Source organism: Streptomyces sp. MMS24-W38, assembly GCF_059889265.1.
The window spans coordinates 6,506,528-6,620,950 of the sequence record NZ_JCBCPP010000001.1 but is presented as its reverse complement, the minus strand read 5'-3'; the positions used below and the strand labels follow the sequence as shown (position 1 = coordinate 6,620,950).

Genomic DNA, 114,423 nt, shown 5'->3' with positions numbered 1-114,423 from the left:
CGCAGTTCGGTGCCGTCCCACGGCATGCGCGGATGGTCCCAGGCCAGCCAGGCGACGCGCCGCCCGTCGGGTGACAGGCGCGGACCGGTGACGAACCGGTGCCGGTCGTCGGTGAGTTCACGGACGGCGCCGCGGTTCTCGGCGGCCGAACCGTCCAGCGGTACGGCGGCCAGGACACGGCGCACCTCGCTCGGTCCGTCGCCGGTGAACTCCTCCAGGACGCACCACACCTCGCCGCGGTCCGGCAGCAGCGTCGGCTCGGCCCAGCGCAGCCCCTGCCCCACCGGGGAGAGAGGGGTCAGCGGACTCGGCTCGCCGCCGGGTTCATAGCGGTGGAGGCGCTGGTCGGCGAAGTTCACGAACACCACGAGCGGGTCGTCGTCCCGGACGAACCCGGCCCAGGGTCGTCCGCCGTACTCGACGACCCGGCTGCGCACGTTCCACGGCGCCGACAGCACGGGCACCTCCGTGCCGTCGGAGTGCCGGCGCACCAGGGTGCGCCGACCGCCCTCGGCAGGCCGGGGCTCGGTCCACCACACCTCGTCCCCGACGAACCCCACGAACTCGGGTTTTCCGTCGTGTGCCGCGGCCGTGGCCGCGTCGATGGGCGAGGGCCACTCGCCGTAGGGCAGGGTCCGCACCGTTTCCCCCATTCGCTCAGGCCGTCCGCAGGAACCGGTCGAGGACGCGGACACCGAAGTGGAGCGCCTCGACCGGGACGCGCTCGTCGACTCCGTGGAAGAGGGCCTGGTAGTCGAATCCCTCCGGCAGTTTCAGCGGGGCGAACCCGTAGCCGGTGATACCGAGGCGGGAGAACTGCTTGGCGTCCGTGCCGCCGGACATGCAGTACGGCACGGTGTTCCCCTCGGGCGCGAACTCCTGCACGGCGGCCCGCATCCGCGCGAACGTCCTCGAATCCACCGGCGCCTCGAGGGCCGGCTCCCGGTGTTCGAACTCCCAGTCCACGTCCGGCCCGGTGAGCCGGTCCAAAGTGGCGCGGAACTCGTTCTCCCCGCCGGGCAGATATCGCCCGTCGATGTGGGCCACGGCCTGCCCGGGAATCACGTTGACCTTGTAACCGGCGTCCAGCATCGTCGGGTTGCTGCTGTTGCGGAGGGTGTGCTCGACGAGTTTCGCGGCCGGGCCCAGCTTGGCGAGCAGCGTGTCCACGTCGGACAGGTCGGGGTCGACACCGTACAGGGCGGCGAGTTCGGTGAGCGCCGCACGGACGGTCGGGGTGAGCCGCAGCGGCCACTCGTGCTCGCCTATGCGGGTGACGGCGGCGGCGAGGCGGGTCACCGCGTTGTCCCGGTTGACCTTGGAGCCGTGCCCGGCCCGCCCGCGCGCGGTCAGCTTCAGCCAGGCCGTGCCGCGCTCCCCCGCCGCGATCGGGTAGAGCTGCCGGCCGGAGCCGTCGTGGACGGTGAAGGCGCCCGATTCGCTGATCCCCTCGGTGCAGCCCTCGAAGAGCGCCGCGTGCCGGTCTGCGAGGAACCCGGAGCCGTCCTCGGCGCTGGCCTCCTCGTCCGCGGTGAACGCGATCACGATGTCGCGCCGGGGCCGCACGCCCTGCCGCGCCCAGGCCCGCACCACGGCGAGGATCATCGCGTCCATGTTCTTCATGTCGACGGCGCCGCGACCCCAGACCACCCCGTCGCGCACCTCGCCGGAGAACGGGTGCACGCTCCAGTCGGCGGCCTCGGCCGGTACGACGTCGAGGTGACCGTGGACGAGGAGCGCGTCGGCCGTCGGATCGGTGCCCGCGAGGCGCGCGACGACGTTGGTCCGGCCGGGGGTGCGCTCCAGCAGCACCGGCTCCAGGCCCGCCCCGGCGAGTCGCTCCGCCGCGTACTCGGCGGCGGGCCGCTCCCGGCAGTCGCCCCCGCCCCTGTTGGTGGTGTCGATCCGGATGAGTTCGGAGGTGAACGTCACGACCTCGTCCAGGGCACGTTCGTCAGCCATACTGCTCCTCCACCGCGGCCGAGGCGATCGTGGTGACCGCCTTGAAGGTGCGGATCCCGTCGTGCATGGCCCCGCTCGTGTACGCCACCTTCCGCTCGCCGGCGCGGGCCACGCCCGGCACCACGGTGACGGCCATGGCCAGGTGCTCCGCGTCGAACTCCACCTCGACGGTGAAGGGGCCGGCCACCACCGGCTCCTGACGGACCGCCAGCACGGCGGCCTCCTTCGCCGCGGCCCGGATGTCGGCGGCCGTCCTGACGGGCGTGCGGCACACGGCCGCGTACCGCGACACATGGTCCTTGACCGCGACCTTCAGCGCCCCCGGCGCGTAGCCGAGGGCGTCCTCGCAGGCCACGTCGTCGCCGGTGACCAGGACGACCGGTACCCCGTACTCGGCGACGACGGCCGCGTTGAGCAGGCCCTCGCTGGCCCGTTCGCCGTTCAGCCACACTCCGGTGATGGAGTTGGCGAGGTAGGTGTGCGCGAGGACGCCCTCCATGCCGGCTCCCGCGTGATAGCCGATGAACGCGATGCCGTCCACGTCGCCGTGCTGCACGCCCTCCACCATGGACAGCGACTTGTGCCGCCCGGTGAGCATCTCGGCCCGCTCGTCGAGTCGCTCCAGGAGCAGATTGCGCATGCTCCAGTGCGCCTCGTTGATCAGTACCTCGTCGGCGCCGCCGTCGAAGAAGCCCCGCACGGCGGCGTCGACGTCGGAGGTGAACATCGACCGGCAGCGCTCCCACTGCGGTGTGCCCGGCAGCACGTCGGCGGGCCAGGTGACGCCGGTGGCGCCCTCCATGTCCGCGCTGATGAGGATCTTCATGCGCTCACGCTACGTCGTGGTGCCGAAGCGCGGCCAGGCCTGTGGAAAACTCTCACCGGCCCAGACCAATGACGGGACGGGAACTCGGCCCGCACCCCAGCCGACCTCTATGTCATGCGGCGCGCCCCGCCACGTACCAGGCGGACGGCAGTTCCACGCGGGTGCCCTCGGGCGTGTACTCGGTCGTGGTGAGGGGCAGGGTGCCGGTCGCCAGGAGGGTCAGCCCGGCCGCCGTCAGGAACTCCGGTACCGCCTCGTCCGCCACCTTGCCGGGCGCTATGCCGTGCCGGAGGATCGACGCCAGCTTGGGCGGCGGCCCGGCCGGCGAGGCCGCCAGGTCGCGCAGCACGAGTCCGGCGGCCTCGGAGGGTTCGACGAGGAAGGCCCGGCCGCGCTCGCCGACCAGGGTGGCGATGCCGTCCACCACGGGCTGCCGGTCGTCGGCCTCGCACTGGTGCAGCACACCCCGCAGGTAGACGTTCACGTCGCCGAATTCCGCGTGCAGCCCCTGCGGCTCGTCCTTCTCGGCGGCGTCCAGCTTCCGGTACCCGGCCCGGCCGGCCGGATCGGCCGCACGGGCGTGCTCCAGGGCGGCGGCGGACAGGTCGACACCGAGTACGCACGGGAAACGGTCGGCGAGGAAGCGGGTCTGGGTGCCGTTGCCGCAGCCCAGGTCCACCAGGGGCAGACCGGGGTCGGACAGATGTGGTTCGAACAGGGCCAGGTGACGGGCGACGGTCAGGGTGGGTTCCGCGTCCCAGAACACGGCACCCTGCTCGTCCGGCGCCTCCCGCCAGAATCCCTCCCAGGCCTCCCGGTACCGACTGGTCACGCTCATGCCCAACTCCCCGGGGTGTGAAGCGAACCCGCCCGTGTGACGGACCAGTACGGTGTATCGCGCGCCGGGGCGCGCGGACAAGCACACGGCGTATTCCTTCACGCCTCGTTCGCGCCGGCTCAGCTGCGCGGCAGGGTCAGCAGCGCGGCAGAGTCAGCAGCGCGGCAGGGTCAGTTCGAACCACACGGTCTTGCCGGAGGTGGTCCGACTGGTGCCCCACTCCCGCGCGAGCGTGCTGACCACACGCAGTCCGCGTCCGGCTTCGTCCGTCGGCTCGGCGTCGAGCAGCGTCGGCAGTTCGTGGTCGTCGTCCTCGACCTCGCACAGCAGGGTGTCACCACGGACCAGGCGCAGAGCGACGGGCCGGGCGTGGGCGTGCCGTACGGCGTTGGTGACGAGTTCGCTGACCATCAGCTCGGCATGGTCGGCCGGCTTGCCCACACCCCACTCGTGCAGCTGCTCGCGGACCATGGCGCGGGCCCGGGCGACCTCCGACGGGTCGGGGACGAGCCGCCACTCGGCGACGTGGTCGGGCTCGATGCCGCTCAGGCGTGCCATCAGCAGGGCCACGTCGTCCTTGCGGCCTCCGCGCCCCGCTTCCGAGAACGTCACGGCGAGGGCGCGGATGATGGTGTCGCATGCGTCGTCCATGGACGCGGCCGGGTGGGCGGCGGATTCGCACAGCGTGGCGAGGCCGACACCGATGTCCTCACCACGCACCTCGACCAGCCCGTCCGTGCACATCACCAGCCGGTCGCCGGGCTCGACCCGCACGCGTACCGCCTCGAAGGGCACTCCGCCGACGCCGATCGGGGCGCCGGTGGGCAGGTCGAGCAGTTCGCTGCGGCCGTCCGCCGCGCGGACCAGGACCGGCGGGACGTGTCCGGCGTTGGCGAGGTGGAGCTCGCTCGCGATCGGGTCGTAGACGGCGTACAGGCAGGTCGCCAGGTAGGTGTCGCCGAGCCGCTGCGCGAGGTCGTCGAGATTGCGCAGCAGCTGCGCGGGCGGCAGGTCCAGCGCCGCCATGGTCTGCACGGCCGTACGCAACTGGCCCATCATGGCGGCCGAGTTCAGGCCGTGGCCCATGACGTCGCCGACGACGAACGCGGTGCGGGCGCCGGGCAGTTTCACCGAGTCGAACCAGTCGCCGCCGACCCGGCCTAGCAGGGTGCCCGGCAGGTAGCGGGTGGTGATGTCGCAGCCCGCCATGCGCGGCGGGATGTGCGGGAGCATGCTCTCCTGGAGTGTCTCGGCGACGTTCTCCTGGTACGTGTACATGCGCGCGTTGTCGAGCACCAGGCCCGCGCGGGCGGCGAGTTCGGCGCCGGTGACCCGGTCCATGTCGTTGAAGTCCCGCCGCTCCGGGTGGCGCAGCAGGATCATGAAGCCGAGCACGGCATTGCGCGCCTTCAGCGGCACGACCAGCATGGAGCGGCCGGTGATCAGCGGGCGGATGTCGCGCTTCTCGAACTGCGAGGCGATGGCGTGGCCCATCTCCTCGGTGATGCGCGGCACGAGAACGGGCTCGCCCGTGGTCATGCACTGGAAGAACGGCGTGTGGGCCGGAAAGGGCATGGCCTCGCCGACGGGCACGACGTCGTCCCAGCGGCCGGGTTCGTCGGTGTGCTCGAGGGCGACCCGGTGCCACATGGTGGTGGTGTCGGGCACGCCCTCGTCGAACCCCTCGCCGGCGACGACCTGTTCTCGCAGATAGGTGCCCGCGACGTCGGTGAAGCGGGGCACCACGGCCTTGCTGACCTCGACGATGGTCCGCGACAGGTCGAGGGAGGTGCCGATCCGGGAGCTGACCTCGTTGAGGAACTCCAGGTGCTCGCGGACGGCGGCGTACTCGAGGTCCTCGTCCTCCTCCCGCAGTTCCTCGGGCACCGGTCGGCCGGCCGCGCGGGCCCGTGCCGCCCGCTCCCGGCGCGCCTTGCGCTCGGCGCGCCGGGGCACCCCCCAGTCGGGGGTGACGGGCACCCGGTCGTTCTGGCTGAACTCAAGGACGGGATAGCCCAGTTCGAGCACCTGGGCGACGATGCGGGCGCTCTCTTCGACGCTCATGCTGGGCAGGATCTCGGGGAGCCGGCGGGCCAGGTCCGCGGAGCCGGGGAAGTCGGTGTGCAGGGCGAATCCGGGGGCGATCCGCTCGAACACCTCCGTCTCCTCGCCGTGCAGCGCCTCCGCGTCGGCGGCGAGCACCAGCAGCCGCTCGCGCCCGGGGCCGACCAGCGGGTAGGCCCACCACAGCACGTCGACCCGGCCGGACCGGGACACGGCGGCGGTGGCGGCGAGGCGGGCACGGCCCGCGGCCGGATAGGAAAGGCCCTGGTCGAGGGAGAACTCGAGACCAGGGCCGAGACCGTCATGGGCTGCGTACGAACCGTACGAGCCGTGTGAATCGTGCCGGGCGGCCGGTCCGCCCTCCTCCTCGCCGCCGCCGGGGAGGGCCCCGGAGACGGGCAGCAGATCGGCGGCGGAGCGGCCGAGGGCATCATCCTTGGCGTGCCCGAACAGGCGCCGCGCTCCCGTACTCCAGTGCGAGACGAGCCCGTCGCGGTCCACCACGACGACGGCCAGCGGGATGCGGCCGACGCCGAGGCCCTCGACCGACTCGCCGTCCTCGGCTCCCTGGTCGGCCGGTGCGTCCCGCTTGGTGCCACGGTCCATGGCCCAGGCCCTCTCTCCCCACGGCTCCCAAGATCTGTACCGCCGTCACCACCGTACGGCCATGGCCGGTGGCGATGTGCGGCAATACGGGAATTGCCCGCCGGGTACGCATCCGGGTTCGGCCCGTGGTCAGTCTTCGTGGCCCAGTTGCAGGTCCCGTTCGGTGCGGCCGCCCCCGGCGACCTGGAGCACGGTGGCGACCGGCGGATAGCCGGCGGCGATGACGGTGTACTCGCCGGACGACAGGTCGACGAACCGGAAGGTTCCGTCCGGCCCGGTGGTGAGGGTGTCGACCACGTTGCCCGCCGCGTCCAGCAGGGTCACGCGCGCGTCCTCCACGGCCCGTCCGCCACCGGCCCGCACGGTGCCGCGCAGCACGGCGCCACCGGCCAGTTCGACGTCCTGACGGGTCTCCCGGGCGGCCTGGACGGTGACGGGGAGCGCGGCCGGGCGGAACGCGGGCGCGCTCGCGGCGAGGGTGTACTCACCGGCCACCAGCTCGGTGATCTCGTAGCCGCCCTCCCGGCCGCTGCGGGTGGTGGCGACGACCTCCCCGTGGACGTTGGTCAGGGTCACGATGGCGTCCCGTACGGGCGAGCCGTCGGCGGTGAGCACACAGCCGGCGAGGCGGCCCGCGCCCCCGAGGACGACGTCCAGCTCGACGGGCCGTTCGCCGACGGTCACCGAGACCGCCTGCGGCTGGTGCCCGCCCGCGGCGGCGATCAGGACGTACGACCCCGGGCCGGGGGTGGCCAGTGCGTACCGCCCATCGGCGCCGCTCGCGCCCCGCCCGATCTGCTGCCCGGCGACGTCGATGAGGGTGAGCGCGGCGCGCGGTACCACGGTCCCGTCCGGATGCTGGACGGTGCCGCAGACGGCGATGCCCGCGGCGTGCGGCGACCGGGCCTGCGGCACGGGCGCCGTCATGTGCGGTGTTTCCGCTGTCGGGTCGGCGGTGGGGGCGTAGTGGGACACCAGGGGTTTCTCCTTGAGGAAGAAGGTGATGAGCAGTCCGAGGACGAGCACCGGCACCAGGTAGAGGAAGATGCGCGGCATGGCGTCGGCGTAGGCCTGGATGTAGAGGTCGCGCAGTGCGGGCGGCAGCGCGTGCACGAACTGCGGGGTGATCGACTCGGCATCGGGCAGCCCCGCGCCCTCCCCCGCCGGGAGCCGTTCGGCGAGCGCGTCGGTGAGCCGGCCGGCGAAGAGGGTGCCGAAGACCGCGGCGCCGACGCTGCCGCCGATCTGCCGGAAGTAGTTGTTGGCGCTGGTGGCGGTGCCGAGGTCGCCGGGGCGCACGGAGTTCTGCACGGCGAGGACCAGTACGGGCATCACCATGCCGATGCCGGTGCCGAGGACGGCCATCCAGATGCTGTAGTGCAGCCGGGGCGTGCCGGGTTCGAGGCGGGACAGCAGCCACGTGCCGGCGATCGAGAGGACGGCGCCGAGCAGGGGATGGCGCCGGTAGCGGCCGGTGCGGCTGATGAGCTGCCCGGAGACGATGGAGGCGCCGACGATGCCGGCCATCATGGGCAGCATCAACAGGCCCGACTCGGTGGCCGTGGCACCGTCGACCATCTGCAGGTACGTCGGCAGGTAGCTGGCCGCGCCGAACAGGGCGACGCCGATCACCAGCCCCACCAGGGCGGTGACGTTGAAGACGGAGTCCCTGAACAGCCGGAGTGGGATGAGGGGTTCGGCAGCGAAGCGCTCGACGACGAGGAAGAGCACGGCGGCCGCAGCGCCGCCCGCGCCGAGGCCGAGGACGACGCGCGAGTCCCAGGCGTACTCGGTCCCGCCCCAACTGGTCAGCAGCACCAGGCAGGTGGAGGCCGCGGCCAGCAGCAGGGCGCCGAGGACGTCCAGACGGGGTCTGGCGGAGGGCTTGGGGAGTTTCAGCACCAGGGCGACGACGACCAGGGTCAGGACGCCGAAGGGCACGTTGAAGTAGAAACACCAACGCCATGACAGACGGTCGGTGAAGTAGCCGCCGAGCAGCGGCCCGGCGACCGAGGCGAGGCCGAAGGCGGCACCGATCAGGCCCATGAACCGGCCGCGTTCCCGTGCGGGCACGATGTCCGCGATGATCGTCTGGACGCCGATCATCAGTCCGCCCGCGCCGGCGCCCTGCACCGCGCGGTAGGCGATCAGCTGGTCCATGGTCTGTGCCCGGCCCGCGAGCGCGGAGCCGACGACGAAGACGACGATCGCGAACTGGAAGACGCCCTTGCGGCCGAACAGGTCGCCGAGCTTGCCGTAGATCGGCAGTCCGATGGTGGCGGTGAGCAGATAGGCGGTGATCGCCCAGGACATCCGGTCCAGGCCGTGCAGTTCGCCGACGATCTTCGGCAGGGCGGTGGCGACGATCATCTGCTCGAGGGCGGCGAGCAGCAACGCCAGCATCAGTGCGAAGAACACCAGCCGCACCCTGCGTCGGCTCAACGCCGGGCCCACCGGCCCCTGACGGGGCTCCGCACCGGGTTCCGCTTCGTACTCCAAGCCGTAATCCGCGCCGTAATCCGGGACCGCCTCCGGACCCGGTCCGTGAGCCCGTTCCGGCGGCGGACGCTCGGCCGACGGGGCCGTCGCCGCGACCGCTTCGTCCTGCGTCAGAGTGATCCCGCCGGTGCCGCCCACGTGCCGCTCCCCTCGTCGCGCTGCCACACAATTCCCGCGTAAAAGCGACAACTACGAGCAAGCGCGACGAGTTACGGCATACGGAAGGCCGGTGCGGAGATCACTCGAACCGGTGAGGAGAGCCGCCCGGGAGCCAACCTCCCCTCGTCACCGACCTCTTGGAGCGACGGCTACTTCTCGACCTCGGCGGCCAGCTTGGCCAGCAGCGCGTCATAGATGCGCCCGAGCCCCTTGGGCGCGAAGGTCCTCTCGAAGAAGCCGCCGATACCGCCCGCACCCGTCCAGGTGGTGGTCACGACGACCCGGGACCTGCCCTCCCCGGCCGGGGTGACGCGCCAGACGGTGACCATCGAGGAGTTGCGGTCCTTCTCGACCAGTTCACCATCGCTCGGTTCGGTGACCTCCAGGAGGCAGTCGCGGACGCGCTTGCTGGTGGCCTGGAGCTTCCAGTGGACGAGGCTGCCCTCCCCGTCGCCGCCCTCCCGGACCTCGTACTCGCTGAACTGCTCGGGCAGCAGCCTCGCGCGCGTGCCGCTGTAGTCGGCGATGGCGTCGAACACCGTCTCCGCGTCCGCCGCGACGATCCGCTCCGTAGTGGCCTCGACCTGCGCCATCGATTTCCTCCAGGACATGAGTTCTCAGGGTGCTCAAGGGGTCGGCGCAAGCCAATCACCCCCTCACCCGGCCCCTCAAATCGGGAGTCCGGAACTGATCGGGAGGGTGACCGAAGATGTCGTTCACACGATCAAGGGAACACTTGTTCTATTCTGTGGGCCAGTGCTACCGAGGAGGTGTCATGCGCTGGGAGAACCTCGCACCGGACTCCGAACACAGCCGGGCCGACGCCGCGCTGTTCGACGCGGAGGCGGTGACCACCCGTACCTTCGACACACCGGAGTTCGCCGGAATCACGTTCCACGAGATCCGCGCCCGCTCGGTCCTCAACCGGGTACCCGGGGCCTCCCGCATGCCCTTCGAGTGGACCGTGAATCCCTACCGGGGCTGCACACACGCGTGTGTGTACTGCTTCGCGCGCAAGTCGCACAGCTATCTGGACCTCGACACGGGCATCGGCTTCGACAGCCAGATCGTGGTGAAGGTGAACGCGCCCGACGTGCTGCGCCGTCAGCTCGCCGCCCGGCGCTGGCAGGGCGAGCACATAGCGATGGGCACGAACGTCGACTGCTACCAGCGCGCGGAGGGCCGTTACCGGCTGATGCCGGGCATCCTCGCCGCGCTGCGGGACCACGCGAATCCCTTCTCGATCCTCACCAAGGGCACGCTGATCCTGCGCGACCTGGAGCTGCTGCGGCAGGCGGCCCAGGTCACCGACATCGGCGTCTCGGTCTCCGTGGGCTTCACCGACACCGGGCTGTGGCGCACGGTGGAGCCGGGCACGCCCGCACCGGAACGCAGGCTGGAGGTCGTGCGGACGCTCGCCGCGCACGGCATCGGCTGCGGGGTCCTGATGGCGCCGGTGATCCCCTTCCTGGGCGACCGCCCGGAGCAACTGCGGGCCACCGTACGGGCGATCGCCGCGGCGGGCGCCACCTCCGTCACGCCGCTGGTGCTGCATCTGCGGCCGGGCGCCCGCGAGTGGTTCATGTCCTGGCTCGGGCGGCATCACCCGTACCTGGTGAGCCGGTACGAGCGGCTGTACGCGGAGGGCGCCTACGCCCCGAAGTGGTACCAGCGCCGGGTCACCCGTCAGGTGCACGACCTGGCCCGGGAGTACGGCATCGGCCCCACGCGCGCGGAGCTGCCCCACCGCGTGGGGCCCACCGGGGCGGCCGGGCCGCCGCTCTCCGGATCTCCCAGGTCCGGCCCGACCCAACTCTCGCTCCTTTAGGAGCGTTCGAGGGCATCGGGCAACCCGATCGGGTCAAGAGTCGGTAGAACACGTTCATCCGGGGGCGCGTTCCGGGACGATGCCGCGTGAACCGTGAGTCCCGCGGTTCACCGACCCTCCGCCCTGGGAGGCCCCATGAGGAAACGCACAGCAGTGCTGTGCAGTGCCGCCGCCGTCATGGCCGGGAGTCTGACGGCCCTGCCCGCCGAAGCGGCCGCACCGAGCGGCGCCGACGCGTTCCGCGCGGCGAAGCCGGTGTGGAAGGAGTGCGGCACCAAGAGCCATCCGACGCTGCAGTGCGCGTCCGTCGAAGTGCCGCTCGACCACGCCCGTCCCGACGGGCAAAGGATCACGCTCGCGCTGTCCCGCGTACCGCACACCGCGAAGACGTACCAGGGCCCTCTCCTGGTGAACCCCGGCGGCCCCGGCGGCAGCGGGCTGGCGCTCGCCGGGTTCGTCGCCGCCTCGCTGCCGAAGGAGGTGGCCGCCCAGTACGACGTGATCGGCTTCGACCCGCGCGGTGTGGGCGCGAGCAAGCCCGCACTGGACTGCGCGCCGAACCACTTCGCCCCGGTGCGGCCGGACCCGGTGCCGAGCACACCCGCGGCGGAGCGGGCCAGCCTCGAGCGCGTGAAGTCGTTCGCCGACGCCTGCGGCAAGAAGTACGCGGATCTGCTGCCGCACGTGAACACGACCAGCGCGGTCCGCGACATGGACGTGATCCGTCAGGCGCTGGGCGCGAAGAAGCTCAGCTACCTCGGCTACTCCTACGGCACCTATCTGGGCGCCGTGTACGCCAAGCTGTTCCCGGAGCGGGTGCGGCGCCTGGTCCTGGACTCGATCGTCGACCCCACCGAGGTGTGGTACGACTCCAACCTGGACCAGGACCGCGCCTTCGACGAGCGCCACCGCGCCCTCATGGGCTGGATCGCCGAGCACGACGCCACGTACAGGCTCGGCACCGACGCGAAGAAGATCGAGGCCAAGTGGTACGCGATGCGCGCGGCCCTGGCCGAGAAGCCCGCCGACGGCAAGGTGGGCGCCGCCGAGCTGGAGGACACCTTCCTCCCGGGCGGCTACTACAACGGCTACTGGCCCTACCTGGCGGAGGCGTTCGCGGCGTACGTGAACGACGCCGACGCCGGGCCGCTGATCCGGACGTACGAGGACTTCGGCGCGGTCGACGCCGCCGGCGACAACGGCTACAGCGTCTACACGGCGGTCGAGTGCCGGGACGCGTCCTGGCCGCGGGACTGGCGGCAGTGGCGCAAGGACAACTGGGAGGTGCACGAGGAGGCGCCGTTCATGGCCTGGAACAACGCCTGGTACAACGCACCGTGCGCGTTCTGGCCGACCCGGTCGTTGCGGCCGGTGAACATCGCCAACGGGAAGCTGCCGCCGGCGCTGCTGTTCCAGGCCACCGACGACGCGGCCACTCCGTACCGGGGCGGTGTGACGGTCCACCGGCTGCTCACCCGCTCCAGCCTGGTGGTCGAGGAGGGCGGGGGCAACCACGGCATCACGCTGAGCGGCAACGCCTGCCTCGACGGGCATCTGGCGGCGTATCTGGCCGACGGGACCGTGCCACGCGGTCACGGTCGGGCCGACGCGGTGTGCGAGGCCCTGCCCGATCCGACGCCGCGGACGTCGAAGGCGACGCCGAGCACGGCACGCGGATCGACCCTGCACGGCCTGCTCGGCTTCCGCAGCTGAGTATCCGACGGGCCGACCGACCGGGCCGTGCCGACGTCGGCGCCCCTCGGTCGGCCCCGCTACCTCTGGCCGGGAATGCGCGGGCCGGATGTTCGGCGCTGCCGGGGGATCCGGGCCAGGGCGTGGACCGCCGCCTCGGCCAGCGCCGGGTGGGCGAGGGCCTCGTTCAGGACGGGTTCGGCGCGGGCGTCGCCGAGTTCGCCCAGCCCCTCCACACACGCGAGGGCGACCCGGCGGTACGGGTCGTGGGGGCGCAGCCTGCGCCGCAGGGTGGTGATCAGGGCGGGCACCGCCTCCGGGGCGCGCAGTTCGACCAGCAGGCGTACCGGGTGCAGGGCGTAGGCGACACGGAGTTCGTTGGTGGCGAGCGCGGCGGCGGCGCGGGCGGTGCGCGGGTCGCCGAGCCGGGCCAGCGCGTGCGCGGCGCCGGCGCAGCGCGGGGGGTCGCGGTGGTTGAGGAGGAGCACCAGGGACTCGAAGGCCCGCCGGTCACCCGCCAACCCCAGTCGGAAGGCGGCCAGTTCCCTGGCCCACAGCGGCTGCCCGGGTTCGGTGAGCACGGCGGCCAGGGCATCGGGGTCCTCGATCGCCAGGAGCCGGTCGAGGGCCGCCGGGCCGGACGCCTCGGCCCGTAAGCGCTCCGTGAGCGAACGCAACTCTTCGTCCATGCACCAGAGGTTAGGTGCCCGGGGAGTCGATCGGGACGTACATCACAAACACCGGGGGCTGGCGCGCTCGTTACCCGCAAGTTAAGCTCAGAGGAGCGAGTGACCCACTCGTGTTTTCGTTTCCTGCTTTCTGTTTCTCCTCACGGTGGTCTGGTGACGCGGCCACGGTGAGTGCAGTCGGTTCGGTACTCGTGTACCGCAGTACGGCTCGGCCCCGGGACAGGGCCGGTCGGACCGCCGTTTCCGGGCGTGCACGCGCCCGCCGCGACGGCATCGGGCGTGTGCGCTCGCAGCCCGGCATCACCCGCACTCCGCTCGCACCCCGTGCGCCCTCGGCGCATCCGGGCGCGGTTTCCGTCGTCACCCTCATTTCCTGGAGTCCCTCGATGGCCACTCCCCTGTCCCCCCAGTCCGGCGCTCCCGTGTCCCCGTTCAGGACCATCGCCGTCGTCGGCCTCGGCACCATGGGCACCGGCATCGCCGAGGTCCTGGCCAAGGCCGGCCGCGAGGTCGTCGGCGTCGACATCAGTGCGGCCCAGGCCGCGCGGTGCGTCGCCACCCTGGAGTCCTCGACCGCCCACGCCGTGGAGCGCGGACGGCTCACCGCACAGGAGCGCACGGACCTCCTCGCCCGCGTGACCACCTCGACCGACCTCACGGCGGCGGCCGACGCCGACCTGGTGATCGAGGTGGCGCCGGAGTCGTACGGGATCAAGCAGCAGATCTTCCGTGAACTCGACGCCGTCGTGCGGCCGGAGACGATCCTGGCGACCGGCACCAACGCCCTGTCGGTCACCCGCCTCGCCGCCGAATCGACCCGCCCCGAGCGCGTGCTGGGCCTGCACTTCTTCAACCCCGCCCCGGCGATGAAGCTGGTGGAGGTCGTCTCCTCGGTGCTGACCGCGCCGGAGGCCGTCACCGCGGTCACCGACCTCGCCCTGGACCTGGGCAAGGAGCCCGTCGCGGTGGGCGACCGGCCCGGATTCCTCGCCGACGGGCTGCTGTTCGGCTACCTCAACCAGGCCGCCACGATGTACGAGGCGCACTACGCCTCCCGCGAGGACATCGACGCGGCGATGCGTCTGGGCTGCGGTCTGCCCATGGGTCCGCTGGCGCTGCTCGACCTGATCGGTGTGGACACCGCGCGTACGGTCCTGGAGGCCATGTACGCGGAGTCCCACGACCGGTTGCACGCGCCGGCCCCGATCCTCAAGCAGCTGAGCGAGGCGGGGCTGACGGGCCGCAAGGCCGGGCGTGGTTTCTACACGTACGAGGAACCGGGCAGCGCCGTCGTCGTGCGGGACGCGCTGACCCCCTTGGCGGGCGGTTCCCCCGTCGCGGGCCGGCCGGTCCGCTCGGTGGGGGTGGCGGGTTCGGGCACCATGGCCTCCGGTATCGCCGAGGTGTTCGCGAAGGCCGGCTACGAGGTGGTCCTGGCCGCCCGCAGCGATGAGAAGGCACAGGGCGCCAAGGCGCGTATCGGCAAGTCCCTGGCGCGCTCCGTCGACAAGGGGCGGATGACCGCCGAGGCCGCCGCCCAGACCCTTGAACGCGTCCGGCCTACGGGCACCTACGACGACTTCGCCGACGTGGATCTGGCGGTCGAGGCGGTCGCCGAGGAACTGGAGGTCAAGCAGCAGCTGTTCGCCGCGCTGGACAAGGTCTGCAAGCCGGGCGCGGTGCTCGCCACCACCACCTCGTCCCTGCCCGTGATCGCCTGCGCCCGTGCCACCTCGCGTCCGCAGGACGTGATCGGCATGCACTTCTTCAACCCGGCGCCGGCCATGAAGCTGGTCGAGGTGGTCCGCACGGTGCTGACCGCCGACGATGTCCACGCGACGGTGCGCGAGGTCTGCCGGGCGATCCGCAAGCACGCCGTGGACTGCGGCGACCGGGCCGGGTTCATCGTCAACGCGCTGCTGTTCCCGTACCTCAACAACGCGGTCAAGATGGTGCAGGAGCACTACGCCTCCCTCGACGACATCGACGCCGCGATGAAGCTGGGCGGCGGCTACCCGATGGGCCCCTTCGAGCTGCTGGACGTCGTCGGGCTGGACGTCTCACTCGCGATCGAGAAGGTCCTGCACCGCGAGTTCCGCGACCCGGGACTCGCTCCGGCACCGCTGCTGGAGCACCTGGTGGCCGCGGGCTGCCTCGGCCGCAAGACCGGCCGTGGCTTCCGCGAATATGTCAAGCGCTGAGCAGCACCGCCTGGACGACTGGTTCCGCGGCACCGCCCAGTGGGGCGGGCTGCTGGATCCCGGCCGGTTCGCGCAGCCCACGGGCCGCACGGCTTCCCCGCCCCCGGAAGGCGGGGAAGCCGCCGGCCCCGCGCGCCGAGCCGCGCACATGCAGTACGTTCGGGGCATGTCCCAGCCCGCCAAGTCCGCCCGTACACCAGCCACGACCGAGCCGCCGGAGCGTTCCACCGGCAGTCGCGCAGCCGCCCAGCGGCTCAAGATGCGCCGGGAACTGGCGGCCGCCGCGATGGAGCTGTTCGCGACCAAGGGGTACGAGGCCACCACCGTCGACGAGATCGCGGCCGCGGCCGGGGTCGCCCGCCGCACCTTCTTCCGGCACTTCCGCTCCAAGGAAGAGGCGATCTTCCCGGATCACGACGACACCCTGGTGCGCGCCGAGGCGGTGCTCAACGCCGCGCCGGCGCACGAGCATCCGCTCGACACGGTGTGCCGCGGCATCAAGGAGGTCATGAAGATGTACGCGGCGCAGCCGGAAATCTCCATCGCCCGCTACCGGCTGACGCGCGAGGTGCCCACGCTGCGCGAGGCGGAGATCGCCTCGGTGGCCCGTTACGAGCGTCTCTTCACCCGTTATCTGCTCGGCCACTTCGACGAGCACGCGAACGACGAGGACACGGGCGACGAGCCGCTGCTGGCGGAGGTCGCGGCGTCCGCCGTGGTCACCGCGCACAACCATGTGCTCCGGCGCTGGCTCAGGGCGGACGGCCAGGGCGATGTGGAGGCGGAGCTCGACCACGCCTTCTCGATCGTCCGCAGGACCTTCGGGAGCGGGATCATGGCGGGCCGCCGCGCCGCGCCGCCGAAGCCGCCCGCCGCCTCGGTGTCCGACCGGGGTGAGGTGCTGGTGACGGTCGCCCGCACCGACGCCCCGCTCGACGAGGTGATGAGGACCATCGAACAGGCCCTCAAAGAGCGCTGAGAGAGCCCTGGCGCACGCTGAGCGCCTCTCCCACCACTGTGACGACGGCCACCCCCCGGGGTGGCCGTTTTGCCATGCCGGGCCCCTTTTGGCACCCCCTTCGGGCACCGTTCGATCGATCATCGCTCATTTGTCACGTAAAGATTTCATCTGAGACCGATTAATGGCACCCAGTGCCTTGCGCACTGTCACGCCGTGCCATACGTTGAAGGAGTCCGGGCGGCCGGCGCGCAGAGACCATTCGTGTGCCGGCTGTCCCAGCAAGCCTTTCCCAGGCCTGCCCGCCCGGACGCCTGCGTCACAGGCACCTCCCGCGCCACAAAGCGCTGCCGGAGCACCACCCCCGCCGAACCGACGGCACCCCCTCGAACCCTCAGCAGCACCGACGTAACCCTCAGCGCCCCTCCCTCATCAGGGCCGCTCATCGCCGGAGGCAACACCGTGACCGTCAAGGACATCCTGGCCGCGATCCAGTCGCCCGACTCCACGTCGGAGGACTTCGCCGCCCTGCCGCTGCCCGAGTCGTACCGTGCGATCACCGTGCACAAGGACGAGACGGAGATGTTCTCCGGACTCGCCACCCGCGACAAGGACCCCCGCAAGTCGATCCACCTCGACGACGTGCCCGTGCCCGAACTCGGCCCGGGTGAGGCCCTGGTGGCCGTCATGGCCTCCTCGGTCAACTACAACTCGGTGTGGACCTCGATCTTCGAGCCGCTGTCGACGTTCGGCTTCCTGGAGCGCTACGGCAAGGTCAGCGAGCTCACCAAGCGCCACGACCTGCCGTACCACATCATCGGCTCCGACCTCGCGGGCGTCGTCCTGCGCACCGGCCCCGGCGTCAACGCCTGGCAGCCCGGCGACGAGGTCGTCGCGCACTGCCTCTCCGTCGAGCTGGAGTCCTCCGACGGGCACAACGACACGATGCTCGACCCCGAGCAGCGCATCTGGGGCTTCGAGACCAACTTCGGCGGCCTCGCGGAGATCGCCCTGGTCAAGTCCAACCAGCTGATGCCCAAGCCGGGCCACCTCAGCTGGGAGGAGGCCGCCGCCCCGGGCCTGGTCAACTCCACCGCCTACCGCCAGCTGGTCTCCCGCAACGGCGCCCAGATGAAGCAGGGCGACAACGTGCTGATCTGGGGCGCGAGCGGCGGCCTGGGCTCGTACGCCACCCAGTTCGCACTGGCCGGCGGCGCCACCCCGATCTGCGTGGTCTCCAGCGAGCAGAAGGCCGAGATCTGCCGGAGGATGGGCGCCGAGCTGATCATCGACCGCAGCGCCGAGGACTACAAGTTCTGGGCGGACGAGCACACCCAGAACCCGCGCGAGTGGAAGCGCCTCGGCAAGCGCATCCGCGAACTCACCGGCGGCGAGGACGTCGACATCGTCTTCGAGCACCCGGGCCGCGAGACCTTCGGCGCCTCCGTGTACGTCACGCGCAAGGGCGGCACCATCGTCACCTGCGCGTCGACCTCCGGGTACGACCACCAGTACGACAACCGCTACCTGTGGATGTCGCTGAAGCGGATCATCGGCTCCCACTTCGCCAACTACCGCGAGGCCTGGGAGGCCAACCGCCTCATCGCCAAGGGCAAGATCCACCCGACGCTCTCCAAGGTGTACTCCCTCGAGGACACCGGCCAGGCCGCGTACGACGTCCACCGCAACCTCCACCAGGGCAAGGTCGGCGTGCTGTGCCTGGCTCCCGAGGAGGGCCTGGGCGTGCGCGACGAGGAGATGCGCGCGCGGCACGTCGACGCCATCAACCGCTTCCGGAACATCTGAGGGCTGCCGGATGACTGAGCGTCAGAGCGCGCCGCAGGCGCGAAGGGAACGGGACCGGCCGTGGCTCATGCGCACGTACGCCGGCCACTCCACGGCCGAGGCGTCCAACGAGCTGTACCGGCGCAACCTCGCCAAGGGCCAGACGGGTCTGTCGGTCGCCTTCGACCTGCCGACCCAGACCGGGTACGACTCCGACCACGTCCTCGCCCGCGGCGAGGTCGGCCGGGTCGGCGTGCCGGTCGCGCACCTCGGTGACATGCGCAGGCTGTTCCAGGACATCCCCCTGGAGCAGATGAACACCTCGATGACGATCAACGCCACGGCCATGTGGCTGCTGGCGCTCTACCAGGTCGTCGCGGAGGAACAGGGTGCGGACATCACCGAGCTCCAGGGCACGACCCAGAACGACATCGTCAAGGAGTACCTGTCCCGGGGTACGCACGTCTTCCCTCCGGGGCCGTCGCTCCGCCTGACGACGGACATGATCGCGTACACGGTCTCCCACCTCCCCAAGTGGAACCCGATCAACATCTGCAGCTACCACCTGCAGGAGGCGGGCGCCACGCCGGTGCAGGAGATCGCGTACGCGATGTCCACCGCGATCGCCGTGCTGGACGCGGTGCGCGACAGCGGCCAGGTGCCGCAGGAACGCATGGGCGACGTCGTCGGCCGCATCTCCTTCTTCGTGAACGCGGGCGTCCGCTTCGTCGAGGAGATGTGCAAGATGCGCGCCTTCGGCCGGATCTGGGACCGCATCACCCGTGAGCGGTACGGCATCGAGAACCCCAAGCACCGCCGCTTCCGCTACGGCGTCCAGGTCAACTCCCTGGGCCTGACCGAGGCCCAGCCGGAGAACAACGTCCAGCGGATCGTGCTGGAGATGCTGGCGGTCACCCTCTCCAAGGACGCCCGCGCGCGTGCCGTGCAGCTGCCGGCCTGGAACGAGGCGCTGGGCCTGCCCCGGCCCTGGGACCAGCAGTGGTCGCTGCGCATCCAGCAGGTGCTGGCGCACGAGAGCGACCTGCTGGAGTACGAGGACATCTTCGAGGGCTCGAAGGTGATCGAGGCGAAGGTCGACGAGCTGGTCGAGTCGGCGTTCGCGGAGATCGAGCGCATCCAGGAGATGGGCGGCGCGATGGCCGCCGTCGAGTCCGGCTACCTGAAGTCGCAGCTGGTCGCCTCGCACGCCGAGCGCCGGGCCCGGATCGAGTCGGGCCAGGAGAAGATCATCGGCGTCAACGCCTTCGAGGGCACCGAGCCGAACCCGCTGACCGCCGACCTGGACACCGCGATCCAGACGGTCGACCCGGCGGTGGAGGCGCGCGTCATCGCCGCGCTGCAGAACTGGCGCGACACCCGCTACCAGCCACCCTTCAACCACCCGCGCCCCTGCAAGGCGCTGGAGAGGCTGAAGGAGGCCGCACGCGGCACCGAGAACCTCATGAAGGCCACCCTTGAGTGCGCCCGCGCCGGCGCCACGACCGGCGAGTGGGCCGGGGCCCTGCGCGAGGTGTTCGGCGAGTTCCGCGCGCCGACCGGCGTCTCGTCGGCGCCGGTCGCGGTCGCCGCCGAGGAGGGCTCGGCCCTGTCCGAGGTGCGCCGCAAGGTGGACCTGACGGCCAAGGACCTGGGCGTCGGCAAGCTGCGGTTCCTGGTCGGCAAGCCCGGCCTGGACGGCCACTCCAACGGTGCCGAGCAGATCGCCGTGCGGGCCCGCGACGCCGGGTTCGAGGTGGTCTACCAGGGCATCCGGCTCACCCCGGAGCAGATCGTGGACGCCGCCCTCGCCGAGGACGTGCACGCGGTGGGCCTGTCCATCCTGTCCGGCTCGCACGCCCAGCTGGTGCCGGACGTGCTGGAACGCCTCCGTGTGGCCGGCGCCACAGATATACCGGTGATCGCCGGTGGCATCATCCCGAACGGTGACGCCGAAGAACTGCGGGCCGCGGGAGTCGCCGCGGTCTTCACCCCGAAGGACTTCGACATCACCGGCATCATCGGCCGGATCGTCGACGAGATCCGGAACGCGAACAAGCTCGACCCCCTGGAGGTCCCCGCATGACGACTGTCGATCGCCTTCGTCCCCGCCGCTCGTGTCTCGCGGTACCGGGCTCGAACCCGCGCTTCCTGGAGAAGGCCCAGGGCCTGGCCGCCGACCAGGTCTTCCTGGACCTGGAGGACGCGTGCGCGCCGCTCGCCAAGCCCGAGGCGCGGCACACCATCGTCAAGTTCCTCAACGAGGGCGACTGGACCGGCAAGACCCGCGTCGTGCGCGTCAACGACTGGACGACCGAGTGGACGTACCGCGACGTCGTGACGGTCGTCGAGGGCGCCGGCCCGAACCTGGACTGCATCATGCTGCCGAAGGTCCAGGACGCGCAGCAGGTCGTGGCCCTGGACCTGCTGCTCACCCAGATCGAGAAGACGATGGGCTTCGAGGTCGGCCGCATCGGCATCGAGGCGCAGATCGAGAACGCCCAGGGCCTGAACAACGTCAACGAGATCGCGCAGGCCTCCCCGCGCGTGGAGACCATCATCTTCGGCCCGGCCGACTTCATGGCGTCGATCAACATGAAGTCGCTGGTCGTGGGCGAGCAGCCGCCCGGCTACCCGGCGGACGCGTACCACTACATCCTGATGAAGATCCTGATGGCCGCTCGCGCCAACAACCTCCAGGCGATCGACGGCCCCTACCTGCAGATCCGCAACGTGGACGGCTACCGCGAGGTCGCCCGGCGCGCCGCCGCCCTCGGCTTCGACGGCAAGTGGGTGCTGCACCCGGGGCAGGTCGAGGCCTCGAACGAGATCTTCTCGCCCTCCCAGGAGGACTACGACCACGCCGAGCTGATCCTGGACGCGTACGACTACTACACGTCCGAGGCGGGCGGCAAGAAGGGCTCCGCGATGCTCGGCGACGAGATGATCGACGAGGCCAGCCGCAAGATGGCCCTGGTCATCTCCGGCAAGGGCCGCGCGGCCGGCATGCAGCGCACATCGAAGTTCGAGATCCCGGAGGCCTGAGCGCGATGCAGTTCGGACGCACCTACGAGGAGTTCGAGGTCGGGGCGGTGTACAAGCACTGGCCGGGCAAGACGGTCACCGAGTACGACGACCACCTGTTCTGCCTCCTGACGATGAACCACCACCCGCTCCACCTGGACAGCCACTACGCCGAGCAGACCACGGACTTCGGCAAGAACGTCGTCGTGGGCAACTACATCTACTCGCTGCTGCTCGGCATGTCCGTCCCGGACGTCTCCGGCAAGGCGATCGCCAACCTGGAGATCGAGTCGCTCAAGCACGTGGCGCCGACCTTCCACGGCGACACCGTCTACGGCGAGACGACCGTGCTCGACAAGTGGCCGTCGAAGTCGAAGAACGACCGGGGCATCGTCCACGTCGAGACCAAGGGCTACAAGCAGGACGGCACGCTCGTGTGCGTCTTCCGCCGCAAGGTGATGGTGCCGACCGAGACGTACATCAAGGAGCGCGGCGGCGAGCAGCCCGGCCGCCCCGAGCTCAAGGAACAGGGGAAGTAGATGAGCCGTCTCGCCCAGACCCACGGTCTGACCGACGTCCAGCAGGAGATCCTCTCCACCGTCCGCGACTTCGTGGACAAGGAGATCATCCCGGTCGCGACCGAGCTGGAACACCGCGACGAGTACCCGCAGCAGATCGTCGACGGCCTGAAGGAACTCGGCCTGTTCGGACTGATGATCCCCGAGGAGTACGGGGGTCTGGGCGAGTCGCTGCTGACCTACGCGCTGTGCGTGGAGGAGATCGCCCGCGGCTGGATGTCGGTGTCCGGCATCATCAACACGCACTTCATCGTGGCGTACATGCTCAAGCAGCACGGCACGCAGGAGCAGAGGGACCACTTCCTGCCGCGCATGGCGGCCGGCGACATCCGCGGCGCGTTCTCCATGTCGGAGCCGGCCCTGGGCTCGGACGTGTCGGCGATCACCTCGAAGGCGGTCAGGGACGGCGACTCGTACGTCCTGAACGGCCAGAAGATGTGGCTGACCAACGGCGGCACGTCGTCCCTGGTGGCCGTTCTGGTCCGCAGTGACGAGGGTCACCCGGAAGGCACCGCGCCCCACAAGTCGATGACGACCTTCCTGGTGGAGAAGGAGCCCGGCTTCGGCGAGGTCCGCCCCGGTCTCACCATCCCCGGCAAGATCGACAAGATGGGCTACAAGGGGGTCGACACCACCGAGCTCATCATGGACGGCCTGCGGATTCCGGCGGACCGGGTGCTCGGCGGGGTCACCGGCCGCGGTTTTTACCAAATGATGGACGGCGTGGAGGTCGGCCGCGTCAATGTGGCCGCGCGTGGCTGCGGCGTCGCCCAGCGTGCCTTCGAACTCGGTGTCCGGTACGCCCAACAGCGTCACACTTTCGGCAAGCAGATCGCCCACCACCAGGCCATTCAGTTCAAGCTCGCGGAGATGGCCACCAAGGTGGAGGCCGCGCATGCCATGATGGTGAACGCCGCACGTAAAAAGGACTCCGGCGAACGAAACGACCTGGAAGCGGGTATGGCCAAGTACCTCGCGTCCGAGTACTGCAAGGAGGTCGTCGAGGACGCCTTCCGGATCCACGGCGGGTACGGCTTCTCCAAGGAGTACGAGATCGAGCGCCTCTACCGGGAGGCCCCGATGCTGCTGATCGGAGAGGGCACCGCCGAGATCCAGAAAATGATCATCGGCCGCAGACTGCTCGAAGAGTATCGATTCCAGGGCTGAATGTCCGGATACGGGGTGTTTTCTTGGAATAGCGGATCACACCCCGTCAACACTCTCCGGCCTTCGACTCGACTGCCTGGCTTACCCAGTTGTCACCTGGAGCCGCTACGATCGCCGGAAAGCCGCCGTCCCCCGTCAGTGCGCGGCACTATCCGCTACGAAGGTCATCCATGCCCCACAGCAAAACCTCTGCATCTCGCGACAGCCTCGCCGGTGTACGCCTCGCGCGCGGAGCATCGCCGTGGCTTCTGCCGACCGTCGCCACCGCAGCCGTCAGCCTGGTCCGTGCCCGCCGCTCGGGTGCCGCCAAGGCCGTAGCCGTTCCCGCCACCGCTCTCGCGGCGGGGATGCTGTGGTTCTTCCGCGACCCCGAGCGCGAGATCGCCCGGGGCCGGGTCATCTCGCCCGCCGACGGTGCGGTGCAGAGCATCATGCCGTGGAAGGACGGTCGGACCCGTGTCGCGATCTTCATGAGCCCGCTCAACGTCCACGTCAACCGGGCGCCGCTGGCCGGCACGGTGACGTCGGTCGAGCACGTCCCCGGTGGCTTCGTTCCCGCCTTCAACAAGGAGAGCGAGAACAACGAGCGTGTGGTCTGGCACTTCGACACCGAGCTCGGTGACATCGAGATGATCCAGATCGCCGGCGCGGTGGCCCGCCGCATCGTCCCCTACGTGCCTGAGGGCACCAAGGTCGAGCAGGGCGACCGGATCGGTCTCATCCGGTTCGGCTCCCGGGTGGATCTCTACCTGCCCGAGGGCGTCGAGATCGACGTCGAGGTGGGGCAGAAGACCGTGGCAGGGGTGACTCGAATTGACCGTGATTGATCCTGAGACACAGGCCGGCTGGGTGCCCGACGCCGACGAGGAGGACGACGAGGAGGAGATGCCTCTCTCGCTCCGCCTGTCGATAGCGGACACCCTCACCCTCGGCAACGCCACCTGCGGCTTCATGGCCGTGTACTTCACCACCACCGGCATCCTGATCCCGCACCTCACGGGCAGCCAGGAGTCCGGCATGGCCCGCCACAGCGCGGCCACCGCCGTGATCCTGATGCTGTGCGCGGCCGTCTTCGACCTGTTCGACGGCCTGGTGGCCCGGAAGCTGCGCTCCTCCCCGATGGGCGCGGAACTGGACAACCTCTCGGACCTGATCAGCTTCGGTCTGGCGCCGGCGTACTTCGTCCTCGTGTACGGCATGGTCGCGGACGACGCGCACCAGAGAGTGGCCGCGGTCGGCGCGATCGTGGTGCTGCTGGCGGTGGTGCTGAGACTGGCGAGGTTCTCCTGCGTCACGGTCAAGGACGGCACCTTCCAGGGCATGCCGTCACCGTTCGGCGCGCTGACCGTCGTCTCGATCGTGCTGCTGGAGCTGCCGTTCGTGGCGACGGTGCTGGCGATCCTGGGCACCGCCTGGCTGATGGTGAGCCGGGTCGAGTACCCGAAGCCGCGGGGCCCCCTCGCGGTGGCGATGCTGACCTGGATCGTGCTGAGCATGGGGATGCTGACGGCGTGGGCCTTCGACGCCCCCAGCGGCCAGCTGCTGCTGCAGACGGGGTGCGCGCTGCAGCTGGTGATGGGCGCGGTGATCCCGCTGTTCGCCACGGCCCGCCGGGTGAACAACTTCCGCGACAACCGCCGCGAGGCACGGGCGGCGCAGTCGTAACGGCACTGCGAAGGGCCCCGGACCCAGGGTTGGGTTCGGGGCCCTTCGCTTTTCGGCGGCCTCAGCTCAGGAAGTCCTGGGCGATCCGCTCCGCGGTCCGCTCCAGGATCGGCCCCGCCTCCGCGATGCACGTCGCCACGTCCGGCTCGAGATCCGTCAGCGCGTACGCCCGCCGGATCCCCGCCCGCCCCAGCACCTCCGGCGACAGGGTGAGCCGCCCGCACACCGCGACGGCCTCCTTGCCGGCGGCGCGTGCCGCGGCGGCGACCCCCGCCGGGGCCTTGCCGTGCAGGGTCTGCTCGTCCAGCGAGCCCTCACCGGTGATCACGAGGTCGGCCCGCTCCAGTGCGGACGCGAAACCGAGGACGTCCAGCATCACCTCGATACCGGGCCGGAACCCGGCCCCGAGGAGCAGCGCGCCGAACCCGATGCCGCCGGCCGCCCCCGCGCCCGCCGAGCCGGCGAACTCCGCGGCGGCCTTCACCCCGGCCGACTCCTCCAGCACCCGCACGAAGTGCCCGAGCGCCGCGTCCAGCCGCTCCACGTCCTGCGGCGAGGCGCCCTTCTGCGGCCCGTAGACCGCCGGGGCGCCCTTCGGTCCGGTCAGCGGGTTGTCGACGTCGCTGGCGAGCACGAACTCGACCCGGCCCAGACGCGGGTCCAGGCCCGACAGATCGGCCGAGGCCAGCTCGGCGAGGCCGCCGCCGCCCGGCGCCACCGGCTCACCGTCGGCCTTCAGGAAGCGGGCGCCCAGCGCGGCCAGCATGCCGGCGCCGCCGTCCGTGGTGGCGCTGCCGCCGACCCCGAACACCAGGGTGCGCGCACCCGCGTCCAGCGCGGCCCGCAGCAACTCGCCGGAACCGTACGTGGACGCCGTCAGCGGCGCCGGTACGCCGTCCGGAAGCCGCTGGAGCCCGCTGGCCTCCGCCATCTCCACCACGGCGGTGTCGCCGCGCAGCGCGAACACCGCCGTCACCTCGTCGCCGACGGGGCCGGTGACCCGTACCTCCCGCCGGTCGAAGCCGGCCGCGATCGCGGCCGCCACCGTGCCGTCACCGCCGTCGGCCACGGGCAGCGCCTCGACCTCGAGGTCCTGCACCACCCGACGCAGCCCGGCCGTCACCCGCTCGGCGACCTGCACGGCCGTCAGCGACCCCTTGAACTTGTCCGCGGCGACGAGCACCCGCCGCGCCGGCCGTGCTGACCTTGCTGATCGAGTACCGCTCACTGCAGCGTCCGCCACTGTCGCAATCCCCTTGCTCTCCGGGTCCCGTACGCGTGTCGAGGCCGGTCGCGCGCCCCTGCGACCCTAACCGGCGGGCACCCACGGCGTCGCCCCCGGACCGGCGGACACCCGGCCGGGAAGGCGCGGTCGCGGCCGGAATCGGGTAGACCGGACCCATGACCGCTGTGGAGACGGAACCGGGGCTCGCCGACCGCGTCCTCGGAGGCTGGCTGGGCCGGATCGCGGGCAACATGCTGGGCAAGCCGGTCGAGCAGGGCGAGGTGTGGACCCGTGAGCGCATCGACCGCTACCTGCGCCGGGCGGCGGCCCTCCCCCTCGACGACTACCTGCCCGAACCGCTCACCGAGAGCGACCGCCGCGACCTGCGCCCCGAGTGGCGCTCCTGCGTCCGTGGCCGCGTCAACGGAAGCTGCCGGGACGACGACGTCGACTACGCGATCCTCGGCCTGCACCTGCTGGAGACCCACGGTTTCGGCTTCAGCACCGAGCAGGTGGGCGACCTGTGGCTGCTGCGGCTGCCGTATCTGCAGACGTTCACCGCGGAGCGTGCGGCGTACCGGAACCTCGCGAACGGCCGCAGGCCACCGCTGACGGCCACCTACGACAACCCGTACCAGGAGTGGATCGGCGCCCTGATCCGCGCCGACATCCACGGCTGGACGTCCCCCGGCGCCCCGCGCCGCGCGGCCTCGCTGGCCCGCCGTGACGCGGTGCTGTCGCACACCGGCAACGGGGTCTACGGCGCGATGTGGGCGGCGGCGCTGATCTCGGCGGCGTTCACTGCGTCCACGGTGCGCCACGCCGTGGACGAGGCGCTGACGGTGATCCCGGCGGGCTGCCGCCTGGCCCGCACCGTGCGCAGGGTGTGCGCCCTGCACGAGACCGGGCTGGCCTGGGAGGACACGCTCGCCACGGTCGAGGAGGAGACGGCGGGCCTCGGCTGGATCCACACCGTCCCGAACTCCGCCGTCCTCACCGCCGGTCTGCTGTACGGCGACGGCGACTTCACCCGCACCATCGCCCTGACGGTGCGCGGTGGTCTGGACACCGACTCCAACGGGGCGACGGCGGGCTCGGTGGCCGGTGTCCTGTGCGGCGCGTCGGCCGTCCCGGAGCAGTGGAGCGACCCGCTCCAGGACACGGTGCGCAGCGCGGTCCTCGGCTTCGACGGGGTGCGCATCAGCGAGCTGGCGGAGCGCACCCTGCGGCTGGCACGGACGGCGGCCTGATCCCGGCTCCGGAAGGGCGGGACACGGGATACGGGCGGTGCGGCCGGCGGCTCCTGTGGCTCGTGCGCCCCGGCGCGTGCGCCGTTCGGTGTCGGTCACGGGACCGGGGTGTGCTGCCGTGCGCCCTGGTCGGGCCGCTCCGCCGCCACGGTGGCGGTCCCCGGCGCCACTACCCTGCCTGTATGACCACCACGCAGGACGTCCAGGACTTCGCCGCCTACCTCGCCTCGCTCCCCCGGATCTTCGCCGGCGCGGCCGCTCTCTTCCGGGACGAGGAGGGCCGGGTGCTGCTCGTCGAGCCGAACTACCGGGAGGGGTGGACGCTGCCCGGCGGCACGATCGAGTCGGACGAGGGGGAGACCCCGCGGCAGGGCGCGCGGCGCGAGACGGCCGAGGAGATCGGGCTCGACCGGCCGCTCGGGCGGCTGCTCGCGGTGGACTGGGTGCGGTGGCCCGGACAGGCCCCGATGGTGGCGTACCTGTACGACGGCGGGGTGCTCGGCGCGGACGACCTCGCGGCGATCCGGTTGCAGGAGGAGGAGCTGCTCTCCTGGCGGCTCGTGCCGCGCGAGGAGCTGGCCGAGTATCTCCGGGGTGCCCTGGGACGCCGGGTGCCGGCCGCCCTGGACGTCCTCGCCGACGGCTCGAACACCGCGGAACTGGAGAACGGGCACCGGGTGCACTGACCTGTGCCCGCCCGATGCCCCACCCGCCGATATCTGCTCGCCGCGACGGCCGGCGGCCCCTACCCTCGGCTGCATGAGCAAGCCCCTCGTCGCCCTTCTCAGCGGTGCCGGCGTCAGCACCGACTCCGGGATCCCCGACTATCGAGGCCCGAACGGGCTGTGGCGGCGGGACCCGGAGGCCGAGAAGCTCGTGACGTACACGTACTACATGGGCGACCCGGACATCCGCCGCCGGTCCTGGCAGATGCGGCGCAAGAACCGCGCGCTCGCGGCCGAGCCGAACGCCGCGCACCGGGCCGTGGCCGAGCTGGAGCGGTCCGGGGTGCCGGTGCGGGTGATCACGCAGAACGTGGACGGACTGCACCAGCTCGCCGGGATGCCGGCCCGCAAGGTGCTCGAGCTGCACGGCACGGTACGCAGTGTGGTGTGCACGCACTGCCATGCCCGAAGCCCCATGGAGGACGCGCTCGCCCGGGTCGAGGCCGGTGAGGAGGATCCGCCGTGCCTGGTGTGCGGCGGGATCCTCAAGTCGGCGACGGTGATGTTCGGCGAGCGGCTCGACCCCGTGGTGCTCGGCGACGCACTCGCGATCAGCAAGGCCTGCACCGTCTTCATCGCCGTCGGCACCAGCCTCCAGGTCCAGCCCGCCGCCGGCCTCGCGGGCGTCGCCGCCGACCACGGCGCCCGGCTCGTCATCGTCAACGCCGAGCCGACGCCGTACGACGACCGCGCCGACGAGATCATCCGGGAGCCGATCGGCACGGCCCTGCCCGCGCTGCTCGGCCGGATCGCGGCATAGCCCGGATCGCCGCTCAGAACAGGGCCGTCCCCCGCTCGAAGTCCAGCAGGCGCTGCTTGCGGGCCAGGCCGCCGCCGTAGCCGGTGAGGCCGCCGCTCGCGCCGATGACGCGGTGGCAGGGGACGATGATGCCGATCGGGTTGCGGCCGTTGGCGAGGCCGACCGCGCGGGAGGCCTTGGGGTTGCCGAGGACATCGGCGAGTTGACCGTAGGAGCGGGTCTCGCCGTACGGGATGCACGTCAGCTGGTCCCAGACGCGGCGCTGGAACGGGGTGCCGTGCAGGCGCAGTTCGAGGGTGAACTCCTTCAACTCGCCTGCGAAGTAGGCCTTCAACTGTTCCTTCGCCGCGGGGCAGACGGTGTCGTCGCGGTCGCCGAAGGTCTCCTCCTGGGGGCGGTGGCGCTGGTCGGTCATGTAGAGGCCGCACAGGACGCCGTCGTCGGCGACGAGCGTCAGCGGGCCGTAGGGGCTGTCGATCACGGTGTGCTGTTTCATCGGCTGCGTCTCTCTGTTTCCTTACACCGGCAGGAAGTTGATCGGGTGGTCGTCCGTCGCCCACAGATACTGGACCGCGTACGCCCGCCAGGGCCGCCAGGCCGCCGCGCGTGCGGTGAGCGCGGCCGGGGTGGACGGCAGGCCGAGTTCGCGGGCGGCGCGGCGGATGCCGAGGTCGGTGGGGAGGAAGGCGTCCGGGTCGCCCAGGGCGCGCATGGCGATGACGTCGGCCGTCCAGGGGCCGAAACCGGGGAGGGCGAGGAGCTTCTCGCGGGTCTCGGGCCAGTCGCTCCCGACGCTCAGCCGGAGGTCGCCGTCGGCGAGTCGGCGGACCAGGGTGGTGAAGGTGGTCCGGCGGGTGCGGGGCATGGCCAGGGTCTCGGGGTCCAGGTCGGCTAGTGCCTCGGGCGACGGGAAGAGGTGGGTGAGGCCGCCCTCGGGGTCCGGGTCGTCCACCGGCTCGCCGTACGCGGTGACCAGACGGGCCGCGTGGGTGCGGGCGGCGGCCGTGGAGACCTGCTGGCCGAGCACGGCCCGGACGGCGAACTCCGCCTCGTCGACCGTACGCGGGACCCGGCGGCCGGGCGCCTTGTCGACCAGTGGTGCGAGCACCGGGTCGGTGCGCAGCCGGTCGTCGACGGCCACCGGGTCGGCGTCCAGGTCGAGCAGCCGGCGGCAGCGGCTGATGGCGACGGTGAGATCGCGCGGGTCGGTGAGGGTGAGGCGACAGGCGATGTGGTCGGGCCGCGGGGTCAGGGCCACGACGCCGTGCCCGTACGGCAGCCGCAGCGTGCGCCGGTAGGCGCCGTTCTTCCACTCCTCCACGCCGGGTACGGCGGTCGCGGCGAGGTGGCCGAAGAGGTTGTCGGGGTTGAGCGGGGCGCGGAACGGCAGGCGCAGGGACAGCGCGCCGGGAGTGCCGCCGGGGGCGCTCGTGGGGCTGCCGGAAGTCCGCTGCGGCACGCGGGCGCGCAGGTCGCTCGGGGCGAGGGCGAAGACCTCGCGCACCGTGTCGTTGAAGGAGCGGACGGAGGAGAACCCGGCGGCGAAGGCGACCTCCGTCATCGGCAGGGCGGTCGTCTCGATGAGCAGCCGCGCGGTCTGGGCGCGCTGCGCCCGGGCGAGGGCGAGGGGTCCCGCGCCCAGCTCGGCGAGCAGTTGGCGTTCCACCTGCCGGGTGCTGTAGCCGAGCCGGGCGGCGAGGCCGGGTACGCCCTCCCGGTCCACGGTCCCGTCGGCGATCAGCCGCATGGCGCGGGCCACGGCGTCGGCGCGCTGGTTCCACTCCGGGGATCCGGGGCTGGTGTCGGGACGGCACCGCTTGCAGGCCCGGAACCCCGCCTGCTGGCAGGCCGCCGCACTCGGCTGGAAGACCATGTTCTCGGGCTTGGGCGGTACCGCCGGGCAGCTGGGCCGGCAGTAGATGCCGGTGGTCAGCACGGCGGTGAAGAACCAGCCGTCGAACCGCGCGTCCTTGGACTGGACGGCCCGCACGCAGCGTTCAATGTCGGTGTGCATCCCCTTCTGCATGGGTCCAGCATCGGGGACGGGGCGGACGGAGTCTCGCAGGAATCCGACATGAACCTCAGTCGGCCTGCGCCGCCCCGGTTCGCCATGCCGACTCGCGCAGCAACCGCAGTCCGTTGAGGCCGACCAGTACGGTCGAGCCCTCGTGGCCGGCGACGCCGAGCGGAAGCGGGAGGTGGCCGATCAGGTCCCACAGGACCAGGACGGTGATGACCGTGCCCGCGATGACGAGGTTCTGCACGACCAGGCGGCGGGCGGCCCGGGACAGCCGTACGACCGCGGGCACGGCCGCGAGCTCGTCCCGTACGACGACCGCGTCCGCCGTCTCCAGGGCCAGGTCGGAACCCGCGCGCCCCATGGCGACGCCCGTGTGGGCGGCGGCGAGGGCGGGCGCGTCGTTGACGCCGTCGCCGACGAAGAGGACCTTGCGGCCGGCGTCCTGGAGGCCCCGTACGGCGTTCACCTTGTCCTCGGGCAGGAGTCCGGCACGGACGTCGGTGAGACCGGTCGCGCCGGCCACGTGTGCGGCGGCCCGCGCGTTGTCGCCGGTGAGGAGGACGGGCGCGGTTCCGGTGAGTGCGGTCAGCGCGGCGGCTGCCCCGGGGGCGTCGGGACGGAGGCGGTCGGTGAGGGCGAGGGTCCCCACGGGGGTGCCGTCGCGGGTGACGCGGACGACGGTCCCGCCGTCGGCCGCCTCCTCCCCCTCTGCCCCCTCTGCCCCCTCTGCGCGCCCGACGGTCACCACCGCGCCCTCCACCGTGGCGGTGACACCGCGGCCGGGCACGGCGGTGAAGTCCGCGGCGGGGGCGAGGGGCAGGCCGCGGGCGTGGGCGGCGGCCACCACGGCGCGGGCCAGCGGGTGCTCGCTGGGGTGCTCGGCGGACGCGGCCAGGGCGATCAGGGCGTCCTCGTCGAGGCCGGAGCCGGGCAGCGGGCGTACGGCCGTCACCTCGGGAGTGCCCTCGGTGAGGGTGCCGGTCTTGTCGAGGGCCGTGGCGTCGGTCTCGCCGAGGCGTTCCATCGCGACGGCCGACTTCACCAGCACGCCGTGCCGTCCGGCGTTGGCGATGGCGGACAGCAGGGGCGGCATCGTGGCGAGCACGATCGCGCACGGCGAGGCGACGATCATGAAGGTCATCGCCCGCAGCAGGGCGTCGGTGAGGTTCTCACCGAAGGCGAGCGGGATGCCGAAGACGGCGAGGGTGGCCACGACCACGCCGACCGAGTACCGCTGCTCGACCTTCTCGATGAAGAGCTGGGTCGGCGCCTTGGTCCGGGACGCCTCCTCGACCAGGGCGACGATGCGGGCGATCACGGAGTCGGCCGGGTCGCGCTCGACGCGGACCTTCAGGGCGCCGGTGCCGTTGAGGGTGCCGGCGAAGACCTCGTCGCCGGGGCGCTTGACGACCGGCAGCGACTCGCCGGTGATGGTGGCCTGGTCGGCCTCGCTGACGCCGTCCAGGACCGTGCCGTCGGCGCCGATGCGCTCTCCGGGGCGGACCAGCAGGACGTCGCCGAGGGCGAGTTCGGCGGTGGGTACGGACTCCTCGCCGGTACCGGTCAGCCGGGTCGCCGTCGTGGGCGCGAGGTCGAGCAGTCCGCGTACGGAGTCGGCGGTGCGGGCGGTGGCCAGGGCCTCCAGGGCGCCGGAGGTGGCGAAGATGACGATCAGCAGGGCGCCGTCGAAGACCTGGCCGATCGCGGCGGCACCCAGCGCGGCGACGATCATCAGCAGGTCGACGTCGAGGGTCTTCTCGCGCAGCGCCCGGAGCCCTTCGAGGGCCGGTTCCCAACCCCCGCAGACATAGGCGACCGCGTACAGGATTCCGCACACCGCATCCGGTGCGCCGGCGGCATCCGACGCGAGGCCGACCAGGAAGGCCACGAGCGCGGCCAGCGCCCACCGCGCCTCCGGCAGGGCGAGAACACGGGTGCGGCGTCGCGCCACCGGGGCGCCGGCGGACGACGGGGGCGCGGGAGCGAGAGTCACGGACACGCGCAGCAGCATACAGGAACACATGAAGACTCGTTCATGCCTACATGTGTACTGAGTAGGATGTCCACATGGGTCATGGAGCCGTCATCCCCGCGCAGAGCGACGCAGAGCGCGTCCGTCTGGACGCGGACAACGTCACGAAGGTCGCCACCACACTCCAGGCCCTGTCCACCCCGTCCCGGCTGCTGATCCTGGCCCGGCTGCGCGAAGGACCTTTGCCGGCCACGGAGTTGGCCGCGGAGGTGGGCATGGAGCAGTCGGCCTGCTCGCACCAGCTGCGGCTGCTGCGCAACCTCGGCCTGGTGGTGGGCGAACGCCGGGGCCGCCGCGTCGTGTACGCGCTCCACGACCACCATGTCGCCGAGCTGCTCGACCAGGCCGTGTACCACGTGGAGCATCTGCGACTGGGGATCACCGACGCGGCCGAGTGACCGCGCCGCCCCGTCCGCCGGGGAACGCCGACGGGGCGGGCCCGCGGTTGCGCGGGCCCGCCCCGTGATGCACGGCCCGAGGTTCGGCCGACCGGACGGGTCAGCCGACCGGTGCCGGCGCCGCCGGTGCCTCCGGTGTCTCCTGCGGGCCGCCGCTGATCGGCAGGACCTCGGCGTCGGAGACCCGCACCAGGCGGGGTCCCGCCGGTCCGTACACCCCGCGCGGCTCGGGGAACAGGGTGAGGAGGACCAGGTAGAGCACCGCCGCGAGGATCAGACCGACCGGCAGCGAGATGTCCATGCCGTCGGCGAGGTTCCCGAGCGGTCCGACGAACTGGCCGGGCAGGTTGGTGAAGAGCAGGGCCACCGCGGCGGAGACCAGCCAGGTGGCCAGGCCGCGCCAGTTCCAGCCGTGGCTGAACCAGTAGCGCCCGCCCGTGCGGCGCTGGTTGAAGACCTGGAGCGCCTCCGGGTCGTACCAGCCCCGGCGGGTGACGTAGCCGAGGGCCATCACGATCATCCACGGCGCGGTGCAGGTGATGATCAGGGTGGCGAAGGTGGAGATCGACTGCGTGAGGTTCAGCCAGAACCGGCCGACGAAGATGAACACGATGGACAGGGCGCCGATGAGGATCGTCGCCTGGACGCGGCTGAAGCGGGTGAAGACGCTGCAGAAGTCCAGTCCGGTGCCGTACAGCGCGGTCGTGCCGGTGGACAGACCGCCGATCAGCGCGATGAGGCAGAGCGGCAGGAAGTACCAGCCCGGCGAGATCGCGAGCAGGCCGCCGACGTAGTTGGGTGCGGCCGGGTCGAAGTACTTCCCGGCCTGGGTGGCGATGACCGACGCGGTGGCCAGACCGAAGACGAACGGCAGCAGGGTGGCGATCTGGGCCAGGAACGCGGCGCCCATCACCCGGCGGCGGGGCGTCGCGGCCGGGATGTAGCGGGACCAGTCGCCGAGGAACGCGCCGAAGGAGACCGGGTTGGAGAGCACGATCAGCGCGGAGCCGATGAAGGAGGGCCAGAACAGCGGGTCCGCGGTCGAGGCGAAGGCGCCCGCGTAGCCGGGGTCGAAGTCGCCGGCGAAGGCGAAGGCGCCCAGCACGAACAGGGCCGAGGCCGCCACCACCGCGATCTTGTTGACCAGCAGCATGAAGCGGAAGCCGTAGATGCAGACCACCAGCACCAGGCCGGCGAAGACCGCGTACGCCAGGGCGTACGTCATTGTCGACTCGGGCAGTCCCAGCAACCGGTGCGCGCCGCCGACCAGGGCGTCGCCCGAGGACCACACCGAGATCGAGAAGAAGGCGACCGCGGTGAGCAGCGCGAGGAAGGAGCCGACGACTCTGCCGTGCACTCCCAGGTGGGCGGAGGAGGAGACGGAGTTGCTGGTGCCGTTCGTGGGACCGAAGAGCGCCATCGGCGCGAGCAGCAGGGCGCCCGCGACCAGGCCGAGCAGGGTCGCCGCGAGCCCCTGCCAGAAGGAGAGGCCGAACAGGATGGGGAAGGAACCCAGCACACACGTCGCGAAGGTGTTGGCGCCGCCGAAGGCGAGCCGGAACAGGTCGAGCGGACGGGCCGTGCGCTCCTCGTCCGGGATCTGCTCGACACCATGAGTCTCGATTTCGGTGACCGAGGTCGCCATGGGCTCTTCACCTGCCGTTCGTACCGGGGGACGGCTCCACAGTCTGAGCCCCTTGCTGACCTGCGACAATGGTGCCAATCACAGAGAGATAGCCTTCTGTATGTGGCTACCGACAAACTCACCGTCGAGGATCTGCTCTCCTTCCCCGCCCTCCAGCTGTCGGTGAAGGCGGGCAGCAACGGCCTCGGCCGCTCCGTTTCCTGGGCGCACGTATGCGAGTTGGACGATCCGACGCCCTGGCTGCTGGGGGCCGAGGTCATCATGACGACGGGGCTCGCGATCCCCCGTGGCGCCGCCGGGCAGCGCCGCTATCTGGAGCTGCTGGACGACGCCGGGGTCTCCGCGCTTGCCCTGTCGGCGCAGTTGCACACGCCCCCGCTGCACGACGCGTTCTTCCGGACGGCCGAGGAGCGGGACTTCCCGGTGCTGGAGGTGCCGCTCGCCGTTCCGTTCATCGCGGTGTCCCAGGAGGTCGCCGCCGCGGTGCAGGACGACGCGCGGCACCGGCTGGGCGCACAGCTCCAGGTCTTCGGCTCACTGCGCTGGCTGGTCGCCGAGGACCTCGACACGCCGTCGCTCCTGCGCCGCCTCGAACGTCTGTCCGGGTACGACGTGTACCTCTGCACCCCGCAGGGCCGCCCCCTGCTGCCCGGGGTGCCCACCCCCGACCCGGGTGTCCTGCCCGCCTCGGTGGACGCCCCGCCGACCGTCCCCGGCGGTTTCGTCCTGCCCGTACCGGCACCCGGCGGCCCGGCGGGTTTCCTGGTGGCGTACGAGCGGCAGGGCGCCCAGCCCGCCGGTCTGGCGGTCGTCCAGCACATCGCCACGGTGGCGGCGCTGCGGGTGGCGATGGTGCGCAACGAGCGCGAGACACTGCGCCGCGAGGGCGCCGAGACCCTGGCGGAGCTGCTCCAGGAGGTGCTCGACCCGGCGGCCGCCCGCCGCAGGCTCGCCCGGCACGCCATCGAGGGCGACGCCGTCCTGTTCGTGGTCCGGCACACTCCCGACGAGGCGCTGCTGCACTGCCTCGAGGACCATCCCCACCTGCTGCTCACCCGCGGCGGCGACCGCTATGTGCTCGGCGCCCCGGAGCTGGCCGAGGCCATCGGCGGGCTGCCGGCCGTGGCGGCCGGGATGAGCCGCCCCTTCCGTCCGGGCGCGGCCCTGAAGGTCGCCCAGCGCGAGGCCCTGTGGGCGGTCTCGAAGGCGGTCGAGTCGGCCCGCCCACTGGTCCGCTACGGCGCCGACGCGACGGGCCGCTGGCTGCCCGAGGACCCCGCGGTGCTGACCGCGCTGGTCGACCACGTGCTCGGCGAGGTGCTGCGCTACGACGCGGCCCACGACTCCCAGCTGCTGGTCTCCGCCCGCACCTGGATGGAGCGCGACCGCCGCACCGAGACCGCCGCGGCGGCGCTGCACATCCACCCGAACACGCTCGCCTACCGCCTGCGCCGCTTCGGCGCCCTCTCCGGCCGCGACCTGTCCTCCACCGGCGCCCTGACGGAGGTGTGGCTCGCCATCCAGGCGGCAGGCTCCCTGGGTCTCACCGACTGACACCGCCCGTCACCGGAGGGCCCTCGCCGGACGTCGTGGGCCGGGCGGGGTCACCACGACGGGCCCTGTCCCCTTCCGCCGTCCGGGTCCGGCCCGGTCACCCGGGTCCGGGCCCACGCCAGGAGCTCGGGAGCGTCCAGGGAGGTCACCCACAGGTCGGCCCCTCCCGTACCCCCGTCGTCCGGCCGGGGGCCGACGCCGAGCACCCGCAGTCCGGCCCGGCGGGCCGACTCCACGCCGGTCGGGGAGTCCTCGACCGCCAGCGCCCGCCCGGGACGGACACCGCACAGCCGGACCGCCTCGGCGTAGACGTCGGGCCGCGGCTTGGGCCGCACCGCCTCCACCGCGGGCGCCCCGTCCGGGCCGCCCGTCCCCCGCGGCGCCTCGGACGGAACGACGACGTGCTGGAAGCGCTCCCGCAGTCCGGCCCGGGCGAGACTCTCCTCGACCACCTCCAGCGGGCAGTTGCTGGCCACCGCCAGGGGCAGCCGGCCGGAGAGCAGCCGCACCAGTTCGACGGCGCCCGGCATCGTCACCGGGTCGTCGGCGACGAGGGACCGGAAGTGGCCGAGGAGCGCCGCGGTCAGGTCGGCCGCCAGTTCGGGCTTGCGCACCGCTTCTGCCATCAGCCGCCCGCAGTCGGCGTAGTGCACGCCCTTGGCCTGCTCCGCGAACTCCGGCGGAGCCTTGAACCCGAAGCTCCGGAAGGCCCGGCGACGGGCTTCCTGCCAGTGGCGTTCGCTGTCCATCAACGTGCCGTCGCAGTCGAAGACGACTGCTTCGGGGGACCAGTCGAGCAAAGGGCGTACCGGAGTGGTCACAGCGGCCTCCTGAAGGGGCGGGCGGTCACACGCGGCGTGACCGCGATCCGGGTCTGGCGGTGTCTCGTGCCGAGCGCGCCGCAGGCCGGCGTGTGTCAGGACTCGACCGGAGCGCGAAATTGCGCGCATTCCTGACTTTCGGCAGCAACCGGAAACATCACGCCCGTTACGTTATTTCCGTTCCGGAGAGTGCGGCAATGACCGCAAGGGGTTATCGACGGTGATGGCGGCCGGGGTGTATGGACCCACGGGCGCCGACCGGACCGGCCGGGAGAAGGATCCGCCAACACGACTGCACGGCAAGGAAGTTGAGGCATATTCACCGGGCAACCCGAACCAGCGGCGCCGGACCCTCCGGCCGCCGCGCGAGGCCGGAACAGCAGCGGACCACCCCCATTACCACTCGCCCGCGTTCACCCTCGAAAGAAATGCGTAATTACCGCGCGAACGTGCCCTTTGTTTACTCCCGGCGTACGCGGGCGCACTACATTCGTCGCTGTCGGAGAAATCGAGCGAAGGTGGACAGGACGTTGCAGGAACGGGCCAGAGCAACCCGCAGAGCACTCCTGGAAGCGGCCGCCTTCCTCTTCGCCGAACGCGGATACGCGGGCACCAGCGTCAACGACATAAGCGCCAGGTCGGGGCGGACCAGCGGCTCCGTCTACTTCCACTACGCCAGCAAGGAGGGCGTCGCCCTCGCCGTGGTCCAGGACCGCTTCGCCACCTGGCCGGACCTCGCCGCACGGTACACGGACGAGACGGTCCCGCCGCTGGACCGCCTCGTCGCCCTGAGCTACGACATCGCCCACGCCCTCGCCGGGGACCCCGTCACGCGCGCGGGCGCACGCCTGTGGGCCGAACGCGACACCATCAACACCGCGCTCCCCGACCCCTTCCCCCTGTGGACCGCCGCCGCCACCCGCCTCCTCGCCCAGGCGCGCAGCACCGGCCACCTGGCGCCCCACGTCCGCCCCGCCCGCACCGCCCGCACCCTGGTCCGCGCGTTCTTCGGCCTCTGCTCCCTGACCGAGGCGCTCGAAGGCGCGGTCACCGTCCCTGACCGCCTCACCGACTGGTGGCACCTGACCCTGCCCTCGCTCCAGTCGGCTCCTCTTCCCACGGCAGCCCCGGGCGAAGCGCCAAAGGGCGCGTGAGGCTTCAGGGCCCCGTCTCGCACTCGGCCCATACGGTCTTGCCGGGACCCGGGCGGTCGCGTACGCCCCAGTCGACGGCGAGCGCGTCGACGAGGACCAGCCCACGGCCCCCGTCCTCGTCCGCGCCGGGGGCCTTGCGCACCGGCAGGGCGGGGTGGGTGTCGGACACCTCGATCCGGATCAGGCCCTTGCCGTCGTCGTGGACGAGACGGAGGGCGAAGTCCCGCCCCGGGACACGGCCGTGAAGAACCGCGTTCGCAGCGAGTTCCCCGACGACGAGGACGACGGCGTCGTGCACTTCGGTGCCGTCCGAGTGGCCCCACTCGGCGAGTTGGTGCGCGGCGAGCAGCCGGGCGAGGCGCGCACCGCGCCGGGTGGCGGAGAAGCGCTGCACGAAGGAGCGTGCCGGGGCCGGTGTTGAGGCATAGGGGGCTGTCATGGGGCTCAGCCTGCTGGGCGTTGACGCCCCGTCGGCAGGTCCGCCGCCGATACAGATCACGCTGTACTGGTACACGCGCTGGACCGGGTCGGTCGCTGTAAGTGACGATGTGCGTGCCGAGCGTGGCGCAGCGCGCCCAGCGCACGGTACGGCACGCGTTCGGGCCCGACACGGACACGGCCCGGCGGCACAGGGGAAGGCGACTGTGATGGCGACGGACAACGGCGGCGGGGCGACGGGCGGGAACTGCGAGCCGGAACTCTCGGACAGCCTGAAGACCTTCGGCGCGGTCCTCAAGGCCCTACGCGAGGAAGCCCGCCTGACACAGGAGCAGTTCGCACCGCTGGTGCGGTACTCGGCCGCGTACATCGCCAAGATCGAACAGGGCAAGCGGTTCCCACCCAGGGACCTGCTGGACCGCTCGGAGGAAGTCCTGGGCGCGACCGCGGCACGCGTGCTGGCGGCGGCGGCACGGAGCCTGACCCGCAGGGCGGGGCTGGCATCCTGGTTCCGGCAGTGGGCCGGCATCGAGGAGGAGGCCATCTCGCTGTATGCGTATGAGTGCGCTGTAATTCCAGGTCTGCTTCAGCCCGAGCCGTACATTCGCGCCCTCTTCGACCGGCGCCTACCGCCCCTGTCGGAGGAACAGTTCGAACAGCAGGTCACAGCTCGGCTCGAACGCCAGCGCCTCCTGACGGAGAGGCCGAACAGCACGTTCAGCTTCGTCGTCGAACAAGCCCTGCTGGACCGCCGCTTGGCAGGTGCTGAGGTCACGCACGCGCTGCTCGGCACCCTGCTGGATGTGGGCCGACTCCGCAATGTGGAGATTCAGGTCATGCCTCGGGTCCAGGAGGATCACTCCGGCTTCGAGGACCCTCTCTACCTCGCCGAGACGGCGGAGAATCGATGGGTGGGCTACGTCGAAGCGCATGACTGCAGCATGCTCGTCACCGACACAAAAGCCGCAAGCGCCATGCTTCAGCGCTATGGGAAGATGCGCTCACAGGCTCTGAGTCATCAAGCCACCGCGAGCCTGCTGGAGCAGATGCGAGGAGCGCTATGAGCACCACCGAACTTGCTTGGTTCAAAAGCAGCTACAGCGGCGGTGGGGGCGGCAACTGCGTGGAGGTCGCTCTGTGTCCTGAGGCTGTTTTCGTCCGGGACTCGAAGGACACCCAGATGCAGTCCCTGACCGTCTCCTTCGACGCCTGGTCGGCGTTCACGACGCTGGCAGCCGACTCGCGCGTCTGAACCTCCGGTGGGGCAACACCCCTCGTTGCCCCACCGAACCTCTCACGAGTACTCGACATCCAGCACGAACTACTTCTCCGCCTCACCCCAAGCCGAGCCCCGCTCCGGCACCCGCCATCTCGCCCTCCCGCGGGCTTCAGTTGGTGCGGAGGTCGGCGCGGATGCCTCGGCGTGCGCGGATTTCGCGCAGTGACAGCACGAGGGCGGCAAGGTTGAGGGGGAACGCGACGGCGTTGGCGACCTGTGGAATGTCGAAAGCACGCAGCAGGCTGGCGGTGGTCGCGATCAGGAGGCAGGTCAAGGGGAGGTATCTACGCCATGTGGGGAGGTCTCGTATCCGGGCGACGGCGACCGAGCACCAGAGGGTGAGGCAGAAGAGCGTGATGCCCAGGGCAGCGATTGCGATCAACATAGGGGGATTGTCTCTCCAACGAGCTCGTGCATGGTGATGCCCATGTGCGTCCTCCCTGCGGGCACCCGCCGGCGCCGCTACGGGCATGTCGCCCGTACCCCTCCGAAACACTTACCAGAACCCTGACCATGGCAAAAGTTCAGGGGCCACTTCCGGGCCGGCCCCCGACCTCGGCGCGCCAGGCGCTCACCAGCCGGCTGCGACGCGGGCCGTGTTCATCAGCCGGAAAAGCGTTTGACGCTCACCGGCGTCCGGCGATCGGATGGTGCTCCATGCGCACAGGGCAGATGCATCCCGGCCAACATCCCCTCGATGACGACCTCGTACGGCGGCTGATCGTCGGGCAGTTCCCACAGTGGGCCGGGCTGCCGCTGGAGCGTCACCCCTCCGGCGGCACGGTCAACGCCATGTACCGGCTGGGCGACGGCATGGTTGTGCGGCTGCCGCTGGTGCAGGGCGGAGCCAAGGACGTGGCGATGGAGCAGGAGTGGCTGCCCCGCCTCGCACCCCTGCTGCCCACGGCCATCCCGGAGGTGCTCGGGGCCGGGGAGCCCGCCGAGGGGTATCCGTGGCCGTGGTCGGTGTACCGGTGGCTGGCGGGGGAGCTTCCCGAAGCAGGGGCACTGAGCGAGCCGGTGCTGCTGGCCAAGGATCTGGCCGAGTTCGTGGCGGCGATGCGGAGCATCAGCCTGCCGGAGGCACCGCGGGCTCACCGCGGCGGGCCGGTCGCCTCGCTCGACGCGGAGACCCGGGCGGCGATCGAGGAACTGCGTGGGATCCCGCAGGAGGATGTCGACTGCGACGCCGCGTCCGCCGTATGGGAGGGCACGCTGCGGGCCCCCGGCTGGGACGGGCCGCCGGTGTGGCTGCACGCCGATCTGATGCCGGGCAACCTGCTGATCGACGGCGGCAGGCTGGCCTCGGTGATCGACTTCGGATGCATGGGAGTGGGAGATCCGGCCTGCGATCTGTTCCCGGCGTGGAATCTGCTGCCGCCCGATGCCCGGGAGGTCTTCCACGAGGCGCTGGGTGTGGACGACGCGACCTGGGTCCGCGGCCGGGGGCGGACACTGTCGCAGGCGCTGATCGCGCTGCCGTACTCCCGAAGGACGAATCCGGCGATGGCGCACAACGCCCGGCACGTGATCCGGGCGGTGCTGGGAGACGGCTGAGGCCCCCGAGGTTCCGCCCACAACGCTTCGAGTCCGAGCCGCCGGCGGTCGCCGCCCCGAGGTTGACAAACCGGATGCCGCAGGATCGCCCGCCCCCTGCACGACCGTGACCTCCAGCGCAAGATCCAGGAAGGGCTGAACGCTGTCGAGAGCTGGAACGGCGGGGACTCTCCGCCTGTGTGCGTACAGGTCAGGGATGCACATCTGCTCCCCTTCTGCCAGGGCCCAACGTCCCTGTCCCCCAGGGACCTTGGGGCATATGCCCCTGATGCCATACTGACCTGCGATTTCTCCCGTCAGAAACCGGCGGTTCGGCGTCTGTTCGCCGTCGAACCGTCCTCGCACCCTCGACACGTCGCTCAAGGAGCCCAGCCATGTTCCGACTCTTCCGCCCGCTTCCGGCCAAGGCCTTGCGTCGGCCGGACCGGCGGGCTCCCGTTCCGGTTGCGGCCCGGGGCTGGGCCGGACCCGGCTCCGTACAGGTACCCGTCCTCGGGCACGAGACGGGAAGGACCCGCTGACCATGAGCGTGGAAGACAGGACGTACCACACACTCCTCGCCCGGCACGACGCGATGCGGCTGCGTCAGCAGTTGCTCTCCCCCGGGAGTGCCCCGGGCACCGGCCGCGGCGGCCGGCCCCCGGCCGAAGAGGCGTACGACACGGCCGCGGACCAGCAGATCATCATGCGCGACCTGGACCTGGTGGCTCCGCTCGACGAGCTGATCGACGACCTGTACCGGGCGCTGTTCGCACGGCACCCCTCCCTGCGGTTGCTCTTCCCCGACACGATGGCGTTCCAACAGGCGCATCTGGCACGGGCGTTCTGGTACCTGATAGAGCACCTGGACCGCCCCGAGGAGATCACCGAGACCTTCACCCAGCTCGGCCGTGACCACCGCAAACTCGGCGTGCGCCCGGCGCAGTACGCGGCGTTCAAGGACGCGTTGCGCGAAGCTCTGCGGAACCGCGCGGGCGAGTACTGGAGCCCCGAGTTCGAACGGGCCTGGATGCGAATGCTGCAGCTCGGTGTCACCGCCATGGTCCGGGGCGCGGAGGCCGCGCTGCACGAACCACCGTGCTGGCGCGCCACGGTGACGTCGCATCAACTGTACGGGCCGGACCTGGCGGTGCTCCGCCTCCTGCCGCACGAGACGTTCCGGTACCGGGCCGGCCAGTACACCACGCTGGAGTCCGCCCGGCTGCCGCACACCTGGCGTCCGTACTACCTGGCCGACGGGCCCGGCCCGGACGGGGAACTCGAGTTGCACGTCCGGCGCAGTGGCCCCGGCGGGGTCAGCGAGATGCTGGTGCGCCACACCGCACCCGGGGACGAGGTACGGCTCGGGCCGCCGAAGGGCTGCCTGACACTCGACGCGGAGCCCCTGGACACCTTGCGGCTGGTCGTCTGGGACACCGGCTGGGCCGCGATGAAGGCACTGCTGCAGCAGCTGGACAGCAGTGTGCGGCGGTCGTCCGCACACCGTGTGCGCCGCCGTGTACAGCTCTTCCTGGGAGCCGACTCGCTGTCCGACCTTCACGACGTCGAGTATCCGGCCGGCCTCGAACAACGCCACTCATGGCTGACCGTGGTCCCGATGGCGGGCGGGGCGCCGACCGGGGGCAGGTACGACCGGCTGGTCCACGCGGTGACCCGGAGCACCCCCCTCACGGAGGGGCGCACCCTGATCGCCGGGCCGCCGGACATGGTCCGTTCGGTGGCGGCCGGGCTCGTCCACGCCGGGCATCCCGCCGAACGCGTCGTCCACGACCTGTTGCCGGCCGGTCCGCACGTCCTGCCACGGTTCACGGAGGGTCATGGGCCGGCCAGGGACTTCACGCCCCCGGGGCAGCAGGTCCCCGCCTGAACCGGCCGCCGCGACAGGCAGCCCATGAGGGTCAGTGGACCTGCGCGGCGAACGCCTCGTAGGCCCGGTCGTCGAAGAGGACGAACCGCACTTCCTCGACCGACGTCTCCGTCGCCCGCACCGTCTCCACGGCGGTCCGGGCGGCGTCCTCCATGGGCCACCCGTAGATGCCCGCGGAGACCGCCGGAAAGGCGACCGTACGAGCCCCGAGTTCGCCCGCCACCCGCAACGACTCCCGGTAGCACGAGGCCAGCAGCTCCGACCGGTCTTCCTCCCGGGTGTACCGCGGGCCCACCGTGTGGATCACCCAGTGGGCGTTCAGGTCGCCTGCGGTGGTGGCGACGGCCTGACCGGTGGGCAGGCCCTTGCCGTAGGAGGAGGCGCGCAGGCGGCGGCACTCCTCGAGGATCGCGGGGCCGCCGCGGCGGTGAATCGCGCCGTCGACGCCGCCCCCGCCGAGCAGGGAGGAGTTGGCCGCGTTGACGATGGCGTCGACGTGCTGGCGGGTGATGTCGCCCCGGACGAGGGTGATGGTGGTGGTCATGACTGGCGCAGCCTCCTCCAGACGGCCTTCGCCGCGTTGTGCCCCGACATGCCGTGCACGCCGGGGCCGGGCGGAGTGGCCGACGAGCAGATGAACACGGCCGGGTGCGGGGTGGAGTACGGGAAGAGGGAGAGTTTGGGGCGCAGCAGGAGCTGGAGGCCGCTGGCCGCGCCGGAGGCGATGTCGCCGCCGACGTAGTTGGCGTTGCGGGCGGCGAGTTGGGGCGGGCCGGCGGTGGCGCGGGCCAGGACGCGGTCGCGGAACCCCGGGGCGAAACGCTCCAGTTGGCGTTCGACGGTGTCGGTGAGGTCGCCGGTCCAGCCGTTGGGGACGTGGCCGTAGGCCCAGAAGGTGTGCTTGCCGGCCGGGGCCCGGGTGGGGTCGGCGACGCTGGGCTGGACGGTGATGAGGAACGGCCTCTCGGGGGCGCGGCCCTCGCGGGAGGCGGCGCGCAGCGCGGTGCCGATCTCGGCGCTGTCCGCGCCGATCTGCACGGTGGAGGCCCGGCGGGCCTCGGGCGCGGTCCACGGCACCGGGCCGTCCAGCGCGTAGTCGATCTTGAAGACGCCGGGGCCGTAGCGGTAGTTCGCGTAATGGTTGCCGAAGCCGGCGATGCGGGCCAGGGCGGTGGGCGAGGTGTCGAAGACGTACGCGCGGGCCGGGGGCAGGTCATCCAGGCGCTTGACCTCGTAGTCGGTGTGGATCGCGCCGCCGAGATCCTTCAGGTGTCCGGCGAGGGCGTCCGAGATGGCCTGGGAGCCGCCGCGGGCGACGGGCCAGCCGCGGGCGTGCGCGGCCAGGGCGAAGACCAGGCCGATGGCGCCGGTGGCGAGGCCGCCGAGGGGGGCGATCACATGGGCGACCAGGCCGGCGAACAGGGTCCTGGCCCGCTCGTCGCGGAAGCGGCGCATCAGCCAGGTGGAGGGCGGCAGTCCGACGAGGCCGAAGCGGGCGAGGGTGACCGGGTCGCGGGGCAGCGCGGTGAGCGGCAGGGACATGAAGTCGCGGGCCAGGGTGTCCCACCGGGGCAGGAAGGGTGCGACCAGGCGGCGGTACGGGCCCGCGTCGCGCGGGCCGAAGGAGGCGGCCGTCTCGCCGACCGACCGGGACAGCACGGCCGCCGTGCCGTCCAAGAAGGGGTGGGCCATGGGCAGGTCCGCGTGCAGCCACTCGAGGCCGTAGCGCTCCAGCGGGAGGGCGCGGAAGGCGGGTGAATTGATGCCCAGCGGATGCGCCGCGGAGCACGGGTCGTGCCGGAAGCCGGGCAGGGTCAGTTCCTCGGTGCGGGCTCCGCCGCCGACGGTGTCCTTCGCTTCGAACACCGCGACGGAGAAGCCGCGCCGGGCCAGCTCCACGGCGGCGGTCAGTCCGTTCGGCCCCGCCCCCACCACGACCACATCGAGCATCGACACCACCTTCGGGCTCCTTCGTCAGCCGACGGCAACCGGGGGATCAGGATATGCCGGTGCGCCGACACCGCCCCGGGTTCGGGTCAACCCCCGCCGGGGCCCGGGGCAATGGCGCTCAGGCCGACCGCGCGCCGGCCTGGAGGTCAGGCCCCGTCCGACAGCAGTCCCACCACCCGGCGGGCCGTGGCCTCGTCGCGGGCCGCGGTGAACGGGAGGTCGTTGCCGCCCGTGATGCGGAAGGGCTCGCCGGAGCGGGTCAGGTGGGTGCCGCCCGCCTCCTCGACGAGGAGCAGGCCCGCCGCGTGGTCCCACGCGGCCTCCCAGCAGAACGCGGTCGCGTCCGACTCGCCTCGGGCGACGGCCAGGTATTCCAGTCCGGCCGAGCCGCAGGAGCGGGGCGCCACGCCGTCCGTCCGCAGGCCGAGGAGGGAACGCTTCTGCTCTTCCGTGGTGAAGTCCGGGTGGGAGGTGGCCACCCGCAGGTCGCGGCCGGGTTCCGGGGAGCCCGCGTGCAGCCGCGTCCCGTCCAGGAAGGCGCCCTGTCCACGGACGGCGGTGGCGAATTCCTCCCGGGCGGGGGCGTAGGTCCACGACGCGTGGATCACTCCCCCCTGGGCGAGGGCGACCAGGGTGCAGAATCCGGTATCGCCCTGCACGAACTGCCGGGTTCCGTCGACGGGGTCGACGATCCACACCGGCGCCTCCCCGCGTATCCCGTCGTACGACGCCGGGTTGGCGTGCACCGCCTCCTCGCCCACCACCACGGAGCCGGGCAGCAGGGCGAGCAGCGCCTCGGTGAGGTACAGCTCGGACTGCCGGTCGGCGTCGGTCACCAGGTCGTGCGGGCCGGACTTGCGGTCGATCTCGTGGTCGGCGAGCCGGCGCCAGCGCGGCATGATTTCCTGTGCGGCCGCCTTGCGGACGGCTTCCTCCACGCCGACGGCGTGCTGGGTGAGAAACTCTTCGATGGTTTCGTTCTCCTCGATCATGTGTCCCATGAGAACATGCCCCACTGACAAACCCCACCCGTCTGGTGCACTCCAGGTGGTAACCGCATGAATATGGGTCCTCGGCCCGAGGGAGTATGGGCTCAGCGGCCCACCGCGCGGCCCTGCATGCCGTACGGGCCGGGGCGTCGAGCCGGCCGGGAGGCTTCCGCATCGGCCGCGATCGGCCGGGATCAGTCGCGGCGCAGCAGGACGAGTTCCCGGTTCATCTCCGCGAGGAACCGGACGACCACGGTGAGCTCCTCGGGCGTGAAGCGGCCCCGCGCGGTGTCCGTGCTCCGCGCGAGGGGCCGGAAGTAGTCCCTGATCAGCCCTCTGGCCGTCTCCGCGAAGTGCAGGTGGACCACGCGGCGGTCGTCGGCGGCCCTGACCCGCCGGATGTGCCCCGCCCTCTCCAGTCGGTCGACGCACGCGGTGACGGCGCCGGAGGTGAGGTTGAGCTGTTTGCGCAGCCGCCCGGGCGTCATGGGCTCGTCCGAGCCGTCCTGGCCGGCGTCCAGGATCGCGATCAGGGCCTGGACGTCGGTGAGATGCAGGCCGTGCGCCTGGGCGAACTCGTGGGCGATGCGGTTGAACTCGCCGTTCATCCGGCGTAGCAGGACGGCGAACGACTGCAACCCCGTGGGGTCGTCACCGGGAAGAGGTGCCGAAGGGGCGCCTGAGTCATTCATGACCCCAGTATAAGATCACTCGACGATCAAGATACTCATTCGTCGACTTACTTCTTCCACTGTGGGGATACTCATGAGAACCGCACCGCGCCGGGCCCGGTGGCTCGTACCTCTCGTTCTCCTGCTGGTCTGGCTGGGTGTGGGCGGGACGCTCGGGCCGTACGCGGGCAAGCTGGGCGAGGTGGCCACCAACGACCAGGCGTCGTTCCTGCCGCAGAGCGCCGAGTCCACCAAGGTCCTCGAGGCCCGTGAGGCGTTCGCCCAGGCCGAGACCCTCCCGGCCATCGTGGTCTGGACGGCGGACGGGACCCGGGTCACCGAGGCGCAGCGGGCAGCCGCCACCGAATCCGTGGGTGCGCTCGCCGGAGGCACCGGTGTCGTCGGCAGGCCGTCGCCCGCCCTGCTCTCCGACGACGGCCAGGCCCTGCAGGCCGTCGTTCAACTCGAGCCCGACCTGGGCGAGGAGTTGTCCACGGTCCTCGACGAGGTGCGCGCGGCAGCGCAGAAGGTACCGGGTGCCGAGGCGCAGATCGCCGGCCCGGCAGCAAGTCAGGCCGACCTGTCGGACGCGTTCGCGGGCATCGACGGACTGTTGCTGGGCGTGGCGCTCGCCGCCGTGCTGGTGATCCTTCTGCTCGTCTACCGCAGCGTCCTGCTGCCGTTCGTGATCATCCTCGGCTCCGTCTTCGCCCTGGGACTGGCCTGTGCCGTGGTGTACGCGCTGGCGCAGCGGGACGTGGTCCAGGTCGACGGGCAGGTGCAGGGCATCCTGTCCATCCTGGTGATCGGCGCCGCGACCGACTACGCCCTGCTCCTGGCCGCGCGCTTCCGCGAGGAACTCGCCGTGCGCGGGGACCGGGCCGCGGCCGCCCTGGTGGCGGTGCGGCGCTCGTTCGGCGCGATCACCGCCAGTGCCGCCACGGTGGCGCTCGGACTGCTGGCCCTCCTGGCGAGTGACCTCACGAACAACCGCGCTCTCGGACCGGTGGGCGCCATCGGCATCGTGTGCGCCGTACTCACCACGCTCACCTTCCTGCCGGCCGTGCTGGCTCTGCTGGGCCGTACCGCCTACTGGCCCTCTCGCCCGAAGGCGTCGGACGCGTCCGCGGAGGGCCACGCGGTATGGCTCCGGGTCGCCGCGCGGGTGGACGCGCGTCCGCGCTTCGTCTGGATCGTGACCGGGCTCGTCCTCACCGTCCTGGCGGCCTTCTCTCCCACGCTGTCCGCCAAGGGCGTGCCGCTCGACGAGATCTTCGTGAACGACGCCCCCTCCGTCGCCGCCCAGGAGACGGTCGGCGAGCACTTCCCCGGTGGCTCGGGCAATCCGGCCGTCATCATCGCCGACGCCGACCGCGCCGACGCGGTGACGGCCGCCGCCGAGGACACCGAGGGCGTGGCATCGGCGGGCGCGGTCTCCGCCTCGGGGCGGCCCGGGGCCGGGGAGCCACAGGTCGTCGACGGGCGTGTCCGCATCGACGCCACGCTCGACGCGGCAGCGGACAGCGACGCGGCCAAGGAGACCATCGAGCGGCTGCGCGAGAACGTGCACGCGGTACCGGGAGCCGACGCGCTGGTCGGCGGGTACACGGCGCAGCAGTACGACACCCAGCAGACCGCCGCGCACGACCGCACGGTGATCGTTCCCGTCGTGCTCGGCATCATCCTGCTGATCCTGATCCTGCTGCTGCGCTCGCTGCTCGTACCGGTGCTGCTGGTGGCGACCGTCGCGCTCAACTTCCTGGCGACGCTGGGGGTCTCGTCCCTCGTCTTCGAGCATCTCCTCGGGTTCAGCGGGACGGACGCGTCCGTCCCGCTGTACGGATTCGTGTTCCTGGTGGCTCTCGGCGTCGACTACAACATCTTCCTGATGTCCCGGGTACGCGAGGAGGCGCTCGCGCGCGGTTCGCGGCAGGGTGTGCTGCGCGGGCTGACCACGACCGGCGGGGTGATCACCTCGGCGGGTGTGGTGCTGGCTGCGACGTTCGCGGCCCTGATGGTCATCCCGTTGGCGTTCCTCGTACAGATCGCCTTCATCGTGGCCTTCGGTGTACTGCTCGACACGCTCGTGGTCCGCTCGCTGCTGGTGCCCGCGCTCGTGATCGACATCGGACCGCGGGCGTGGTGGCCGAGCGCCTTGGCCCGCGGCGACGGTCGTCCAAAGGGTGCGGCGCACACGGCGGACCAGCAGTCGGCTTAGCGACGGACGACGTGCCGACGGCCGGCGCTCGTGTCGGTGCGTCAACTGGCCCGTACCGTGGCCGCGGTGGTGCGGGAGCCGGGCGTCGGCATCATCGTCGCCCGGCTGCCGACGGAGATCTACGGGGTGAGGGCCGAGGTCGCGGTCCGTCCCCGTACGGGATCTCGCCGTGCGACGTCCGTTCCCTGACGCGCCGGTCTCCGGCATGCTCCAGGCGGAATGCTCCAGGCGGAGGGGAGGAGCAGTATGTCGGTGTCGGTGGTGGTGGCGCTGGGGTTGCTGGGGCTTGTGGGTGGCATCGGTATCACCGCTGTCGGCCCCGGTGGGGTGCTGCCCACGATCGGGCTGTTCACTCTGACCGGCCTGTCCCCCGCCGAGGTGGCCGGTACCGCCATCGTCACCCACGTCGCCACTGGCGTGCTGGGCACCGCGGCCTACACCCGTTCCGGCCAGTTGCGCGAGCCGGGAACACGCCGCACCGCCGGGATCCTGGCCGGCACCGCCGTGCTCGGAACTCCCGTCGGGGTGCTGCTCAACTCCCTCGTGTCCGCAGGAGCGTTCGGGGTGGTGCTCGGTGTGCTCGTGGCCGTGGTGGCCGCCCTGGTGTGGCACCGCGAGCGCCACCGGCCCGCGGCAGTGCCCGCCCACCCGCCCGCACCCGTGGTGGCCGGACTCGGGTTCGTCGTCGCCGTCGTCTCCGGCGTCCTCGGTATCGGGGCCCGATGCTCACCGTCCCACTGCTGGTCGCGCTCGGTGTGCCCGTGCTGGAGTCCCTGGCCTCCGCCCAGGCCCAGTCGATCGTCATCGCCGGGGTGGGCACCGTGGGCTATCTCGCCCACGGTGCCGTCGACTGGCCCCTGGCCGCCCTGGTCGGCGTCCCGGAACTGGCCGGCGTGCTCCTCGGCTGGCGGATCGCCCACGCCCTGCCCGCCCGCAGTCTGAAGTACGCGCTCGTCATCACGTTGCTCGCGCTGGCGCCCTACCTCGCCCTGCACGACTGAGAGGGGGCGTCCCGGCGCCGGGCGGAACACGTCCGCACGCACCGCACCGGAGATGCGAACTGGAGTGCGCGACAGCACTGTTGGGACGTAAGTTGTGCGGAACACACCTGTTGGCTGAACACACCTGCCTCGGCTGAGAGACGGACCGTACCCATGAGCGACCCTGCGACGACGCCCGGACCCGCTGCGCACCAGAAGATCGACACCTCGGTGCCGCATTCGGCCCGGATCTGGAACTACTGGCTGGGCGGGAAGGACAACTACCCCGTCGACGAGGAGGCGGGCGACGCGTACACCGCCCTCTTCCCCGGCATCGTCACCATCGCCCGCAGCAGCCGGGCCTTCCTGCGCCGCAACATCACGTACCTGGTCTCCGAGGCCGGCATCCGGCAGTTCCTGGACATCGGGACCGGCCTGCCGACCGCCGACAACACCCATGAGGTCGCCCAGCGCATCGCGCCGGAGAGCAGGATCGTCTACGTCGACAACGACCCGATGATCCTGGCGCACGCCCGCGCCCTGCTCTACTCCACCCCCGAGGGTGCGACCGCCTACGTCGACTCCAGCGTGCTGGACCCCGAGCGTGTCCTGGCCGCCGCCGCGAAGACGCTGGACTTCAGTCGCCCCACCGCCCTCATCCTCAGCAACATCCTGGGGCACATCGCCGACTACGACCAGGCCCGCTCCATCGTCACGCGGCTGATGGACGCGCTGCCGTCCGGCAGCTACCTCTCCGTCAACGACGGTTCCCGGGGCATCGACCCGGGCTTCGAGCAGGCCCAGGACGGCTACAACAAGAGCGGCGCCATCCCGTACAACCTGCGCACCGTCGACGAGATCACCTCGTTCTTCGACGGCCTGGAGCTCCTGGAGCCCGGCGTCGTCTCGGTCCCCCTGTGGCGTCCGGAGGCCGAGACCCCCGACTCCGCGCCCGTCGCCGAGCACGGCGGCCTCGCCCGCAAGCCGTGACCCGCTGACGCCCCGCGCGGTCGCGGTGGGAACACCGCGACCGCCCCCGGCCCGCGCCCAGCGGTCCCGCGCTGCCGCAATTCGCCTGAACACAGGGGAAGTACGGCAAAACGCCACCCTCGGCGGTACCGTCCCTGTCACCCTCCGCCCACGGAGCGAGTTCGCACTTCCGCCCCACTCGGAAGCGTGTGACACTGGCGTCCCGTCCGCTGTGCGGGCCCCCTTCCGCACCGACCCCCACGAGAAGTGCGACGTGCGTTCTTTTCCTCTGCCGATAGCGCTGGCCGCGCGCCTGTCCCCGGTGGTCGTTCTCGCCGCGGCGGGCTGGGCACTGTCGTCCGGACCCTCCTCCGAGCCGCAGGCGGCGGAGAGGAGAACGGCCGAGGGGACGGCGACCCAGTCCCCCTCCGCTCCGTCGGCGACGGCGGTGCCCAAGACGTACACCACCGCTCCCGCCCCCTGCGACAGCGTCGCCGAGAAGACCGTCAAGTCCCTCGTGCCGGGGGCCAAGGCGTCCGGCAAGGAGATCAAGTCCACCGACTCCAAGCTGCGCAGGACCTGTTCCTGGAACGCGCTCGAGGGCTACGAGTACCGCTGGCTCGACGTCTCCTTCGAGGTTCTGCAGTCGGACGACGCGGCCGGGCAGTCCTACGAGAGACGACTGAAGGACAAGAGCGGCGGCGGCGCGGTCCCCGGGCTCGGTGACGCGGCGTACTCCATCGTGAACCTCGCCACCGAGGACAAGCAGGAGACCCGTGAGGGCGTGGTCGTGGCCCGCGCCTCCAACGCGCTGGTGGTCGTGACGTACAACGGCAGCGACTTCGAGTCGAAGAAGGCGCCCTCCACGGACGAGATCAACAAGGGCGCCATCAAGGCCGCCAAGGAGGCGATGACGGCGCTACTGAAGGGCCGGGGCTGACCCGGCCGCCCTGGAGCCTGTCCGGCGGAGCAGGTCGCAGGGAATCGGCGGTGCCTCGTCAGTGCGGGTGAGCGGGGGCGGGGACGGTCATCTGCAGGGCGGAGGAGGCAGTAGACGCGATGGGGGCCCTCTCCCCCATGGGGTCCCCCCTGCTCGAAGAGCTCGGGGAGGGCGTGCCGGCCCCCGCGTCTGCGGCGTGTTCCACCGGACAGACCCCACAGGCGCCTCGGGCACTCCTCGGTCTCCGGCAGCGGTCCGGAATTCGTGATTCCGTGACATCCCTCACGCACGTCCTCGATCTACGCAGGTCGCTTAGTAGGACCTGCTCCGGCGACATGGGGGATTTATCCGGCTTGCCATGAAAAGAGGTCGGGTCGAGGCGGATGGTGATCCTGCGGGAAGCCGAGATCCGCGGTTCCTGCGCCGAGCGACGACTCCTGACGAGGCGGCAGGCGCCCCGAGGGGCCCGTCGCGAGCAGGACGGCACGCTCTTCCGCCCGCCGCAAGGGCCCCGCAGCCCTACGAAGCGCAGTAGTGCAACGGCCCTTTGCGCCCCGTGCCGGGCCGTCCCAAGAATGACCATTCTCCGGACAACAGGGGTGAGGTCACTCATGGGAAAGCATCGTCGTCAGCAGCGGTACCGGCGGACGGTCGTCACCGCAGTCGCCATGGGCGTCGTAGGGATACCCTCGGTCGCCTTGGCCTGTGCCGACTGGCCCGGCAGCGGGCAACGGCAGCAGGACACCGCCGCCCCCGCCGCGGCCGAGGACAGGCGGGGCGACGCCGACCGGTACCACCGGTGGGACGGCAAGCAGCACGGCGAGGCCACGGCGGCGCCGTCGCACACACCGACCGCCACCGCGGGCGCTTCGAAGGCCGGGGCGGGACGGCACAGCAGCGCCGAGCCGACGCACAAGCCGAAGACGCACAAGCCGAAGACGCACAAGCCGAAGAAGGCGGTCCGCGAGGCACCCGCCGCCAAGCCCACCACCGCGGCCCCGAAGCCCACCACGGCCGCCCCGGAACCCACCACCGCGGCCCCGAAGCCCACCACGGCCGCCCCGGAACCCACCACCACGGCCCCGAAGCCCACCACGGCCGCTCCGAGCCCCGCCCCGACGGGCGGCGCCGAAGCCTCCGGGGCCGTCGCCGAGGTCGTGGAACTCGTCAACGCCGAGCGCGGCAAGGCCGGTTGCTCCCCGGTGAAGGTGAACGCCACCCTGACCGAGGCCGCGCAGAACCACAGCGAGGACATGGCGGCGAGCCGCAACATGTCGCACACCGGCTCGGACGGATCCTCGCCCGCCGACCGCATCACCCGCGCCGGCTACAGCTGGCGCACCTACGGCGAGAACGTCGCCTACGGCTACTCCACTCCCGAGCAGGTGATGGCCGGCTGGATGTCCAGTCCCGGCCACAAGGAGAACATCCTCAACTGCGCGTTCGAGGAGATCGGTGTCGGTCTCGCGCAGCCCGGCTCCTACTGGACCCAGAACTTCGGCACGGCCCGGTAGTCGCCGCAGGGGCCGGTCAGCGGTTGAGTGCCGGGATGATCTCCGCGCCGTACGCGTCGATCGTCGTTTCCTGCGCGTCGTGCATGTCGTACACGGCGAACTGGTCCACACCCAGCCCGCGCAGCGCCTCCAGCTTCTCGATGTGCGCCTCGGCCGGGCCGAGCAGGCAGAACCGGTCGACGATCTCGTCGGTGACGAAGTCCGTGGACGGGTTGCCGGCCCGTCCGTGGTGGCTGTAGTCGTAGCCGTGCCGTTCCATGATGTACGACGTCAGCGCCTCGGGGACCAGGTCCGAGTGCTCGCCGTAGCGGGCGACCAGGTCCGCGACATGGTTGCCGACCATGCCCCCGAACCATCGGCACTGGTCGCGGGCGTGCGCCAGATCGTCGCCGACGTACGCCGGGGCGGCGACGCAGACGGTCACGGAGGCGGGGTCACGCCCCGCCTCCGCGGCCGCGGCCCGTACGGCCTTCACCATCCACTCGGTCAGATACGGGTCGGCGAGCTGGAGGATGAAACCGTCGGCCTTCTGCCCGGCGAGGGCGAGCGCCTTCGGCCCGTACGCCGCCATCCAGACGGGCAGCCTGCCGTTCCTCACCCACGGGATCCGCAGCGGCTGCCCTCCGACCTCGGCCTCGCGCCCCTCGGCGAGGTCTCGGATCGCGTCGATCGCCTCGCCCAGGCGGGCCAGGGTGTTGGGCTTGCGTCCGGCGACCCGCATCGCGGAGTCGCCGCGGCCGATTCCGCAGACGGTGCGGTTGCCGAACATGTCGTTGAGGGTGGCGAAGGTGGAGGCGGTGACCTCCCAGGTGCGGGTGCCCGGGTTGGTGACCATCGGGCCGACCTTCAGCCCGGTGGTGTTGGCCAGGATCTGGCTGTAGATCACGAACGGCTCCTGCCACAGCACGGCGGAATCGAAGGTCCAGCCGTGAGTGAAGCCGTTGCGCTCCGCGCGCCGCATCAGGCCGACCACCCGCGAGGCCGGCGGATCGGTCTGCAGAACGAGTCCGAAGTCCATGCGCACCGCTCCTAGTCGAGGTACTGGCAGGTGGAACGCGGGGTGTAGGCACCGTGCCCGGCGCGTCCGGTGTACTCCCGCTCGGTGATGACCGGTTCGCCGCGCGAGAGGACGGTCTCGACGCGGCCGGTGACGCGTTTGCCCTCGTACGCCGAGTAGTCGACGTTCATGTGGTGCGTCTTCGCGGAGATGACCTGCTCGGCGTGCGGGTCGTAGATCACGACGTCGGCGTCGGTGCCCGGGGCGAGGGTGCCCTTCTTCGGGTAGAGGCCGAACATGCGGGCCGGGGTGGCGCAGGCGATCTCGATCCAGCGGCGGCGGGTGATGTGTCCGTCGACGACGGCCTGGTGGAGCAGGTCCATCCGGTTCTCCACGCCCGGCATTCCGTTGGGGATCTTGGAGAAGTCGCCGCGGCCGAGGTCCTTCTGGCCGGTGAAGCAGAAGGGGCAGTGGTCGGTGGAGACCACCTGGAGGTCGTTGGTGCGCAGCGCCCGCCACAGGGAGGCCTGGTGCTCCTTCGGCCTCAGGGGTGTGCTGCACACGTACTTGGCGCCCTCGAAGTCCGGCTCGGCGAGGTTGTCCGCCGACAGGAACAGGTACTGGGGACACGTCTCGCCGAAGACGTTCAGGCCCTCGTCGCGGGCCCGGGTCAGTTCGGCGACCGCCTCGGCGGCGGAGACGTGCACGACGTACAGCGGGGCGCCGGCGACCTGTGCGAGCCGGATGGCGCGGTGGGTGGCCTCGGCCTCCAGCAGGGCCTTGCGGACCTCCCCGTGGTGGCGGGGGTCCGTCTCGCCGCGGGCCAGCGCCTGTTCGACGAGCACGTCGATCGCGATGCCGTTCTCGGCGTGCATCATGATCAGGCCGCCGTTCTCGGCGGAACGCTGCATGGCGCGCAGGATCTGGCCGTCGTCGGAGTAGAAAACCCCCGGATACGCCATGAACTGCTTGATTTTCGTTCCGCCGCCCCCTCACACGTCGTATCGTCATCGTCGCAGGTCATGGGCGATTCCGGGAGGGTTGCGAGGGCTGGATCGAAGGCACCGGTGATGTCGAGGTCGGGAAGGACGTACAGCGGCGGCACCGGCGTTCCTTCATAGTCGCCCAGCGCGCGCACCGCGGCTCCCCAGGAGCCGTCCTTCAGACAGGGCTCCGGCAAAGTCGTTTGGTAGCCCTGTGACGTGTGGTTTTGCGGGTGGGTGAGGTGCGCGGGCGTGTTCCGGTCCGGTTGGATGGAGGTTCCTACGCCTTCCGTCCGACCAGGGAACAACGCCCGCGCCATGCCATCGTCTCGCATCTGCGTGCCTGTTCGCACGCCCGTCCCGGAGCGCGAGCTCCTCGTCGACCTGCTCGGCCGGATGCCCGATCCGCGCCGCCGGCGCGGGGTCCGTCACCCGGTGAGTGCTCTGATCGCGGTCGCGGTGTGCGCGGTGATGGCCGGAGCGCGGGGTTTCACGGCGATCGGGGAGTGGGCCCGGGACGCCGGAGCGGTAGCCGTGAAACAGCTGGGCCTGGTGCGAGGCTCGGTGGACGAGTCGACGCTGCGGCGCCTGTTCGCGAGGCTGGACGCGGACCGCCTCGACGCGCTCCTGGGGACATGGGCGGCGACGAGGGCCTCGCTGGTCGCGGGCCGGCGGGTCATCGCGATCGACGGCAAGACCGTCCGGGGCGCACGCGGCGGTGACGCCCCGGCCCCACATCTGGTCGCCGCGCTCGCGCACGGTTCGGGAGCGGTACTGGGCCAAGTCGCCGTGCGCGAGAAGAGCAACGAGATCCCCGCGGCCAGAGAACTGCTGGATGCCCTCGACCTGGACGGGGCGGTGGTCACGATGGACGCGCTGCACACCCAGCACGCCACCGCGGCACTCGTGACCGAGGCCGGCGCCGACTACGTCCTGACCGTGAAGGCCAATCAGAAGTCGTTGTACGCACGGCTCAAGGCTCTGCCCTGGGCCCGGATACCTGCTGTCACCAGAACGGACCGCGGACACGGGCGCCGCGCCACCCGAACGATCAAGGCCGTCGCCGTCCCCGCCTGGATCGACTTCACCGGGGCCGCGCAGGTCGCCCAGCTGCGGCGCACCGTCACCAGGAAGGGCACACGGACGGTCGAGATCGTCTACCTGATCACCAGCGCGGACGCCCGCACCGCGCCCCCGGAGCTGCTGGCCACATGGGTGCAGTCGCACTGGGAGATCGAGAACCGCCTGCACTGGGTCCGCGACGTCACCTTCGACGAGGACCGCTCCCAGGTCCGCACCGGCAACGCACCCCGCGTCATGGCAGGCATCCGCAACACCGCGATCACCCTCCTCCGCCTCCACGGCCACCAGAACATCGCCGCCGCCCTACGACACCACGCCCGCGACACCGACCGCCCCGTCAGCCTTCTTCTGACCGCATGACCGACGACTTTGCCGGAGCCCTGGTCCTTCAGATACCCCAGGACCCGCTGGTAGACGCTGTTCGGCCGGTGGCCCTGCAGAACCTCCTCGGGCAGGTCCTTCCACTGCAGCCCATGACGCACCTTGTAGAGGGATGCCTCGAACGCCACCCGAGGCGGAACGATGCGAGTCTTCTTCTTGGGGACCGGAAAGCACGCTTCAACCCGCTGCCAGTCATCGTCCGTCAGCTCCGGGGGTACGAGCAGCCCCCGCTCCTCGAACCATCCCTCGAAGGGGCAACCAGCGTTTCGTAGCATTCCGGGAACGTGGCTGGTGACGCGAACTTCGATGTCGACAAGATCAAGCAGATCCAACCTCTCGGCGAATTCCAGAGCACCGAGTCGGGGAGTCACATCAAGGGCCTGCTCGACGATCTCGTGAACTCGCTCCTCCCGCTGCTGAACCTCCAAAAGGCGTTCAGCCGCATCCGCCCTCAGATCACGAAGCCGGCGCTCCTTGCTCTGAAGCTCATCCTTCACCTCTGCGATGGACGCCTTAATCTCCAGTTCCGTCTCGGCATCGTCGCTCTCATCCGCGGCCAGGACTTCGGCCAAGGCGACAAGCTTCTTCTTCCGCAAGCGCTGGCTTCGCTCCAGTTCCTCGTCGAGAGCGGCAAGGCGCTCCTCGTACAACTGCGCTTCTCCGGGCACATCCCCAAGCCACTCTTCAGCGAGGGTCCTAAGCTTTTCCGGATCCCCCAGCGTGCGCACCACCTCGCGCCAAACGACGTCCTCCAGCGGCCGGGCGAGGATCTCCTGGCAGTCACAGGGTGGATCGGAGCGACGCCCCGAACACCGATAAGAGGTTCTCCCCCGCGCTTCGCGGTGGGAACCGACGTAGTGGGCGCCACAGAGTGCGGTAACACGCCGAGACAGGAGGTAGTCCTTGTGGTTTTCCTTGGTGAACGAGCGCCGGGCGAGCGCCCTCCTAACCTCCCGCACTCGAGAGGTCGGCAATGGGACGGGCACGGGGATGCGAACAGTCTCTCCATACAGCGGCTTGCCGTCAGGGCCAAGGCGCACGGATCCTCGCCCGCTCTCGACGTTGCGGTAGACGATGTATCCGTCCAGCGCCGTCTGCATCCATGTCCGGATGAGGTTCGCCCCTGTCCAGGGGAGCCCGCGCGCGGTCTCATAACCCAACGCGTTAAGCGCAGTGGCTGCTTCTTCGGCAGGGAGCAGCTCATCGGCCAGGAGCCGAGCCGATACTTCGAGGAACCGAACTCCCTTCTCACGAAGAGTGAGGGGCCCGCTCACACCCTTCTTTGGGAGCTCCAGCCAGAAAGGAGCGACACCTCCAGGCCATCCCCCCTGCGAAAGTTTCTTCTCACGCCCTCCCATCGTTCGGTCGAGGATCATGGCGTGCTCCAGCTCTGCCATGTAGGCCAAGAGGCTGAGCTGGATGCCGAACATGCCATCTTCACTGTCGATCCGGCCATCTGCGGTCGCAACGCGCACCTTGACACCGCCGAATACCTCGATGTCCGTGATGTCATAGACCCAGCGGTGAATGTCGCGCATGGTCCGACCGATACGGTCGAGTTTGCCGAAGATCACGAGGTCGTAGCGCAGAGCCGCCAGGTCAGCATTCAGGGCATCGAGGTCCGGCCGGTGCGCCAGCTTCCCCGAGACGCCTCCGTCCGTGTAGACCTCATAGACGTACGAGCCCTTCCCTAGCTTGTAGTCCAGCCAGGCAAGGCACTCGTCGAGCTGGACCTCAAGCCCGTACCCCTTGAGCTGCTTTACCGTGGAGACCCGTAGGTAAATGGCGACGCGAATTTTCCGTGACCGCCTAGGCAGCACGACCTTACGCATTCCGGAATCCCCTCCATCTCCTGGTCGAAAGGTCGACACAAACGTGCAGGCGGCGCGAGAAACCACCCATCTCTAGAAGCAAATAACTATCGCGCTAGGCCACCACGCCGACTGGTATCTGGGCCAAACAGCAGCAACGCCAGGCGTCGCCGTTCACCCGCAGTAAGGGAGCGCGGCACCCAATGCACCCTGATCGACGGACCACGGACGGTGTGCGTACGACTTTCTTGCGCCATGGATGTTCCTCGGTTCACGGCGCAGAGCGGCGCCTCAGTTTGAGGTCACCCACCGACGCGGTTCTCGACGAACACGAGCGCCGCTTGGGCGGGACATTGACCTCCTGGAACCGGCGCCCGGCCTCATTCGACTGGCAGCACCGGGTTCCCGCCAACTCCACCGCCAGGTGCTGTCAGCGCGAACACGATCCATGGTCTTCAGAATCGCCGGTTTACCTAACCGGCGATTCGATGGTATACATGGCCGCCCTCCTAGGCGGCGCAACTGCTGAGCAGAGAAGCCCGTCCCGACGCCGGTCAGAGAGCTCCCGATCACAACGCTCTATGAGATGGCGCTTACGGGGCCACGCGAGGCGAGCTCAAACCGAGTCACCCGTGCGCCACCTCCTTTTCCCTCCACTGCCTCTCGATGCACGCCGCCGGCCCGCAACCATCTCTTTGCGGGACATTGAAGATTGACATGCTTTCGGAGGAGGTTCCAGCCGTAGACCGGAATCTCATGTCTGCCGTAGGCGATGCAGCTCACGGGCAGCAGCGGTCCAGGAGGAACGCTAGAGGATGCTCCAGGGGAGCTGCCCGTCCCGCCTTCTTAGCCCGTCGACTCGCCGCTGGATCTCACTCAAAGACTCGGGCGCATGTCGAACTTTCCGGGCGTTAGTGGTGATCATGCGTAGTTCCCGAATGTCACGCAAAACCGGGTATCCAGTGCATTTCGTGACGTCCCACCCGTAGGTGTCCGCGAACGCTTGGTAGTGGGCTTGGCCGTAGCCGAACCGCCGGCAGTGGACTTCAACTGTGACAAGGTCCCATTCCGGCTGGCCTTGGGCAACAGTGTCCCAGTCGCACAGCACCGCAGATCCGCCGGTGGTGTGCAGCGCGTTTCGGTGCTGTGGGTCGCCCTGTATCAACCCGGGGGCAAGCGTGAAACGGACTTCTCGCAGTTCTCCCTCCAGTCGGTCTGCCTCCTCCTCCATGTACCGGATGGCTGCGGCAGGGAGGCATGTGATTGCGGCGAGAGAGCGGCGGATCGCACGAATGTTGTCGTGCCCGGCAAGGGCAATCGAGGGTGGGGGCAGCGAGTGGAGCGCCTTGAGGGGACCGGCCAGCTGCCCGGCCGCCACCGGGTCCTCGGGCTGCGGCAGGTAGGTCCAGAAGGTGACAGCGTGCCCGTCGACGATCAGCGGCTGATCGCAAGGGTGAAGAGGGACGGTAGGAAAGCCTGCTTCGATAAGCCAGCGTACGAAGGTAACTGTGCGCGCGACGCTCTCGACGTCCGTTCCCTTCCGAGCGATCTTGGCCACCACCTGCTCCTTCTCCAAGAGGAGAACCGCGTTGGTGTGACCTCGCAGGAGACGCGCATCACGGCTGTCAAGGCCGGCCTTCGTGCAGGCCCGCTCTAGTACCTGATACATCTCGAACTCGTCGAACCCACCCGGGGCCGGCGTGATTGTCATGTCACACAGGCTTACCGACAAGAGCCCCTCCTATCACATCCGGCCTGGCGGAAGCGCGATGATCTCAAGAAGCTCGCGTGCCGCTCGGCTGGGCCGCACCTCGATCACCTGAACCTCTCCGGCATCGCGTCCTACCGCGGCCCAGGACAGCCGTGGTCGACATCCGACGCCGCACTGCGGTTGACCAGGCGAATTATGCGTTGTACGTCGGTCAGGTCAGGGACGACGTGGCAGGCACCGGCTGCAGCGAGCTTCTCGGCCGAGGTGGTACCGGAAGCTACGCCGATCACGTGGGCGCCTCCTTCCCGTCCAGTGCGGACGTCCTCGAGGGAGTCGCCGATGATCACGGTCGTATCCCGCGTGAAGGTATACCCGTGGTGTGCGCTGGCTCGCTGCTGTGCCACGCGTACGAGGGCAGGGCGGTGGGAGTCGTCGGAGGAGTATCCGCCGATGCTGAGATCGAGATACTCATCCAGGCCAAGAGCCTTGAGCTTGATCTCGGCGCTGCCTTGCAGATTGCCAGTGACGACAGTGGGGACCAGTCCGGGCTCTCGTTGCACGGCGGCAAGGACGGCAGGTGCGCCGGGCATGATCTGCCCTGTGCGAGAAAGATCGTCACGGTGACGCTCTAGTTGCGCGGGCATACGCTGCACGATGCGTTGCGCGAGTTCCTCGATCCGCTCGGGTTCCACTGCGTTCGCGCGCAGCAGCTCCCGGACAGCGAGGGGCATCGTCACCCCGGTTCCCCGGGCGGGCAGCCTCTCGGTAGGCCGGCCCACTACCTCCTCGAAGAGTTCCCGGTAGACCAGCCGGTCGGTGTCGCCGGTGTAGAGGAGGGTGCGGTCGATGTCCCAGAGAACCAGGATCATGCGGCGGCTCGCTGGCGCATGACGCTTTCCCCACGATCCAGTAGATCCTGGGCAGTTGAGGAGGCACCGTAGGAACGCGCTTCATGGAGCATGGTGCGCAGGTGGTCGTCGAGGCGGGCGGATTGAATGCCTTCGGCGAGGGTCAGGACGTCATGGGCGGTGGCGCAGCCGGCGTCGGCGTCGCCGTCACGCATCTGCGCGGTCGCGGCTCGGGAGAGGAACTGAGCGGTGGTTCGGGTCTCGTCCCGGCTGAGCACGTCGCGGGCCGCGGCGAAGGATTGGGCTGCCCGAGCCGGCTGTCCCAGGTCGAGGTAGCAGCTTCCGGTCTGTCCGAGGATCTCCCCCGGGCTGATCCAGTACAGCCAGTGGGGATCGTCCTCGCCCCGGCCGCGCGCGCAGAGTTCTTCGGCTTCGGAAAGCGCGGCCAAGGCGTGGCGCTCTTCACGGAGCCGGGCGTGGCCGCGAGCCTGGCGGGTGAGGAGCATGGCGTTCAGGGCAGGGGCGTCACGATCGGTGATTGCCTGGCGCGCTGTACGGGCGGCGGTGATGGCGTCGCGCGGGTCGCCGGCGGAGTAACCATGGATGGCGAGGAAACCGAGGGCACCGGCGCGCAGGCGGGAGTCGCCTGAAGCGTGGGCTGCGCGCAGAGCGCCGAGGAAGAGGTGCTGGGCGGCGTCGTGGTCACCGCTGTCGAAGGTGTACCAGCCAGTCTGGGCCGCCGTGTCGGCGGTGACGGCAGCCAGGCGACGTCCGTAACTCTCACTGTAGGAGCCCTGCTTGAGCAGGTGCAAGAGCATCCGCAGGTGAGTCTTCGCCGTGTGGGCGAGGTTTCCGCTACCGCTGGTGGCGTCCATCTGACGGAGTGCGTCGGTGGTGCTTTGAAGCGAATCGATCAGGGCGTCGGTGACAGTCGTGGTACCGGAAGAAGCGGCCACGGCCTCTGCGGGAGCGATGGCGGACTGCAGGACGTACTGGGTGAGTGCGGTTCCGCTCAGGGCGGTCAGCACGCGGCGGCGCTTCATGGTGGTACCTCCGATGGCCACTTCAAGTGACGTCACCATACGATCCGCCGTCCAGGGCAGTACGGCCTCCGTGGAGAGGTTATGACCAGGTTTCGGCGCAGCGCTGCGGAGGGGTGTCAGCAGCAAAGGCTGCAGGTCGGAAGGCAGGCCGAGGCCGTTGAGAAGGTCGAGAAGGGTGGCGGGGCTGCCGATCTGCTTCTGACCGCGTTCGAGGCCAGAAATGAAGGACTGAGGGAGCGCCGTCAGCTCACGCACGGCCATCTGAGATAAACCAGACCGCTTGCGTACCAGGCGCAGCAGCTCGCCGAAATCCCAAGCCGCCAGGGCCCGGTAAACGGCTTCGTCGCGCCAGGCACGATCGGGTACTCCCGGCGCCGTTTCTGCCTTTGCGCACAGGGCGCACAGGGCGTCGGGGTTGTACTGACTCAGCTCGGTCGCGCACCTCTCGCACACGCGGCTCGGCGGTCTCATAGCGCGGCCCCCTGGGTCGAACTCCTCAACGGTCCACACGATATGCGGGATTCCGTATCTCTACAGAGATATCGCCGCAGAGATCAGCACGGGTACGTCCTGGACCCATGCTCATGCCCACTGCGCTGACCACTCGGTCGGATGCGGTGATCACCTGGTCGCTACGGAAGGGGGAGGGACGTGCGCGGCACCACGACAGCACTGTTTAGCCCATGCCCGCCCTGTCTTCGCTCCGGCAGCGAGCGGACCGCCCCTCGTAGGGCAACAGCCGCCGCCCGGCTGGTCCTCCGTACCCCAAGAGGACGTGATGACAACAACTACTGAACGACCGCTTCGCTCTCCCAGGGCCGACGCTGATCTACTGAGTCGCACCTTTCAGATCGCTGAGCGCAGACCAGGTCAACCCCCCGTGTGCATTGACACGTTGAGGGTCGCAGAGATGCGCAGGCTGACGCGGAATCTTTTGATCGAAGAGGGCCTGTCCCGCTTTGCGGACGACGCCGTACTCGTCGTCTCCGAGCTGGTCACCAACGCGATCCAGCACAGCCACGGTCGAGAGGTCACCCTGACGCTCTCCCTCTGCAACGGTTGCTTGCGGATCAACGTCCACGACGGAGTCCGCAGCCATCGGCCCACTCCAGGGAAACCCCGCAACGAAGACGAACACGGCCGCGGCTTGCTGTTGGTGCAGGCGATCGCCGGCGCCCGACGAGGCTCCTGGGGTGTCAGCGACGACGGCACCAGTACGTGGTGCGAACTTGCATTGGCGATGAGCTGATGACAAATCATCTCAAGGCCGCGTGCCATCATCACCTTCAAGTTCCGACGTCACAGGCGTTCGGTTGCATCCCTCCAGTACGCGGGGTCGAGCATCTCGCCGGGCCAGGCCGGCTGACGTACGGTTCCTCGGGGCCCCATCTGTTCGAAGTACGGTGCCAGGTCGATCACGGGCGTCCCCTCGACGGCATCGAGGTCGGTGACCAGGAGGTCCCGGCCCTCCACGTCGAGCAGCCGTGGGTAGCTGATCGCGAGCTGGTTCGGCCGTCGGTGATTGCGGTGCACGAAGGTCCCCGTCGCCGGCCAGCGCGCGTCTCCTCGGGGACTTCGGGCATGAAGCTGCACCTCCTCCGGGCGCGCCAGGTGGAAGCGCCACGTCACCGTCAGGTGCGAGAACTCCTCGATCCCTTGCAGGGTTTCGAGTGGGTACTCGTCGTGGAGTCGGATGATCGACCGGGCTCCGCCTTGGTAGTCGTCTTGGACGCGGGTGTGTCCCCCGATGACTGTTGCGATCGACTCAACCTCGTACCTGGGCACCGCTCGGTCCTTTCAACAATGAATGTCTGCCTACGCCGGGGCAACGCAGCGAAACCCGGTGTCGTTGTCCCGCATGGTGGCGTTCGCCGCATTGCGCAGGGATGGCGTCGCTCGTTGGAACGGCGAGGTGAAGGCGCTGCCTTTGAGCTCGTGCCGTCCGCTGCCAGGCGTTTCCTCGGTGGAGCACCATTCCCACACGTTGCCGCACATGTCGAAGACGCCGAACGGGCTTACCCCGGACTGGTATCGGAAGACCGGTGTGGTCGCGTCTATGCCGGTCTCGGCGACGTTGCATTTGGCGGCCGTGGGTTCGTTGCCCCACGGGTAGATTCGTCCTCGTGGGCCGCGGGCGGCCTTTTCCCACTGCTGGGCTGTGGGCAGCGTTTTTCCGGCCCAGCGGGCGTACGTGGTGGCGTCGTGCCAGGTCACCCAGACCACGGGATGGGTGGTCAGATCGGCGGGGCAGCGCCCGTCCGGCCAGTGCTGGGGCGGCCGGTGCCCGGTGGCCTGTACGAAGCGCTCGTAGTCGCCGTTGGTCGTCGGGTAGATGTCGACGCGGAACGCGTCCAGCCACATCGAACGGTTGTCTGCACCGGCGAGGTAGATGCCCTCTTCGACGAGGACCATGAGTTTGCCGTCGCCGGGGTGCCTGCTGGTGCGCGGGTCACGGCGCAGCAGTTCCTCGGCCCGTGCGTCGTGTTCGACGGCGGCCCGTTCAGTGAGGAGTGCCGCGAACCGCTGTTGGTCGTCGGGTTTGGCTCGGGCCAGCAGGGTGTCGAGGGCCGCCTGGTTGGCGAGGCTGAGTTCCAGGGTTTCGCCCCGGCCCTCCCACCTGGTGATCTGGCGCGGGTTGACGCCGACCAGTTCGGCGAACGTCTTGCCGCTCTTGCGCATTGCGAAGCGGAGCAGGCCGGCCTCGCGGCCGGTCCACTTGGTCACCCCCGTCATGGCTGCGTCCTACGGCCTCTCGCCGGGGATGGACAGGTAGGTCTCGCGCAGCCGGTCCAGCACGGGGTGCTCGGTGGGCAGTTGGGTGTCGTCGATCGCAGCGAGGGCCCGCACGCCGATACTCGTGTTCGTCGCGAACGCGGCTGCCATGCCCTTGGCCTGTTCCAGGGTGACAGTGGTGATCCGGTGTTCGGCGCGCTGCTGGAGCAGTGCCATGGTGACTCCGGGCAGTACTGGAGCCTGCGGCCACACGACCGTGCCGTTCTGGTCGACGAATCCGACGTTCCAGGTTCCGCCTTCGCTGACGAGCCCGTCGCGTCCGACGAACAGGGCGTCGTCGAATCCGGCAAGCTGGGCGCTGCGGCGGGTGTGCAGGGCTCCGAAGAGGCCGACGTGCTTGACCTCGGGCAGGTCTCGTTCGTAGGGCATGCTCATGGCGCGCAGCGGAGCCGGAGGCATCGTGCCGGCACCGCGCACGGTTACCAGGACCTGTGGTTCCCCGGCGTTCGCGGGGTGCCCCATGTCGACCTTGGGGTCGTAGATGGTCACGCGGACGACGCACGGCTGCGTCTGTCCGTCCAGGGCCTGGCGGACGAAGTCGCGGACGCGTGCGGTGTCCAGGTCAGCGCCCCAGACGGTCTTGCAGTCCTTCGTCAGGCGTTCCATGTGCAGCGGCAGGCCACGAATGCTGCCGTCATCGACGCGCATGGACGTGAAGTGGCCGACGTTGACCAGGGCCAGGGCCAGCAGTTCATCGGGGGAAACGGGCTTTCCGTTCAGTGTCGCCATGCCGCCCAGGATGTCAGGACTGCCGTTGCTGATGGCACCCCAACGCTGGTTACTGATGAGTCAACGTCGCTGCGAAGTCATTCCCAAGGCGTTGCCGCACGGTGTTCTCTGGTCACCCTCCGGACACGCATGGTGACCATTCAGGCAGGGTGCGCCGCTCGACAGCCCAGCCGGGTCAGCCGCGTGCCTTCCCCCGACCGACCGCCCGGGAGGCTCCCGATGATGACCGCACTGGCGACCGCGTCAGCCGCTGACAGAGCGCTGCCGAAGGTCCCGAGCGCCATCGAAGCGGTCTTCACCCCATGTGAGCCCTGCGCCTTCAGCGCTGCTTCCATCCCAGTTCAACGCAGGAGTTCTCGAATGTTCCCCTCAATGGCACGCGGCACAGGTCGCCCCCAGGAGTTACGCCTCGGGGCCCACCGTGCCCGTCCTGGACGGCCTCAGATGCCGCACTCGGTGCACGGACTGAAGCGCGAGCCTGCTGTGGCTGCAGCCAAGACCGTAGCCCGGGTCCTCGACGAGGACGCTCCCCTGCCGGACACCGCGCAGGACATCGAAGATCTCGTCCACCGGCTTCGAGGGCACGTCCTGCGACTCGGTGCCGCTGTGCCCGCCGGCAGCCCCGTGCTGAAACAGGCCCAGCAGCTGAGCGCAACCCCCCTCCCCGACGGCTACATGCCGTCCCGGGTGTACCTGGTCCATCTGGCCGAGGCGACACAGGAACTGATCGAGACGGCTCGGCGAAGCGCCCAGGCCGGTCCCTCGGCCTCGTTGAAGGGCCGGTGGAAGACGCCCAGTCGCAATGCGGTGCGCGTTGCCGTGTTCGTGCTCGTGCTGGTCACGTTGGTCATCACCGCATCCGCTCCGCAGGACGCTGCCGCTCAGACAACCTCCGACGGCGCGGCGCTGATCGCGTTGATCGTGAGCGCGATGGCGTTCCTGATCGCACTTGGCCAACGGCCCTCCCAACCGTCTTCTCCCGACTCCGCAGAAGGCGGCCAGCCGTCTGCCGATGAGCCCTCGAAACCCTGACCGGGCCCCCGACCGCAACACACCAGCCACCCAGGGCCGCCCTGGCGGACCGGCCGACGAATCCCCGCAGCAGGGAACGCTCTATGGAGAACCAGAGGCGATGACACGCTCACCCCGTATCGAGCAGTACGGCTTGATCGGCGACATGCAGACCAGCGCACACGTCTGCGATGACGGCTCAATCGACTGGTTGTGCCTGCCCCGCTTCGACTCGGCGGCTGTCTTCGCCGGCCTGCTCGGCACGCAGAAGCACGGCACCTGGCGGATCGCTCCGGCTGCGGCCACCGACCAGTCCCCGGCGGCAGCGCCTGCGGAGCGCCGCTACCGCGGTGATTCGCTCGTCCTGGAATCGGTATGGCGTACGCCGACGGGCTCCGTGCGCGTGGTCGACTTCATGCCGCCACGCGACGAATCACCCCAGGTGGTCCGGATCGTCGAGGGTGTCGCCGGCGCGGTACCGATGGTCTCGGTCATGCGCCCACGGCCGGGATACGGCCGCGTCAGCCCGTGGATTCATGAGGCGGGTGGGCGCATGGTCGCCGAGGCCGGCGCGGACGCCTTGTGGCTGGACACCTGTGTCCAGCAGGTGGAGAAGGACGGCGCGGTCTTCGGTGCGTTCACCGTCGCTGCCGGGCAGACGGTGGCGTTCGCGTTGAGCTGGGGCCCGTCCCACGCAGCCGCGCCCGAGGTCCCCGATCCGGATGCCGCGCTCGCCAAGACACTCGCGTTCTGGCAGGACTGGACGCGGCAGTGCACCTACAGCGGGCCGCACCGCGAGGCGGTTGTCCGGTCCCTGATCACGCTCAAGGCGATGACCTACGAACCCAGCGGCGGGATCGTCGCGGCACCGACCACGTCGCTGCCCGAGGAAATCGGCGGAGAACGGAACTGGGACTACCGCTTCACCTGGCTCCGCGATGCCTCCATGACCCTGGCAGCCCTTCTGGGGACCGGGTACCGGCAAGAAGCGCAAGCGTGGCGGCAGTGGCTGCTCCGGGCGGTGGCCGGCGACCCGGAACACCTGCAGATCATGTACGGGATCACCGGGGAACGTGACCTGCGGGAGCAGGAGCTTCCCTGGCTGCCCGGATACGAGGGGTCGGCTCCCGTCCGGGTCGGGAACGGGGCCGCCGACCAGCTGCAGCTCGACGTGTACGGCGAGGTGGTCGAGACCCTGTACCTCGCACACCGGAGTGGCGTCGCCCACTGCGCCGACACGGCACTCCTCCACCAGCAGCTCGTCAAGCACCTGACGCAGCGCTGGCAGGAACCCGACGAGGGCATCTGGGAGATCCGCGGGCCGCGGCGGCACTTCGTGCATTCCAAAGTGATGGCCTGGGTAGCCATCGACCGGACGATCCGCCTGGCTGAGGCCGACGCCCTCGATATCGACGTGAGCGCCTTCGTTCAGCTGCGGGACGCCATCCACCGCGAGGTTTGTGCCGAGGGCTTCGACCCGGCGCGCAACACCTTCACCCAGTCCTACGGATCCGACGAACTGGACGCGGCCCTGCTGCTGATCCCCCGCGTCGGCTTCCTCCCGCCCGACGATCCGCGCGTCGTCGGGACCGTGGAAGCGGTACAGCGTGAGCTGTCCACTGCGGACGGATTCGTACGACGGTACCCGACCGCCGGCGACCGCGCCGGGGTGGACGGCCTGACCGGTGACGAGGGCACCTTTGTCCTCTGCTCTTTCTGGCTCGTCGACGCCCTGGCTCTGACCGGCCGCCTCGACGAGGCCCACGCGCTGTTCGAACGCCTTCTCGCTCTGCGCAACGACCTCGGGCTCCTCGCCGAGGAGTACGACCCCGTCCGGCAACGCCAGCTCGGGAACTTCCCTCAAGCCTTCAGCCACAAGGGCCTGGTCCAGACCGCACGGCTCCTTCAGCAGCTTTCGTCACGGCCGTGCCCTGCCCCGGACGAGGTCTCGGCTCCCACGCCTGCTTCCACCGGGCCGTCCGGGTCCACGGCGAATCCGAAAGGACCTCACGGCCCCTCGGCTCGTCCAGCACTCGTTCCGTATCCGACTGTTGAGGAACTCCATGTCTGACAGCGTGTCCCCCGCCCGGTCGGTGGCGTCGGCTGGCCACAGGCGGCGGCCTGCTCAGATCGACGCGTTCACGCTCCGCCACGTCCGTCGGGCCGTCCTGGTGCCCCTGTTGCTTCTCGGAGCGGTGCTTGCTGCCGTCCTGGTGCTTGGGCAGGTGGGGGTGTCCCACGGCTGGCTGCTGACGGGTTTGGTGTGCGGATTGGTGGGGGTGGCGGTCTTCGCGTCCCACAGTGCGCGGGCTGCCGCGCGGGCGCTGGGAGCCGCCGCCGTGGAAGCCCAGGCAGCGGAGCTGGCCCGGGTCGCCGGGGTGGTGGCGGCGGTCGAGAAGTCCGTGTTGTGGTCGGCGGACGAGCTGTGCCGTGGGGCGCGTCCGCCGCTGCCGGACAGGCAGGTACCGCGGTCGGCCGGTCCGGCTGCGGGGATCGAGGCGGCTCTGGGGGAGCTGCAGGTACAGGTTGTGGCCTCGCTGATACGGGTGCACGACGAGTCGCAGTCCGTTGTGCTGCTGGAGGTCCTTCGCCGTCTGGCCAAGCGTGAGCATGCGCTGGTCGGTAAGGCGTTGGAGGCGTTGAGCCAGCTGGAGAAGCTGACCGACGACCCGGAGCTGCTGGAAAAGATCTTCGAGATCGATCATCTGGTGACGCGGGTGCGCCGGCAGGTGGAGAGCACCGCGGTGCTGGGCGGGCAGTCTCTGCGCAGTATGCGTAAGGCGGTCTCGGTGACCATCGTGCTGCGCGGTGCGGTCTCCGAGGTGGTCCAGTACCCGCGGGTTGCGGTCGCGGCGGGTGCCGTCGGGACGGAGCTGGGTCTGCCCGGGCATGTGGGCCCGGACCTGACGCACCTGCTGGCCGAGCTGATCGAGAACGCCTGCGAGTGCTCCGACCCGGCCACGAGGGTGCTCGTGAGAGCGCAGCGGGTGCCGGCCGGGCTGGCGATCGAAGTGGAAGACCGCGCCATCCCGATGCGCCCGGATATGCGTGAGCGGATGAACCGCCTGCTCACGGTGCCCGACGAGGTCGATGTCAGTGGTCAGGTGCGTGCGGGACAGGTGGGCCTGCTGGTCGCAGCGAAGATCGCTCAGCGGCATGGTCTGTCGATCCGCTTGCAGGAGAACCCGACGGGAGGCACCACCGCAGTCGTTGTCGTCCCGGCCAGACTTCTCGTCCCTGTGGCTCCCGCTCAAGGCATGAGCACCACGCGCCACGAAGCACACCGGCCTCCGATCCCCGCCCCGCCGCGGGATGCGTCGCCCGCGCAGCTCAGTCCCCCGGTCATCCCCGCCCAGCCGGCCCCCACCGGTGGGCAGGGCCAGCCGGAGGGTACGCCTGAACTTCCCAGGCGTGAGCGCCGAGCCGGGTCGTTCAAACCGCTGGCCGAACGGGAGCAGCCTCCTGTCACGGCCGCGACGCCCGGTCTGGCAGCCGCCTTCCGCAGGGGCGCCCAGGCCAGCGGTGCCAGCACTCCGCCGTCCGACCAGCACCGGCCCTGACGCTGTTTCTGTCCGTTCCCCGTTCCCGGTGGCCGGTGACGACCGCCGGCCTCCCCCTTCTTCTGGAGCGTTTTCCATGACCCCCAACCCTGAGACAACCCACCAGACCGGCGGCCAGGGCGCGGCCAGCGAGGCACCGAACAGCCAGCAGACCGACATGGCCTGGCTACTGCGGAAGTTCGCCGCCGACGTCTCCGGGGTCACGCACGCGGTGCTGCTGTCCCGGGACGGGCTGCGGTTGCTGGACAGTGACGTCGACAAGGACTGGGCGGACGAGCTGGCCGCCGCGATCAGCGGGGTGGCGTCCCTCGCAGCGAACATCACCGGACCGACCCACAAGAAGAGGCCGGCGAAGCAGGTCATCATCGAGCGGGACGACTGCCTGTACTTCGTCCAGAGCGCCGGCCGCAGCTCGGCGTTCCCTGGCCATCCCGGCATCGCGCGCGGGGTGGTGGACACCGTGCTGACCGTGGTCACGACCGCCACCGCCGATGTCGGCACCGTCGGCTTCGAGATGAGCCGTCTGGTGGACAGGTTCGCCCCGTACATGGACATTCCCGTGCGCGTCACCACGGGCGATGAGGTCCGGTGAGTACGCAGCACGGCAGCGCGGCGGAGGAGTCCGCGTTCGTGCGGACCTACACGCTGACGGGCGGCCGTACCCGGCCACGTCATCTGCTGGGCCTGGAGACGGTACTGGAAGCCGGACCCGGGCGGCCCGGCCCCGGCCAGGCCGAGGAGTGCCGGCAGATCGTCGCCCTGTGCCGGGAGCACCGGCGCTCGGTGGCGGAGCTGGCGGGCCGGCTCGGACGTCCCGTCACCGCGGTCAAGATCCTCATCTCCGATCTCCTGGACGCCGACGCCCTCGTCGTTCCCCTCGCGAACCCCTACGCCTCGTCCGGCCAGGACGAGGACCCACGTCCCACTACCCAGTTGCTGGCGGCCCTCTCCGCGGGCCTGAAAAGGAAGTGGCCCAATGCCATCGCCTACCCCCAGGCCGGCTGACCCCGCCGCGCCGCCGCTTCGAACCCCGCCGCTTGCGCACACCGGTGCGCCGGTCGTGCTGAAGGTCGTGATCGCCGGCGGGTTCGGCGTGGGCAAGACCACCGCCGTGGGGGCGGTCAGCGAGATCACTCCCCTGAGCACGGAGGAGTACCTGACCCAGGCCAGCACCGAAGTGGACGACCTGGAAGGTGTCGAGTCGAAACGGACCACCACGGTCGCCTTCGACTTCGGCCGTCTCAGCCTCCCCGAGGCACCCGTGCCCCTGGAGCTGCTGCTGTTCGGCACGCCCGGCCAGGACCGGTTCGTGGACCTGTGGTACGACCTGGCCCGCGGAGCGGTCGGCGCGGTCGTCCTGGTCGACACCCGCCGCCTGGCCAGCAGCTTCACCGCCGTCAGCTTCTTCGAGGACATCGGTCTGCCCTTCGTCGTCGCCATCAACCAGTTCGACGGCACACACCGCTATCACCCCGAGCAGGTCCGCACCGCCCTCGAACTGTCCGCCCATATACCGGTGATCACCTGCGACGCACGCAACCCGGATCACGTCGCCGGAGTTCTGCTGGCCCTCGTCGGCCAGGCCCTCCAAAGCGCCCCGGCCCACTCCGAACAACCCGCCTTCCCTACTGCATTTCAGGACGTGTCATGACCTACCCGCCTCACTCCGTACACGCCGTACCGCAGGCGAATGTGCCCGCACGGTCGCTGCCCCGTCGTGCCACGCACGACGTCACCGAGCCCGGCCAGCGGCTGTCCGCCGCACCCGGCGCGGCTCTCAGCAGCCCGCCGGCCCAGCAGACGGCCGAACTGACGCGACGCCATGAGCTGATCCGGCACCTCGGCCTGCCCACCGCAGCCGACCCCGACTTCGACGACTTCGCCCGCGAGATGGCCACCCGCACCGGCTTCCTGTACGGCTTCGTCAACCTCTTCCTGGACGAACAGACGTTCATCGGACTGCATCAGCCGCCCGCCGACAGCGGGCACGTCATCGTCGCCCGCACCATGAACCGCGAACACGGCTGGTGCCCCGAGGTCGTCACCCGCCAGAAGGCCCTGCCCCTGCCCGACGTCCACGCCAGCCCTCGCTTCAGCGGCAACCACGTCGTCGACGCGGTCGGCATCCGCGCCTACTTCGGCGCCCCCCTCATCCACCCCAGCGGCACCGTCCTGGGCACCGTCTGCGTCATCGACCCGGACAAACGACCACTGAGCGAAGCCCGCCGACTCCGGGACATCGTGATCGACACCGGCAACCAGGTGATGCACCACATCACCCACTCCCCCGCGCGTTGACCCCTGCACCACCCCACCCGCGAACCACCCGAGCATCCCCGGCCGCCCCACCGCGCGATCCATCGCCCAGGGAGAGGGAGACGACCATGACCACCGCGCCCACCACGCCGCCCCCGGCGCTGCGCCCTTACCTCACCGCCCGCCACGAGCTGCTGTGGCAGGAAGCCGACGCGTTCGCCGCCGAGCACGTCGCACCGCGCGCCGTGCGCATGGAAGCCGCTCCCCGCAAGGTGGAGCGCAAGGTCGCCGAACTCATGGCCGAGCGTGGCTGGTTCGCCATCACGGTTCCCCCCGTCTTCGGCGGTCTGGGCGCCGGTCACGTCGCGAAGACCGTCCTGGTCCACCGCATCGCCTGCGTCTCGGCGGCCGTCGCGGCCATCCTGCAGGCCACGCTGATCCCCGTCGGCGGGTTGTTGCACTTCGCCACCCATGAACAGAAGCTCCGCTGGCTGCCGCAGGTCGCGGACGGCTCGCTGCTGCTGTCGATCGCCGTCACCGAACCGCGGGCCGGCGGGCACATCGGCGGCATCGAGACCACCGCCGAACGCGCCGGCAACCAGTGGGTGATCACCGGCAGCAAGATCCACATCGGCAACAGCCATCTTGCGGGCGCCCATGTGGTCATCGCCCGAACCGCACCACCAGGTGTATCCACCTCCCAGGCGCTGACCGCGTTCCTGGTGGAGTCCGACCGCGAGGGCATCTCCGTCGCGGACCACCGGCCCGGCCTCGGACTGCACGGCTTTTCCGCCGGCCGCCTCGACCTCGACCACGTCCGCGTCCCCGAAGACAACGTCATAGGGGAGATCGGCCAGGGCCTGAGCGTGGCCCAGAGCAGCAGCATCCTCTACGGCCGTCCCAACCTGGCCGCAGTCAGTCTCGGCCTGCACGAGGCCGCGCTGACCACCACGACCGCCTACCTCAAGACCCGTCCCCGCTATCAGAGCACCCTGTCCGACCTGGCCGTCCTGCGCGACCGCGTCGGCGACATGGAAGCCCGTCTGCGCGCCGCACGGATCCTGGCCTACCAGTCCGTCCTCCTCCTCGACCAGGGCCTGCCCTGCGACGCCGAACTGATCAACGCCAAGTACCTCGGCCACCAATGGGCCGTGCGGACCACACAGGACGCCATGGAACTGCACGGCGCCCGGGCCTTCGACGCCGACTACCCCCTCCAACGGCTGTGGCGCGACATCCAGCACACCTACCCACCCGCCGGAACCGGTGAGGTCCAGCGAATACGCCTGGCCGACGCGGCCTTGGACGAGGACCACATCCAGTGGTCCGAACGCCTCGCCGCCGAAGCAGCCTGGACAGACCACGACCCCACCGCCGCATAGCCCCCGTGCGCGGCGCTCCCCGTGAACCCGCACCGCCGCGCACGGGCCCCTTCCGCCAGCCTCCTTCCGCGACCGCGGCAGGTTCTCCGCATCCAGCCCCGACCAGATCCCGCTTCGGAGCAGCATGAACACGTCAGCCAATGCAAGTAGCTCCTCCCGCGAGTCCAGGCGTCCGGATCACACGCCGCGATACGGCGAGCTGAAGTCCTGCCTCATGTCATTGCAGCGGGCGGCAACGCGATTCACCGGCCACACCGATGCGGGAATCGAGCGTGATCGCGAGACGATCTGGAAGGCTGTGGAGCCCTGGCTTCCGCTGGCGGCACAGCGGCTGAGCGAAGCGGCGCGCTCGCCCTCACAGCAAATGCACTGGCACCAGATGATCAGCGCAGTGCGCCGCCCCAGCGCCCCGTGCCTGGCCCGGCCGGACCTCGTTCTACTCATCAGCGCCGCACGCCGGCTGCTGCGTGCCCTGATGGAAGCCGAGCGGCCCGGACCGGGCGTAAGCGACATCGCCGACCGAGTACGCCACGCCATCCACAACGGCACCTACCCGTCTGGGAGCCTGCTGGGGGCAAGTCGCATCGTGGCGGAAATCGGCGCTCCCACCGTCGAGCGCGTCGATCTGGCACTGCAGGATCTTCAACGCGAAGGGCTGATCACCATCAGCCCCTCCAAGCGAGTCCGGGTGGTCGGCAGTGCCCTGCCGGAGGACCGTCCGCAGCAGATCGCCGCTTGGCTGCGCTTCCTCATCCAGTCAGGCGTCTACCCTCCGCAGGGGGCCCTACCCCGCGTACAGCCGTTGGCCCGGGGCCTGGTTTCCTCAACTCCCGATGTCTCCCTCGCCCTACACCTGCTGGCGGACCAGCAGGTCCTGCTGGTTGGCCGCGGGCGACGGACCACCGTGCACCCCGCCCCGCCCTTCCCCGTGGCCATCCCGCCTGACCTCGACGACCTCGTCCGCGAACTGAATCGTCGCGCTCTGCCCGGCGTGCGGCTGACCGGCACCGACCTCCAGGCGGTGTGCAGCCAGGCACGCTCTTGGTGGTCGAGCCGCACCATGCCTTCCCCTGGTAAGGCCGACGAACTCTTCGGCGTGTTGGTCACTGCCGCGGCGCGCCTCACGTCGCAAGCCGTGCGGCACCAGCACGAGCGTCTGCGGGACCACGACGCTCGGGCCACGCTCCGGCAAACCGCGATCACTGCACTCGCGAAACGCCCCTCGGACAGGTGGGAGCAGATCTGGCGTGCAGCCTGCCTGGGCGTCCTCGTCCGTGAGATCTACCAACGCAGTGTCACCAGCAGGGACGGGACCGAGTCGCAACTGCGCGACCCTTCCGTCGCGCTGGCGCACAGCCGATCCGCCTGAACCTCTCCGCTATCAGCCTGGAAGACCGAGATGACCACTACCGCCCCGATCACACCGCTCACCCCGGCCCAGCGGCGCGTCGCCCAGCACCTCGTAGGCGGACTGACGCCCCGCGACATCGCCGCCGAGGCCGGACTATCGGCCGTTACGGTTCGCCAGCACATCCGCGGCATTCGGGAGAGCCTCCACTGCCCGCCCCGCTGCGCACTGTCGGTTCTGGCGCACTTCCTGTTCACCTCCAAGGAGGTCGAACCGCCCCCCGCGGACAAGCCGGTGCCGGATCTCAGCGCCGAGCAGCAGATGCTGCTGAAGGCAGTCGCCGAGCAGAGCAAGACCTACGACATCGCCGTGGCTGCCCGGATCGCACCCGCCGACGTCCGTTCCACACTCGCCGAGCTGCTCGCCATGACCGGGGCGGCCGACGCCACCCAGCTCGTCGTCCTGGCCCACGCCTGGGGCCTGCTGGGAGCCGACCAGGGCACCCCTGCACCGGCGGGAGCAAGGCGATGAGCACCCTCAAGCCCCAGCACGTCACCGACCAGAGCACGTTGGATTCGTCCCAGCGTCCCACCCGTTGCCTGCCCGCATACGAGATGCGCCCCCTGCGCACGGACGACGAGCGGGCGAAGGCCAGCACACTCGCCGAGAACCGCCTGCGCTGGCTCGCTGTGCGCGGTCTTCCCGTGCCCTCCCAAGTCGACATCCCAGCCCTCTACCGAAACACGCGGTATGAAGCGGCCGGCCTGTTCGAGGACGAGGTCCTGCTCGCCTGCCTGACCCTCGACCGGCAGCCTCACCTAGCGCACTGGGGCACCGACGGGACCGGGCCCGCCCTCTTCCTCGGGCACGTCCACACATTGCCCGCGCGCCCGGACAATGCCGTACGGCTGATCACCCTATGGGCCTCCGACTACGCCGCACGCCTCGGCCTGCCGTGCGTCCGTGCGGAGGCCGTGGCCCGGCACGACCTGAGCGTCGATCCGATTGCACGCTTCCTTGATCAGCTGAAGGGCATGGGCTGGTCGGTCCGCGGAGCAGGGAAAGGAGCGGGTGGCGAGCGGGTCGCCCGTCTCGAACTGCCCGCCGATCCCCGCCCCGGACTCGCGGCGCTCATCGGCTGTGTCGTCCCCCTCCCGCGCGAGCCCGTCCGGTCCAGCAGCCGCCGGAGCCGCTCATGACCAGCACAGGACCGACCCGGCATGGCGCGGCGACCGAACCAGTAGCTGTTCAGTGCTGCCCGCCTGATGCACCGGCAATGGCAGTATCCACGATCAAGAAAGCAGGTCTAGTGATGAAGACATCCCACGCCGTGCTTGTCTCCTCCGCTGTTGGAGCCGTGGCCATCTGGTTCGCCGAGCGACGACACCGTCAGCGGCTCGCGCTGGACACGGCGCACATCCATCAGCGCCTGCTCTCCGACATCGCGGCTGACCCTGAGCACCGGGCGATCTGGACGATCGAGGGGCTGTCCGACGAGGAGTCCAAGCACCTGCTGTGCTGCAACCGGCAGGTCAGCTTCCTCTCGGTCAAGTACCGCCTGGGCCTGCTCGACAAGGCCGGGCTGCGGGTGCAGGTCCGCGTGCTGATGAAGCGCGAGCCCTTCCGCGCCTACTGGCAGCGTTTCGCGACGTTCCGCGACGAGGAGGCCGGGGACCGCGTCGACCGCTCGTTCAACAGGATCTTCGACGACGAGTACGCCGCCATGGCCGACGACGATGAAGCGGTCGGCCGACTGCTGACCAGTGCGTAACGGTCCCAGCCAGCGGGCGGTTGCTCCACCCGGCAGCCGAGCCTGCAAGACGGCTCGGCGCCGGACGGCACGTGTGGGAGGGACCCGTTCCCTCCTCGGGCTCCTCCCCGCACGAAGCGCGACCCACGAGAGAAGGGAACAACGGTGGTCATATCCCAGACCGCTTTCCGCCGTAGTCCGACGGCAAGTCGGCTGGGCGGCACGTAGAGCACTACCCCGGATACCGACCTGGCCAGCGTCGGCGACGACCGACAGATGACGCGCCTGGACCGTTCAGACACCACGTAAGGAACCACATGACCGGTGTGACGACCGCCGACTCCAGCGAGGCCACCCGCCTGCGCCACGAGATCATCGACCAGTTGCGGAACGAGGGCTGGATCACCTCCGCAGAGGTTGAGGCGGCGATGAAGAAGGTGCCCCGCGACCGGTTCACCCCACCACAGACGCCGTTGAAGGAGGTGTACGACCCGTACTCGGCGGTGATCACGAAGACCGATGAGCACGGCGTGCAGATCAGCAGCGTCTCCGCCCCGCAGATCCAGGCCATTCAACTGGAGCAGTGCCGGCTCCGGCCCGGCATGCGGGTCCTGGAGATCGGCTCGGGCGGCCTCAACGCCGCCTACCTGGCCGAGATCGTCGGCCGCGACGGCCGGGTGACCACGGTCGACATCGACAAGGAGGTCACCGAGCGTGCCGCCCGGCTCCTCGCCGAGAACGGCTACGACCAGGTGCGCGTGGTCACGGCGGACGCAGCCGAACCGATCCCTGACCTGGGCATCGTGGACGTCATCCTGGTCACCGTGGGCGCCTGGGACATCCCGCCCGCCTGGATCGACCAGCTCAGCGTCACCGGCCGGTTGGTCGTGCCGTTGCGCACGCGCGGTCTGACCCGCTCCGTGGCCCTCACCCGCGCCGGCGATCACCTTGAGTCGCACTCCGCGAAGATCTGCGGCTTCGTTCCCATGCAGGGCTCCACCGGGCACGAGGAGCAGCTCCTCCTGGTGAACGGCACACCGGAGATCGGCCTGCGCTTCGACGACGGCCTGCCCATCGACCCGAGCCGGCTCGACAACGCCGTCACCACACCCAGGGTCGAGAGGTGGACCGGTGTGACCATCGGCCGACAGGAGCCACTGGCCACGCTCCAGATGCACCTGGCGATCACCATTCCGGGGTTCTGCATCATGGCCGTCGACGAGGATCTGGACACCGGCATCGTGACGCCGAACCGCAAGGGCTTCTCGCTCGCCGCCGCCGAAGACGACTCCTTCGCCTACCTCGTACACCGCCCCTTCGGAGACAAGGACGTCGAGTACGGCGTCCACGCCCTGGGCAATCACGCGCAGCAGCTCGCCGAGAAGATCGCCAAGAGCCTGCGCGACTGGGAGGCCCACCGCCGCGGCGGGCCCGTCCCGGTCATCCGGGTCTACCCGGCCGACACCCCCGACGAGCAGATCGAGGGCGACCGGGTCATCGACAAGGTCCACACCCGGATCTCGCTCTCCTGGCCCGCGGCCTAGCAGCCGCGCCGCCAGGTCGTCATGCACCACTTCATCGAACAAGGAGAGTGATCGACATGAGTCCCACCGCCGCCCTGATGGACCGGCCGACGCAGCTCGTCGAGGACGACGACTTCGCCCCGCTGGAGGTCAAGGCCATCGTCGCCGCCCACCCGATCGGCAAGCTGATGTGCTCCACGGGTGACGGCTGCGGGAGCACCTGCTCGGGCAGCTCGTCCGCGTGCAGCTCCTTCATCGAGGACCCGGCCTGATCCCAGGCCGGGTCGCGAGCGGGGGCGCCGAGTAGATCTGCCCGGTGCCCCCGCCCCACCCCTACCCCCACCCACACGAGCTGCCGGAAGGGACCATGGCCTTGGACGTTCCCAGATACCAGTGGACGGGCGCCGCCGTCCTACGGGCCACCACCGGCCCGAGCGCCGCAGTTCTGCCTGCGGTCCTTGATCTGGACAGCGCGGACGTCGTCCGTGACTGGCTCGCCGGGCTGTGGCAGCGCGCCGAGGTGCGCAACGCCCTCTTCGCCGCCAGCCCCGTGCTCTGCCAGACCATCGACGGCGTCGTGCACGGCCGCCACGACCAGCCCCGCCAGCTCCGCCGCGCTGCGCTGTCGGTCATCTCCTACCTGCTGCGGTGGCAGCACCGGCCCACCCCCTTCGGGCTGTTCGCCGGTACCGCACCGCTCACCATCGGCACCACGCCCCGCGTGCGCTGGGGCCCGCGCCACGCGGTCACGCTGCGCACCGACGGCGAGTGGCTCAGCGACGTCGTCCGCGACCTGGAGCAGCAACCCGCCCTCCTGGAGCGCCTGACGGTCATCGCCAACAACACCGCCGAGTTCCGCGGTGACCGGCTTGCCGCTCCTGGCCCGCCGGCCGACGGCCACGCCCGGCTGATGGCCCCTGTCGAAATCTCCCTGCGCGCGACCCGGCCGGTGAAGGCGACCATGGAGCACGCCCGCACGCCGATCACCTATGCCGCGCTCCGCGACATCCTGACGGCTGCGTTCCCGGCCGGTGCGGGAGGCAAGATCGACGCGGTCCTTCAGAGCCTGATCGAGCAGAACGTCCTCATCACCAGCCTCCGTCCCCCGATGACCACGGTCGATGCCCTCGACCACCTGTGTACCGAGCTGAAGCGAGTCGACGCGCACTCCCTCCCCGACGTCGGCGGGCTCGCGCGCACCCTGTACGGGCTGCGCGACGACCTCACCGCGCACACCAGCCCGTCCGCCGAGACGGACCTGCGTGAACTGACGGCGCGGATGCACCGGCACTCGTCCATCGCGCCCCTGCCCGTGGTCGTCGACACCGCCCTGAACTGCGAGGTGCAGCTGCCCGGAGAGGTCATCCAGGAGGTAGAGGGCGCGGTCGCCGTCCTGCACCGCGTGAGCCCGCTGCCGTACGGCTACAAGCTGTGGCGTGACTACCACCGCCGCTTCCGTGCCCGGTACGGGGTCGGCGCTGTCGTCCCCGTCCTCGACCTGGTCGCCGACAGCGGCCTGGGCCGGCCCGCCGAATACGTCGGCTCCGAGCGCGGCAAAGCCCCGAAGACGATCAGCGACCGCGACACGGTCGTCCTCACACTCCTGCAACAAGCACATATGGAAGGTCGCGACGAACTCGTCCTCGACGACGCGGCGATCAGCGAACTCGCCGAGGCGGCCGGCACCGAGGAACGTCTCTACGGCGAGCGCAGCGAGATCGCCTTCGAAGTCCACGCGCCCTCCACGCACCACCTGGCCGACGGCACGTTCGACATCGAGATCACTGGCGTGCCCCGCCCCGGCAGCAGCATGCTCGGCCGCTTCGCGCACCTGTTGCCCACCGCCGAACAGCACCTGCTCACGGACTCCTACGTGACCCGGCCGGACGTCATCACCGCCCAGCTCTCGTTCAGCCCCAGGCGCCGCCGCAACGAGAACGTGGCCCGCACCGATCGCCTGCTGCCGTACGTGATCCCGCTCGGCGAGCACCCCGGCGAGCACGGTGAACCGATCCCGCTGGACGACGTCGGTGTCACGGCGGACGCCCGCCGCTTCCACCTCGTGCAGGTCTCCAGCGGGCGCCCGATCGACGTGCGGGTCCTGCACGCGCTGGAGGCCGGTATCCAGACGCCGCCGCTGGCCCGGTTCCTGTCCGAGGTCTCCGGCAGCCGGCGAGCGGTGTACAAGCGGTTCGACTTCGGCGCGGCTGCCCGCCTGCCGTACCTGCCCCGCGTGCGATATCGCCGCACCACCCTGGCCCCGGCCCGTTGGCTGCTCAGCAGCAAGGACCTACCCGGCCGCGAGGCACCAGTCGAAAAGTGGGAGGCGGCATTCGCCGTGTGGCGCGCACGGCTGAACGTCCCCAGCCGTGTCTGCGTGGTCGAGTACGACCAGCGACTCCCGGTCGACCTCGACCATCCCGCGCACCGTCGCCTCGTGCGTTCGCAGTTCCACGAAGCCCCGGAGCTGGAGCTTCGCGAGGTCGTGGACCCGGCCCGGTACGGGTGGATCGGCCGGACCCACGAGATCCTGCTGCCCCTCCGTCGCGCCGCCCCCGCCGTCTCGAGCACGCCGCTGCCCGCCTTCCGCGCGCAGCCCGTCCCAGCCGTACAACTCCCTGGCTGTGACGAGGTACTGAGGATGCATCTGCATGCCCATCCGGACCGGTTCGACGAGATCCTGGACCGGCACGTTCCGCGCCTGCTCGACGTGCTCGGCCAGCCGATGTGGTGGTTCAGTCGGCACCGAGAACTCGCCCGCCCCGAAGCCGGCCAGCACCTCACGGTCACCTTGCACCTTCCCGTGGCCGCCGCGGCCACGGCCACGGTGAACCGCTGGGCGACGGACCTGCATCACCAACGCCTGCTGTCCACGCTCACCCTGGAGCCGTACCAGCCCCAGACCGGCCGCTACGGAACAGGGCCGGCCATGGACGCTGCGCACCGCGCCTTCGCGGCCGACTCCAGCGCCGCCCTCGCCCAGATCCGCCTCACCATCCGTGGCGCCGTCCTCTCCCAGGCGCTCACGGCCGCGAGCCTGGTCGACCTCGCCACACACCTGCTCGCGTCCGAGGACGCCGCATGGGACTGGCTGATCCAGAACACCCCGGCCCACGGTCGCCCCGACCGCACTGTGCGCGTCCAGGGCCTCCAGCTCTATACCACCCGTCAGCGGCTCGCCGAACACGGCGCCGCCGAACTCGGCGAGGGGTGGGCCGTACGCTCCACCGCCCTGGCCGCGTATCGGAAGGCCCTCATCACGGCGGAGCGCGAGCCGACCACGGTCCTCCGGTCCCTGCTCCATCACCACCATGTGCGCGCCATGGGCGTCGGCCCCGCTACCGAGGCCGCCACGCTGCACCTCGCCCGGGCGATCGCCTTACGCCACCGCCCCGTCAAGGCTCCGCGATGATCACAGCCCACGACCAGGCGCAGACCCTGGCCCATGAGTACGCCGCACACCTCGCACGCCCGAGCGGACCGGTAGAAGACCAGCCGTGGATCGGGCAGTCCCTCGCCGAGGGCGCCGCAGGCATCGCCCTGCTCCACATCGAACGCGCGGCGCACGGTCATGCGCCGTGGAGCACCGCACACCACTGGATCGGACAAGCCGCGACCGGGGACATCACCGCCGCCGACACCACCGGGCTGTACCTCGGCGCCCCCGCGCTCGCCTTCGTCCTGACGACCGTCCCCGACTCCAGGGATCATCTCTACCGGGGCGCCCACGACACCCTGCACGCCCACGTGGCCGCCCTCGCGCACCGCCGCGTGGACGCCGCGCTCGCACGCCTCCACCGCGGCGCATCAGCCACCTTTGCCGAATACGACACCTTCTACGGACTCACCGGCATCGGCGCCTACCTGATGCGCAGCGCCCCGGACAGCAGCGCCATGGAACGCGTCCTGCGCTACCTCGTGACACTGGCCCAGCCGCTGACCAGCGACTGCGGCCCCACGCCCGGGTGGTGGGTCGACCACGATCCCCAGCGCCGCGACACCCTGGCGGGCGGGCACGGCAACTTCGGCGCCGCCCACGGCATCACCGGCCCCCTGCTCCTCTTGGCCCAGGCCGAGCGCCGCGGCATTCGTGTCGACGGACAAGCCGATGCGATCCGCACGATCTGCGACCACCTCGACACCTGGAAGCAGGACAGCGACACCGGTCCGTGGTGGCCCGAACACCTCACGCGCGCCGACCTCAAAGCCGGCTGGCCCCACCAACGTCATCCCGGACGGCCGAGCTGGTGTTACGGCACGCCCGGCATCACGCGGGCCGGGCAGCTCGCCGGGATCGCACTGGGCGACCAAGACCTCCAGCGCACCTACGAGGACGCCCTGTACCAGTGCCTCACCGATCCCGTGCAGCTCGGCAAGATCATCGACACGAGCCTGTGCCACGGCTGGGCGGGGGTCTACCAAACTGTCTTCCGCGCAGCACACGACGCCAGCACCCCGCAGCTCGACGCCCTCCTGCCGGCACTGCGCGAGAGCCTGACCGTCCATGCCCGACGAGCCTCCGCCAAGGGACCCGGCTTCCTTGAGGGCGACGCCGGCTGCGCCCTCGCCCTCACCGCCGCCGCGGCCAACCAGCCCCCGACCACCGGATGGGACGCATGTCTGCTGATCAGCTGACCCCTGTCACCTGGCCGCCGGCCCCGAACCCGGTCGGACAAGCCGTCCTCCGGGTCCTGGCCGGGCACCCGATCACCGAGGTCGCCCAGGACGCGGGTATGGAGCCGATTGCGCTCTCCGACTCGGTCGAGGTGTTCAAGCAGGCGGGGAACGAAGCCCTCGCACGCCACGAACTCCGCACCGACTGGGCACAGTTCTACGTGGAATTCGTCGACTGGGGCGCCGCCGAGTCGGCCGCGGCCACGCACCTCGCGCCGATGCTGAACAGCCTGGAGGAGCGTGGTGCGCTTTCGTCGTGGTGGTTCATCCGTAAACACCCCTGCTGGCGGCTGCGCCTCTGCGGCGGCCCTGGCTCCCAGGCGCACACCGCGCTCACCACCCACCTGGACGAGCTGGTCAAGGTCGGACACCTTCGGCGCTGGTGGCCGGGGATCTACGAGCCCGAGACCGCGGCTTTCGGCGGCTGCGCAGGGATGCTCGCCGCGCACGCCCTGTTCTCCGCCGACAGCCACCACCTTCTCGCCGGGCACAGCCATAGCAACGTTCCCATCGGCCGCCGGGAACTGTCCGTCGTCCTGTGCACGGTCATGATGCAGGCGGCCGGGCTGGAGTGGCAGGAACAGGGCGACGTCTGGGACCGCGTGATCAACGAGGAGCACCGCTCCGTTACCGGAGAGGTCCTCGAAGGCCGGCTGGAGGGGATGACCCGGCAGGTCCGCCGGCTTCTGACCAGCCAGACCAGCCCGGACGGGCCGCTGTTCGGTCCGCAGGGCCCGCTCCATCCCGTCGCCGAATGGGCGGCGGCCTTCCGGAGCGCTGGCAACGCCCTGAAGGAGGCGGTCGCCTGTGGCTCCCTCGACCGGGGCATCCGCAGGGTGCTCGCCTACCACGTGATCTTCCACTGGAACCGCGCCGGCCTGTCCCTCGGTGCGCAAAGCGCCCTCGCGCTCGCCGCCCGCACCGCCGTCCTCGACCCGCCCCCGCCGGGACCCGAGATTGCTTGACTTCCACCTTCCAGACGGCAGAGAGGCAGCAGATCCATTGGTCGCTCGGGCGGTGCCGGCATCCCGCCGCCTTCGGGCGGTCCGCCGCTCGAAACCTCATTCGTCACAGGGGTTTCACGCGTCGGCGATTCGGCCATTCCGGACCGCCGCCCAGGGGCGACACAGCGGGCCCAGGGCCGTACGGACCGTGCGGCGCAAGGGGTCCACGCCGTCCGGAATCGAGCGCGTTCGAATCCCGATCAGCGTCGTTAAGCCGTGCACCGCCGAGCCATCCAGGTACGGCACCCACCCCACGGAGGGACCAGGTGACTGTGACCGCCGCCTCGACCGAAACCCCAAAGACGCCTCCCCCTCCACCGCCGGCCACCATCAGCTTCGAGGGCAAGTTCGGCCAGAACCCGCTGGAGGACGCCGGCTTCGGGACGATGTGCCGGCGCCTGCCCTCCGTACTGGCCCACACCGCGCGCAAGGCATGGGCCGTCGACCGGACCGGCTCCGTACTCCTCCTCGTATGCCAGGCACTCACCGGCATCGCCGCCGCTGTCGTCCTGGCCTCCACCGCCCGCGCCATGACGCACGTCCTCGGCAGCGGCACCGTTTCCGAACGTCTGCACGGCGCGGTCCCCGCCTTGATCGTGGTGACCCTGGCCGCGGGCACCGGCCGGATCTGCGGCCTCCTGTCCTCGTACGCGGACGGACGCATCACCCCGCTGTTGACCACCGAAGCCGACGTCGCGCTCGTCTCCGCCGTGCTGCGTGTGGAGTCGTCCGCCTACGGGAGGGACGGTTTCTCCGACCAGCAGGAGGCGGCCGAGATCGGGGTCACCCGCACCCGCCTGATGGTGCAGGACGCACAGCGGTTCATGTCCGCCCTGGTCCGCATGACCGCCGCCGGCGGGGTCATCACCGCACTGCATCCGCTGATGCTGCCGGTGCTCCTTCTGGCCGTGCTGCCCGCCGGCGTCGGAGCCGTGCTGTCGGCCCGTGTCGACTACCGCACGCACTTCCTCAACCTCGGCGACCGCAACGTACGGGCCATGATGCGCAGCTGGGCCACCCACTCCCGCTTCGGCGACGAGATCCGCGCCAACGGCATGACCGGCTACCAGATCTACTGGTACCAGGCCCTGTCCGAGCGCATCGACCGACGCACCCTCGAAGCGGCGCCGCAGATGCTGCGCATCCAGTTGTCCACCAGCGCCCTGGGCGGCTTCTTCCTGATGTGCACCTGGGCCACCCTCGCCGGTCTCTCCGTCACCGGCCGCATCGCCCTGCCCGTCGCGGCCACCGCGGTGGTCGCCGTCCAGAGCGCGCTCGCCGCGCTCGCCCAGGTCGTCGTCAACGGCGCCGCCCTGTTCCACACCTCGCTCTACCTCGCCGACATGCGGGCGTTCCTCGGCCTCGCTCACGAACGCGCCCCGAAGCGGGGTGAGCTGACGATCCCGGAGCGGGTCGACGAGATCCGTATCGAGGAGGCCGTCTACTACTACCCCGGCAAGGAGGATCCGGCCGTCGCGGGGATCTCCCTGACCCTGCGCCGCGGTGAGATCCTGGCCGTCGTCGGCGCGAACGGTTCCGGCAAGTCCACCCTGACCAGGCTCATCACCGGGATCGTGCTCGCCGACAAGGGGCGCGTCCTGTGGGACGGCATCGATCTCGCCGACGCCGACCCCGACGCCGTGTGGAGCCGCACCTCACTCGTTCCGCAGAACTTCGCCTGCTGGCCGTTGCGGGCCCGCGAGAACATCACCCTGGGCCAGCCCCGCACCCACGACGACGAGCCGGTATGGGACGCCATCGACGCCGTCGGCATGCGCGAGGAGATCGAGAAGCTGCCCCGCCGACTCGACACCCTCCTGGCCCGGGAGCTGTTCGGCGGCGCCGAACTGTCGGGCGGCCAGTGGCAGCGGCTCGTGTGTGGCCGCGCGCTGTACCGGCAGACGCCGCTCATGATCCTGGACGAGCCCACCTCGCAGATGGACGCCCGCGGCGAGCACGCGATCTTCACGCAGATCAAGCGACTCGCACCCCAGCGCATGACGATCGTCGTCACGCACCAACTGGAGAACACCCGGCTCGCCGACCGCATCCTCGTGATGGACAAAGGACGCGTCGTCGAACAGGGCACCTACGACGACCTGGTGAACGCCGGCGGCCAGTTCGCCGACCTCGTCGCCCTGGCCAAGGACCGCTGACCCACCCACGGAATCGAGACCCACATGGCTGACATCTGGCAGACGATCGCGGACCTCGCCGGCCTCCTCGACGACCACTCCACGCTCCCCCGCGAACAGCAAGTCCTCTTCCAACTCCTCAAGATCCAGGAGGAGGCCGGCGAAGTCGCCGAAGCCGCCATCGGCGCAGCCGGGCAGAACCCCCGCAAGGGCCATTCCCACACCTGGCAGGACGTCGAATCCGAGGTCTGCGACGTCATCGTCACCGGCATGGTCGCCCTGATGCGTATGAACCCCGACGCGGAGGCGGTCTTCGCCCAGCACATGCAGCGCATCGCGGACCGCGATCTGAGCGGGGCCCGTGGAATGACCACCGGCCACCCCGCACAGGCACAGTTCCCCCACCCGGGCGGTGCGCCGAGCACGTCCGAACCCGCCTGACGAGGCTTGGAAGGAACGCTGTGGTCCACACGTCACAAGACGCCCGAGCAAGCGGAGCGTACGAAGCAGGCGAGGCCGGCGCGTACTGGGAGCCGCTGTGGCAATCCGGCCGCCGCTACCGGAGCATGGACGCGCCGGAACACGAAGCCCTGAACCGGCACGTAGGCCTCGGCCGGGGGAGGCCGGCCCTCGACATCGGCTCCGGCGACGGGGCACTCGTGCAGGCCCTCGCCGAACTCGGCTACCGGCCGACCGGGATCGACTGCGCACCCAGCGCGCTCTCCGCCGCCCGTCGCGAGCACCCCGGCCTTGACTTCAGGCACTTCGACTTCGACACCGACGACCTGGCCGACCTGCCCGAACCGGCGTTCACGCTCATCACCTGCCGACTGGTCTACCGCTGGGTCCAGGACAAGCACGCCTTCCTGTCCCGGGTACGGCAACTCCTCGCCCCAGGCGGCATCTTCTGGGTGGCCACTTCCGTACGCAGCCCCCGGCACGACGAGGCCAAACCGTGGGAGATCGAGGTCACAGAGGTGGAACTCCTCACCGCCGGCTGGAGCCGTGCGGACGTGACACAGCTCGACGAGTCGTACCACTGCTTCGCCCTGCGCCCCTGACCTCGCCCGCTTCACCTTCGCCATCCGAAAGGCCCACCGTGACGACTCCGCCCGCCACCGAACTCGACGAAGCGAGCGAGCCACGCCGCCGGCTCGCCGACCAACTCCACGCAGCCGGCCACATCCGCACCGCCGCGGTCGAGAACGCCTTCCGCACCGTGCCCCGGCACGCCTTCGCCCCCGACGTCCCGATCCACAAGGCGTACGCCAACGACATCATCCCCACCCGCCACACAGCCGACGGTCGAATCATCAGTTCCGTGTCCGCGCCATGGCTGCAGGCCGACATGCTCGAAGCCGCCCGCATCCGGCCCGGCCACCGCGTCCTGGAGATCGGCTCCGGCGGCTACAACGCCGCCCTGATCGCCGAACTCGTCGGCCCCACCGGCAGCGTCACCACCCTCGACATCGACCCGGCCGTCACCGACCACGCCGCCCGATTCCTCGCCGAAGCCGGATACGGCCGCGTCCGCGTGGTCACCGCCGATGCCGAACACCTGCCCACCGACATCGTGCCGGACGGCGGTTTCGACACCATCCTGGTCACCGTCGACACCTGGGACCTTCCCTGGATCGACGCTGTCGCCGACGGCGGACGCCTCGTCGCCCCGCTCCGCCTGCACCAGTACACGTGGGCCATCGGCTTCACCAAGCGCGACGGGGCCCTGGACAGCGACGAGCCGCTCATCGTCTGCGGCTTCGTCGCCATGCAGGGCGCCGGCGCCTGGAACGCAAACCGGCGCACCGTCCCGGGCACCGGCGTCCATCTGTCCTGGGAGGACGGCACCCCACTGCCCGTCGACCAGCTCGCACCCGCCCTCACCCGCGAACCGGTCGTGGCGCACACCCACGTCACCGTCGGCGGCCAGGAGCCCTTCGACGCCCTCACCCTCTACCTGGCCGGCGCCCTGCCCGGCTTCTGCCGCCTCTCGGTCGACCCCGACGGCGACAACGGAGTCCTCAACCCGCCGCCCCGGCACTGGCCCGGCGCCGCGACCGTGCGCGGCGCCTCCCTCGCGCGGCTGGCCACCGAACGCATCTCCGACGGAGACGACGGCAACGGCCTGTACGAGCTGGTCGTCCACGGCTACGGTCCCCACGGCCACCTAGCCGCCCAGGAGATGGCCGAACAGGTCCAGCACTGGCAGCGCAACCATCGCGCCGCCCTCTGCCCGCGGATCACCGTCCACCCCCTGGCCGACGACGGTCCCGCGACCGACGATCCGCACCTCTTCGTCAAGAAGCACACCCGCGTCGCAATCGACTGGCCGATCGTTCCCGGCACGGCGGCCCTGCTCACCGACGACGAGGGCCGCTACCTGCTCCACCTTCGGTCGGCGAACAAGCCGATCTGGCGCCCGGGGCAGTGGGCCCTGCTCGGCAGCAACACCGAGAAGGGCGAGACGTGCGACGAGGCCATCGTGCGCGAACTCGACGAGGAGATCGGGCTCGCCATCCCGGACCTGGCGGGTTTCGTCACGCTGGACACGCTGGATGCGAGCGGGTCCTTCAAGGGCCGCGTGCGTGTCTACCACGGCACGCTGAACACCCCCGCGCACGAGATCGAACTGCGCGAGGGCATCCAGCTGCGCTGGACCCGCATCGAGGAAATCGCCGAGATGACCATGGACCCCGGCACCGCCGCGGTCCTGCGCGCCCACCACAACGCGCACCAGCCACGTGGCCGCCGCGACGGCACGCTTCCCGTGGTGGAAGTCCGCGAACCCCGCGATCACCGCAGCCGCAGCCGCAGCATCATCGGCGCCCACCTCGTCCTCATTCGGGACGGGGCAGTCCTGCTGGGTAAACGCCACCCGAGCAGCGCCTTCGCGCCGTCGACCTGGCACCTGCCCGCCGGCCACCGCGAAGACATGGAATCCGCCGTCACCTGCATGGTCCGGGAAACGGAGGAAGAGACCGGACTCCACATCCCGGAAAGCGACTTGTCGCTCGTGCACGTCCTCGACCTGCTCGACCCCGGGAGCCCGACCCCGCGGGTCCAATTCTTCTTCGCGCCCTCCCGTTGGGCAGGAGAGCCCCTCGTACACGAGCCGGAGTGCTGCACCGAATGGCGCTGGTGGCCGCTGGACGCCTTGCCCGGGCCCATCGTGGAATACACACGCGTCGCGTTGGCCGCCATCTCCCGCGGCACGCTCTACACCCCCATGGGCTGGTCCTGACGGGGCCGCGCACGAGCGACCGGCCCAGGCGGCTACCAGCGGGTTCCGCTGCCCTGCCGTCCCCAGCACCGCTATCGAGAAGGGCGTGTTTCCGCACATGTTCACCACGCAGGAAGAATGGGACCGCGGCTACACCGAAGGGCGCCGTTACCGGCCGCTCACCGACGCCGAACGCTCGCTGCTCGCCGCACGTGTGCCGCCTGCTGCCGACGGACGGGCTCTCGATGTCGGGTGCGGGACCGGCGAACTCGCCGCACACCTGTCCTCGGCCGGGTACACCGTGGACGCCGTCGACTGGTCCGAGACCGCCCTCGCCGAAGCCGGCTCCCGCCACGGCGGGGCCGCTCGATGGCTCCGTCTCGACGTCGAGGAGGACGACGGGGCCGCTCTGCACGGCGACGGCTACGACCTGATCACCCTGCGATTCGTCGCTCCGTTCCTCAGCTCCCGCGACCACACCCTGGACGCGCTGGGCCGGCGGCTGCGGCCGGGCGGCACCCTCGTGATCATCACCCCGCTCGCCGTCGACACCCCCGCCGAACGGCGCGCTATCGCCCTCGCCGAGGACGAGCTTGCCCGCCTGCAGAGCCGGTGGGCGGCGGCGGAGCGGCACGACGCCGACGGGCTGGTCTTTCTCGTCCTGCGTGGGCCACGCCAGGACGAGACCGCCCCGCACGTCACAGCGCAGCACACACCGTCGAGTGCACACAACGGGGAAGGAGACACCCCCCGGCGTCGGCATCACTTCCACCTCTTGGGGCGCTACTACGCGCAGGTGGAGTCGGGACGCAAGACGATCGAGGTCCGCGTGGCCACCCACGAGAAGGCGGCCGTCGAAGTCGGGGACGCCATCGTCTTCCACGACCGGGACAGCGACCGGGAACTCGACATCGTCGTGAAGCGGATCACCACGTACAGCTCGTTCAAGGACCTGCTCAGCGCGGAGGACCCCGCCCGCATCGACCCGGACAGCCTGCGCGAGGAACTGCTCGCCAACCTCCGGGGCATCTACCCGCCGGCCAAGGAGGCGCTCGGCGCTCTCGCCCTCGAGTTCGACCACCGTCCCGCACGGCCCGGCCGTCCCATGCCGATGACACCATCGCAGTACGCGCAGACCGTTCCCCACCATACGGTGTACGGCTGCCTGTACATCCGTGACGAGCACGATCGGCCGGTGCAACTGCGCTCGGTCTACGGATCCCGGCTCTGGCAGTTCCCCGGCGGCAACCTCGACGCTCAAGGGGAGGACCCACTCCAGACCGCCCGACGCGAAGCGGTCGAAGAGACCGGTCTCGAACTCGGCCCGGAAACGCCAAGGCTGCTGCTGACGCACTTCCTGCACGCCGGGCCCCGGATGCCCCTGAACAAGGTGGGTCTCATCTTCGACGGAAGCCGACTCAGCGCGGACCAACTCCGCCGGATCCGCCTCGATCCGGCCGAGCACGACATGTGGGCCGTCCACGACCTTGCCGACTGGCAGGAGTTGATGGCACCCCTGGCCTTCGCCCGTCTCGACGCCATCGAACGAGCCCGGCGCGGCGAAGGCCCGGCCTACCTCATCACGCATACCTGATCCGCGTCACGCTGCCCACCGAGGAGACACCGTGCCCGTCGAGGACATCAACACCCAAGCCTGGAAGATCTACGGCCGGCGCCAGCTGGCTCGCGGCTACATGCCGCCCATCCCCGACCACCTGGCCTGGACGCCCTGGGAGGGGGGCGGACCGGGTGTCGAAGTCCTCGGCAACATCACCGGCCGGCGTGTCCTGGACATCGGCTCCGGGGCCGGCCACCACGCCGTGCATCTCGCCCAGGTCCACGGCGCTCGCGTCACCGGGATCGAGCTGTCGCCGACCCAGCACGAGCGTGCCGTCTCCACGCACGCGGATGTGCCGGGCGTGGAATTCACGCACGGAGATGTGGCCGAATACCTCGCCCAGTCCGAACCGTTCGACGCCGCGTACGCCATCGGCACCCTGGCCTTCATCGACCCGCACCGCGTGCTGCCCGCACTGCGCGACGGTCTGCACCCTGGCGCGCCGCTGATCCTTTCGTTCCTGCACACCGACCTGCACGGTCGCGGCCCGTCCACGGAACTGGCACCGCGCGAGCAGATGATCCTGTTGCGCGAAGATCCCCCCTTGCCGACTCAGAGCCCGTGAACAAACTGATCGTCGAGGGCGGGTGGGAATCGGCGAAGTGACGTGCACGGCCAGGACCTCTTGGTAGCAACTGCGGTGTCGAAGCCCAGTCGCGCCAAGAGGTCCTGTCATGCCGTTGTACGCCCCTGCCGCCCCCGCTGTCGCCCCGAATGGGCAAGCTGACTGTCCGTGCCTGGCCTGCCGGTTCGGTCACGGCCGCCGTCACCCGGCCCGGCCCCGCCGCTACACCTCGGACACCACGGACGTGGAGTGGCAGGTCATCGCAGCGGTGCTGCCGTGGCCGGCGTGGCTGGACGGCAACGGCGGGCGGCCGGAGGAGTACTGCCGCCGGCTGATCGTGGATGCGATCTTCTACGTCGCGGACAACGGCAACAAGTGGCGCAATCTGCCGGGCGACTTCCCACACTGGCGCACGGTGCACACGATCTTCACCCGGTGGTGGCAGGACGGAAGCGTCGACGCCATCCACAATGACCTGCGCGACGAGGTCCGCCGGTCCGAGGGCCGGGACACCGACCCGACCGCTGCGATCATCGACTCGCAGTCGGTACGCGCAGCGGAGACGGTCGGTGCCGACAGCCGCGGGTACGACGCGGGCAAGAAGGTGGCGGGCCGCAAGCGCCACGTGATCGTGGACACGATCGGCCTGCTCCTGGTCGTCATGGTCACCAGCGCGAGCGTGCAGGACCGTGACGGAGCCCGTCCCGCACTGGCGCATCTGCGTGACCTCTTCGAATCGATCAGTCTGGTCTGGGCCGACGGCGGCTACGCCGGGAAACTCGTCACCTGGGCCAAGAAGAAGCTCTGGCTGACGATCGAGATCGTCAAGCGCAACGACGACGTCAAGGGCTTTGTGGTCCTGCCACGCAGGTGGGTGGTGGAGCGCACGCTGTCGTGGATCTTCCAGCGCCGCCGCTGCGTACGCGACTACGAACGGTTACCCGAGCACCACGAAGCCATGGTCAAGTGGTCCATGATCATGCTGATGTCACGGCGCCTGGCGGGCACGAAGGACGCCAAACACCGGAAATGATCAGTTTGTTCACGGGCTCTCAGATGTGGGTCCTCGCACCGCAGCTGTGGGAGGACCTGCTCACCGAGTACGGCTTCCGTGTCGAGGCCATCGACCTGCTGCACCACCCCGAGGAAAGCGCCCCGGTCATCCAGCAGCTCATCCGGGCCCGACGCCTGCCCGACCGGCCGGCGCGGGTTTCCAGCCGCCCCCGCAGCGTCAAGCCACCGCAGGCGCACGCGGCCGTGGGTGTCGGCGCGATCCTCCTCAGCGCGCAGGGACTGCTCCTGGGCCGCCATCGTCGCGGCACCCTCGAACTGCCCGGCGGAACCGTCGAGGCCGGGGAATCCCTCGAAGCCGCGGTAGTCCGCGAACTCCGCGAGGAGACCGGCCTGATCGCCCGCCCTGCCGACGTCAGGCTCCTGGGAACGCTCGTCGACCACGTCGAAGATGTCCTTCGGGTCACGGTGGGTGCCCTCGTTCACGCCTGGCGGGGACAGCCGACCCGGCAGCCGGACGAAAGCGTCGGCGACTGGGCCTGGTATCCCCTGGATCAGCTTCCCGACGGTCTGTTCGTGTGCAGTGCACACATCCTGACGGCCTGGCATCCCGACCTGCCCATCGACCACACCCCCGCGCACTTCACGCCCTTCGCCTACGGCCCATCGCCCTCCACGCCGATGGGCGGCGTGGCATGACATCCACCCGCGAGCCCGGGCTGTTCCGGTCCCTGTGGCAGCTCCAGCAGCGCACCGCGAGCAAGACGGACAGCACCACGTGACCGGCCCCGCGCTACTCACCGGTGTTCTCACTCCTCATCCTGCCGCTTGCGGGGCGCGATCGACCAGGACGCACACGTCAGGCCGCTGCGAGCGTCAGGAGCGCGTCGACTCCCTCTGCGGCGTGCACTCGCTGGAACTGGGGGACGAGGTCCTGGACCAAATGCTCGCAGCGTGGGGCGCTGATTCGGCGGGCGAGCACCAAGGCTTCGCCGGCGGCGGCTGCGGCGAGTTCCGGTTCGCCGAGCTTGAGGTGGCTGGCGGCCTGGTAGGCGAGGAAGACGCCTCGGGTCTTGTCGCGGGCCGCAGGCAGCAGGGCCTGCCCTTCGGTGATCAGCTGGTGGGCGCGGGCGGTGTCGCCGAGATCGAGGAGGCACTGGCCGGAGTCGACGGCGAGGTCGGCCTCGGACATCCACGAGCACCAGGGCGGCAAGGGCCGGGTGGTCGACGCTCCCAGGAGTTGTTCGGCCACGGTGAGGGCTCGCCGCGCATCCTTGCCGTTGCCCTGGACTGCGAGTGCACGGGCCAGGCGCAGGTTGAGCAGGGACTTCGCGGCGGGGTGCTCGGTGCGGGTGAGGGCGTGGGTGAGGATGCCGACGGCGGTGGTGTGGTCCTGGCGCCAGGCTGCCTGGTAGGCCAGGTCCCCGAGCATGGCGGCGCCCATGTCGTGGTCGCCGGTGGCGTGGGTGCTGTGCAGGGCGGCGACCCAGTGCTTGGTTGCCGCCGTGTGCAGACCGTGGTCGAAGCGATGCCACGCGACGGTCTGGGAGAGGGAGGCTGCCAGCGAGTGCAGGCGGTTGCCGATCAGCCGGGTGAAGCGGCCGTGCTCGATGAGATCGGTGACCGTCGCGAGGTGGGCATCGAGGAGCATGGCCAGGTGCTGGCGCTGCTCGGTGGCGACCGAGCTGAGCTTGCGGGTGCTGTCTTCGAGCATGGTGACGAGATCGTCCCCCACGCTTCTGGCACCGCCGGCGGCAGCGAGGGCGGGCACCACCCCGGTGTCCGCCCAGGCGGCGGCAAGGCCGGTCAGGACGGTGCCCGAAACGGTGAGGAAGGCACGGCGGTCCATGGTGCTGATGAGGGCCTCCCGGAGGGCGGGCACTGTGCTGGCGGGACCGAGAGCGACGACGCCCGACTCGTCCCAGTGAAGCCAGTTCGGCCAGTTCCCCGGGTCGACCGCGTCAGCCGGCATGCCGAGGGCCTCGGCAAGATAGTGCTGGTTGTCGGCGTCCGGAGTCACACCCAGGACCTCCCACTTGCGCAACCGGGCCTTGTCGGTGCCCGAGCGCAGGCCCCGGCGGGCTGCGGCAGCGCGGATCTTGGCCGCCAGGTCAGGGCGAGTCAGCCCTCGTTGCGACCGGGCGTACGTGAGCGGGTGGGTGAACTGGTCCACCTCGACATCAAAGCACCGTCCACCTCCCTTCGCCCTTGCTTCGATGCAGCGGGACTCCTGCGGGACTCCCGGCAAACTCTGTGCGGATACGCACAGTTGATGGATCCTCAAATACCTGCCCGAGCGGCAGAAGCGGCTCTGGAAGATGCGCTCGCACACGCTCGCTGCGACGTCGTCGAGGGGCTCGCCGCCAGCCCTAAGCTCAGCCCCCTCCGTTCCGACCGACAGCCCGGGTGCAGTCGGCGGACGCGATCCATCACCAGCCTGTTTAACCGATCCCGTGAGGGGTGTACTCATGCCTGAGAAGATCACCAAGGCCAAGGTCCTGTGCTACGTCGTGCGTGACGGAAGCCTGCTCGTCCACCGCCACACCGACTTCCCGTGGGAGGAGGTCGGCGTCCAGGTGCCGGCCGGCAGCGTCCGCGAGGGCGAGGAGCCCGAGGCGGCGGCGCTGCGCGAGGCCCGCGAGGAGACCGGCCTGCACGATTTCAAGATCGTGCGGAAGGTCGGCGTGACCACGTACGACATGACGCCGTACCGGCCCGAGATCCAGGAGCGGCACGTCTTCCTCCTAGAGCTCGCCGAGCCGACCCCGGACCGGTGGCCCAGCCAGGAGGACCACGACGGGAAGCAGGAGCCCACCCGGTTCGAGTGCTTCTGGATCCCGCTGGAGACCGCGCACGTGCTCCAGTCCGGGCAGGGCGCCCTGCTCGGCCACCTGTACGACTGACTACCCATCCGGCCCTAGCCATCACGGAGGCAGCCGATGCTCAGCACCACCGGCCGGCACGGCCCGATCGACGAGCTGTACCGCAGCCTGGACACCGAAGACGCCCCCAGCGCCGTGTCGGTGATTCTGAAGCTGCGTGGTGAGACCTGCGACATCGACTGCCTGTACTGCTACGAGAAGCGCAAGGAGGCCCCGGGAGGAGCGCGGATCGGCGCCGGCCAGGTTCGACGCCTGGCCGAGATCTTCCCGGGCCGACACCTCGCGGTCGAGCTGCACGGCGGCGAGCCGCTGACGGCGGGCCGCGAGCACGTCGCCGAGGTGCTGCGCGAGCTCGCCGCGCAGCAGGCGGTGGTCCGCGTCTCGATACAGACCAACGGCGTCCTGCTGGATGACGAGTGGCTGGACCTCTTCGACAGCCTGTACCCGGGGCTGCAGATCGGCATCTCCTTGGACGGGGACGCCGAGGGCAACTCCTGGAGGATCGGCTACGACGGAGAGCCGGTGTACCCGAAGGTCGCCGCCGCCCTGCGGCTCCTAACCGCACGGGGCCGCAAGGCCGGGGTGATCGCCGCGGTCACCCCGGCCGTACTCGGCCGCGCCGCGCGGGTGCTGGACCACCTGGCCGGGTTCGAGGCGGTCAATGCCATCAGCTTCGTCCCCTGCTTCGACACCGCTGTCCAGCGGCCCACCGCGGCTTCCGGGCGCCGTCTCCCGGTGAGCCGGCAGCTCCAGCAGACGGCCGTCGGCGCCGAAGGCGGGCCCGCCTGGGCGATCAGCCCGGAGCAGTACGCCGAGTTCGTCCTCGCCGCCACGGCCCGGTGGATCGAAGCCGGGTACTACACCCGGCTAAAGCTGGAACCGGCGGTGTCGACCATCCGCCGCCTTCGGGGGCTGGGGTCCGGGTTCTGCCACTTCTCCAACCTGAAGTGCGATCACGTCTTCACGCTCTACCCCGACGGTCGGCTGGGCAGCTGCGACGAACTCCCCTGGCCCCAGGCCCAGCTCACCCGCCTCGACCAGGTCACGGAAGAGTCCGAGATCGCCACCGCCCAGCGTCGGCTCCCGTTACTGAACCAGGGCAAGGACCTGATGGGACGGTGCACCAGCTGCTCGTACCGCTCGGCGTGCGGCGGGGGCTGCATCGCCACCCGGTGGCGTTACGAGAAGGCCGGGGACCAGGACGCGTACTGCGACTACCGCATGCGGATGATCGACGGGATCGCGGCCCTGCTCGCCCAGCCCGCTCATACCGACGGTGCCTGGTGTCGAACGGCCCGCTGGCGCCCGCGGATACCGAACAGCATGCGAGACATCAGCGGCTTCCTCGCTCGGTGGAATCGCGTCGACGCGGCGCGCCTGCCGGTGCGGCTGCACACCAGCGCGTACGGCAACATCAACACCGTAGGTGAGCCGGGCATCCACGAGGCCGACGACATCGACCCGTCCCACCCCCAGTGGCACCTGGCGATCGAGGCCGGCGTCCGCCCGCTGGTCGACGCCGTCACCGGCCTGTGGAACTGCGTCACGTACGACAGCTGCCAGGGCCACCCGTACGACGGCCTCGACATGGCCCCCGTCGAACGCCGGATCGGGATCCTCCCGCGCGACCGCGCGGAGTACGCCCGCGTGGCCTCCGCCCTGTGCCGCGCGGCCACCGCCGCCGCCCCCATCCTGCCCGCTTCCGTCCAGGTGACGCTGGGGCGTGCCAAATTGGAGTGCGAGAACAGCGGGCGCAGCGTCCCCGTACTGGACCTGATCCTGCTGCCCACCCCAGGACACGACTGGCCCGCTTACTTCGCGGCCGTGGACGAAGCGACGCAGGTTGTCACGGACGCACTCGGACGCGAACGGCCGACCGGGTACGAATGCGCCTGCCCCGACCCCTCGCCGAAGGCGTCCCTGCCCGCGGGGGTGCCGAGGTGACCGCTGCCCGGATCCCGGACGCGCTGACCGTCCACCAGCTCCTCGGGCGCATCGTGTACTTCCACGTGCTGCTCATCGCACCCGAACTGCCGGGTACCGGACTGACGTCGGCGCCGGGACCGGTGTGCTGCAACCACCGGTTCCCCAGGCCCCTGTCCCTCGCCACGGCGCTGAAGGGCTCCGCGTGGGGTGCCCTGGCGGAAGTCGCGACCGAGCTGCCCGAAAGCCACCGGCCCTGCCCGCACGCTTCGGAGACGTGCTGCGCGACTTGCCGCATCGCCTCGGCCGCATCGGCGCTTGGGAGGGGCTGGGCGGCTACCGAGCACCGCGCCTACCACCAGAGCGATCCGGACGCCCGGCTCGTGGACGGCTGCGGACGCGCGGCGGCCGACCGGATGGGGCGGGTCTTCGCCGCCCAGCACGGAACGTCGTGCACGGTGCTGGACCGGCTCGCTGCCGAGCCGCCGGCCACCGCGAGCCTGCCCGGCGTGGGCGAGCTGCCGCTGACCGGAGAGCTGCTGGCACTGTGGGCCGACCCGGCCGCCACCATCCAGGCGCCCGTGGCCAGTTGGCTCAACCACTGCACCGGCCTGGGCGACGTCCGCCGCGTGCTCGAATTGAGGAGGACACCTTCGTGATCCACATCGCCGAGACCGTCACCAGCGGAAGCGTCGAGGGCTTCCTCACCCCCGACGAGCGAGAACAGCTCGCCACCGTGATGCGTACCTTCCTCACCGGGGAACGCCGAAGGCACTTTGGTGAGCAGCGGACCAGCTCCATCCACGAGATCCCCGGCCACACCCCCGAGCACGCGATGGCTGTGTACGAGCCGGCCGGGCGGGTGGAGGTCCCGAAGATCCCCGAGCAGGCCGAGCAACTGCTCCAGGACGCCTTCGACCGCGCCCGCCACGCCCTGTCCCGTGTCATGCCCTCGATCACGACGTGCCGGCCGTGGACATACGTCGAGTACGGGCCCGGGCAGCACATCACCGCCCACCTCGACGGCATCGCCCCCGACCCGCTCGCCTGGCCCCGGCAGATCGCCGGCATCAGCGTGGTGATCAACGAGGCGGAGGCCGGCGGTGCGTTCTACGTCGAAACCTCTTCCAGCAGCCGCCTGTGGAACACCCGCATCGGCCAGGCGTCCGGCAGCGGGTACGCGCCCGGCATGTGGCTGGCGCACGACGGCGTCGACCACTCCGCCGACTGGTTCGCCCAGATACCCCGGACCCGCTGGAGCGTGAGCCCTGCCCCGGGCACCGCCCTGCTGTACGGCTCCCAACTGGCCCACGGCACCGAGCCGGTGGTCCGCGGCCGGTGCGCGAAGTTCATCAGCTGGCTGACCGCCGAGAACGGCGAGCGGTGAAGGGGGTGCTGCTGGCTGTGGAGGGCATATCCGGAGCGGGCAAGAGCACCCTGCGCGACCGGCTCCTCGCCGCCGCCCGGGCCGAGGACCTGCCTCTGGGACACATCGGCCAGTTCTCCTGGCTGTCGCTGCCCGCGACCCGGACGATCGTCCGCCTGCGCTTCGGCAGCAGGGCGGCCGACAGCGCGGAGGCGATGGCCGCCGCACGGCGCGACCTGGACCTGCACGGCCGCCACAACCTCGCCCCTGCCCTCGCCCTCGGTCACGTCGTCGCCGACCGGCTCACCCTGTCGACCGCGTGCCTGATCTCCCTGGTCCACGACCTTCCCGTGACCGACTGCGTCCAGCAGCTCGCCCAAGTGCGCGCCGCCCGCGCGGAACTGACCATCCTGCTGACCACACCGCCCAGCCTGTGCCACGAACGCCTCTCCCACCGGGCCACGCAACGCCGCTTCGGCGAGGACCCGCCCACCGCCGCACGCCTCGCCGGCCTGTACGAGCAGGCCGCCGACGCGTGGACGGAGAAGACCGGGCTGCCCGTCCTGCGGCATCCCTGCGACGCCGGCACCGACCTGGACGCGCTCATCGCCACGTGCCTGTCCCACCTTCGCCGAGCCGCCTTACCGGCGGCACACATATAGAGGAGCGCCCCGCTGTGAGCCTGCACCCCATGCACCCCGCCGCCTGGGTCCTCGACCAGCTCGGCGCCGACGGATGGCGCGTCAACAACCTGCTTTCCTTCACCCGCGCCAGCACTCTGGTCCTCGTCAGCCGTGGCGACAGCGCGCCGGTGGTCCTCAAGGCCGGGTTCGGCAGCAACCACGTCCTCGCCGAACTCGACGAGGAAGACCGGCTGGCCGCGTACGGTTTCTACTGGTACACCGAGATGACCTCGGACGAGCGCGCCCTCGCCCGAGAGGACTTCCGGCACGAGATCAGCGTCGCCAGAACCGCGACGGGAACCAAGCACGTCGTTCCGCTGCTGGAAGAGGGAACCACCGACCGGTTCGACTGGTACACCATGCCCTACTGCCCCGGCGGCAGCTTCCGCTCCTGGCTCGTGGGCCCGCACGACCAGAAGTCCACAACCACCGGCCTGAGCATCCTGGCCGATGTCGCGGTCGGCCTCACCCAGCTACACGAGCGCGGCATCGTGCATCGCGACGTGTACCAGGAGAACGTCCTCGTCCACGACGGCCAGGGCTTGATCACCGACCTCGGCGCCGCCCGGCGCACCACCGCGCCCCGCGGTCCCGCGGGGCGCGGACCGGAGGTCCACTGGCCACCGGAGTACGCCTCCGCCTACAGCACGGCCACCCCGGCCGCCGACGTGTTCAGCCTCGCGATCCTCGCCTACCGCTTCGTGTGCGGGGATATCCCGCGCCACGGGCACTCCCGCCTGGACTCCGCGCCAGCCTCGCTGCGCCCACTGCTCGCCGGGGCGCTCGCGTCCGAGCCCAAGGACCGTCCCGAGATGACTGAGCTGCGCGACGGCCTCCGGCAGGCGGCCGGACCGACTCCCGCGCCGCAACCGCGCCGCGGCCAGTAGCCCACCCCTGGAAGGAGGGACCGCAGTGTCTTGCGCCCGATCGCCCCCGCCCGGTCTCCGAGCACACGACAACCACCATCCCCCATCACCGAGAGGACGAGCCCATCATGACCGAGAACCGGACCCCCGAGTCCTTCCTCGCCGCCGTGGAGAGCCTGCGCGACGGCGAGGAGACCGTCCGCGCCACCGCCCACACCTCCAGCGTCTCCGCCGAGGGCTGGACCGCCGCCGAGCCGGCCTCCACCCCCGAGGGCACCGACGTCTGAGCTGACGCTCACTGATACGCCGGCGGCGTCCCGCCGGTAGCAACCCTGGGGCCGGATCCACCGGTCCGGCCCCAGACCCAACCGCAGCCGGAAGGACCACTCGTGCCCGCACCCGCTCTCGGCTTCGCCTTCTCCCCCATCCAGACCCTGCACCAGGACCGCACCCGGCAGATCCACAGCCTCTTCCAGACCGACGCCCCTTCGGACGAGCGGCCGGCTGATGCCTACTGCCTGGCCCACCACACCCTCGAAGGCGCCGAGAGCGCCGCCCGCACCGGCGACACCAGCGCCTTCCACTGGTACCAGGCCCACCCCGACGCGAACGGGCCGGCCCTGTCCACGCCGACCGCCGTCGGTCCCCGCATCGTCGTCTCGCCCGACCCGAGCCGTATGCCGCGCTCATCGCTCTCGGACACCTCGTACTACGTCCTGGGTCCCAGAACCACCGCCGCCCCGCCGGACGAGCTCGACCTCGCCTCGGCTGCCTACGCCACCGCCGCCGAGACCGGATTCGGCGAACTCCTGGCGGACCACGCGGTCGTCGTCTGCCTGCTACGGCGCAAGCACCTCGGCGACACCCTCGTCAGCTGGGCCATCACCCGCCTCCCCGGCACCGTCCACTGCGACCACGTCGGCGACCCCACCGTGCTGGCCCGGGACCTGATCCACGAAGCCGGACACAACTGGCTCAACGACGCCCTGGCCGCCACCAAGTGCAAGATCAGTGAGGACACGAAGTTCCACTCCCCCTGGAGAAACACCCAGCGCCCCGCGTTCGGCTTCATCCACGCCTGCTGGGCCTTCCCTCTCACCATGATCTACACCGCGCGCATCCTGCCCGAGACCCACGGAGACGTACGCCGCTTCCTCGCCTCCTACCTCGACCAGCAGCGCCGCCTGCTCGCCACCACCGCAGACGACCACAGGAACGCGCTCGGCCTCATCACCCACCCCGTCCTCCGGCAGCACCTGCAGAACGTGCATACCGAAGCCCTCTCCCTGTAACCCAGGTGCCACATACGCGCGGCAGCCACACCCACAATGCGAAGCGGAGCACGCTGTTCACGCGCGACCGGTCCGCGGCAACGAGATCTAACGGTCAGGAGCCTCGCCCGCCCGGCCTTCTGGGAGGTCGGGCGGGCAGCCGAGAAGCGATGCCAGGACTTCGGCCGTTGCAAGCAAAGTCGGGTCCGAGTAAGCCGGTCCCACAAGCTGCACGCCGATCGGGAGCCCATCCACGTTTTGTGCAACAGGTACGACCAGGCTGGGCAGACCGACGTGACTGGTGAGGTTGGCCCAGCCGGTCTGGTCGAAGAAGCTCCGTTCGACGCCGTCGACCACGAGGGTGCGACTGCTAGCCGGGATCGCCGGGGTGGGGGCTGCTGGGGTGATGAGGACATCGTGCTCGGCTTCGGCGAAGAACCGCTGCCAGGTCTCCCGAAACCAGAGGCGCTCTTCGTTGGCGCGGAGCCAGGCTCGGTGCGTCTGCGTCCGGTGGCGGCGAAGCCGCCCGCGTCCGCGTGGTCGGCTACCGCGCCCCAGGCCGCCCCCTGCCCTCCGCCGACCTGCTGGAGTACTGCGGCATGTCCGCCGCCGCACTCACCGACCAGGCGCTCTCGATGCTGAAGGAGCCGCGATGACTCTCCCGCTCGCACCCGACCCTAAGTAGCTGGCCGCCTTCGACCGCGGCGGCCTGCTCATCCTGCGCGGCGCCCTCGACCCCAAGGTCCGCGACCGCGCGGCCGAGGCCGCAGGCCGACTCCTCGCCACGGACCAGACCTCGGGCCGGGACCGCTCGGTCGACGGCAAGGACGGCTTCCGCGGCGTCGTCGCCCTGGACGACGCCTTCCTGCCGCTCGTCGCCAACCCGGCCGTGCTGCCCACGCCCATCGCGCTGCTCAGCCCCAACATCCATCTGCTGTCGAGCAACCTGATCTCCATGCCGTCCCTGTCGGACGAGCAGCGCACCATCCGCGTGCCGTCCCGGCACGGATGGCACCGCGGCATGTCCTCCACCGTGGCCGACCTCGGCGTCAAGTACACGCCCCGCCTGGCGATCAAGGTGACGTACTTCCTCACCGCACCAGGCCCGGACGCCGGGCTCACCATGTTCGTGCCCAGCAGCCACACCCGCACCGGACCCGTCACCGTCCCCCAGGGGGACATCGGCCCGTACGACATGGTGCTCTTCGAGAACCGCACCTGGCACGTCGGCAGCCTCAACCGCTCCGGACACACCCGGCCGGCCGTGATGCAGTACGGCTACCGGCAGCTCAACGCGGTCGACGACCCCGACCTCGCCCTCCTCGACCGGCCGGACCTCGACGCCGTCGAGCGGCAGCTCCTCGGCGCCCGCGACCGCCGCCCCGACGGCTCCGTCGCTCGCGAGGGCTCCGGTGCCCGCCCCCCTCACCGACTGGTGGCAGCGCCTGACCGGCGCCCCGGCTCGTTGACCGATCCCCGACCCTGACCGCGCCACCGCGGGAGACTGGACCCGTGACCTCCTCCACCCCCTACCCGCCCGGAGAGCTGTTCGCGTCCACCGTGCCGTACTACGCCGCCTTCCGGCCCCGTTACGCGCCCGAGTTCTCCACCCTGCTCGCCGAGCGCTTCGGCCTGGACGGCACCCGGCGCGTCCTCGATCTCGGCGCCGGCCCCGGCACCATCGCCCTCGACCTCGCCCCGCTCGTCGGCGAGGTCATCGCCGTCGACCCCGAGAAGGGCATGCTCGAAGAGGGCCGCCGCCTGGCCGCCGAGCACGGCATCACCAACATCGCCTGGCGCGAGGGCGACTCCACCACCCTGCCGACGATGAACATCGGGCCCGTGCTGCTCACCGTCATGGGCGCGGCGTACCACTGGATGGACCGCGACCGGGTCGCCCGGGACCTCGACCGGATCATCGAGCCGGGCGGAGCGGTCGTCCTCGCCTCCCGCGGCGCCCCCGGCGACTTCGAGCCCGCCCCGTGGCGGCAGGTCGTCGACGAGGTCCGCACCCGCTACCTCGGCCCCGAGCGCCGCGCCGGCGCCTGCTCCCACCCCGGGGAACGCCACCGGGACGTCCTCGCCCGCTCCCCGTTCTCCCGGGTCGACACCGCGCGCTGGCACCACCCCCTGGCCCGCGCCGTGGACGAGGTCCTCGGCTGGGTCTTCAGTCTCTCCTACTCCAGCCCCGCCCGGCTCGGCGCGAAGAAGGACGCCTTCGCGCGGGACCTGCGCGCGGCGCTGCTCGCCTTCGCCCCGTCCGGCCGGTTCGACGAGGTGATCCACACTGAGGCGGTCATCGCCACCAGGCCGTAACCCAACCTGGGTCGGCTCGGGCATACGGTCCGCGTAACAGCACTCAGGATCGTAGACGTACCCGAAGCATGCGTCGCCCGCTACCTCCGTGAGCGGGCTCCACCTTCAAAGTGGAGCCCGAGTCCGGCACCGGCCGCCACCCTGACTACTTCATCACCGCGGACGAGCCCACACTCACCTTGGAAGGGAGCACGACATCGTGAGCGAGCACCGCCGTCCTGCTCATCGGGATCACCGGCTCCGGCAAGACACGCCTCGCCCAGGCCCTGGCCGACCGCGACCTGATCCGCCTTAGCGTGGACGAGGAGGTCTACCACCTCCACGGACGGTACGGCGTCGACTACCCCGAGCACCAATACTTCGAGCGCGACACCCCCATTGTCGAGACCGTACGCGCGATAGCGTGACTGGACAAGGTGATCGTCAGCCGCTGCTGCGCGTGGCTACCAGGCGGCTCCACCGATACGGGACGCGCCCGACACGGCGCGCCCGCCGAAGCTGCTACCGCAGAAGCGTGAACACCAGGGCGGCGGTGGAGCCCAACGCGGTGCCGCAGACGAGCTGAGCCAGGGTGTGTGCCTTCAGGACGCGGCGGGACCACCCCATGGCCGCGACGAAAAGGACCGCGGGAAGGACCAGCGCCTGGCCGAAGACCAGGACGAGGATCATCACGGTGCCGCCGGCCACGGCGTTGTGCACGGATATCTGCCACCACACCGTCACCGTCAGCGCGCTGGCCAGGCCGACGAGCATGGCGATGACGAGGGCGAAGACCTCCCGCGGCGCGTCCAGGACGTTCAGGAGCACGATGCCGGTCACCACGGAGGCCAGGGTGGCCGTGAGGGGGGCGATGCGTTGCTTGCGTACGCGGATGTGCTTGTCGGTGAGTTTCCCGCGGCGGACGCCGAAGTGGATGATCCCCATGGGGACGATGCCGCAGAACAGGGCCGCGAACAGGCCCCATCCGACTCCGCTGAAACTGCCTGTGCTGTGCCAGCCGATCAGCAGGAGCAGCGCGATGACCAGGTTGGCCGGTGCGAAGACCTCGGTGAGGACCTTCGCCGCTTTCACGCGCGGGGTGGCTTCGGCGTAGGTGGGGGTGGGGGGTGCGACGAAGGTGCTCATGCCGTTGGCTCCATCAGGCGGTCTTCGGAGTCCGTGAAGTCTCGGACGAGGTCGGAGTGGTAGGCGTCGGACAGCTGGGTGAGCGCGGAGATCTCACTACGCAGGTCCCGCCCGCCGCCCGCGGGGCGGTGTTCGACGCTGGAACCAGGCGCTGCGCCCCGGAGCTTGGCGTGGCGTGCGGTCGCGAGCCAGCAGGCTTCGGCGGCGATTGCGGCCTGGGTGCCGAAGAGGCCGTGGGCTTCGGCGTGCTGCTGGGCCCGTTCCCGGAGGGCGGGCGACGCGTAGTTGTTGAGGGCCAGGGCGGCATCACGGATCTCGACGCCTCGCCGGTACAAGCGGTCGTGCACATTGAGTGGGTTGAGGTGTTCGGTCACCATGCTGCGTGAAGCGTGGAGGCGTACGGAGGGTGTGACCTGTGTGAGGTCTCGCCACAGGGGGCGCAGGCGCAGTAGCGCGTGCCGCTTGGTCCGCCAGCTGTGGAGCAGGCTGAGCATGGGCAGGCTGGTGCCTGCGACGATGAGGACGAGGGCCGCCATGAGCAGGGCGGTGCTGATGTAGTCGTCCACGGCGCCGGGGAAGAGGCCGTCACCGTGGATGCGTGTGGTGATCGTTGTCGCTCTGACGACGGCATACGCGACGCCGGCAGCCAAGCCCATGCCGATGATTCGAAGTCCCCAACTGAGCGCGGGACCACTTGAGTTGTTTCCCCAGCGCCAACAGAGCCTCATGCCTCCCAGCAGTGATGCGGTGAGGTAGCCGAGGAAGAGAAGTGTGTAGGCGAGGAACGCGTAACGGGCCACGGGATCCGCGAATATCGACGGCGTCTCGTACGGCTGGAGTTTCGCGAAGAACAAAATCGCCATGGCGAGCGCCGTCGCGCAGGCGAACATGATGCGCCGCCGCTTGGTTCGCGGCCCCTCCGAAGCCCCGGAAACCTTACGCAGGAAGGCCAGCAGAGCAGCTGATGCAAGCACCCCTCCGATGAGGTGCTTCAGCAAGTAGGAGAGGTCGGTAACGCCTGTCCATTGGTCGAGCGCTCTTCCGGGCGGCATGCGCAACGTCATCATGATGGCCAGCCCGAAGAACGCCCACCAAAGAGACCGGTCCTGCCCTTTCCGCCAGACCTTGACGGCACGCCATGCAACGGTGATCCACAGGAGTACAGCGACCACGAACGTGAAGATGTTCACCTTCTGCCGTCACCGCGCAACGCCGCGTCAAGACGATCGAGTTCGGGATCACGAGTTTTCGGAAGGGGTGTCAGTTTTGCCAGTTTGGCTATTCGGGTGGCGAGTTGCTCGGCCTCGCGTTCCTGGGGACTGCTGAAGTTCGCCCGCCCCAGCACACTGCGGACAGTGCGGGGATCGATGGTGGTGAACAGTTCGCCCAGGTTGGCGCCCGTACTCGTGTCGCTCGAGGAGCTGTGCCCGAGGAGCATGTGGCTGATCTCGTGCAGGACGATGTGGTCTCGGTGCAACGGGGAAGTCGACGCCTCGAAAAAGATATAGTCCGCGGTATCGAGTTCCACCCACAGGCCGCACAACTCTTCGCCCGCGCCGCTCACTCCTTCGACTTCCTCGACAAGCAGAAGGCGGCCTCGGTACGCCGCTACAGCAGCGCAGAATTTCTGCATATCGAAGGGGGAAGGAATCTCGATCCCTGACAGTGGATCCGGATTCACTAGTTTCCGGCGCTGCCGGAAGGACGGCATCCGGAGTCGTCGCTGTGAGCGCAACGAGCCCCTCCCTGGTCTTTCATTTCCGCTTGCTTCAGGCGCACTGACGGCGCATCACCGGTCACCCTATGTGGCCTGAGGGTGATGATCCAGATTCGGCCAAAGAACCTTCGCGACGGCCCCGGCGTTTTCAGGACAGCCCGACAGAAGTGTCCTGATTTTTACGGGACCTATCCCCCACAGTGAGTGACGAGAGTCATACGTCTCGTTCCGACTGGCCGTCTTCGTCGAGGCCCTCGAGCTCCCGAGCTCGCTCAATGAACGCCTGCACGGTGCGGAGGGTCTCGGGAGAAAGACCGGAGGCACGCAGGGCCACGGAGCGGACCTGGTTGTCGCGCATCGACTCGAGCAGGGTCACCTCCGCCTGAGCACGCGCCCCCTCACCATCGTCAAAGAAGTACGCCGGCGACACGCCAAAAAAGCCTGCAATCGCCTTCAGGTACTTGATGCCAGGGTTATCCCGTTGCCCCGTGCGCAACTGGTGAAGGAAGCTCGCCGACATGCTGGGGCCGCCCATGTCCGCCACACCTCGAGCGACTTCGCGCAGCGAGTAAGGCCCCCGCCCCTCGGGGTGAATCACCCGAAACAGCCGGTCGACCTTCTCCGCCAGAGCGCGCCCCTCCTCGCTGACCCCGTCGCCCACACTCGTCCCCTTCCTGTCACGCACAGGGACCCATCAAACCAAACCTGTCAACTCAGGCGCACACCGAACCCGCAAGACCAACAAAGTTGTCCGCCCCAGTTGACAGGTGATGCCGCCTGCGACTTACGATCTTGCTCGACTGTCAACAGGTGTGAACAGCTCCCGCATGAGGCGACCTCACTCAAGGAGCGAACACCTGACCGCACGTAAGCCCACTAACGGACAAATCGACACGAAGCAGAGAGTTGTAGAGAGTTTAAGAACCAAGTCTGGATCTTGACGCAGCGTCGTGCGTATGTTCGTCGTCCCCTGGGCAGCCCGCCCGGCGCAACAACCATAAGGAGCAGTGGCGTGCGCACCCTCCGAGCCACGTAGGCCCGCAAACAGCGACGGTGCCCGAGAGCGGCAACTCCCGGACACCGAACGCTTCACGGCAGACCGCCCCGGCAAGGGCGGAGATCGCCACCATCACCACGCTGATCCCTTCTACCGGGCGTCTCAGCGTGGCAATACCAAAGGAGATTCTTGCATGCGCTCCGTCCTGCGCAAAAGGCCTGATGGCCTGGCCTGCTCGGTAGCCCCCAGCTTCCCCGACTCCACCCGCCAGTGGCGGGAACACGTCCCGGCCACCGGGCCGACGCAGCCCTTCCGCCCAATGATCGGGAGCGGCCAGTGAGCGTCGACGCCCGCGAATGGGTGTGGGAGCACAGCTCCAGCCGTGGGACCGCGCGCCTGGTCCTGCTGTCGATCGCCGACCGCGTACCGGACGAGCAGTGCGTCGCCTGGGCCTCACTCTCCAGTCTGGTCGAGCGCACGAACGCGAGCCGGACCGCGGTACGCGACGCGCTCACGTCGCTCGTCCAGAGCGGCGAGCTGAAGGTGCTGGACCATCTGCAGGGCCCGCAGCGCACCACGGCCTACCGCTTGCCGCGCGCCGCCGCGTGGCTGGCCAAGGTCGCGGCAGCCACGCGGGAGGACCCGGACGCGTACGTCGAGCCGCCGACCGAGTCGGACCCGGTGCCCGAGCTGGACGAGGTACGGCTCCGGCGGCACGGGATCTGGCCCAAGGAGGGTAAGGAATCCGCCCCCTCCCGCCGGAGTTCGACCGGTGCGGAATCTGGCCCCTCGCGACGGAATCCGACCCCCCGACGTGCCGGAATCCGCACCCCGCAAGGTACGGAATCCAACCCCCAGAACCGTAGAGAACCGAAGGTGAACCGTAAAGGCAGCAGTAGTGGTGCTGCCCTCACCCCGGCCGGCGAGTGGCAGGTCGACCCAGCCACCGAAGCCTGGGCTCACGAGCAGGGGCACTTCGCCCGCCTCGGCGAGGACGGCCTGCGCGCCGCCGACGCGAAGTGGCGTACCCACCGGGCCGACTGGAAGCCCCGCTCGGCGGGCGCCTGGGCTGCCGACTGGCGCTCCTGGATCGCCCGGGAACACGCCCTCGGCCGCCCGAACCTCTACGCCCTGGCCGGCAGCGGCCCCGCCCCCGCAGGCGGCATGACCCGCGCGGAAGCCCACACCGCCGCCCTCCTCGCCGCCCTCAACGAGCCGACCGAAGCGGAGTAGCCATGGACCGCCGCGAAATCGCCGCCCTGCTGGCCTACATCGGCCGACTCGACCCCCGCACCATCCGCACCGACCAGGGCGAGGCCCGCGACCAGCTCGCCCAGTGGCACGAGCTGCTCGGCGACGTCCCCCTGGCCGCACCGCACGGCTGGGACGCCCGCATCGCAGCCCGCCAACACATCCGGGTCTCGCCGTACCAGATCCTCCCGGCGGACATCGCCCGTCCGTGGGAGAGCTACCGACGCGACCGCCTCCAGCGGCACACCGATCCCACCCCGTCTGTGGACCCGGACGACCAGGCGGCCTGGACCGCCGAGCTGGTCGGCACCCGCCGCGCCGTCGCCACCGGCCACGCACAACCCGTGCATCACCGGCAGCTCGCCGGGCGCCGCATCGACCCGAGGCTGGAAGCGCGGCTGAAGGAAGTCGGCTCCTGCATCCCCCCGGAGGCCCGGGCCGCGCTGGCGCCCTTCCGGCCCGCCCGTGCGGCACGAGAGGCGGCCATCGCCCAGGGCGAGCCTGACGCGCTCTCGGTCCGCTGCGAATGGTGCGAGGCCGCGGTCGGCGAGCCATGCCGCCGCCGGCGGGTCGCCCCCGACGGCTTCGCACGCGGCAACGCCACGCGGACCGACCCTCACCACTGTCGCCGGGACCTCGCCGCCGCAAAACAGGCGCGGGATACCCCCCAGTCGGCGATGGCCTGACCGGCCCACCACCGGCGCTCCCTGTCCGCTGCCCCGGCAACACCACCTCGTCCCGCACCGGCTGCGGCACCGCCCCACGCCGCAGCCGGCCCCGACGCCGCGTCCGCCCTCCGCCGGCTCCAACCAGCCGACGCGGCAGCACATCGGAGACCACCTTGCGCCACATCACCACCCACACCTCGCCGACCAGCGGCCTGCGCGGCATCGGCGACACCAGCTGGCACACCCGCGGCGTGTGCCACGGCATGAACCCCGAGGACGCCGACGCCACCTTCTTCCCGCTCCCCCGGGACCACGAGGCCATCGCCGAGGCGAAGGAACTGTGCGGCCTGTGTCCGGTCCGCCGCGACTGCCTCAACTACGCCCTGGAGAACGCCCTCAAGGAAGGGATCTGGGGCGGGCTGACCGAGGCGGAGCGGCGCCCCTGGCACGACGGGCTGCCTCAGCGCCTCGACTACGGCCGCGTGATCGCCTTCTTCAACGGACGCGACGTACACCTGACCGGGACCGAGCGCCAGGTCGTCATCGACCACGCCTACGTCCGGGGCTGGCGCCCCGACCGGCTCGCCGCCGCTCTGCAGATCAGCCACAAGCACGCCCGCGACCTGCTGCGGCAGGCCGCCAACAAGGTCTTCGACCGCGACCGGACCCTCGGCGTACCGAGGCGCAAGAACAAGAAGAACAAGAAGAAGGGGACGCAGACCGCCCCGTCGACCAGTCGATCCGCGTCCGCCAAGCCCAGCACGAAGCCGCCGACATGCCCGTCGGCGAAGCCCACCTCGGCGCACGCCTCTCCCGGAAAGGCCGCATGACCCGCCCTACCGTTCTGTCCCTCGGTGCCGTCCCGGACCTGTCCCTGCTCCTCGCCATCGGCGTCCCCGTCACCGCCCTGGCGCTGGCCCTGACCGCCTGGGCGATCCGTTACCGGGGCGCCCGTCCGCAGAAACGTCTCGGCAGCCCGGCGGTCAAGGTAGCCGCGCTCGCCGCGCTCGGTTGTACCGCCTACAGCGCGGACACGAGCTGGCGGTTCGCCGCCGACTATCTCGACATGGCCGGCACCGCCGAACGCGTCGGTATGTTCGCCGCCGCCGAACTCGCCCTCTTCGCAACCGCGCTGATGGCCCGACAGAACCTGGCCGTCCAGGGAGCACCCGGGCTGCCGGGCACCCTGGTGTGGGTCATCACTGGAGTGCAGGTGATCCCTGCCTACGCCGAGAGCGGTCCCGTCGGCGGCACCGTCCGCGCCTTCGTGGGACCGGTCATGGCGGCGATGCTGTGGCACCTCGCCATGGGCATCGAACTCCGCGTACGCACTCCTGGCGCCGCCTCCCACGGCCTGCTCGCCGTCCTCGGGCGTGAGGCACGCGAGCGGCTGCTGTCCCGCCTCGGCATCGCCGCACGGGACCGCGACGCCGCGCAGATCACCCGCGACCGAGCCACCGCCCGCGCGGTCGCACTCGCCGCCCGCCTTGCCGAACGCACCCCCAAACAGCAGCAGAACTGGCGTGGTCGGCGACTCACGCGACGGCTGTCGAAGGCGATCGGCCGGGCCTCAGTCGGAACGGACCCTGCCCAGCGCGCCGAGCTGCTCGACCAGCTCGCCGCCCGTCGGCATGCACTCGCGCTCGCCACAGTCCCCCTGCCCTCCCCTTGGTCCCCGCACCACGACAACACGACGACCGTCACGGTCCCCGCACCAACCGTCTGGAGCACCACGGCCCCCGTCAACGGTCCCCGTGCCGCCTCCGAACCCGCCGGGGACCGGGGACCGGACATGGAGAGGGGACCGGTCCCCGGAGCCGGGGACCGGGAAGCGGGGACCGAGCTGGGGACCGGGGACCGTGACACGGGGGCCGGGGACCGCGACGGCGCGGGCACCGGGGCGGTCGAACCAGAGTCCCAAATGGACCGCATCAGCTGCGTGGGGACCGACCTCACTGCGGCGAAAGCGCCTGCTCAGGGCCCTGACCTGCGCCGGGGACCGAGTAATACCGAGTCGGGGACCGACACCACCGGGGACCGGGGACCGAGCACCCCCGACACGGGGACCGACACCACCGGGGACCGGGGACCGAGCACCCCCGACACGGGGACCGACACCACCGGGGACCGGGGACCGAGCACCCCCGACACGGGGACCGACACCACCAGGGACCGGGGACCGAGCACCCCCGACACGGGGACCGACACCACCAGGGACCGGGGACCGAGCACCCCCGACACGGGGACCGACACCACCAGGGACCGGGGACCGAGCACCCCCGACACGGGGACCGACACCACCAGGGACCGGAAGCACAAGGTGACCCTCAAGCGGAAGCCGACCACGGAGGTCAAGAGCAGGGCAGACAAGCGGAGCAGGTCCCGGAACCCGCAGACGCAGCGTCCGCCGCTCGAGCCGGAGCAGTCCGTGGAGCACCTCGTCGAACAGGTCCGCCCTCACGTACCGGCCTTGCTCGAACGGGACGGCAACGAAGCCGTGACCCGGGTCCAGCTGAGGGAGATCATCCGGCGCGAGGGCCTCAAGGGCGGCCGGAACGACCGATTGGGCCTCGCCCTCCAGCAACTGCGGAGCGAGGACACCACCACGAAGACAAGGAGCAGCACCCGATGAAGACCTGCCCGCGGTTCATGGCCCTTCGTAAGGAGTACGAGCGGGAGATCGGTTTCCTGAACGCTCACTCCGAGCGGCATGCCGGAAAGCCAGCGGCGAAGTGCAGCGCAAAATACGCCGCGTCAACGAAGGCGCGGATGGCCCGGGCACTCAGCGGCCACGTCGGACGCTGCCCCGAGTGCGGCTGACCTGCAAACCAACAAGTCAAAGCCTCTACCACCAGCGGTGGCCCGGCCTGTGCCGGGCCACCGCCCCCGCTCCAGGAGGTCCCCATGGTGCCCCTTCCCACCCGCACGTCCAGCCCAACGGTCGCCGAGACCGACGCCTGGGCGGACGTCTTGGTCCGACGGCGGCTTCTGCACGCCGCAGTTCCCGTCCCGAGCAGCCAGTGGCTCGTCCAGCACGAGGCCGCCGGGCCCGTACGCGTCTTCGCAGGGCCGGCCGACGTCGTCGACCTGGCCGCCGCAATCCAGCTCCGCACCCGCTCACCGAGGCCCGATACCCGATGACAACCCCGCACGAGAACGGCACCGCCCCAGAACCTGCCCCTGACCCCAACTCGGTCTCGAGGCGAGCAAGTTGGGGCGGAAGCGTAGCTTCCGCCGAACCCGCCCCCGAGGGGGCGGGAGAGGACCTGCACCGGGGGGCGCAGGTCCTGGAGGCTTCGACCGAGGGCGGATCGAAGCCGGAGCAGGAGGAGAAGCCGTTGCAGCACCGCAGCCACCGCGAGCGCAGTGCCCGCGCCCGCCAGCGTCCGCGTCAGCCGCGCGAGAAGAAGCGCCTGCATCAGCCCAACACGCGTTTCAACGATGAAGAGTTCGCCCTGATCAAGTCCGCCGCCGCTCGATGTAACCTGTCCGTCGCCGGGTTCCTCGCCCGTGCCGCGCTCGCCGCCGCCCGTGACCTCGACCGCACCAGCGCCGAGATCGCCGACGAGCGCGAAGTGATCACCGCCCTCTTCGACAGCCGCCGCAGACTCGGCTGGGCCGGCAGCAACCTCAACCAGGCGGTCAAGGCCCTCAACTCCGGCGCCGAGGCACCACAGCTGGAAGCAGCGGTCGCCGCCGTCCAACGCGCCGCCGAGAGCGTGCGCGAAGCCTCTGCCCGACTGATCGAGCAGCGCGCTCCATGATCCCCAGCGTCCACAAGGCCGGCTCCCGGACGATCGGCTTGCTCGCGTACCTCTATGGCCCGGGCAAGCACGAGGAGCACACCGACCCCCACCTCGTGGCCTCCTTCGACGGCATGTCCCCCGACCCCGGCCGCGACCCGAAAGCCACCCTCAAGGACCTCCAGCAGCTCCTCGACCAGCCCGTCCAGGCTCTCCCCGAACACGCACGTCCTGCCAAGCACGTCTGGCACACCTCCGTGCGCGCGACCGCCGACGACCGGATTCTCACCGATGAGGAGTGGGGCGACATCGCCCGACGCATCGTGGCCGCCACCGGCATCGACCCCGGTGACGGACGGACCGGCTGCCGGTGGGCCGCCGTACGCCACGCCGAGGATCACATCCACATCGTCGCCACCCTGGTGTGCGAGGACGGCAGCCGCCCCGACGACTTCCGCTCCGGCAAGCGTGCTCAGGCCGAATGCCGCCTCATCGAGAAGGAACTCGGCCTCCACCAGGTCGCGCCGGGAGACGGCACCGCCGCCCAGAGACCTACCAGCGCCGAACGTCACAAAGCCGAGCGCCAGGGCCGCGAGCGCACCGCACGGGAGGAGCTACGCGAGACCGTCCGGCGCGCGGTGGCCGGCGCGACCAGCGAGGAGGAGTTCTTCGACCGGCTGGCCGC

Annotated in this window: 104 protein-coding genes and 4 pseudogenes (2 of these 108 only partly in view); 73 read left to right on the top strand and 35 right to left on the bottom strand. The window is 70.4% G+C overall.

Annotated elements, in window-relative coordinates; translation table 11 throughout:
* The 7 genes from AC6F7H_RS29065 to AC6F7H_RS29035 form a co-directional block, all read right to left on the bottom strand.
* Positions 1-653, bottom strand: the 5' end (the start) of a protein-coding gene (locus AC6F7H_RS29065) for a dipeptidyl-peptidase 5 (protein ID WP_500760198.1). It extends 1,312 nt beyond the left edge of the window; only the first 653 of its 1,965 coding nucleotides appear in the window; it begins with the start codon at positions 651-653; its stop codon lies off the left edge, out of view.
* Positions 654-657: 4 nt separating this feature from the next.
* Positions 658-1,962 carry a M20/M25/M40 family metallo-hydrolase gene (locus AC6F7H_RS29060; RefSeq protein ID WP_500760196.1) on the bottom strand — a complete coding sequence of 435 codons (1,305 nt, stop codon included), beginning with the start codon at positions 1,960-1,962 and terminating at the stop codon, positions 658-660.
* On the bottom strand, positions 1,955-2,788 hold the full coding sequence (locus AC6F7H_RS29055; RefSeq protein WP_500760193.1) for a M55 family metallopeptidase: 834 nt from the start codon (positions 2,786-2,788) through the stop codon (positions 1,955-1,957). Before AC6F7H_RS29055 ends, AC6F7H_RS29060 begins: the two co-directional genes overlap by 8 nt.
* A gap of 112 nt (positions 2,789-2,900) precedes the next feature.
* On the bottom strand, positions 2,901-3,626 hold the full coding sequence (locus tag AC6F7H_RS29050) for a class I SAM-dependent methyltransferase (RefSeq protein ID WP_500760190.1): 726 nt from the start codon (positions 3,624-3,626) through the stop codon (positions 2,901-2,903).
* 153 nt (positions 3,627-3,779) lie between these two features.
* Positions 3,780-6,296, bottom strand: coding sequence for a SpoIIE family protein phosphatase (locus AC6F7H_RS29045; protein WP_500760187.1), 2,517 nt, complete (start codon positions 6,294-6,296; stop codon positions 3,780-3,782).
* A gap of 129 nt (positions 6,297-6,425) precedes the next feature.
* The gene (locus AC6F7H_RS29040; RefSeq protein ID WP_500760185.1) at positions 6,426-8,795 is read right to left on the bottom strand and encodes an MFS transporter; all 2,370 of its coding nucleotides are present in this window, start codon (positions 8,793-8,795) and stop codon (positions 6,426-6,428) included.
* 308 nt (positions 8,796-9,103) lie between these two features.
* Positions 9,104-9,547, bottom strand: coding sequence for an SRPBCC family protein (locus tag AC6F7H_RS29035; protein ID WP_109376293.1), 444 nt, complete (start codon positions 9,545-9,547; stop codon positions 9,104-9,106).
* Between the two features lie 182 nt (positions 9,548-9,729).
* Between AC6F7H_RS29035 and AC6F7H_RS29030 the strand changes: the two genes are divergently transcribed.
* Both AC6F7H_RS29030 and AC6F7H_RS29025 read left to right on the top strand, forming a co-directional pair.
* Positions 9,730-10,782, top strand: coding sequence for an Rv2578c family radical SAM protein (locus tag AC6F7H_RS29030; RefSeq protein ID WP_500760183.1), 1,053 nt, complete (start codon positions 9,730-9,732; stop codon positions 10,780-10,782).
* Between the two features lie 135 nt (positions 10,783-10,917).
* Positions 10,918-12,495 (top strand): alpha/beta hydrolase, encoded by a 1,578-nt coding sequence (locus AC6F7H_RS29025; protein WP_500760181.1) that lies wholly within the window; start codon positions 10,918-10,920, stop codon positions 12,493-12,495.
* 59 nt (positions 12,496-12,554) lie between these two features.
* On the opposite strand, the gene AC6F7H_RS29020 is transcribed toward AC6F7H_RS29025, so the two are convergent.
* The gene (locus AC6F7H_RS29020; RefSeq protein WP_500760179.1) at positions 12,555-13,163 is read right to left on the bottom strand and encodes an adenylosuccinate lyase; all 609 of its coding nucleotides are present in this window, start codon (positions 13,161-13,163) and stop codon (positions 12,555-12,557) included.
* A 386-nt stretch (positions 13,164-13,549) separates the two neighbouring features.
* Here AC6F7H_RS29020 and AC6F7H_RS29015 point away from each other — a divergent pair, with 386 nt between their 5' ends.
* From AC6F7H_RS29015 to pssA, 9 genes are all read left to right on the top strand, one after another.
* Positions 13,550-15,364 (top strand): 3-hydroxyacyl-CoA dehydrogenase family protein, encoded by a 1,815-nt coding sequence (locus tag AC6F7H_RS29015; RefSeq protein WP_500760176.1) that lies wholly within the window; start codon positions 13,550-13,552, stop codon positions 15,362-15,364.
* A 166-nt stretch (positions 15,365-15,530) separates the two neighbouring features.
* Positions 15,531-16,343, top strand: a complete 813-nt coding sequence (locus AC6F7H_RS29010) for a TetR family transcriptional regulator (protein WP_500762113.1) — start codon at positions 15,531-15,533, stop codon at positions 16,341-16,343.
* 441 nt (positions 16,344-16,784) lie between these two features.
* Positions 16,785-18,128, top strand: a complete 1,344-nt coding sequence (ccrA, locus tag AC6F7H_RS29005) for a crotonyl-CoA carboxylase/reductase (protein WP_500760173.1) — start codon at positions 16,785-16,787, stop codon at positions 18,126-18,128.
* Positions 18,129-18,138: 10 nt separating this feature from the next.
* Entirely contained in the window at positions 18,139-20,190 is a 2,052-nt protein-coding gene (locus AC6F7H_RS29000) for a protein meaA (protein WP_500760171.1), read from the top strand.
* Positions 20,187-21,149 (top strand): HpcH/HpaI aldolase/citrate lyase family protein, encoded by a 963-nt coding sequence (locus tag AC6F7H_RS28995; RefSeq protein WP_500760168.1) that lies wholly within the window; start codon positions 20,187-20,189, stop codon positions 21,147-21,149. Before AC6F7H_RS29000 ends, AC6F7H_RS28995 begins: the two co-directional genes overlap by 4 nt.
* Positions 21,150-21,154: 5 nt before the next feature.
* On the top strand, positions 21,155-21,667 hold the full coding sequence (locus AC6F7H_RS28990; RefSeq protein ID WP_500760165.1) for a MaoC family dehydratase: 513 nt from the start codon (positions 21,155-21,157) through the stop codon (positions 21,665-21,667).
* The gene (locus AC6F7H_RS28985) at positions 21,668-22,873 is read left to right on the top strand and encodes an acyl-CoA dehydrogenase family protein (protein ID WP_500760162.1); all 1,206 of its coding nucleotides are present in this window, start codon (positions 21,668-21,670) and stop codon (positions 22,871-22,873) included.
* A 170-nt stretch (positions 22,874-23,043) separates the two neighbouring features.
* The gene (locus tag AC6F7H_RS28980) at positions 23,044-23,700 is read left to right on the top strand and encodes a phosphatidylserine decarboxylase (protein ID WP_500760159.1); all 657 of its coding nucleotides are present in this window, start codon (positions 23,044-23,046) and stop codon (positions 23,698-23,700) included.
* Positions 23,701-23,722: 22 nt separating this feature from the next.
* Positions 23,723-24,538 (top strand): CDP-diacylglycerol--serine O-phosphatidyltransferase, encoded by an 816-nt coding sequence (gene pssA, locus AC6F7H_RS28975; RefSeq protein ID WP_109376282.1) that lies wholly within the window; start codon positions 23,723-23,725, stop codon positions 24,536-24,538.
* 61 nt (positions 24,539-24,599) lie between these two features.
* Here the strand turns inward: pssA and AC6F7H_RS28970 are convergent, their stop codons facing one another.
* Positions 24,600-25,721 carry a glycerate kinase gene (locus tag AC6F7H_RS28970; RefSeq protein ID WP_500760157.1) on the bottom strand — a complete coding sequence of 374 codons (1,122 nt, stop codon included), beginning with the start codon at positions 25,719-25,721 and terminating at the stop codon, positions 24,600-24,602.
* Between the two features lie 218 nt (positions 25,722-25,939).
* Here AC6F7H_RS28970 and AC6F7H_RS28965 point away from each other — a divergent pair, with 218 nt between their 5' ends.
* From AC6F7H_RS28965 to AC6F7H_RS28955, 3 genes are all read left to right on the top strand, one after another.
* The gene (locus AC6F7H_RS28965; RefSeq protein ID WP_500760154.1) at positions 25,940-27,013 is read left to right on the top strand and encodes an ADP-ribosylglycohydrolase family protein; all 1,074 of its coding nucleotides are present in this window, start codon (positions 25,940-25,942) and stop codon (positions 27,011-27,013) included.
* A gap of 182 nt (positions 27,014-27,195) precedes the next feature.
* The gene (locus AC6F7H_RS28960; RefSeq protein WP_500760151.1) at positions 27,196-27,699 is read left to right on the top strand and encodes an NUDIX domain-containing protein; all 504 of its coding nucleotides are present in this window, start codon (positions 27,196-27,198) and stop codon (positions 27,697-27,699) included.
* 73 nt (positions 27,700-27,772) lie between these two features.
* Positions 27,773-28,498, top strand: a complete 726-nt coding sequence (locus AC6F7H_RS28955; protein ID WP_500760148.1) for an SIR2 family NAD-dependent protein deacylase — start codon at positions 27,773-27,775, stop codon at positions 28,496-28,498.
* 13 nt (positions 28,499-28,511) lie between these two features.
* On the opposite strand, the gene AC6F7H_RS28950 is transcribed toward AC6F7H_RS28955, so the two are convergent.
* The 3 genes from AC6F7H_RS28950 to AC6F7H_RS28940 are packed head-to-tail and all read right to left on the bottom strand — an operon-like array spanning position 28,512 to position 32,529.
* Positions 28,512-28,994: a methylated-DNA--[protein]-cysteine S-methyltransferase gene (locus AC6F7H_RS28950; RefSeq protein WP_500760145.1), complete on the bottom strand. Its 483-nt coding sequence runs from the start codon at positions 28,992-28,994 to the stop codon at positions 28,512-28,514.
* A 21-nt stretch (positions 28,995-29,015) separates the two neighbouring features.
* Positions 29,016-30,524: an AlkA N-terminal domain-containing protein gene (locus tag AC6F7H_RS28945; protein WP_500760142.1), complete on the bottom strand. Its 1,509-nt coding sequence runs from the start codon at positions 30,522-30,524 to the stop codon at positions 29,016-29,018.
* A gap of 55 nt (positions 30,525-30,579) precedes the next feature.
* Positions 30,580-32,529, bottom strand: a complete 1,950-nt coding sequence (locus tag AC6F7H_RS28940; protein WP_500760139.1) for a heavy metal translocating P-type ATPase — start codon at positions 32,527-32,529, stop codon at positions 30,580-30,582.
* 56 nt (positions 32,530-32,585) lie between these two features.
* Between AC6F7H_RS28940 and AC6F7H_RS28935 the strand changes: the two genes are divergently transcribed.
* A complete protein-coding gene (locus AC6F7H_RS28935; protein WP_500760136.1) occupies positions 32,586-32,948 on the top strand; it encodes an ArsR/SmtB family transcription factor in 363 nt (120 codons plus the stop codon).
* Positions 32,949-33,048: 100 nt separating this feature from the next.
* Here AC6F7H_RS28935 and AC6F7H_RS28930 read toward each other — a convergent pair whose 3' ends face one another.
* Positions 33,049-34,593, bottom strand: coding sequence for a purine-cytosine permease family protein (locus AC6F7H_RS28930; RefSeq protein ID WP_500760133.1), 1,545 nt, complete (start codon positions 34,591-34,593; stop codon positions 33,049-33,051).
* A gap of 102 nt (positions 34,594-34,695) precedes the next feature.
* Between AC6F7H_RS28930 and AC6F7H_RS28925 the strand changes: the two genes are divergently transcribed.
* On the top strand, positions 34,696-36,147 hold the full coding sequence (locus AC6F7H_RS28925; RefSeq protein ID WP_500760130.1) for a PucR family transcriptional regulator: 1,452 nt from the start codon (positions 34,696-34,698) through the stop codon (positions 36,145-36,147).
* 50 nt (positions 36,148-36,197) lie between these two features.
* Here AC6F7H_RS28925 and AC6F7H_RS28920 read toward each other — a convergent pair whose 3' ends face one another.
* Complete coding sequence (locus AC6F7H_RS28920) at positions 36,198-36,968, bottom strand: HAD family hydrolase (RefSeq protein ID WP_500760128.1); 771 nt, start codon at positions 36,966-36,968, stop codon at positions 36,198-36,200.
* 518 nt (positions 36,969-37,486) lie between these two features.
* Between AC6F7H_RS28920 and AC6F7H_RS28915 the strand changes: the two genes are divergently transcribed.
* Entirely contained in the window at positions 37,487-38,122 is a 636-nt protein-coding gene (locus tag AC6F7H_RS28915) for a ScbR family autoregulator-binding transcription factor (RefSeq protein WP_500760125.1), read from the top strand.
* A 4-nt stretch (positions 38,123-38,126) separates the two neighbouring features.
* Here the strand turns inward: AC6F7H_RS28915 and AC6F7H_RS28910 are convergent, their stop codons facing one another.
* On the bottom strand, positions 38,127-38,561 hold the full coding sequence (locus tag AC6F7H_RS28910) for an ATP-binding protein (protein WP_500760124.1): 435 nt from the start codon (positions 38,559-38,561) through the stop codon (positions 38,127-38,129).
* A 208-nt stretch (positions 38,562-38,769) separates the two neighbouring features.
* Between AC6F7H_RS28910 and AC6F7H_RS28905 the strand changes: the two genes are divergently transcribed.
* The gene (locus tag AC6F7H_RS28905) at positions 38,770-39,624 is read left to right on the top strand and encodes a helix-turn-helix domain-containing protein (RefSeq protein ID WP_500760122.1); all 855 of its coding nucleotides are present in this window, start codon (positions 38,770-38,772) and stop codon (positions 39,622-39,624) included.
* Positions 39,621-39,812, top strand: coding sequence for a DUF397 domain-containing protein (locus AC6F7H_RS28900; protein ID WP_500760120.1), 192 nt, complete (start codon positions 39,621-39,623; stop codon positions 39,810-39,812). The genes AC6F7H_RS28905 and AC6F7H_RS28900 overlap by 4 nt, the downstream gene beginning before the upstream one ends.
* A 136-nt stretch (positions 39,813-39,948) precedes the next feature.
* Here the strand turns inward: AC6F7H_RS28900 and AC6F7H_RS28895 are convergent, their stop codons facing one another.
* On the bottom strand, positions 39,949-40,224 hold the full coding sequence (locus AC6F7H_RS28895; protein WP_500760118.1) for a hypothetical protein: 276 nt from the start codon (positions 40,222-40,224) through the stop codon (positions 39,949-39,951).
* A gap of 272 nt (positions 40,225-40,496) precedes the next feature.
* Between AC6F7H_RS28895 and AC6F7H_RS28890 the strand changes: the two genes are divergently transcribed.
* Both AC6F7H_RS28890 and AC6F7H_RS28885 read left to right on the top strand, forming a co-directional pair.
* Entirely contained in the window at positions 40,497-41,396 is a 900-nt protein-coding gene (locus AC6F7H_RS28890) for an aminoglycoside phosphotransferase family protein (protein ID WP_500760116.1), read from the top strand.
* 523 nt (positions 41,397-41,919) lie between these two features.
* Complete coding sequence (locus AC6F7H_RS28885) at positions 41,920-43,263, top strand: globin domain-containing protein (protein WP_500760112.1); 1,344 nt, start codon at positions 41,920-41,922, stop codon at positions 43,261-43,263.
* Positions 43,264-43,294: 31 nt separating this feature from the next.
* Here AC6F7H_RS28885 and AC6F7H_RS28880 read toward each other — a convergent pair whose 3' ends face one another.
* The 4 genes from AC6F7H_RS28880 to AC6F7H_RS28865 form a co-directional block, all read right to left on the bottom strand.
* A complete protein-coding gene (locus tag AC6F7H_RS28880; protein ID WP_500760109.1) occupies positions 43,295-43,807 on the bottom strand; it encodes an O-acetyl-ADP-ribose deacetylase in 513 nt (170 codons plus the stop codon).
* Positions 43,804-45,213, bottom strand: coding sequence for a phytoene desaturase family protein (locus tag AC6F7H_RS28875; protein ID WP_500762110.1), 1,410 nt, complete (start codon positions 45,211-45,213; stop codon positions 43,804-43,806). The genes AC6F7H_RS28880 and AC6F7H_RS28875 overlap by 4 nt, the downstream gene beginning before the upstream one ends.
* A 146-nt stretch (positions 45,214-45,359) precedes the next feature.
* The gene (locus tag AC6F7H_RS28870; protein WP_500760106.1) at positions 45,360-46,205 is read right to left on the bottom strand and encodes an inositol monophosphatase family protein; all 846 of its coding nucleotides are present in this window, start codon (positions 46,203-46,205) and stop codon (positions 45,360-45,362) included.
* A 191-nt stretch (positions 46,206-46,396) separates the two neighbouring features.
* Entirely contained in the window at positions 46,397-46,894 is a 498-nt protein-coding gene (locus AC6F7H_RS28865; RefSeq protein ID WP_457462985.1) for a MarR family winged helix-turn-helix transcriptional regulator, read from the bottom strand.
* A gap of 73 nt (positions 46,895-46,967) precedes the next feature.
* Here AC6F7H_RS28865 and AC6F7H_RS28860 point away from each other — a divergent pair, with 73 nt between their 5' ends.
* The 7 genes and pseudogenes from AC6F7H_RS28860 to AC6F7H_RS28830 all read left to right on the top strand — a co-directional run bounded on the left by AC6F7H_RS28860 (position 46,968) and on the right by AC6F7H_RS28830 (position 53,494).
* A complete protein-coding gene (locus AC6F7H_RS28860) occupies positions 46,968-49,091 on the top strand; it encodes an MMPL family transporter (RefSeq protein WP_500760104.1) in 2,124 nt (707 codons plus the stop codon).
* A gap of 30 nt (positions 49,092-49,121) precedes the next feature.
* Positions 49,122-49,280: a hypothetical protein gene (locus tag AC6F7H_RS28855; RefSeq protein WP_500760102.1), complete on the top strand. Its 159-nt coding sequence runs from the start codon at positions 49,122-49,124 to the stop codon at positions 49,278-49,280.
* 30 nt (positions 49,281-49,310) lie between these two features.
* Positions 49,311-49,751 (top strand): annotated as a pseudogene (locus AC6F7H_RS28850) (TSUP family transporter); the annotation flags it as partial.
* Positions 49,752-49,813: 62 nt separating this feature from the next.
* Complete coding sequence (locus AC6F7H_RS28845; protein ID WP_500760099.1) at positions 49,814-50,092, top strand: TSUP family transporter; 279 nt, start codon at positions 49,814-49,816, stop codon at positions 50,090-50,092.
* Positions 50,093-50,245: 153 nt separating this feature from the next.
* Positions 50,246-51,061, top strand: coding sequence for an SAM-dependent methyltransferase (locus AC6F7H_RS28840; protein ID WP_500760096.1), 816 nt, complete (start codon positions 50,246-50,248; stop codon positions 51,059-51,061).
* Positions 51,062-51,314: 253 nt separating this feature from the next.
* Positions 51,315-51,980 (top strand): hypothetical protein, encoded by a 666-nt coding sequence (locus tag AC6F7H_RS28835; RefSeq protein ID WP_500760094.1) that lies wholly within the window; start codon positions 51,315-51,317, stop codon positions 51,978-51,980.
* 611 nt (positions 51,981-52,591) lie between these two features.
* Entirely contained in the window at positions 52,592-53,494 is a 903-nt protein-coding gene (locus AC6F7H_RS28830) for a CAP domain-containing protein (protein WP_500760091.1), read from the top strand.
* 16 nt (positions 53,495-53,510) lie between these two features.
* Here AC6F7H_RS28830 and AC6F7H_RS28825 read toward each other — a convergent pair whose 3' ends face one another.
* Positions 53,511-54,512, bottom strand: coding sequence for a TIGR03842 family LLM class F420-dependent oxidoreductase (locus AC6F7H_RS28825; protein WP_500760088.1), 1,002 nt, complete (start codon positions 54,510-54,512; stop codon positions 53,511-53,513).
* Positions 54,513-54,523: 11 nt separating this feature from the next.
* Positions 54,524-55,477, bottom strand: a pseudogene (locus tag AC6F7H_RS28820) (amidohydrolase family protein); the annotation flags it as partial.
* 315 nt (positions 55,478-55,792) lie between these two features.
* On the opposite strand from AC6F7H_RS28820, the gene AC6F7H_RS28815 reads away from it, so the two are divergent.
* Positions 55,793-56,917, top strand: coding sequence for an ISAs1 family transposase (locus AC6F7H_RS28815; protein ID WP_500754596.1), 1,125 nt, complete (start codon positions 55,793-55,795; stop codon positions 56,915-56,917).
* 53 nt (positions 56,918-56,970) lie between these two features.
* Here AC6F7H_RS28815 and AC6F7H_RS28810 read toward each other — a convergent pair.
* The 4 genes and pseudogenes from AC6F7H_RS28810 to AC6F7H_RS28795 form a co-directional block, all read right to left on the bottom strand.
* Positions 56,971-58,770 (bottom strand): annotated as a pseudogene (locus tag AC6F7H_RS28810) (recombinase family protein); the annotation flags it as partial.
* A 787-nt stretch (positions 58,771-59,557) separates the two neighbouring features.
* Positions 59,558-60,460: a phosphotransferase gene (locus tag AC6F7H_RS28805; RefSeq protein WP_500760086.1), complete on the bottom strand. Its 903-nt coding sequence runs from the start codon at positions 60,458-60,460 to the stop codon at positions 59,558-59,560.
* A 131-nt stretch (positions 60,461-60,591) separates the two neighbouring features.
* A complete protein-coding gene (locus AC6F7H_RS28800) occupies positions 60,592-61,329 on the bottom strand; it encodes an HAD family hydrolase (protein WP_500760083.1) in 738 nt (245 codons plus the stop codon).
* Positions 61,326-62,822, bottom strand: coding sequence for a helix-turn-helix domain-containing protein (locus AC6F7H_RS28795; RefSeq protein WP_500760081.1), 1,497 nt, complete (start codon positions 62,820-62,822; stop codon positions 61,326-61,328). The genes AC6F7H_RS28800 and AC6F7H_RS28795 overlap by 4 nt, the downstream gene beginning before the upstream one ends.
* A 439-nt stretch (positions 62,823-63,261) precedes the next feature.
* On the opposite strand from AC6F7H_RS28795, the gene AC6F7H_RS28790 reads away from it, so the two are divergent.
* A complete protein-coding gene (locus tag AC6F7H_RS28790) occupies positions 63,262-63,600 on the top strand; it encodes an ATP-binding protein (protein WP_500760078.1) in 339 nt (112 codons plus the stop codon).
* Between the two features lie 50 nt (positions 63,601-63,650).
* On the opposite strand, the gene AC6F7H_RS28785 is transcribed toward AC6F7H_RS28790, so the two are convergent.
* Genes AC6F7H_RS28785 through AC6F7H_RS28775 form a run of 3 tightly spaced genes read right to left on the bottom strand, consistent with a single transcriptional unit; the run spans position 63,651 to position 65,873 of the window.
* Positions 63,651-64,136, bottom strand: a complete 486-nt coding sequence (locus AC6F7H_RS28785) for an SAM-dependent methyltransferase (protein ID WP_500760075.1) — start codon at positions 64,134-64,136, stop codon at positions 63,651-63,653.
* Positions 64,137-64,166: 30 nt separating this feature from the next.
* The gene (locus tag AC6F7H_RS28780) at positions 64,167-65,084 is read right to left on the bottom strand and encodes a formylglycine-generating enzyme family protein (protein ID WP_500760073.1); all 918 of its coding nucleotides are present in this window, start codon (positions 65,082-65,084) and stop codon (positions 64,167-64,169) included.
* 9 nt (positions 65,085-65,093) lie between these two features.
* A complete protein-coding gene (locus AC6F7H_RS28775) occupies positions 65,094-65,873 on the bottom strand; it encodes an aminotransferase class IV family protein (protein ID WP_500760070.1) in 780 nt (259 codons plus the stop codon).
* Between the two features lie 456 nt (positions 65,874-66,329).
* On the opposite strand from AC6F7H_RS28775, the gene AC6F7H_RS28770 reads away from it, so the two are divergent.
* The 25 genes and pseudogenes from AC6F7H_RS28770 to AC6F7H_RS28650 all read left to right on the top strand — a co-directional run.
* Positions 66,330-66,905: a DUF6415 family natural product biosynthesis protein gene (locus AC6F7H_RS28770; RefSeq protein ID WP_500760068.1), complete on the top strand. Its 576-nt coding sequence runs from the start codon at positions 66,330-66,332 to the stop codon at positions 66,903-66,905.
* A 100-nt stretch (positions 66,906-67,005) separates the two neighbouring features.
* Positions 67,006-68,955: a glycoside hydrolase family 15 protein gene (locus AC6F7H_RS28765; RefSeq protein ID WP_500760066.1), complete on the top strand. Its 1,950-nt coding sequence runs from the start codon at positions 67,006-67,008 to the stop codon at positions 68,953-68,955.
* Positions 68,948-70,444, top strand: coding sequence for a sensor histidine kinase (locus AC6F7H_RS28760; protein WP_500762108.1), 1,497 nt, complete (start codon positions 68,948-68,950; stop codon positions 70,442-70,444). Before AC6F7H_RS28765 ends, AC6F7H_RS28760 begins: the two co-directional genes overlap by 8 nt.
* Before the next feature lie 76 nt (positions 70,445-70,520).
* The gene (locus tag AC6F7H_RS28755; RefSeq protein WP_500760063.1) at positions 70,521-71,036 is read left to right on the top strand and encodes a roadblock/LC7 domain-containing protein; all 516 of its coding nucleotides are present in this window, start codon (positions 70,521-70,523) and stop codon (positions 71,034-71,036) included.
* Positions 71,033-71,449, top strand: a complete 417-nt coding sequence (locus AC6F7H_RS28750) for a DUF742 domain-containing protein (protein ID WP_363042527.1) — start codon at positions 71,033-71,035, stop codon at positions 71,447-71,449. The genes AC6F7H_RS28755 and AC6F7H_RS28750 overlap by 4 nt, the downstream gene beginning before the upstream one ends.
* Positions 71,450-71,504: 55 nt before the next feature.
* Positions 71,505-72,095 (top strand): GTP-binding protein, encoded by a 591-nt coding sequence (locus tag AC6F7H_RS28745; protein WP_500760061.1) that lies wholly within the window; start codon positions 71,505-71,507, stop codon positions 72,093-72,095.
* Positions 72,092-72,742 (top strand): GAF domain-containing protein, encoded by a 651-nt coding sequence (locus tag AC6F7H_RS28740; RefSeq protein WP_500760059.1) that lies wholly within the window; start codon positions 72,092-72,094, stop codon positions 72,740-72,742. Before AC6F7H_RS28745 ends, AC6F7H_RS28740 begins: the two co-directional genes overlap by 4 nt.
* 86 nt (positions 72,743-72,828) lie before the next feature.
* On the top strand, positions 72,829-74,082 hold the full coding sequence (locus AC6F7H_RS28735) for an acyl-CoA dehydrogenase family protein (RefSeq protein ID WP_500760056.1): 1,254 nt from the start codon (positions 72,829-72,831) through the stop codon (positions 74,080-74,082).
* 214 nt (positions 74,083-74,296) lie between these two features.
* The gene (locus AC6F7H_RS28730) at positions 74,297-75,451 is read left to right on the top strand and encodes a GntR family transcriptional regulator (protein ID WP_500760054.1); all 1,155 of its coding nucleotides are present in this window, start codon (positions 74,297-74,299) and stop codon (positions 75,449-75,451) included.
* A gap of 30 nt (positions 75,452-75,481) precedes the next feature.
* Entirely contained in the window at positions 75,482-75,961 is a 480-nt protein-coding gene (locus AC6F7H_RS28725) for a LuxR C-terminal-related transcriptional regulator (protein ID WP_500760051.1), read from the top strand.
* On the top strand, positions 75,958-76,629 hold the full coding sequence (locus tag AC6F7H_RS28720; RefSeq protein WP_500760048.1) for a hypothetical protein: 672 nt from the start codon (positions 75,958-75,960) through the stop codon (positions 76,627-76,629). The genes AC6F7H_RS28725 and AC6F7H_RS28720 overlap by 4 nt, the downstream gene beginning before the upstream one ends.
* A 113-nt stretch (positions 76,630-76,742) precedes the next feature.
* On the top strand, positions 76,743-77,201 hold the full coding sequence (locus AC6F7H_RS28715; RefSeq protein ID WP_500760045.1) for a DUF6082 family protein: 459 nt from the start codon (positions 76,743-76,745) through the stop codon (positions 77,199-77,201).
* Between the two features lie 296 nt (positions 77,202-77,497).
* Positions 77,498-78,724 carry a methyltransferase, FxLD system gene (gene fxlM / locus AC6F7H_RS28710; RefSeq protein ID WP_500760042.1) on the top strand — a complete coding sequence of 409 codons (1,227 nt, stop codon included), beginning with the start codon at positions 77,498-77,500 and terminating at the stop codon, positions 78,722-78,724.
* Between the two features lie 56 nt (positions 78,725-78,780).
* The gene (fxlA, locus tag AC6F7H_RS28705) at positions 78,781-78,975 is read left to right on the top strand and encodes an FxLD family lanthipeptide (RefSeq protein ID WP_279332738.1); all 195 of its coding nucleotides are present in this window, start codon (positions 78,781-78,783) and stop codon (positions 78,973-78,975) included.
* A gap of 95 nt (positions 78,976-79,070) precedes the next feature.
* Positions 79,071-82,115: a lantibiotic dehydratase gene (locus AC6F7H_RS28700; protein ID WP_500760039.1), complete on the top strand. Its 3,045-nt coding sequence runs from the start codon at positions 79,071-79,073 to the stop codon at positions 82,113-82,115.
* On the top strand, positions 82,112-83,338 hold the full coding sequence (locus AC6F7H_RS28695) for a lanthionine synthetase C family protein (RefSeq protein WP_500760036.1): 1,227 nt from the start codon (positions 82,112-82,114) through the stop codon (positions 83,336-83,338). Before AC6F7H_RS28700 ends, AC6F7H_RS28695 begins: the two co-directional genes overlap by 4 nt.
* Positions 83,320-84,342: a thiopeptide-type bacteriocin biosynthesis protein gene (locus tag AC6F7H_RS28690; protein ID WP_500760033.1), complete on the top strand. Its 1,023-nt coding sequence runs from the start codon at positions 83,320-83,322 to the stop codon at positions 84,340-84,342. Before AC6F7H_RS28695 ends, AC6F7H_RS28690 begins: the two co-directional genes overlap by 19 nt.
* Before the next feature lie 311 nt (positions 84,343-84,653).
* Positions 84,654-86,537 (top strand): ATP-binding cassette domain-containing protein, encoded by a 1,884-nt coding sequence (locus AC6F7H_RS28685; protein ID WP_500762106.1) that lies wholly within the window; start codon positions 84,654-84,656, stop codon positions 86,535-86,537.
* A gap of 24 nt (positions 86,538-86,561) precedes the next feature.
* On the top strand, positions 86,562-86,957 hold the full coding sequence (locus tag AC6F7H_RS28680) for a MazG-like family protein (RefSeq protein ID WP_500760030.1): 396 nt from the start codon (positions 86,562-86,564) through the stop codon (positions 86,955-86,957).
* Positions 86,958-87,082: 125 nt separating this feature from the next.
* Positions 87,083-87,577: a class I SAM-dependent methyltransferase gene (locus AC6F7H_RS28675; RefSeq protein WP_500760027.1), complete on the top strand. Its 495-nt coding sequence runs from the start codon at positions 87,083-87,085 to the stop codon at positions 87,575-87,577.
* 38 nt (positions 87,578-87,615) lie between these two features.
* On the top strand, positions 87,616-89,757 hold the full coding sequence (fxlM, locus tag AC6F7H_RS28670; RefSeq protein WP_500760025.1) for a methyltransferase, FxLD system: 2,142 nt from the start codon (positions 87,616-87,618) through the stop codon (positions 89,755-89,757).
* Between the two features lie 97 nt (positions 89,758-89,854).
* Positions 89,855-91,330: a methyltransferase domain-containing protein gene (locus AC6F7H_RS28665; RefSeq protein WP_500760023.1), complete on the top strand. Its 1,476-nt coding sequence runs from the start codon at positions 89,855-89,857 to the stop codon at positions 91,328-91,330.
* A gap of 31 nt (positions 91,331-91,361) precedes the next feature.
* A complete protein-coding gene (locus AC6F7H_RS28660; protein WP_500760020.1) occupies positions 91,362-91,919 on the top strand; it encodes a class I SAM-dependent methyltransferase in 558 nt (185 codons plus the stop codon).
* A 244-nt stretch (positions 91,920-92,163) separates the two neighbouring features.
* Complete coding sequence (locus AC6F7H_RS28655) at positions 92,164-92,952, top strand: IS5 family transposase (protein ID WP_500760019.1); 789 nt, start codon at positions 92,164-92,166, stop codon at positions 92,950-92,952.
* Positions 92,953-92,969: 17 nt separating this feature from the next.
* Positions 92,970-93,629: pseudogene (locus AC6F7H_RS28650) on the top strand (nucleotide triphosphate diphosphatase NUDT15); the annotation flags it as partial.
* 160 nt (positions 93,630-93,789) lie between these two features.
* On the opposite strand, the gene AC6F7H_RS28645 reads toward AC6F7H_RS28650, so the two are convergent.
* On the bottom strand, positions 93,790-95,103 hold the full coding sequence (locus AC6F7H_RS28645; RefSeq protein ID WP_500760018.1) for an NsdA family TPR-like regulatory protein: 1,314 nt from the start codon (positions 95,101-95,103) through the stop codon (positions 93,790-93,792).
* 295 nt (positions 95,104-95,398) lie between these two features.
* On the opposite strand from AC6F7H_RS28645, the gene AC6F7H_RS28640 reads away from it, so the two are divergent.
* The 8 genes from AC6F7H_RS28640 to AC6F7H_RS28605 all read left to right on the top strand — a co-directional run bounded on the left by AC6F7H_RS28640 (position 95,399) and on the right by AC6F7H_RS28605 (position 101,942).
* Entirely contained in the window at positions 95,399-95,833 is a 435-nt protein-coding gene (locus AC6F7H_RS28640) for an NUDIX hydrolase (RefSeq protein WP_467330461.1), read from the top strand.
* A 36-nt stretch (positions 95,834-95,869) separates the two neighbouring features.
* The gene (locus tag AC6F7H_RS28635) at positions 95,870-97,756 is read left to right on the top strand and encodes a radical SAM protein (protein ID WP_500760017.1); all 1,887 of its coding nucleotides are present in this window, start codon (positions 95,870-95,872) and stop codon (positions 97,754-97,756) included.
* A complete protein-coding gene (locus AC6F7H_RS28630; protein ID WP_500760016.1) occupies positions 97,753-98,394 on the top strand; it encodes a hypothetical protein in 642 nt (213 codons plus the stop codon). The genes AC6F7H_RS28635 and AC6F7H_RS28630 overlap by 4 nt, the downstream gene beginning before the upstream one ends.
* Positions 98,391-99,122, top strand: coding sequence for a hypothetical protein (locus tag AC6F7H_RS28625; protein WP_500760015.1), 732 nt, complete (start codon positions 98,391-98,393; stop codon positions 99,120-99,122). Before AC6F7H_RS28630 ends, AC6F7H_RS28625 begins: the two co-directional genes overlap by 4 nt.
* A gap of 5 nt (positions 99,123-99,127) precedes the next feature.
* On the top strand, positions 99,128-99,763 hold the full coding sequence (locus AC6F7H_RS28620) for a nucleoside/nucleotide kinase family protein (RefSeq protein ID WP_500760013.1): 636 nt from the start codon (positions 99,128-99,130) through the stop codon (positions 99,761-99,763).
* A gap of 14 nt (positions 99,764-99,777) precedes the next feature.
* Positions 99,778-100,671 (top strand): protein kinase domain-containing protein, encoded by an 894-nt coding sequence (locus AC6F7H_RS28615; RefSeq protein WP_500760011.1) that lies wholly within the window; start codon positions 99,778-99,780, stop codon positions 100,669-100,671.
* Positions 100,672-100,778: 107 nt separating this feature from the next.
* Positions 100,779-100,937 (top strand): hypothetical protein, encoded by a 159-nt coding sequence (locus AC6F7H_RS28610; protein WP_388279268.1) that lies wholly within the window; start codon positions 100,779-100,781, stop codon positions 100,935-100,937.
* 102 nt (positions 100,938-101,039) lie between these two features.
* Positions 101,040-101,942: an aKG-HExxH-type peptide beta-hydroxylase gene (locus tag AC6F7H_RS28605; protein ID WP_500760010.1), complete on the top strand. Its 903-nt coding sequence runs from the start codon at positions 101,040-101,042 to the stop codon at positions 101,940-101,942.
* Between the two features lie 87 nt (positions 101,943-102,029).
* Here the strand turns inward: AC6F7H_RS28605 and AC6F7H_RS28600 are convergent, their stop codons facing one another.
* Positions 102,030-102,479, bottom strand: coding sequence for an amidase family protein (locus AC6F7H_RS28600; protein WP_500762104.1), 450 nt, complete (start codon positions 102,477-102,479; stop codon positions 102,030-102,032).
* Between the two features lie 127 nt (positions 102,480-102,606).
* On the opposite strand from AC6F7H_RS28600, the gene AC6F7H_RS28595 reads away from it, so the two are divergent.
* Entirely contained in the window at positions 102,607-103,407 is an 801-nt protein-coding gene (locus tag AC6F7H_RS28595; RefSeq protein WP_500762102.1) for a phytanoyl-CoA dioxygenase family protein, read from the top strand.
* Positions 103,408-103,433: 26 nt separating this feature from the next.
* Positions 103,434-104,237 (top strand): class I SAM-dependent methyltransferase, encoded by an 804-nt coding sequence (locus AC6F7H_RS28590; RefSeq protein WP_500760008.1) that lies wholly within the window; start codon positions 103,434-103,436, stop codon positions 104,235-104,237.
* 501 nt (positions 104,238-104,738) lie between these two features.
* Here the strand turns inward: AC6F7H_RS28590 and AC6F7H_RS28585 are convergent.
* The 4 genes from AC6F7H_RS28585 to AC6F7H_RS28570 form a co-directional block, all read right to left on the bottom strand.
* Entirely contained in the window at positions 104,739-105,362 is a 624-nt protein-coding gene (locus tag AC6F7H_RS28585) for a hypothetical protein (protein WP_500760007.1), read from the bottom strand.
* Positions 105,359-106,552: an MAB_1171c family putative transporter gene (locus AC6F7H_RS28580; protein ID WP_500760005.1), complete on the bottom strand. Its 1,194-nt coding sequence runs from the start codon at positions 106,550-106,552 to the stop codon at positions 105,359-105,361. The genes AC6F7H_RS28585 and AC6F7H_RS28580 overlap by 4 nt, the downstream gene beginning before the upstream one ends.
* Positions 106,549-106,926 (bottom strand): hypothetical protein, encoded by a 378-nt coding sequence (locus tag AC6F7H_RS28575; RefSeq protein WP_500760003.1) that lies wholly within the window; start codon positions 106,924-106,926, stop codon positions 106,549-106,551. The genes AC6F7H_RS28580 and AC6F7H_RS28575 overlap by 4 nt, the downstream gene beginning before the upstream one ends.
* Before the next feature lie 367 nt (positions 106,927-107,293).
* Positions 107,294-107,740, bottom strand: a complete 447-nt coding sequence (locus tag AC6F7H_RS28570; RefSeq protein ID WP_279332764.1) for a helix-turn-helix domain-containing protein — start codon at positions 107,738-107,740, stop codon at positions 107,294-107,296.
* 672 nt (positions 107,741-108,412) lie between these two features.
* Between AC6F7H_RS28570 and AC6F7H_RS28565 the strand changes: the two genes are divergently transcribed.
* The 8 genes from AC6F7H_RS28565 to AC6F7H_RS28530 form a co-directional block, all read left to right on the top strand.
* Entirely contained in the window at positions 108,413-109,309 is an 897-nt protein-coding gene (locus AC6F7H_RS28565; protein WP_500760001.1) for a helix-turn-helix domain-containing protein, read from the top strand.
* Between the two features lie 2 nt (positions 109,310-109,311).
* Positions 109,312-110,013, top strand: a complete 702-nt coding sequence (locus tag AC6F7H_RS28560; protein ID WP_500760000.1) for a zinc finger domain-containing protein — start codon at positions 109,312-109,314, stop codon at positions 110,011-110,013.
* Positions 110,014-110,168: 155 nt separating this feature from the next.
* Positions 110,169-110,825 (top strand): WhiB family transcriptional regulator, encoded by a 657-nt coding sequence (locus AC6F7H_RS28555; RefSeq protein WP_500759999.1) that lies wholly within the window; start codon positions 110,169-110,171, stop codon positions 110,823-110,825.
* Positions 110,822-112,627, top strand: a complete 1,806-nt coding sequence (locus AC6F7H_RS28550) for a hypothetical protein (RefSeq protein WP_500759997.1) — start codon at positions 110,822-110,824, stop codon at positions 112,625-112,627. The genes AC6F7H_RS28555 and AC6F7H_RS28550 overlap by 4 nt, the downstream gene beginning before the upstream one ends.
* The gene (locus AC6F7H_RS28545) at positions 112,624-112,815 is read left to right on the top strand and encodes a hypothetical protein (protein ID WP_332425502.1); all 192 of its coding nucleotides are present in this window, start codon (positions 112,624-112,626) and stop codon (positions 112,813-112,815) included. The genes AC6F7H_RS28550 and AC6F7H_RS28545 overlap by 4 nt, the downstream gene beginning before the upstream one ends.
* Before the next feature lie 84 nt (positions 112,816-112,899).
* Positions 112,900-113,136: a hypothetical protein gene (locus tag AC6F7H_RS28540; protein ID WP_500759996.1), complete on the top strand. Its 237-nt coding sequence runs from the start codon at positions 112,900-112,902 to the stop codon at positions 113,134-113,136.
* Between the two features lie 197 nt (positions 113,137-113,333).
* Entirely contained in the window at positions 113,334-113,759 is a 426-nt protein-coding gene (locus AC6F7H_RS28535) for a plasmid mobilization protein (protein WP_240497531.1), read from the top strand.
* Positions 113,756-114,423, top strand: partial view of a relaxase/mobilization nuclease domain-containing protein gene (locus AC6F7H_RS28530; protein WP_500759995.1) — the start only. Its footprint extends 1,054 nt past the window's final position; the window shows 668 of its 1,722 coding nt (coding positions 1-668); it begins with the start codon at positions 113,756-113,758; its stop codon lies beyond the right edge, outside the window. Before AC6F7H_RS28535 ends, AC6F7H_RS28530 begins: the two co-directional genes overlap by 4 nt.

What these genes read in the sequence shown, in the direction of transcription:
- AC6F7H_RS28680 (WP_500760030.1), top strand. Translation starts at nt 86,562, where the DNA reads ATGGCTGACATCTGGCAGACGATCGCGGACCTCGCCGGCCTCCTCGAC.
- AC6F7H_RS28725 (WP_500760051.1), top strand. Translation starts at nt 75,482, where the DNA reads ATGACCACTACCGCCCCGATCACACCGCTCACCCCGGCCCAGCGGCGC.
- AC6F7H_RS28715 (WP_500760045.1), top strand. Translation starts at nt 76,743, where the DNA reads ATGAAGACATCCCACGCCGTGCTTGTCTCCTCCGCTGTTGGAGCCGTG.
- AC6F7H_RS28805 (WP_500760086.1), bottom strand. Translation starts at nt 60,460, where the DNA reads ATGACAATCACGCCGGCCCCGGGTGGGTTCGACGAGTTCGAGATGTAT.
- AC6F7H_RS28940 (WP_500760139.1), bottom strand. Translation starts at nt 32,529, where the DNA reads ATGCTGCTGCGCGTGTCCGTGACTCTCGCTCCCGCGCCCCCGTCGTCC.
- AC6F7H_RS28560 (WP_500760000.1), top strand. Translation starts at nt 109,312, where the DNA reads ATGGACCGCCGCGAAATCGCCGCCCTGCTGGCCTACATCGGCCGACTC.
- AC6F7H_RS28875 (WP_500762110.1), bottom strand. Translation starts at nt 45,213, where the DNA reads ATGCTCGATGTGGTCGTGGTGGGGGCGGGGCCGAACGGACTGACCGCC.
- AC6F7H_RS28895 (WP_500760118.1), bottom strand. Translation starts at nt 40,224, where the DNA reads ATGTTGATCGCAATCGCTGCCCTGGGCATCACGCTCTTCTGCCTCACC.
- AC6F7H_RS29045 (WP_500760187.1), bottom strand. Translation starts at nt 6,296, where the DNA reads ATGGACCGTGGCACCAAGCGGGACGCACCGGCCGACCAGGGAGCCGAG.
- AC6F7H_RS28675 (WP_500760027.1), top strand. Translation starts at nt 87,083, where the DNA reads ATGGACGCGCCGGAACACGAAGCCCTGAACCGGCACGTAGGCCTCGGC.
- AC6F7H_RS28695 (WP_500760036.1), top strand. Translation starts at nt 82,112, where the DNA reads ATGATCACAGCCCACGACCAGGCGCAGACCCTGGCCCATGAGTACGCC.
- AC6F7H_RS28845 (WP_500760099.1), top strand. Translation starts at nt 49,814, where the DNA reads ATGCTCACCGTCCCACTGCTGGTCGCGCTCGGTGTGCCCGTGCTGGAG.
- AC6F7H_RS28610 (WP_388279268.1), top strand. Translation starts at nt 100,779, where the DNA reads ATGACCGAGAACCGGACCCCCGAGTCCTTCCTCGCCGCCGTGGAGAGC.
- AC6F7H_RS28960 (WP_500760151.1), top strand. Translation starts at nt 27,196, where the DNA reads ATGACCACCACGCAGGACGTCCAGGACTTCGCCGCCTACCTCGCCTCG.
- AC6F7H_RS28550 (WP_500759997.1), top strand. Translation starts at nt 110,822, where the DNA reads ATGACCCGCCCTACCGTTCTGTCCCTCGGTGCCGTCCCGGACCTGTCC.
- AC6F7H_RS28635 (WP_500760017.1), top strand. Translation starts at nt 95,870, where the DNA reads ATGCTCAGCACCACCGGCCGGCACGGCCCGATCGACGAGCTGTACCGC.
- AC6F7H_RS28800 (WP_500760083.1), bottom strand. Translation starts at nt 61,329, where the DNA reads ATGATCCTGGTTCTCTGGGACATCGACCGCACCCTCCTCTACACCGGC.
- fxlA (WP_279332738.1), top strand. Translation starts at nt 78,781, where the DNA reads ATGAGTCCCACCGCCGCCCTGATGGACCGGCCGACGCAGCTCGTCGAG.
- AC6F7H_RS28965 (WP_500760154.1), top strand. Translation starts at nt 25,940, where the DNA reads ATGACCGCTGTGGAGACGGAACCGGGGCTCGCCGACCGCGTCCTCGGA.
- AC6F7H_RS29035 (WP_109376293.1), bottom strand. Translation starts at nt 9,547, where the DNA reads ATGGCGCAGGTCGAGGCCACTACGGAGCGGATCGTCGCGGCGGACGCG.
- AC6F7H_RS28930 (WP_500760133.1), bottom strand. Translation starts at nt 34,593, where the DNA reads ATGGCGACCTCGGTCACCGAAATCGAGACTCATGGTGTCGAGCAGATC.
- AC6F7H_RS28760 (WP_500762108.1), top strand. Translation starts at nt 68,948, where the DNA reads ATGTCTGACAGCGTGTCCCCCGCCCGGTCGGTGGCGTCGGCTGGCCAC.
- AC6F7H_RS28690 (WP_500760033.1), top strand. Translation starts at nt 83,320, where the DNA reads ATGTCTGCTGATCAGCTGACCCCTGTCACCTGGCCGCCGGCCCCGAAC.
- fxlM (WP_500760042.1), top strand. Translation starts at nt 77,498, where the DNA reads ATGACCGGTGTGACGACCGCCGACTCCAGCGAGGCCACCCGCCTGCGC.
- AC6F7H_RS28900 (WP_500760120.1), top strand. Translation starts at nt 39,621, where the DNA reads ATGAGCACCACCGAACTTGCTTGGTTCAAAAGCAGCTACAGCGGCGGT.
- AC6F7H_RS28640 (WP_467330461.1), top strand. Translation starts at nt 95,399, where the DNA reads ATGCCTGAGAAGATCACCAAGGCCAAGGTCCTGTGCTACGTCGTGCGT.
- AC6F7H_RS28825 (WP_500760088.1), bottom strand. Translation starts at nt 54,512, where the DNA reads ATGGACTTCGGACTCGTTCTGCAGACCGATCCGCCGGCCTCGCGGGTG.
- AC6F7H_RS29000 (WP_500760171.1), top strand. Translation starts at nt 18,139, where the DNA reads ATGACTGAGCGTCAGAGCGCGCCGCAGGCGCGAAGGGAACGGGACCGG.
- AC6F7H_RS28870 (WP_500760106.1), bottom strand. Translation starts at nt 46,205, where the DNA reads ATGATCGAGGAGAACGAAACCATCGAAGAGTTTCTCACCCAGCACGCC.
- AC6F7H_RS28830 (WP_500760091.1), top strand. Translation starts at nt 52,592, where the DNA reads ATGGGAAAGCATCGTCGTCAGCAGCGGTACCGGCGGACGGTCGTCACC.
- AC6F7H_RS28985 (WP_500760162.1), top strand. Translation starts at nt 21,668, where the DNA reads ATGAGCCGTCTCGCCCAGACCCACGGTCTGACCGACGTCCAGCAGGAG.
- AC6F7H_RS28950 (WP_500760145.1), bottom strand. Translation starts at nt 28,994, where the DNA reads ATGAAACAGCACACCGTGATCGACAGCCCCTACGGCCCGCTGACGCTC.
- AC6F7H_RS29015 (WP_500760176.1), top strand. Translation starts at nt 13,550, where the DNA reads ATGGCCACTCCCCTGTCCCCCCAGTCCGGCGCTCCCGTGTCCCCGTTC.
- AC6F7H_RS28790 (WP_500760078.1), top strand. Translation starts at nt 63,262, where the DNA reads ATGCGCAGGCTGACGCGGAATCTTTTGATCGAAGAGGGCCTGTCCCGC.
- AC6F7H_RS28765 (WP_500760066.1), top strand. Translation starts at nt 67,006, where the DNA reads ATGACACGCTCACCCCGTATCGAGCAGTACGGCTTGATCGGCGACATG.
- AC6F7H_RS28990 (WP_500760165.1), top strand. Translation starts at nt 21,155, where the DNA reads ATGCAGTTCGGACGCACCTACGAGGAGTTCGAGGTCGGGGCGGTGTAC.
- AC6F7H_RS28890 (WP_500760116.1), top strand. Translation starts at nt 40,497, where the DNA reads ATGCGCACAGGGCAGATGCATCCCGGCCAACATCCCCTCGATGACGAC.
- AC6F7H_RS28995 (WP_500760168.1), top strand. Translation starts at nt 20,187, where the DNA reads ATGACGACTGTCGATCGCCTTCGTCCCCGCCGCTCGTGTCTCGCGGTA.
- AC6F7H_RS28815 (WP_500754596.1), top strand. Translation starts at nt 55,793, where the DNA reads ATGCCATCGTCTCGCATCTGCGTGCCTGTTCGCACGCCCGTCCCGGAG.
- AC6F7H_RS28735 (WP_500760056.1), top strand. Translation starts at nt 72,829, where the DNA reads ATGACCACCGCGCCCACCACGCCGCCCCCGGCGCTGCGCCCTTACCTC.
- AC6F7H_RS28775 (WP_500760070.1), bottom strand. Translation starts at nt 65,873, where the DNA reads ATGGCGACACTGAACGGAAAGCCCGTTTCCCCCGATGAACTGCTGGCC.
- AC6F7H_RS28755 (WP_500760063.1), top strand. Translation starts at nt 70,521, where the DNA reads ATGACCCCCAACCCTGAGACAACCCACCAGACCGGCGGCCAGGGCGCG.
- AC6F7H_RS28910 (WP_500760124.1), bottom strand. Translation starts at nt 38,561, where the DNA reads ATGACAGCCCCCTATGCCTCAACACCGGCCCCGGCACGCTCCTTCGTG.
- AC6F7H_RS28665 (WP_500760023.1), top strand. Translation starts at nt 89,855, where the DNA reads ATGTTCACCACGCAGGAAGAATGGGACCGCGGCTACACCGAAGGGCGC.
- AC6F7H_RS28945 (WP_500760142.1), bottom strand. Translation starts at nt 30,524, where the DNA reads ATGCAGAAGGGGATGCACACCGACATTGAACGCTGCGTGCGGGCCGTC.
- AC6F7H_RS28885 (WP_500760112.1), top strand. Translation starts at nt 41,920, where the DNA reads ATGAGCGTGGAAGACAGGACGTACCACACACTCCTCGCCCGGCACGAC.
- AC6F7H_RS29020 (WP_500760179.1), bottom strand. Translation starts at nt 13,163, where the DNA reads ATGGACGAAGAGTTGCGTTCGCTCACGGAGCGCTTACGGGCCGAGGCG.
- AC6F7H_RS28780 (WP_500760073.1), bottom strand. Translation starts at nt 65,084, where the DNA reads ATGACGGGGGTGACCAAGTGGACCGGCCGCGAGGCCGGCCTGCTCCGC.
- AC6F7H_RS28545 (WP_332425502.1), top strand. Translation starts at nt 112,624, where the DNA reads ATGAAGACCTGCCCGCGGTTCATGGCCCTTCGTAAGGAGTACGAGCGG.
- AC6F7H_RS28585 (WP_500760007.1), bottom strand. Translation starts at nt 105,362, where the DNA reads ATGAGCACCTTCGTCGCACCCCCCACCCCCACCTACGCCGAAGCCACC.
- AC6F7H_RS28935 (WP_500760136.1), top strand. Translation starts at nt 32,586, where the DNA reads ATGGGTCATGGAGCCGTCATCCCCGCGCAGAGCGACGCAGAGCGCGTC.
- AC6F7H_RS28865 (WP_457462985.1), bottom strand. Translation starts at nt 46,894, where the DNA reads ATGAATGACTCAGGCGCCCCTTCGGCACCTCTTCCCGGTGACGACCCC.
- AC6F7H_RS29060 (WP_500760196.1), bottom strand. Translation starts at nt 1,962, where the DNA reads ATGGCTGACGAACGTGCCCTGGACGAGGTCGTGACGTTCACCTCCGAA.
- AC6F7H_RS28700 (WP_500760039.1), top strand. Translation starts at nt 79,071, where the DNA reads ATGGCCTTGGACGTTCCCAGATACCAGTGGACGGGCGCCGCCGTCCTA.
- AC6F7H_RS29050 (WP_500760190.1), bottom strand. Translation starts at nt 3,626, where the DNA reads ATGAGCGTGACCAGTCGGTACCGGGAGGCCTGGGAGGGATTCTGGCGG.
- AC6F7H_RS28860 (WP_500760104.1), top strand. Translation starts at nt 46,968, where the DNA reads ATGAGAACCGCACCGCGCCGGGCCCGGTGGCTCGTACCTCTCGTTCTC.
- AC6F7H_RS28740 (WP_500760059.1), top strand. Translation starts at nt 72,092, where the DNA reads ATGACCTACCCGCCTCACTCCGTACACGCCGTACCGCAGGCGAATGTG.
- AC6F7H_RS28840 (WP_500760096.1), top strand. Translation starts at nt 50,246, where the DNA reads ATGAGCGACCCTGCGACGACGCCCGGACCCGCTGCGCACCAGAAGATC.
- AC6F7H_RS29025 (WP_500760181.1), top strand. Translation starts at nt 10,918, where the DNA reads ATGAGGAAACGCACAGCAGTGCTGTGCAGTGCCGCCGCCGTCATGGCC.
- AC6F7H_RS28540 (WP_500759996.1), top strand. Translation starts at nt 112,900, where the DNA reads ATGGTGCCCCTTCCCACCCGCACGTCCAGCCCAACGGTCGCCGAGACC.
- AC6F7H_RS28955 (WP_500760148.1), top strand. Translation starts at nt 27,773, where the DNA reads ATGAGCAAGCCCCTCGTCGCCCTTCTCAGCGGTGCCGGCGTCAGCACC.
- AC6F7H_RS28795 (WP_500760081.1), bottom strand. Translation starts at nt 62,822, where the DNA reads ATGAGACCGCCGAGCCGCGTGTGCGAGAGGTGCGCGACCGAGCTGAGT.
- AC6F7H_RS29055 (WP_500760193.1), bottom strand. Translation starts at nt 2,788, where the DNA reads ATGAAGATCCTCATCAGCGCGGACATGGAGGGCGCCACCGGCGTCACC.
- AC6F7H_RS28880 (WP_500760109.1), bottom strand. Translation starts at nt 43,807, where the DNA reads ATGACCACCACCATCACCCTCGTCCGGGGCGACATCACCCGCCAGCAC.
- AC6F7H_RS28720 (WP_500760048.1), top strand. Translation starts at nt 75,958, where the DNA reads ATGAGCACCCTCAAGCCCCAGCACGTCACCGACCAGAGCACGTTGGAT.
- AC6F7H_RS29010 (WP_500762113.1), top strand. Translation starts at nt 15,531, where the DNA reads ATGTCCCAGCCCGCCAAGTCCGCCCGTACACCAGCCACGACCGAGCCG.
- AC6F7H_RS28905 (WP_500760122.1), top strand. Translation starts at nt 38,770, where the DNA reads ATGGCGACGGACAACGGCGGCGGGGCGACGGGCGGGAACTGCGAGCCG.
- AC6F7H_RS29030 (WP_500760183.1), top strand. Translation starts at nt 9,730, where the DNA reads ATGCGCTGGGAGAACCTCGCACCGGACTCCGAACACAGCCGGGCCGAC.
- AC6F7H_RS28730 (WP_500760054.1), top strand. Translation starts at nt 74,297, where the DNA reads ATGTCATTGCAGCGGGCGGCAACGCGATTCACCGGCCACACCGATGCG.
- AC6F7H_RS28980 (WP_500760159.1), top strand. Translation starts at nt 23,044, where the DNA reads ATGCCCCACAGCAAAACCTCTGCATCTCGCGACAGCCTCGCCGGTGTA.